Genomic DNA, 114,729 nt, shown 5'->3' on the forward strand with positions numbered 1-114,729 from the left:
ACCCTCTCGGGCTTTCCTCCGGGCTTCCCTTCGGTCTTGCGTTTCCGACTCTATCAGATCTTTCCGATCCGATTTCCTCGGTGCTTTCCGGTCCCTTTTGTTTTCACTCCGGGGGCCTTTCGGCGGTTCCGACTTTATCAGAAGATCTGAGTCGGTTTTTCCGCCTCCCGGTGAAGCGTTCGGGCGCACGTCGGCGCCGGGGCTTCCCGTTCTGGCGGAGCCGTAAACGTACTGGAGCGGGGCGCCCCGATGCAAATCGAGGGGCCCCGCTCCGGTGCTGCGCTGGTCAGGCCGTCAGACCTGTCAGACCTCCACGACGACCGGAAGGATCATCGGGCGTCGGCGGTAGGTGTCGGAGACCCACTTGCCGACGCTGCGGCGGATCAGCTGCTGGAGCTGGTGGGGTTCCACGACGCCGTCCTGGAACGACTTGTTCAGGGCCTGGTCGATCTTCGGGAGCACCGCGTCGAACGCGGAGTCGTCGATGCCCGAGCCGCGGGCGTGGACGTGCGGGCCGCCCACGATCTTGCCCGTCGAGGAGTCGACCACGACGAAGACCGAGATGATGCCCTCCTCGCCGAGGATCCGGCGGTCCTTGAGGGAGGTCTCGGTGACGTCGCCGACCGAGAGGCCGTCGACGTACACGTAACCGGCCTGGACCTTGCCGGTGATCCGGGCGCGGCCGTCGACCAGGTCGACGACGACGCCGTCCTCGGCGATGACGATGTGGTCCTTGGGGATGCCCGTCAGCGCGCCGAGCTCGGCGTTGGCGCGGAGGTGGCGCCATTCGCCGTGGACCGGCATGAGGTTCTTCGGGCGGCAGATGTTGTAGAAGTACAGCAGCTCGCCGGCCGAGGCGTGGCCCGAGACGTGGACCTTGGCGTTGCCCTTGTGGACGACGTTCGCGCCCCAGCGGGTCAGGCCGTTGATCACGCGGTAGACCGCGTTCTCGTTGCCCGGGATCAGGGACGACGCCAGGATCACGGTGTCGCCGGGGACGATCCGGATCTGGTGGTCGCGGTTGGCCATGCGGGACAGGGCCGCCATCGGCTCGCCCTGGGAACCCGTGCAGACCAGCACGACCTCGTCGTCCGGCAGGTCGTCGAGGGTCTTCACGTCCACGACGAGGCCGGCCGGGACCCGGAGGTAGCCCAGGTCGCGGGCGATGCCCATGTTGCGGACCATCGAGCGGCCGACGAAGGCGACCCGGCGGCCGTACTCGTGGGCGGCGTCGAGGATCTGCTGGATGCGGTGCACGTGGCTGGCGAAGCTGGCCACGATGATGCGCTTCTGGGCGTTCGCGAAGACCGTGCGCAGGACGTTGGAGATGTCCTTCTCCGGCGGGACGAAGCCCGGGACCTCGGCGTTCGTGGAGTCCGAGAGAAGGAGGTCGATGCCTTCCTCGCTCAGCCGCGCGAACGCGTGGAGGTCGGTGAGGCGGCCGTCCAGCGGGAGCTGGTCCATCTTGAAGTCGCCGGTGGCGACGGCCATGCCCGCGGGGGTGCGGATCGCGACCGCGAGCGCGTCCGGGATGGAGTGGTTGACCGCGATGAACTCGCAGTCGAACGAGCCCAGGACCTCCCGGTCGCCCTCCTTCACCTCAAGGGTGTAGGGGCGGATGCGGTGCTCCTGGAGCTTGGCCTCGATCAGGGCGAGGGTCAGCTTGGAGCCGATCAGCGGGATGTCCGGCTTGAGCCGGAGCAGGTAGGGGACGGCACCGATGTGGTCCTCGTGGCCGTGCGTGAGCACGATGCCTTCGATGTCGTCGAGGCGGTCCCGGATGATGGTGAAGTCCGGGAGGATCAGGTCGATACCGGGCTGCTCCTCTTCGGGGAAGAGGACGCCGCAGTCGACGATGAGCAGACGGCCGTCGAATTCGAAGACCGTCATGTTCCGGCCGATTTCGCCGAGCCCGCCGAGCGGGATGACGCGCAGGGCGCCCTTCGGCAGCTTCGGCGGGGCACCGAGTTCAGGATGCGGATGACTCAAAAGACTCTCCTCACCACGCACGCCACGTACCCCTTGGCACGTGGCGCGCATGACATTCGTGCACTTGCTGTTGTCAGTGTTCAGTTGTGAAGTCCGTTGTCAGAGCTCTACCCCGCCGGCGGCCAGGTCGATCTTGAGCTGCTCGGTCTCCTCGGGGGACAGCTCCACGAGGGGCAGCCGCAGGGGGCCGGCCGGGTGGCCCTGGAGGGCGAGGGCGGCCTTGGTGGTCATGACGCCCTGGGTGCGGAACATCCCGGTGTAGACCGGGAGCAGCTTCTGGTGGATCTCGGTGGCCTTCTGGATCTCGCCGCCCAGGTGGGCGTCGAGGAGGGCGCGGAGCTCCGGGGTGACGACGTGGCCCACGACGGAGACGAAGCCGCAGGCGCCGACGGAGAGCAGGGGCAGGTTGAGCATGTCGTCGCCGGAGTACCAGGCGAGGCCGGAGCGGGCGATGGCCCAGCTGGCGCGGCCGAGGTCGCCCTTGGCGTCCTTGTTGGCGACGATGCGCGGGTGCTCGGCGAGCCGGACGAGCGTCTCGGTGTCGATCGGGACGCCGCTGCGGCCGGGGATGTCGTAGAGCATCACCGGGAGCTCGGTGGCGTCGGCGATGGCCGAGAAGTGCCGGTAGAGGCCCTCTTGCGGGGGCTTGTTGTAGTACGGCGTGACGGCGAGCAGACCGTGTGCGCCGTCGCGCTCGGCGGTGCGGGCGAGCTCGATGGAGTGGTGGGTGTCGTTGGTGCCGATGCCGGCCACGATGTGGGCGCGGTCGCCGACCGCCTCCAGTACCGCTCGTACCAGCTCCGATTTCTCCGCGTCGCTGGTGGTGGGGGACTCGCCGGTGGTGCCGTTGATGACGAGGCCGTCGTTGCCTGCGTCCACCAGATGGGTGGCCAGTCGCTGGGCACCGTCGAGGTCGAGTGCGCCGTCCGCCGTGAAGGGCGTGACCATGGCGGTGAGGACCCGCCCGAAGGGGGTCTGCGGAGTGGAGATCGGAGCCATGGGTAACACGCTACTCGCTGCTCAGCGCCGGGTGTCCCCTAGGGGGACAGGAGAAAGGGAGCCCGGCGCTGCCTGCTCGGGGGTTCAGGCAGCGCCGGGTCCGTTTGATCAGCCTAGATGAACTTCGTGAAACGTCGCAATACGGACACTTCGCGCGGGTGGTTCGGACATCTGTGCCCTATGGGGCCACACGGCCGTTCTTGTTGAAGGCTCCATGGGTCAGCGGCATCAGCCGGGCCCAGTGCTCCTCCATCTTCTCGCCGACCATCTCGATCTCCCGCTGCGGGAAGGACGGGACCGCGGCCAGCTCGTGCTGGGTGCGCAGGCCGAGGAAGTGCATCAGCGAGCGAGCGTTGCAGGTGGCGTACATCGAGGAGAACAGGCCGACGGGGAGGACCGAGCGGGCGACCTCGCGGGCGACGCCGGCGGCGAGCATCTCCTGGTAGGTGGCGTACGCCTGGCGGTACGAGTCCTCCATCGTGCGGCTGACCAGGTCGTGCTGCTCCTGGGTGCCGTCGACGAAGACGTACTTGCCGGGGCGGCCCTCCTGGACGAGCTTGCGGGAGGCGTCCGGGACGTAGAAGACCGGCTGGAGCTCCCTGTAGCGGCCCGATTCCTCGTTGTACGACCAGCCCACGCGGTGTCGCATGAACTCGCGGAACACGAAGATCGGGGCGCTGATGAAGAAGGTCATCGAGTTGTGCTCGAAGGGGCTGCCGTGGCGGTCCCGCATCAGGTAGTTGATGAGGCCCTTGGAGCGCTCCGGGTCCTTCTGGAGCTCTTCGAGGGACTGCTCGCCCGCCGTGGAGACCCGGGCTGCCCAGAGGACGTCGGAGTCGGCCGCCGCGCTCTTGACCAGCTCGACGGTGACGTCGCTCCGGAAGTCGATCTTCACGTTCTCGGTGGGGCTGTCGGTCACCAGCGGTCCTTCCAATCGGCTGTTGCAGTCGCCCACTCTAACGACGTCCTACCGGAGGATGAGATTCGGCTGCTTTGGTGAAATAGGGCACCAAAACCACGGTTCTGTCGTCTCTCCTTGTGAAGCATGACGACGACCCGAGGAGAGTGGCTCTGATGTTCAGCCGGAAAGAGGCCGTACCGTTCGCGTTCGTCGCGGAGGCCGACCACTTTCGCAGTAACGTCACTCCACCACCCCGGGAGCGCCTCGGCGCCTCGCAGATCGTGGGCCGTACCCTGCTGGGGCTGACCGTCGTGGCCGGCCTCGTGGGCTCGTTGATCTTCGGGATGCCGTCGCTTCAGGCGGGCGACTCCGCCACTCGTCAGCAGCAGTCCGAAGCCTCCGACAACCGCTGAGGTAGCCTCACCGGGCACCGCCCCTTCGAGCGTGCTTGTGAGTGAGGACCTGTCGTGCCCCTGCCCTTTCTGACGGCCGACCGTGCTTTTGACACGACCGACCACGTCGCCCTGCCGTTCGACGACCACGACCAGTGGCGCCGTCCGTACCGGCCCGGGTCCTGGCGGGTCGGGGCGGCGGCGCTCGCGCTGCTGCTGGCCTCGTTCGTCCTCCTCGCCGCGGTGATCATCACCGCGGCCGGAGGATTCAGCGGTGGGGCCGCCACCCTGGCCACCGCCGTACTCGTCATCCTGGCCGCCCTGCGGATGCTGCGCATGGGCACCTGGGTGAGCCGCGCCGGCATCCGCCGCGTGGCCTTCTTCTCGACCGTCACCGTGCCGTGGGCGAAGGTGACCTCCGTCCGCACCGTCCAGCAGCCGGTGCGCTGGCTGGGGCTCCCCCGCACGGTCCAGGGTCAGGCCCTGGTGCTCGGCCGGCGCGGCGGTGAGCAGCTGATGCTGCTCACCGACCACAACGCCGACTTCCTCTCCCGGGTCGAGGCCTTCGACCGGGCGGCCGACACGGTCGAGGCCTGGAACGCCGAGTACGGCGTGGCCCCGGCCGCTACGCGCTGACCGGACGCCCCTCGTGGAGGGCGATGGCCCTCTGCATCGCCTTGCGGGCCCGCGGGGTGTCGCGGGCGTCGTGATAGGCGACCGCGAGCCGGAACCAGCAGCGCCAGTCGTCCGGCGTGTCCTCCGTCTCGGCCTTGCGCCGGGCGAAGACCTCGTCGGCCGAGTCGCGGTCGATGCGGCCGCCCTCGGTGCGCTTCAGCTCGTCGACGGGCAGGCCGCCCTCCGCCTCCAGTTCGGTGGCGAGGCGGTTCGCCCGGCGGGCGAACCGGGTGTTCTGCCAGAGGAACCAGCCGCCGACCGCGGGCAGCAGGAACGCCACCGCGCCCATGCCCATGGCGGCCGGCTCGCCCGTGAGGAGGAGCAGCACGCCCTCCATCGCCACCACGCCGAAGACGAGGACGAGCACGGTGGAGAGGAAGACGTACGTGATCTTTCCGCCCATGGCCGTCAGCCCAGGTCCAGGAAGTGCTCCAGGCCGAAGGTGAGGCCCGGAGTGCTGGGGACACGGCGGGCGCCCAGAAGGATGCCCGGCATGAAGCTGGAGTGGTGCAGCGAGTCGTGGCGGACCGTCAGGGTCTCGCCCTCGCCGCCGAGCAGCACCTCCTGGTGGGCCAGGAGGCCCGCCAGGCGTACGGAGTGGACGCGGACGCCGTCGACGTCGGCACCGCGCGCCCCGTCCAGGGCGGTCGCGGTGGAGTCCGGCTGGGCGCCGAGGCCGGCCTCGGCGCGGGCGGCGGCGATCAGCTGGGCCGTCCGGGTGGCGGTGCCGGAGGGGGCGTCCACCTTGTGCGGGTGGTGCAGCTCGACCACCTCGACGGACTCGAAGTACGGGGCCGCGAGCTGGGCGAACCTCATGGTGAGGACCGCGCCGATGGAGAAGTTCGGAGCGATGAGGACGCCGGTCTCCGGGGAGGCGGCGAGCCAGGTCCGCAGCTGCGCGAGGCGCTCCTCGGTCCAGCCGGTGGTGCCGACGACCGCGTGGATGCCGTGGCGCACGCAGAAGTCGAGGTTCTCCATGACCGAGGCCGGGGTGGTCAGCTCGACGACGACCTGGGCGTCCGCCTCGACGAGGCGCTCCAGCTTGTCGCCGCGGCCGAGGGCCGCGACCAGTTCCATGTCCTCGGCGGCCTCGACGGCCCTCACGGCCTCGGAGCCGATACGGCCCTGTGCACCGAGGACCGCCACGCGCAGCTTGCTCATTGCTCTTCCTTAGGGGACTCGGGGGTCAGGAGACCGCTTGGTGGAGGCGGTCCGCCTGCTTGTCCTTCAGCGGGCCGATCACCGAGAGCGAGGGCCGCTGGTCCAGTACATCGCGTGCGACCTCCCGGACCTCGTCCGGGGTGACGGCGGCGATCCGGTCCAGCATGTCGTCGACCGACATCTGGGTGCCCCAGCACAGCTCGCTCTTGCCGATGCGGTTCATCAGCGCGCCGGTGTCCTCGAGGCCGAGCACGGTCGAACCGGAGAGCTGGCCGACGGCGCGGGCGATCTCGTCGTCCGTGAGGCCGTCGGAGGCGACCTTGTGGAGCTCGTCGCGGCAGATCTTCAGGACGTCGTGGACCTGGCCCGGGCGGCAGCCCGCGTACACGCCGAAGAGCCCGCAGTCGGCGAAGCCCGAGGTGTACGAGTACACGCTGTAGGCCAGACCGCGCTTCTCGCGGACCTCCTGGAAGAGGCGGGAGGACATGCCGCCGCCGAGGGCGGTGTTCAGCACGCCGAGGGCCCAGCGGCGCTCGTCGGTGCGGGCCAGGCCCGGCATGCCCAGGACCACGTGGGCCTGCTCGGTCTTGCGGTTCAGGAGCTCGACGCGGCCCGCCGCGCGCAGGGTGCGCAGGCCGTCGCGCGGGGCGACGGGGACGGCGTCGGTACGGGTGAGGGCGCCGGCCTTCTCGAAGGCGCGGCGGACCTGGCGTACCACCGTGGCGTGGTCGACGTTGCCCGCGGCGGCGACGACCAGGTGGGTCGGGTCGTAGTGCTTCTTGTAGAAGCGGGCGATCTGGCCGCGGCTGAGCGCGTTGACCGTGTCGACGGTGCCGAGGACCGGGCGGCCCAGCGGGGTGTCGCCGAACATGGTCTGTGCGAAGAGCTCGTGCACGACGTCACCGGGGTCGTCCTCGGTCATCGCGATCTCTTCGAGGATGACACCGCGCTCGGCGTCCACGTCCTCGCCGAGGATGAGCGAGCCCGTGAGCATGTCGCAGACGACGTCGATCGCCAGCGGCAGGTCGGTGTCGAGGACCCGGGCGTAGTAGCAGGTGTACTCCTTCGCCGTGAAGGCGTTCATCTCGCCGCCGACCGCGTCGATCGCGGCGGAGATGTCGAGGGCGGACCGCTTGTGGGTGCCCTTGAAGAGGAGGTGCTCCAGGTAGTGGGTGGCGCCGTTGAGCGCCGGGGTCTCGTCGCGGGATCCGACGTGCGCCCAGATGCCGAAGGTGGCGGAGCGCACGGAGGGAAGGGTCTCGGTGACGATCCGGAGGCCGCCGGGGAGGGTCGTGCGGCGGACCGTGCCGATGCCGTCCTTGCCCGGGAGAAGCGTTTGGGTACGGGCGACGGCCCGCCCCTCCGAGGAGGGGCGGGCCGTCGCGCGGGAACTACGGGACGTCACTGGTCGGTGTCGCCCTTGTCGTCGGCGGCGCCGTCCTCGTCCGCGATCACGGGGATCAGGGACAGCTTGCCGCGCTGGTCGATCTCGGCGATCTCGACCTGGACCTTGGAGCCGATCGCGAGCACGTCCTCGACGTTCTCCACGCGCTTGCCACCGGCGAGCTTGCGGATCTGCGAGATGTGCAGCAGGCCGTCCTTGCCCGGGAGCAGGGAGACGAAGGCACCGAAGGTGGTGGTCTTGACGACCGTACCCAGGTAGCGCTCGCCGACCTCCGGCATGGTCGGGTTGGCGATGCCGTTGATCGTGGCGCGGGCGGCCTCGGCCTGCGAGCCCTGCTGGGCACCGATGTAGATGGTGCCGTCGTCCTCGATCGTGATCTCGGCGCCGGTGTCCTCCTGGATCTGGTTGATCATCTTGCCCTTGGGGCCGATGACCTCACCGATCTTGTCCACCGGGATCTTGACGGTGATGATGCGCGGCGCGTTCGGGGACATCTCGTCCGGAACGTCGATCGCCTCGTTCATCACGTCGAGGATGTGCAGACGCGCGTCGCGGGCCTGCTTCAGCGCGGCGGCCAGGACCGACGCGGGGATGCCGTCCAGCTTGGTGTCGAGCTGGAGCGCGGTCACGAACTGCTTCGTGCCGGCGACCTTGAAGTCCATGTCGCCGAAGGCGTCCTCCGCACCGAGGATGTCGGTGAGGGCGACGTAGTGCGTCTGGCCGTCGATCTCCTCGGAGATCAGACCCATGGCGATGCCGGCGACGGCGGCCTTGAGCGGCACGCCGGCGTTCAGCAGCGACATGGTGGAGGCGCAGACCGAGCCCATCGACGTCGAACCGTTGGAGCCGAGAGCCTCGGACACCTGGCGGATCGCGTAGGGGAACTCCTCGCGGGTCGGCAGCACCGGCACGAGGGCGCGCTCGGCGAGGGCGCCGTGGCCGATCTCGCGGCGCTTGGGCGAGCCCACGCGGCCGGTCTCGCCGACGGAGTACGGCGGGAAGTTGTAGTTGTGCATGTAGCGCTTGCGGGTCACCGGGGAGAGGGTGTCCAGCTGCTGCTCCATGCGGAGCATGTTGAGGGTGGTGACGCCCAGGATCTGGGTCTCGCCACGCTCGAACAGCGCCGAGCCGTGCACGCGCGGGATGGCCTCGACCTCGGCCGCCAGCGTACGGATGTCCGTCAGGCCACGGCCGTCGATGCGGACCTTGTCCTTGATGACGCGCTCGCGGACCAGCTTCTTGGTCAGCGCGCGGTAGGCACCGCCGATCTCCTTCTCGCGGCCCTCGAAGGCCGGGAGCAGCTTCTCGGCAGCGAGCTCCTTGATGCGGTCGAGCTCGGCCTCGCGCTCCTGCTTGCCGGCGATGGTGAGCGCCTTGGTGAGCTCACCCTTGACGGCGGCGGTCAGCGCCTCCAGGACGTCGTCCTGGTAGTCCAGGAAGACCGGGAACTCGCCGGTGGGCTTGGCGGCCTTGGCGGCGAGGTCCGACTGGGCCTTGCAGAGGACCTTGATGAAGGGCTTCGCGGCCTCGAGACCGGCGGCGACGACCTCCTCGGTCGGCGCCTCGGCGCCGCCCTTGACGAGCTCGATGGTCTTCTCGGTGGCCTCGGCCTCGACCATCATGATCGCGACGTCGCCGTCCTCCAGGACGCGTCCGGCGACGACCATGTCGAAGACGGCGTCCTCGAGCTCGGTGTGCGTCGGGAAGGCGACCCACTGGCCCTTGATCAGGGCGACGCGGGTGGCGCCGATGGGGCCGGAGAAGGGCAGGCCCGCCAGGATCGTGGAGGCGGAGGCGGCGTTGATCGCGACCACGTCGTACAGGTGGTCGGGGTTGAGCGCCATGATCGTCTCGACGATCTGGATCTCGTTGCGCAGGCCCTTCTTGAAGGAGGGGCGCAGCGGGCGGTCGATCAGGCGGCAGGTGAGGATCGCGTCCTCGGAGGGACGGCCCTCACGGCGGAAGAAGGAGCCGGGGATCTTGCCGGCCGCGTACTGCCGCTCCTCGACGTCCACCGTCAGCGGGAAGAAGTCGAGCTGGTCCTTGGGACGCTTCGAGGCGGTGGTCGCCGAGAGGACCATCGTGTCGTCGTCCAGGTAGGCGACGGCGGAGCCGGCGGCCTGCTTGGCGAGGCGGCCGGTCTCGAAGCGGATGGTGCGGGTGCCGAAGGTGCCGTTGTCGATGACGGCCTCGGCGTAGTGGGTCTCGTTCTCCACTAGCGGTTTCTCCTACGTGTTCGTCTTTGCGTCCGGGGCCCGTGTGGCCGGGGACGGTGTGCGACGGGGGCGGAGAAGCACGCCTCGGGTGCTGGCCGGTCTTCGATCGAAGCACCCGGGGTTTCGTTCCGGGGGCCACTACCGAGGACCGGCGGCGAGCCGGCGGCTCCTCGCTCGTCGTTATGGGGGTTGTGCGACCAGCCTACGGGCCGATGCGCACTTTGTGCACGTACAGCAAAGGGAGCGGCCCCCTGAAAGGGGGAACCGCTCCCTCAACGGCGACTTACTTGGCGCCGCCGGCCGCACCGCGGCGGATGCCGAGCCGGTCGACGAGCGTACGGAAGCGCGCGATGTCCTTCTTGGCCAGGTACTGCAGCAGGCGGCGGCGCTGGCCGACCAGGATCAGCAGACCACGACGGGAGTGGTGGTCGTGCTTGTGCTGCTTGAGGTGCTCGGTCAGGTCCGAGATGCGACGGGACAGCATCGCGACCTGGACCTCGGGGGAGCCGGTGTCGCCCTCCTTGGTGCCGAACTCGGCCATGATCTGCTTCTTGACAGCGGCGTCGAGAGCCACGCGGATCTCCTCTTAGGTGTTCGTGCGCCCGTGAGTGCCCCTGGTCTTGATCTCAGGGGAAGCTTCCGTGACTCGACGGGCGAAGGTCCGATGGGCGCAGCTTCCAGAGGATTCCGGGAGCGCGTACACAAACGGCCGTCACACAGCGTACCAGCTCGCCGGAGCGCCCCCGGAGCAGACGGCTACTTGCTGGTCAAGGAGCGGACCATGGAGAAGACGTCGAGGACGGCGAGGCAGAGCGGGACGAGGGAGAGCAGGACGAAGCCCTCGGCCAGGTCGAGGAGGCGGCCCCAGAACGGGGAGAGGCCCTTCCTCGGGATGATCAGGCCGATCGCGGTGATCAGCGCCGCTCCGGCGGCGACGGACGCGGTGAGCCAGATCGTACGGATGTCGAGGCCGCCCCGGTCGCCGTACATGAGGAGGTCCTTGACCAGGTCCGCCGGCGGGTTGAGGGAGAGCCCGAGGACGAGCAGCGCGATGGCGGCGATGCCGGCCACCAGGACGCAGACGACCTGCGAGGTGTAGCGGAAGAGGCGGGCGCGCAGCAGCATCGCCAGGCCGGAGGCGAGGGCGAGGAGCTGCCCCCACATGTTTCCGGCGAAGCCGAGGACGGCCGCGGAGCCGACGACGACCGCGGCGCACCCGCCGACCAGGCCGAGGAGCATCTCGTGGCCGCGGCGGGCCTGGAGCGCGATGCGCTCGCCGTCGACGGGCTGGTGGTCCTCGCCGGCCGGCTGCTGCGGGTCGCCGTGGAACTCGTCGCCGGCGGCGCTGCGGGGGGCGGCGTAGCCGATGGGGAGCCGGGCGAAGCGGGCGGAGAGGCCGGGCAGGAAGGCGACGAGGCCGATGGCGACAGGGGCGCAGGCGGCTGCCGTCTCGGTGGCGGTCGACTCGGTGAGGATCGCCACGAAGGTCGCGAGGGTGCCGACGGTGGCGAGGAAGGTGGCGGCGACGAAGGGCGCGTCGCCACTGGGGGTGAGCGCGACGAGCGCCACCGAGGCCACCAGGACGGTGACGCAGCCGAGCAGGAACTGGAGGCGGCCGGGGCCCTGGCCGGCGTCGGGGCCGATGATGCCGGAGCCGGCGATGAGCAGCAGCGGCAGCGCGCCCAGGCCGAGGGCGACGGCGGTGGCCCGGTCGCCGTACACGCGGGCGCGTACTCCGGCGAAGGCGGTGAGGAGGAATCCGGCGGCGCCCGCGATGATCCCGGGCAGGCTGTGCATGTCGTGCCGGATCGGGTCGGCGAACCAGAGCACGAAGCCCATCAGGACGAGGAGCAGCACGCCGCCGAGGAGTCCGGCGCCGCGCAGCAGCTCGTCGCCCCACAGGTGCCGGTCGCGGGTGACGGCGGAGGCGACGGCGTCGGACACGTCGTCGTAGACGGCCGGCGGCAGGGACTGGGCGAACGGGCGCAGGGAGAGCACCTCGCCGTCGAGGACCTGCTGGGCCGCGAGGGTGCGGGCCCCGTCGAGGACGGATCCGTCCCGGCGGACCAGGTGGTAGCCCGTGGGCGTACCGGCGGCCTGTGTCTGTCCGGTGAGGCGCAGGATCTCCGGGTAGACGTCGGCGACGGCGATGTCCTCGGGGAGCGCGACGTCGATGCGGCTGTCCGGCGCCACGACGGTGACGCGGCAGAAACCGGTCGCTGCGGTCGTACTCACGTGTCTGGACCCCCTGATTCGCGGTTGCGCACGATGCGCGCGCCACCCTACCGGGGACGGCGGGTGAGGGCTGCAAGTAGGATCGCCGTCCCATGGGGGAAGTCCGTGTGCCCGGCTGCCGACAGGGGTGCCGGGCGGATGCTCCCGCCACGAGCCCGCCTCCAACGAGGGATTGATGCGCCGGTGAGCCAGATCGTCGTCAAACGCCCGCCGAGGTCTCTTCCGCCGGAAGTGCCCGGTGGGGAACTGGTCCTGGAGTCCCCGCCGGAACTCCCGCGGGGACAACAGGAGTCGGCGTTGATGCAGCTCCTGCCGATGCTCGGCATGGGTTCCTCGGTGGTGTTCTTCTTCATGACGCCGTCGCCGATCATGCGGATCATGGGCACGCTGATGCTCGCCTCGACGGTCGCGATGGCCGTCGCCCAGTTCGTGAGATTCCGTCGCGGTACGCAGGGGCAAATGTCCGATGTCCGCCGCGACTACCTCAAATACCTCGCGCAGACCCGACGTACGGTCCGGCGCACGGCGCACAAGCAGCGGGACGCGCAGTTGTATCTGCACCCGTCCCCCGAGCAGTTGTGGTCGGTCGTGGCCGAGGGCTCGCGGGTGTGGGAGCGCCGGGTCGGTGACCATGACTTCGGGCAGGCGCGGATAGGGCTCGGGGCCCAGCAGTTGGCGACGCCGCTCGTGGCGCCGGACACGGCTCCGGTGGACGAGCTGGAGCCGCTGTGCGCGGGTGCGATGCAGCAGTTCCTGGCGGTGCACGGCACCCTGGACGGACTGCCGATGGCGGTCTCGATGCGGGCGTTCTACCACGTGACGGTGTCCGGTGAGCCGGAGTCGGCGCAGGCGGCGGCGCGTGCCCTGGTGGCGCAGCTGGTGACCCTGCACTCCCCCGAGGACCTGATGCTCGCGGTGGTCGCCGCCCGACCGGCGCAGGAGCGCTGGGACTGGACGAAGTGGCTGCCGCACACGCAGGTGCCGGGGCAGGTCGACGGGGCGGGCACGAAGCGTCTGTTCGGCGACGACCTCGGTGAGCTGGAGCAGTTGGTCCGCTCGAAACTGGACGGCCGGCCGCGGTTCTCCCGGGAGAACCAGCCGGTGCTCGACCAGCCGCACGTGGTCGTGGTCCTGGACTCCGATTCCACCCGCGGTGGTCTGGTTCCGCCGGACTCCCTGCTCGCGGCGGCGGAGGGCCTGCAGGGCGTGACGATCGTGGAGGTCGTCTCCGGTGACCTCGACGAGCCGCGCGGTGGTCTGTCCGTGGTCGTACGGCCGGGCCGGCTGCGGCTGGAGTCGGGCGGCGGTTTCGCGTACGAGGGTCTGCCGGACGGCATCTCGCTGCCCGCGGCGGAGGCGCTGGCCCGTCAGCTGGCCCCGCTGAGGATGGGCGGCGGGGACGACGACGAGCCGCTGCTCGCCAATCTGGACTTCACGGATCTGCTGAACCTGGGCGACGCGGCGTCGGTGGACGTGGCGCGGACCTGGCGGCCCCGTTCGGTGGCCGAGCGCCTCCGGGTGCCGATCGGTGTCGGCGAGGACGGTCAGCCGGTCATGCTCGACCTCAAGGAGGCCGCGCAGGAGGGCATGGGCCCGCACGGTCTGTGCGTGGGCGCCACGGGTTCCGGAAAGTCGGAGCTCCTGAGGACGCTGGTGCTCGGCCTGGCGGTGACGCACTCCTCGGAGACGCTGAACTTCGTCCTCGCGGACTTCAAGGGCGGCGCGACCTTCGCGGGCATGTCGCAGATGCCGCACGTGGCGGCGGTCATCACCAACCTGTCGGACGACCTGACGCTCGTCGACCGCATGGGCGACGCGATCCGCGGTGAGCTGCAGCGGCGTCAGGAGCTGCTGCGGTCGGCCGGCAACTACGCCAACATCCACGACTACGAGAAGGCGCGCGCGGCGGGCGCCCCGCTCGAACCGCTCGCCTCGCTGGTCCTGGTGATCGACGAGTTCTCCGAACTCCTCACCGCCAAGCCGGACTTCATCGACATGTTCATCCAGATCGGCCGCATCGGCCGCTCGCTGGGTGTGCATCTGCTGCTCGCCTCGCAGCGCCTGGAGGAGGGCAAGCTGCGCGGCCTGGACACGTACCTCTCGTACCGGATCGGTCTGCGGACCTTCTCGGCGGCGGAGTCGCGGACGGCGATCGGTGTGCCGGACGCGTACCACCTGCCCTCGGTGCCGGGTTCGGGCTATCTGAAGTTCGGTACGGACGAGATGACCCGCTTCAAGGCGGCGTACGTCTCGGGCACGTACCGGACGGGCGGGCCGCGTCTGGAGATCGGGCACATGCCGGTGGAGCGGCGTCCCGCGCTGTTCACGGCGGCGCCGGTGCCCGTCGTGTACGCGGCGCCGGACCCGGCTTACCTCGCGCAGCAGCGCGCGGAGGAGGACGAGGCGCTCGCGGACACCGTCCTCGACGTGATCGTGCGCCGTCTGGAGGGCCAGGGCGTGCCCGCGCACCAGGTGTGGCTGCCGCCGCTCGACCAGGCGCCGTCGCTCGACCAGCTGCTCCCGGGTCTCGCGCAGACCGCGGACCGGGGGCTCACGGCGACCGAGTACACGCGCCAGGGCGGTCTCACGGTGCCGCTCGGCCTCATCGACAAGCCGTTCGAGCAGCGGCGCGAGGTGCTGTACCGGGACTTCTCGGGCGCGGCGGGCCACATGATGGTGGTCGGCGGTCCGCAGTCCGGCAAGTCGACGATGATGCGCACGCTCATCTCGTCGTTCGCGCTCACGCACACCCCGGCCGAGGTGCAGTTCTACTGCCTGGACTTCGGTGGTGGCGGCATGGTGTCGCTCGCCGATCTGCCGCACGTCGGCGGGGTGGCGTCCCGGCTGGACCCGGAGCGGGTGCGGCGTACGGTCGCCGAGGTGATGGGCGTGCTGAACCGGCGCGAGGAGTTCTTCCGTTCGCACTCCATCGACTCGATCGCGACCTACCGGCGCAAGCGGGCCGCGGGCGAGCTGCCCGGCGAGGCCTGGGGCGACGTCTTCCTGATCGTGGACGGCTGGGGCGGCTTCCGCAACGACTACGACGTCCTGGAGCCGATCGTCTCCGACATCGCCGCGCGCGGTCTCGGCTACGGCATCCACGTGGTGATCACCGCCTCCCGGTACATGGAGGTGCGTGCGGCGCTGAAGGACCAGATGCTGGGCCGGCTGGAACTGCGGCTCGGTGACGTCATGGACTCCGAGTTCGACCGCAAGGTCGCGGCGAACGTGCCGCCCGGCGTGCCGGGCCGCGGCCAGGTGCCCGAGAAGCTGCACTTCATGGGCGCGCTGCCGCGGATCGACGGATCGAGCTCGGCGGCCGACCTGTCGGACGGCACGGCCGCGTTCGTACGTTCGGTGCAGGCGTCCTGGACCGGGGCTCCGGCCCCCGCGGTGCGGCTGCTGCCGCGCAAGCTGCCGGCGGAGCGGCTGCCGAAGGGCTTCGAGTACCCGCAGCACGGCGTCGCGATCGGCATCGACGAGACGAACCTGGAGCCGGTGTTCGTCGACTTCGAGTCGGACCCGTTCTTCCTGATCTTCGGCGAGAGCGAGTCCGGCAAGACGGCGCTGCTGCGGCTCATCGCCAAGCAGCTGTGCGAGCGGTACACGCCGGAGCAGGCGCGGATCGTGGTGGGCGACTACCGGCGGACGATGCTGGAGGCGGTCGCGCCCTCGCACCTCCTGGAGTACGCGCCGATGGCCTCCGCCATGCAGATGCACATGGAGGCGATCAACACGGTGATGACGAAGCGGGCGCCCAAGCCCGACATCACACCGCAGCAGCTGCGCGACCGCAGCTGGTGGACGGGTCCGCAACTGTACGTCCTGGTCGACGACTTCGAGCTGGTGGCCACCAACTCGGGGAACCCGCTGGCGGTCCTGGTGGAGAACCTGCCGTTCGCGCGGGACGTCGGCATCCGGTTCATCGTGGCGCGCAGCTCCGGAGGCGCCTCCCGCGCGATGTACGAGCCGTTCATGCAGCGCGTGAAGGAGCTGGGCGCGCAGGGCGTGATCCTCTCCGGCGACCCGCAGGAGGGCGACATCCTGGGCAACGTCCGGGCGCGGCCGATGCCTCCGGGCCGGGGCACGTTCGTGTCGCGGAAGCGGGGCGCGCCGCTGGTGCAGCTGGGCTGGCTGCCCGAGACCCACTGACGGGCGGTGACGGGCGCGGGAATTCCCGCTGATCGGGTACGGCGGTCCCACTACTGTGGGAGGGACCGCCGTACCACCGCGAAGGGAACGCGCCGATGACCGACGCAGACACGAGCACGACCAGCGCCGACAGCGCCGCCGACGCCGCTCTGGCCGCCGAGAAGCAGCGCCAGAAGGACGAGCTGTACGCGCTCGACATCTCGGGCGTCGCGTGGGAGGGCGCTCCCGGGACGAGTCCGGACGAGGAGCGCGTGGAGATCGCCCGGCTCCCCGAGGGGGCGGTGGCGATGCGTTCGTCGCTCGACAAGGACACGGTGCTGCGGTACACGAAGGCCGAGTGGGACGCGTTCGTCCTCGGGGCCAGGGACGGCGAGTTCGACCTGCGGTGACCCGCGGACATGCGTGAGGGGGTGGCCCGTCGTACGGGCCACCCCCTCACGCGTGCTCGCCGGGTCTCACATCATGCGGAACCGGGCGGCGTTGCCCTTGTCGGTGTCCTGGTAGCCCACGACCGACTCGTCGAGGAGCTGGGCGATGCGCGCCAGGTCCTGGTTCATGCCGGCCATGTCGCGGGTGATGCGGTCCTGGGTCTCGCGGTACGCGATCTTGGCCTCACCCTCCCAGTTGCTGGCGACGCGGTTGACCTCGGCCATGAGGTCGTCGAGCTTCTGCGTGAGGGTGGTGGAGGTCAGCCGGGTGTCGGCCGCCGCCTGCGTCACGGTGTCGTAATTGACCGCAGTGGTCATGGTGTTGACTCCTGGAGTGAGAGTTGCCCGGTGGACTGGTCGAGTGGCTCAGACGCCGAGGATGGCGCTCGAGTTGCCGCCGCCGCCGGCGCCGCCGCTGGTGTCCATCGAACGGAAGGACCGCAGACGGTCCTCCTCCTCGCGCGAGAACCCGTCGGCGCTCATGCGCATCATCTCTTCGAGGTTGGAGAGCTCCTGGCGCATGCTGCGCAGGCGCTGGTTCAGGTCGTTCTGGACCCGGTCGTACTCCTTGCTCGCAGCACCCTGCCAGCCCGCCTGGACGCGGTCCACCACGCTGTTGAGCGAGGTGATGCGGGACTGGAGCTCGTCGGAGAAGTCCTGGATCCGGCCGGCGAGCTTGACTTGTTCGGCACTGGTTACGTTCAGGTCTTTCGACATCTTGCCCCTTCTTCCTTCGGTGACGTCGACGGCTGGGCCGTCGGGCCATCCGGTCGTGATGCGGACGGGAATCTTCTGATGCCGCCCCCGTGCTGGGATCGCACTGCCGTGCGCCCCGCGGTCACTTTAGCCATTGACGGCGGCAGTTCCAACTGCAAAGGGGAGTCGGGATACTTGACCGATACGCCGGTCAACGGGCCCCCCTTCCGCGTCGGCTGTCGCGGATCACGGTGGCGGTCCCGGCGACCACGGCCACCAGGACGACACCGATCCCCAACGTGTAGGTGGCGAGCCGTTCGGAGCGTTCCTGAGGCGTCTCCGACAGCGCCAGACGCGCCGGCTCGGGAGCCGGCGGCTTGGGCGGCCCGGGGTCGGCCCTGGGCGCGCTGGGCGGCGGCCCGGGGACGTCGGCGAGCGCCCGCACCGGGTCGACCACCCCCCAACCGATGTAGTTGTCGCGTCCGTTGACCGGGCGGACGGCGGTCTGCTCGATCCGGGCGACGATCTGGGCCGCGCTCCAGTCCTTGTGCTCGGCGCGGAGCAGGGCGGCGACACCGGCGACGTACGGCGCGGAGAAGCTGGTGCCGTTGTCGACGCACTGGCCGCCGCCGGGGACCGTGGAGACGATGTCGACGCCGGGGGCGGCGACCCCCACCATGGGGCCCGCCTGGGAGAACGCGGCGCGCTCGTTGTTCCGGTCGGAGGAGGCGACGGCGAGGACACCGGGGAAGGCGGCCGGGTAGGTCTTCTTCAAGGCGCCGTCCATGCCGTCGTTGCCGGCGGAGGCGACGACGACGACGTCCCGCTTGATCGCCTCGGCCACCGCCTTGCCCATCGGCGATTCGGGGCTGAGCGGCTGGGTGGTGTCCTGCGAGATGTTGATGACGTGGGCGCCCTTGGCGACGGCCCATTTGATGGCCTCCGCCATCGTGTCGGACTTGCCGCTGTTCTTCTCGTCGTTCTGCCGGATCGGGATGATCGTCGCCTCGGGCGCGAGCCCGACGAATCCGGTGCCGTCGTGGGGGCGGGCGGCGATGATGCCGGCGACCTTGGTGCCGTGGCCGACCTGGTCGACGGTGCCGTCGGTCTTGCCCCGCTGCTCGTCGCCGAAGCCGGGGTTCTCCTTGTCGGGCTTGAGGTAGTCCTTGCCCGCCTTGGCGTCGACGGCCTCACGCAGCTGAGGATTGACGTCGTCGACGCCCGTGTCGATGACCGCGACCCTGACGCCCTTGCCCTTTGTGTCCTGCCACAGCTCGTCGAGGAGGACCCGCTGGAGCGGCCAGGGGGTGTCGGCGATCTGCTTCTTCATGGGGAAGGTGCACTCGCCGCTGCCGTCGAGGACGGGGCCGGGAAGGGGGCCGGGGCCGTCGCCGCGCTCCGGGGCGGCGGGCGCGGCCGAGGCCGCGCCGGGGGCCGCGAGGAGGGCGGTGAGGGTGCCGGCGGCCAGCAGCGCGGCCGTGCGGGACGCCCCTCGGGGCGTCGTGCGGTGGTTCTTCGTCACCGGTGCCACCCCCTAGGAGCCCTGCGGCTGACGCGCGCTGTTGGCGTCGAGCCGGGGGCCCTTCGAAAGGAACTCTGACCATTCGATGGGGACGCGGGCCGGCACGACCTTCTCGTAGCCGAGACGCTTCTGGGCGTCGCTGGGTTCCGGGCGTCCGTCGGTCGGCTTCTCCTTGGCCCCGGTGCCGATCTCGGAACGGGCGGAATCGCTGTCGCCGTTGGCCTGGACCGCGTAGCGGAGGCCCGTGTCGGTGACGAGGAACAGCGAGCCGCCGGGCCTCGTCTGCTTGCCCTGGATCTGGGTGTACAGCAGGCCGGTGCCGGGGGTGACGTACGTGCTGCTGCCGCCCGCGGTGATGTCGGCGGGGTACTCGGTGCCGGCCCAGGTCGTGAGCGTCGTCTGGCCCTGCTCGCCGACGTGGGTGAGGACGTTGCAGACGGTGTCGCGGGGGTTCGCGCCGGTGCCGGAGTTGACCACGAAGGACCTCGCCTTCGGCCAGTTCGCGCCGCCGTGGAAGACCGTCGGGTCCGGCACGAAGTCGGAGGCGTTGGCGGGGGTCGGATCGCCGTCCATGTCGAGGGAGCTGGTCTGCGGGGAGTTGATGAGCAGCCAGGCGGTGAACGGCGTGACCGGCTGCACCTTCCCGGGGAGGACGACGTAGTGCTGGGGCCCGGAGCCGGTCGGCGCGAGGAGGACGTTGCCGATCCGCCTCTCGGTCTCCGAGAGGGTGGCACCGGGGATCTCGGTGGGGCGGCCGACCTGGTCGCTCTCGATACGCGGGAAGTCGATCGCGTCGCCGGTCTTCAGCGTGGCGAGCCAGTCGTCGGTGACCGCCTGCGGCTCCTTGTGGAGGCCGACGAGCGCGGTGAGCAGTCCGGTGGTCTCGGTCTTCACCGGGTACTTGGTGCCGGTGTGGTCGACCAGGAACTGGGCCGCGCCGGTCTGCCCCTTGACGTACAGGACCTGCCCGTCCTTGAGCTGGTTGCCGCCCGTGGTGAGGGCCTCGTCCCGCTCGGCGAAGAGGAAGGTGGCCTTCTGGACGCTGGCGCCCGTGCCGCCACCAGGCTGCTCGCAGACCGCCCAGCGCTTCGCCTTGCCCGCCTCGTCCGCGCTGGGCAGCCGGTCGGGGGCGTACGGGATGCCCAGGATCGGGCCGCGCGGCGGCGTGCCCTTGCCCCTGTCGAGCGTCTCGTCGGCGACCTGGACGACCTGGAACTGGTCGGGGTCGAGGAGGAGACGCGCGGAGGCGAGGTTGAGCACGGGGTGGAGCAGGGTCTTGGCGTCCTTGTCCTTGCCGGTCTGAAGGATCACGTACCGCGTGGTCGACTGCTTGCCGACGATGACCCGGGTGCCGGGGGTGTCCCAGCCCTTGGGAGCCTGCGGCTTGAACATGCCCCAGGCGCCGAAGCCGGCCACCACGAGCGCGGCGACGATCAATCCGGGAAGGATCGCGCGCAGCGGCTTCGGTGCCCCCTCCTCCGTGCCGGAGGGCGAGGGTTGGAGGAATGCCGCCACCGTGCGCTTCTTCGCAAAGGTGTACGCGTTGAGCTCATCCCGCCGCGATGCCATGAGTCCCCATTCTCGTCAGGCGCGATCTTCGCGCGGGAGCCGGGGGAGGTGACACCCGGGCCCCGGCCGTCGGACCGGCCCCCTACTATGCCTGCTGTCCCGTGGGGTTCGTGGGGCGGGTAGGGTGATCCGGCCGCCAAAGCCCTGGCGGGCCAGGGTGATCGGGATGAATTGAGGGGGATTCTCCATCATGGTTTCCGCGACGCGGACGCGGCCCGCCGCGGCCACCGCCTCCGCACCCCCGTCCACGGGGCCTGTTTCCTCGGTCTCGCCGAAGCTCCAGGCGCGCCCGGGACACTTCGGTTCGTTCCAGTTGCAACAGCTCGTACTGATCGAGGTGGCGGCGGCGCTGATGCTCGTCGCCTGGGTCGTCGAGCCGATGCTGATGGTGCCCGCGGGCGTGGTCGCCGTCGTGCTCGTGCTCATGGCGGTCGTCCGCCGGCACCGCCGCTCCCTTCCCGAGTGGCTCGGAACGTTCCTCGCGCTGCGGACGCGTACCCGCAAGGCGTCCTCGTTCACGGTGCCCGAGGGCACCGAGCCGGGGCTCGCGCCGGTCGTGGAGTGCGACCCGGCCCTGCGGACGTACGCGTACAGCGATCGTGACCGGCGACCGGTCGGCATGGTCGGCGACGGCACCTTCCTGACCGCGGTCCTGCGGGTCGAGGCGGACGGCACGGCGCTGCGCCCGGACCGTGCGGCCGCGCCGCTGCCCGTCGGTCTCGTCCGCGACGTCCTGAGCGTGGACGGCATCCGCCTGGAGTCGGCGCAGATCGTGCAGCACACGCAGCCCGCTCCCGCGCCGCACCTGCCCGCGCAGTCGATGGCCGCGCGCAACTACGGGCCGCTCCAGGCGCAGACGGGTTCGCCCGCCGTACGGATCACCTGGATCGCGCTCAAGCTCGACCCCGAGCTCTGCCCGGAGGCGGTCGCCGCGCGCGGCGGCGGCCTCAAGGGCGCGCAGAAGTGCGTGGTGCGGGCGGCGGACCAGCTGGCGAGCCGGCTCGCGGGCGCAGGGTTCGCGGCGAGCGTGCTGACGGAGCAGGAACTCGTCTCGGCGCTCGCCACCTCGACCTGCGCCAGCCAGATGGCGATAGCGCAGGCGGGCCGGGGGCAGACGCAAGGACGCCGGACCCAGGAGACCGCGCGGACCTGGCGGGTGGACGACCGGCGGCACACGACGTACTGGGTGGGGCGCTGGCCCCAGCTCGGCGGGCAGGGCGGCTCGGGGGCCTCGATGCCGCAGCTGGTGGCCCTGCTGACCTCGCTGCCCGCGCTCGCGACGACGTTCAGCCTGACGCTGAGCGGCGGGGACCGGCAGGAGGTGACGGTGACCGGACACGTACGGATCACCGGGCGCAGCGACGAGGAACTGGTGGCCGCGCGGCACGAACTGGAGCGCGCTGCGCGCGGGGTGAGGACGGGACTCGTGCGACTCGACCGTGAACAGGTGCCGGGCATCCTCGCGACGCTTCCGCTGGGGGGTGCGCGCTGATGTCCCACGCCGCCTCCTCTCCCTCCTTCGGTACGCCGGCCCGTCCGGGCACCGGTGGCACCGGCCGGGCCGCCTCCCGGGGCTCCGGCTCCCGGGGTACGGGCCGGGGCACGAAGCCCCGCTTCGGCTTCGGGCTCGTCGGGCCGCGCCGCGACCGGCACTCCGTCCCCCTCGACCAACTCGAGGCGCTGGCCCTGCCGGTGGGCGACGACGGCATGGTGATCGGCGTCGACGCCGAGAGCCGGCCCGCGGTGCTCGGCATCAACCGGCCCGTCCCGTACGACATCACGCTCATCGGCGGTCTGTGGACCGCGCAGGTGCTGGCCCTCAGGGCCGCCGCGACGGGCGCCCGCGTGGCGGTCGAGACCGGCCGCGCGCAGGCCTGGACGGCGCTCGCGCAGGCCGCCGGCGGTGGCCAGCCGTGCATCGCGCTGCACGACGTGGGGCGCGTGCCGCCGCAGGGCGCGTCCGCGGGCAGCCCCGTGGTCGTGATCCGCGACTGCGGGATGCGGCCGCCGCGCGGCCGCGTCGTGTCGGCGCCCTGGCAGTCGGTGCTCACACTGCTGCCCTATCTGAGCCCGGTCGCGCCCCGGCTCCTGGAGAAGTCCTCGCTGGTCGGCGTCCAGCGGGTCTCCCCCGACGAGGCCACACAGATCGGCCGCATCATGAGCCTGCCGCGCCACGAGTACGAGGCGCTCTCCACGCTCGCGGACGGAGTGACGCTCTGGTGCACGCCGAGCGATCGCCAGTTCGTCATGACGCAGGGCACCGACGCCGAGACCGGATTGTTGGGCGCCGCGCGCAGGATGGACTGAAGGGCACGGAACGGCACGAAGTCGTTCAAGTACGTCCGCTTTTGCATCATTTTGAACGGTCGGGGTTCTCACTCTGCGACGTGGTCAGGTCACTTGGTGACCGGACGAGGTCATGGGGACAGGCGCGGAGGGGCCGTCGGGCCTGCCCGGGGGTTGCCCGCGCCGATTAGGGTGGAAGAGCCCCGCCCACAACGGCACAAGGGTGCTCGACCACACCAGGAGGCAAAGTGAACGGCGATCGCGACGAGATCCACGGGGGTTGGAGTCCGCCCGCCGACGATCAGTCCGACGCGGATCCCGCCGAGATGACGGGTGAGTTCACCATCGACTACACCCCGCCGGCCTGGTACACGCAGAACGCGTCGGGCGGTGCGGGGGCCGGCGGTGCCACTCCCCCGCCACCGAGCGGAGCGCCGGTCCCGGTCCCGGGCCTTCCGGCGGGCAGCGGCTTCGAACCGGGCTGGACCGCGGGGACTCCGGCGGCGGGGACGCCTGCCGGGGGCACGCCTGGGGCGGGTACTCCTGTGGCGGGCGCGCCCGTGGTGGGTGGACCCGCGACGGGTACGCCTCCGGCTGCCGGGCACGTGCCTCCGGTCGCGCTGCCTCCCGTGGCCGGGCCTCCGGCTGCCGTGCCTCCCTCTGCGACGCCTCCGGTCGCCGCTCCCCCGATCGCCACTCCCCCTGTTGTCACGCCTCCCGCCGTCACGCCTCCCGCCGTCGCGGCTCCCGCCGTCACGCCTCCCGCCGTCGCGGCTCCCGCCGTCGCGGCTCCCGACGCCTCGCTGCCGGGTGCCTTCCCGCCGCCCACCCCGCTGCCGGGCGCCTCGGTGCCCGCGCCCGCGGCGCCGTTCGGAGGCGGGGACGTCGAGAGCGGCTCGACCATGCGCTTCTCCCCCGCCGCGCTCCAGCGCGAGATCGCGGAGCGCGCCGCGGAGGCCACCGCGGCCGCCCCGGCCGCCTCGGCGACGCCCGGGGCCGGGGCCGGGGAGCCGAACGCGACCACCGACCACAGCGCGCCGGCCGAGGCCGAAGCGGCCGGCGCCGAGGCGGCGGACGTGACGGAGTCCGGCACGCAGGACGCCCGCTCCGCCGAAGCACCCGAGGTGTCCGAGGCGCAGGCGCCCGAAGCGGCCGAGGTGCCGGAAGCGCACGACGAGGCCGCGCCCGACCAGGCCGCCGACGCCGTGGCGAGCACGAGCGCCAGCGCGAGCACGAGCCCGGAGGGCGCCGAGGCGGACTCCGACGCGAACTCCGGACCGGTCACCGACGCCGTACCCGCGGACGCCTCCGCGGACCCCTCCGCCGACGCCGCGCTTCCGCACGCCGTCCCGGTCGCTCCCGAAGCACTGACGGAGCCGATGGCGCCCGTCCCCTACCCGCCGGCCGACGCCGCGCCGCAGGGCCTCGGTCCCGACGCGGCTCCCGGCCCCTTCCCCGGTGCCGCTCCGACTCCGACTCCCGCGCCCGGGCAGCCCTTCCCTGCCGCCGGACCGCAGGCCGGCGCCGGCCTGCCGCCGCTGCCGCCGTCGTTCCAGCCGGCCGCTCCCGGGCCCGCCCAGCAGTGGCCCGCGCAGCCGGGCGCCCAGCCGCAGCCCCAGGCCGCGCCGCTGCCGCCCGCCGCCGCGTGGCCGCCGCCCGGCACTCCCGGTGCGCCCGGCCCCGTACCGCCGCAGGCCCAGCCGCAGCCCCAGGCACCCGGCGCCTACGGCTACCCGCAGCCGCCGCAGGCCCCGCAGCCGCCGCACGCCCAGCAGGCACCGCACGACCAGCCCCAGGCGCCCGGCGGTTACGGCTACCCCCAGGCACCCCACGCGCCGCAGGCCCCGCAGCCCCAGCCCCCGGCTCCCGCCCCCCAGGGCGGCTACGGCTTCCCGCACCCCGGGACGCCTCCGCAGCAGGCCGGTTACGGCTACCCGCAGCAGCCCCCCGGTGGCGTGCCGCCGCAGGCCCAGGGCGGTTACGGCTACCCGCACCCCGCCGCCGTACCCCCGCAGGCCCCGGCCCCCCAGCCGCCGCACGACGGGCAGCCCGTCGATCCGCGGACCGGGGCCGCCTGGCCCTCGCCCGTGACGCACGATCAGCGGGAGCGGTCCGTGCCGGGCGCCCCGCTCGGCTACAACGCGGCCGTCGAGCTGTCCTCCGACCGCCTGCTGCGGAACAACAAGCAGAAGCCCAAGTCCAGCCGGACGCCCGGCGGCGCCGCCGCCCGCTTCAAGCTCGGCGGCAAGAAGGAGGAGGCGGAGCGGCAGCGCAAGCTGGAGCTGATCCGGACCCCCGTCCTCTCCTGCTACCGGATCGCGGTCATCTCGCTCAAGGGCGGTGTCGGCAAGACCACGACGACCACCGCGCTGGGCGCGACGCTCGCGACCGAGCGGCAGGACAAGATCCTGGCGATCGACGCCAACCCGGACGCCGGAACCCTGGGGCGCCGGGTGCGGCGCGAGACCGGGGCGACCATCCGTGACCTGGTGCAGGCGATCCCGTACCTGCACTCGTACATGGACATCCGCCGGTTCACCTCGCAGGCGCCGTCCGGTCTGGAGATCCTCGCCAACGACGTGGACCCGGCCGTCTCGACGACGTTCAACGACGAGGACTACCGGCGGGCGATCGACGTCCTGGGCAAGCAGTACCCGATCATCCTCACGGACTCGGGCACGGGTCTGCTGTACAGCGCGATGCGCGGGGTGCTCGACCTCGCCGATCAGCTGATCATCATCTCCACGCCCTCCGTGGACGGCGCGTCCAGTGCGTCGACCACGCTGGACTGGCTCTCCGCGCACGGCTACGCGGACCTGGTGCAGCGCTCCATCACGGTCATCTCCGGGGTCCGCGAGACCGGCAAGATGATCAAGGTCGAGGACATCGTGCAGCACTTCCAGACCCGCTGCCGCGGTGTCGTGGTCGTGCCCTTCGACGAGCACCTGTCGGCCGGTGCCGAGGTGGACCTCGACATGATGCGGCCGAAGACCCGGGAGGCGTACTTCCACCTCTCGGCGATGGTGGCCGAGGACTTCGCACGGGCGCAGCAGGCACAGGGCCTGTGGACCGGCGACGGCCAGGGCGCACTGCCGCCGCACATGGCCCCGCCGATGCCGGGCCACCCGATGCCCGGACAGCCGATGCCCGGTCAGCAGATGCCGGGACAGCCCCTGCCCGGTCAGCCGGTGCCGGGGCAGTTCGCGCCCGGACAGCCCGTACCGGGGCAGCCGTACGGCGCCCAACCGAGCCCCGGACAGCCGATGCCCGGACAGCCGGTCCCCGGCCAGTCGATGCCCGTTCAGCAGCCGCCCGGTCAGGCGTACCCGCCGCAGCAGCCGTACGGTCAGCAGCCGGCGCCGGGACAGCCGTACGGCGCGCCGCCCGCGCCCGGACAGCCGTACGGGGCCCAGCCCATGCCGGGGCAGCAGCCGATGCCCGGGCAGCCCGCGCCGGGTCAGCCGTACGGAGCACAGCCCGCGCCCGGACAGCCGTTCGGCGCGCCTCCCGGCCAGCCCGGTATGCCGCAGGGCTGGCAGCAGCCGCAGCCGGGCCAGCCGCTGCCTCCGCAGGCCGATCCGCAGGATCACGGTCACGGGCAGCCGCAGGGCCATGACCAGGGACAGGGGCAGGTCCCGCCGCCGAACTGGTCGCAGGAGCAGCCTCCGCAGGCTCCGCCAGCCCCTCAGCAGTAAGGCGTCACAGGAGTAGACCAATGAGGCCCCGTACCGGTTCACCGGTACGGGGCCTCTTGGCATTCCCGCAGCCCACAAGGGGTTTGAGGGATCGTTGACGACGGCAGACCACCGCTGATAAACCTTCGCTTCACTCACCGTCAGCCCAAGATCCACGACAGATCCCCCGACGCGAGGTCACGTCCCATGGTCATGGTCACGAAGGTTCCACCCCGTCACGCCCCCACTCACCGGGCGCTCCGTCTGCTGCTCGCCTCCGGTGTCACCGCCGTCTCGCTCGTGGCCGTCCCCGGTACCGCCGCCGCGGAGGACGACAAGTCCGCGGGGACCACGCTCACCGTCGCCGTCTCGCAGAGCATCGACTCGCTGAGCCCGTTCCTCGCCCAGAAGCTCACCTCGACCAGCATCCACCGGCTGGCGTACGAGTACCTCACCAACTACGACGCGAAGGACGCCCGCACGATCCCGGGCCTGGCGACGGCGTGGACCCCCTCGGCGGACAAGCTGACGTGGACGTACACGATCCGCGAGAACTCGAAGTGGTCCGACGGGAAGCCGGCCACCGCCGAGGACGCGGCCTGGACCTTCAACAAGATGATGACCGACCCGAACGCCGCCACCGCCAACGGCAGCTTCACGGCCAACTTCGCGCAGGTCACCGCACCCGACCCGAAGACGCTCGTCATCCGCCTGAAGAAGCCGCAGGCCACGATGACCGCGCTCGACGTGCCGATCGTGCCCAAGCACGTCTGGGAGAAGGTCGGCGACTTCTCGAAGTTCAACAACGACAAGCAGTTCCCCATCGTGGGCAACGGTCCGTTCGTCATCACGGACTTCAAGGTCGACCAGTACATCAAGCTCAAGCCGAACAAGACGTTCTGGCGGGGCGCGCCGAAGTTCGACGAGCTGGTCTTCAAGTACTACAAGGACGGCGACGCCGCCGTCGCCGCCCTCCAGAAGGGCGAGGTGTCCTTCGTACCGAATCTGACGCCCGCCCAGGCCGCCGCGCTGAAGACCCAGAAGAACGTCAGGGTCAACGACGCCCCCGGCCGCCGCTTCTACGCCATCGCCACCAACCCCGGCGCGAGGGCCCAGGACGGCAAGACCTTCGGCAACGGCCACAAGGCGCTGCTCGACCCGGCCGTCCGCAAGGCGCTCTTCCTCGCGGTCGACCGCACCACCCTCGTCGACAAGGTCTTCCAGGGGCACGCGGTCGAGGGCGAGGGCTACATCCCGCCGCGCTTCGGCTCGTACTTCTGGAAGCCCGAGGACGCCCAGAAGCGGACGTACGACCCCGTCGCCGCGGAGAAGGCCCTCACCGCGGCCGGCTACCGGAAGAACGCCGAGGGCAAGCGGATCGGCAAGGACGGCAGGCCGCTGGAGTTCCGGATCCTCTGTCACGCCACCGACCCGAACGACAAGGCGGTCGGCAAGTACCTCCAGGAGTGGTGGGGGGCGCTGGGCATCGGCCTGAAGGTCGAGTGCCTGGACAGCGTCTCGGACCCGTGGGTGAAGGGTGACTACGACCTCGCGTTCGACGGCTGGTCGGTCAACCCCGACCCGGACTACGTCCTGTCGATCCACACCTGCGGCACGCTCCCCGCGACGCCGAAGGACTCCGGGGCCACCGACAACTTCATCTGCGACAAGGAGTTCGACGGGCTCTATGCGCAGCAGGCGGTGGAGTACGACACCGCCAAGCGGGCGGATCTGGTGAAGCGGATGCAGTCCCGGCTGTACGACACGGGGTACATGAACATCATGGCCTATCCGAACGCCCTCGAGGCGTACCGCACGGACCAGATCGCGTCCATCACGACCATGCCCGAGGCCGCCGGAAACCTGTGGGGCCAGGACGGCTACTGGAGCTGGTGGTCGGCCACGCCCACCGCCTCCGCGTCCGACGGCGACAGCTCCGGCTCCTCGACGACCCTCTGGCTGATCCTCGGCCCCGTCGCGCTCGTCCTCGTCGCCGTGGGCGTCTGGACCGCCCGTCGCCGTCGCACCACCGCCGACGACCGCGAGTAGTCCGTGACGACAGCGAGCACCCCCGCCGACGTGGTGCGGGCCGAAGAGGCCCGCGCCACGGACGGCGCACCCCGCACCGGTTCCTCCCTCGGCTATCTCCGCCACGCGGCGGGCAAGCTGGGCGGCGCGCTCGTCTCCCTCTTCGCCGTCCTCGTCACCAGCTTCTTCCTGTTCCGGATCATCCCCGGCGACCCGGTGAAGGCGATGACGCACGGCGTGCCCACCTCCGCCGAACAACTCGCCACGCTGCGCCGCCAGTTCGGGCTCGATCTGCCGCTGTGGCAGCAGTTCACCGACTACTGCGCCAAGGCGCTGAGCGGCGACCTCGGCACCTCGTTCCAGTTCCGCGCCCCGGTCGGCGACCTGATCGCGGAGAAACTGCCCGCGACGCTGCTGCTCACCGGCGTCGCCGTGGTGATCTACTCGGCGCTCGGGCTGTGGCTCGGCACCCGCTCGGCCTGGCGCCACGGCGGGCTCGGCGACAAACTGAACACCGGGATCGCGCTGACCCTGTGGTCGGTGCCCTCCTTCTGGCTCGGACTGCTGCTCATCATCGTGTTCTCGGTCGGCATCGGCCCGATCCCGGGGCTCTTCCCGACCGGCGGCATGGAGTCGGGCACGGGCGAGACCGGCTTCGCGTACGTCCTCGACGTCGCCCACCACCTCGTGCTTCCGGTCGTCACGCTCGTGGCCGTCGGATACGCGCAGACCCTGCTCGTGATGCGCTCCTCGCTCCTCGACGAGATGGGCGGCGACTATCTGACGACGGCGCGGGCGAAGGGGCTGCGCGACGACGACGTGCGGCGCCGACACGCCGTGCCGAACGCGCTCCTGCCGACCGTGACCATGATCTTCATCAACCTGGGCCATGTGGCGGCCGGTTCGATCCTGGTGGAGACGGTGTTCTCCTGGCCCGGGCTCGGCGGGCTGTTCTACCAGGCCCTGAGCGTGCCCGATCTGCCCCTCGTCCAGGGCCTGTTCGTGGTCTTCGCCGGAGCGATGATCCTGATGAACCTGATCGCCGACCTGCTGTATCCGCTGCTCGACCCCAGGGTGGGCCGATGACCTCGACCGAGCCGACGCTGCCGTCGGCGGCCTCGCTGCGGTGGGAACGCCGCCGCAGCTCGGTGTCCCGCTTCTGGAAGGCGTACCGCACCCACCGCGCCGGGCTCTACGGCCTCGCCGGGCTCGCCCTCATCGCGCTGCTCGCGCTGACCGCCCCGTGGACCGTCGGCGCCGACGTGCAGTCCGTGACGCAGGCCCCGGGCACGGCGCTGGAGTCGCCGAGCGCCGAGTTCCCGCTGGGCACCGACCAGTTCGGGCGCTCGCTGCTCGGTCTGCTGATCTGGGGAGCGCGGATCTCGCTGCTCGTCGGACTCCTCGCGGCGGCGCTCTCGGTCGCCATCGGCACGCTCGTGGGGATCATCGCCGGGCACTACGGCGGCTGGTTCTCGACCGTCGTCATGCGGATCACCGACTGGTTCCTGGTGATGCCGACCCTGGTCCTCGCGATCGTGCTCGCCACCGTCATGTCCCGGTCGATGTGGACGGTCGTCATCGCCATCGGGGTGACCTCCTGGCCGACCACGGCCCGCCTGGTGCGGGCCCAGACGATCGCCGTCGAGTCCCGCCCGTACATCGAACGGGCGACCGCGCTCGGCGGCGGCCACGGGCACGTCATGAGCAAGCACGTGCTGCCGAACGTGATGCCGCTGGTGCTCGCGCAGACCACGCTCGGCATCTCGACCGCCATCCTCACCGAGGCGACGCTCGCCTTCCTCGGGCTCGGCGACCCGACGGTCGTCTCCTGGGGGGGCATGCTCCAGGACGCCCGCGAGGCCGGCGCCGTCTCCTCCGGACACTGGTGGTACCTGGCCCCGCCCGGCATCGCGATCGCCCTGGTCGCGCTGGCGTTCACGCTCTGCGGCCGGGCCGTGGAGTCCGTGCTCAACCCGAAGCTGGGGGTGGGGCGATGAGCCTCCTGGAGGTACGGGACCTCAGGGTGACGTACGGGTCGGGCGCGGCCGCCGTGCCCGCCGTGCGCGGGGTCGACCTGACCCTGGAGCCGGGCCGCAAGCTCGGTGTCGCGGGCGAGTCCGGCTGCGGCAAGTCCACGCTCGCCCTCGCGCTGCTGCGCCTGCTTCCGGCGTCGGCGCGGATCGAGGGGCGGATCCTGCTCGACGGCGACGACGTCCTCGCCATGAAGTGGGGTCGGCTCCGGGCCGTGCGGTGGGCGGGGGCGTCGATCGTCTTCCAGGGCGCGATGCACTCGCTCAACGCCGTGCACCGGATCGGGGACCAGATCGCCGAGCCGCTGCTCGTCCACGGACGGGCGACCCCGGCGGCGGCCCGCAGGAAGGCCGGCGAGCTGCTCGAACACGTCGGTCTGCCCGCCGCGCGCGCGGCCGCCTATCCGCACGAACTCTCCGGTGGACAGCGGCAGCGCGTGATGATCGCGATGGCGCTGGCCTGCGATCCGCAGCTGATCGTCGCGGACGAGCCGACGACCGCGCTCGACGTGATGATCCAGGCGCAGATCCTGCGGCTGATCGAGCGGCTCGTCGCCGAGCAGTCCATCAGCCTCCTGATGATCAGCCACGACCTCGCGGTCCTCGCCGACACCTGCGACCGGCTTGCCGTGATGTACGCGGGCCGGGTCGTCGAGGAGGGGCCGGCCCGGGCGGTGTACGAGTCCGCGCGGCACCCCTACGGCCGGGCGCTGTCCTCGGCCTTCCCGCGCGTCGGGGACCTCGCCTCCCGGCGTGCGCCGCGCGGGCTGCCGGGCGACCCGCCTGACCCGGCGGACCTGCCGGGCGGCTGCACCTTCCATCCGCGCTGTCCGGTGGCGGTGGACGCGTGCGGGGAAGCCGATCTGGAGCTACGGGAGGCGGGCGCGGACCACCGGGCCGCCTGCGTCCATGTGGGGAGCGCGTCATGAGTACGGAGACGGCCGTGCGTACGGAGGCGAAGGCGGCGTCACTGCTGTCGGCGCGCGGGCTGCACGTCACCTTCCCCGGGCGGCGGGGCGCGCCGCCCGCGCGGGCGGTCGACGGCGTGGACCTGGACATCGGCGCGGGCGAGATCGTGGCCCTCGTCGGGGAGTCGGGATGCGGCAAGACGACGCTGGCCCGGTCGCTCCTCGGCCTGGTCCGGCCCACGTCGGGGACGGTCTCCTTCGACGGGAAGCCGCTCGGCTACGGCGCCGCGGCCCTCAAGGCGTACCGGAAGCGGGCCCAGCTGGTCCTCCAGGACCCGAGCGGCTCGCTGAACCCTCGGCACACGGTGTACGACGCGGTGGCGGAGGGCCTGCGGATCCACGGATACACCGGTGACGAGCGGGAGGCGGTCGCCGGGGCCCTCGCGCGGGCCGGGCTCCGCCCGCCGGAGCGCTTCTTCCTGCGCTATCCGCACGAGCTGTCGGGCGGGCAGCGGCAGCGCGTCGTCATCGCGGGCGCGCTGGTCCTGGAGCCCGAACTCATGGTCGCCGACGAGCCGGTGGCCTCGCTGGACGCCTCCGTACGGGGCGAGATCCTGGCGCTGCTGCTTCGCCTGCGGGACGAACTCGGCCTGTCCGCCCTGGTGGTGACGCACGACCTGGGTCTCGCGTGGAACATCGCGGACCGGGTGGCGGTGATGTACCTGGGCCGGGTCGTGGAGACCGGCACGGTGGAGTCCGTCCTGACCCGGCCCCAGCATCCGTACACCCAGGCGCTGTTGTCGGTGCTTCCGGAGTCCGGGGGGACGCCCGTGGTGCTGACCGGTGAGCCGCCGGACCCGTCGCGCATCCCGTCCGGCTGCCGCTTCCACGCCCGCTGCCAGGTCCTCGCCTCGGGCGGGGCGGCGGCGGTCGCGGACCGCTGCCGCGGCGAGAGCCTGCCCGTCCTGGGCGGCGGCGGGGAGCAGGAGGTGGCCTGCCACTGGGTGGCGTCGCGGGAGGCGGTGCTCTGAGCCGGCGGGAGGCGGTGCACGCCTCCCACCGGCGGCAGGCCGGCGCCCTGCGAGGGGCTAGCCGGCCTGGAGGTGCTCCCGGTCGTACGCCTCCGTCAGCTCCCGGCAGCGCTTCACATCGCCGGCCATCGCTTCGAGCAGGTCGTCCAGGGTGTCGAACTTCAGCATCCCGCGGACGTACGCGAGGAAGTCCACGGCCACGTGCAGCCCGTACAGGTCGAGGCCCTCGCGGTCGATCGCGTAGGCCTCCACCGTCCGCTCCGTGCCGTCGAACTGCGGGTTCGTGCCGACCGAGATGGCCGCGGGCATCCGCTCCCCGTCGGCCGTCAGCCAGCCGGCGTAGACGCCGTCGGCCGGGATGGCGGTGTGCGGGAGGGTCTCGACGTTGGCCGTCGGGAAGCCCAGTTCGCGGCCGCGCTGCGCGCCGCGGACCACGATGCCCTCGACCCGGTGCGGACGGCCGAGGATCTCGCCGGCGCCGGCCATGTCGCCCTCGGCGACGAGCCGGCGGGTGAGGGTGGAGGAGAAGGGGTCGCCGCCGCCCGCCGTGCCGCTCACGTACAGGTCGATGACCTCGACCTCGTAGTCGTAGGTGGCGCCGAGCTCGGACAGGAAGGCGACGTTTCCGGCGGCCCGGTGCCCGAAGCGGAAGTTGGGGCCCTCGATGACGGCCTTCGCGTGCAGCTTGTCGACGAGCACCTTGACGATGAAGTCGGCCGGGGACAGCTGGGAGAACTCGGCGGTGAACGGGAGCACGAGCACCGCGTCCACGCCGAGGCCGGCCATCAGCTCGGCGCGCCGGTGGTGCGGGGCGAGCAGCGGCGGGTGGCTGCCGGGCCGCACGACCTCGGAGGGGTGCGGGTCGAAGGTGACCACCACGGAGGGGACGCCGAGTTCCCGGGCGCGCTCGACGGCCCGCCCGATGATCAGCTGGTGCCCGCGGTGCACACCGTCGTAGGAGCCGATGGTGACGACGCTGCGCCCCCAGTCCTGGGGGATGTCCTCCAAGCCACGCCAGCGCTGCACTGTGACCGCTCCTCGTCCGCCTGTTCGCCGATTACGCAGGTCTAAGACTGCCATGCCCACGGCCATCGGTTCGCATCGGCATGGAAGTGCCGTGGCTCCGCAGCGCCCGGAGGGTCTCAGGACCGAGCAGCGGCGCCCACGCGGCGGGGTCGCCGACCGTCCAGCGGGCGAGCAGGGTGGCGAACGCGGGCCGCGCGCGAACGTGTCCCGCGAGGGCCGGGTCGAGCAGCCTCGTGCCTTCGGGCGTACGGGCCCACAGGGCGCCGACCCGGTGGGTGAGCGCCCGGGTGCGCGGCTCGCTGCGCCGCTCGGCGCCCTCCGCGGCGGCCTCCAGGAGGGCGGCCAGGACGGTGAACTCCCCCGTCTCGGCCTCGTACCGCTCGTGCTCCAGGAGTACGTCGAGGAGTTCGGCCCGCAGATGCCGGGAGGCGCCGGTTCCGGGCGCGGCGAGAACGGGGGCGAGGGCGCGGCGGACCGGCGCGGGGCGGCCCCGGATCAGGCCGGAGACCAGCGGGAAGAGGACGGCCCGGGCGGCCGGGCCGTACTCGAAGCGCCGGTCGACGAAGTCGGCCACGTGCCCGGCGCCCTCGGGGTGGCGGGCGACGTAGCCGCGGACGAGGGAGGCCACCCGGCGGGCGAGCGCGGGCGCGTCGACGTCGGCGAGCGCCCGCAGGGCGGCGGCGGGCGCTTCGCCCGTGCCGTCCAGCCGGGCCCCGAGGGCGGCGAGGACCGGTCCGGGGTCGGCCGCGAGGGCTTCGACGAGTGCGCCCGCGGGCACCCGGGGCTCGGCGAGCGCGCGGGGCAGGTGGCGGTCCCGGGTGTGCGGGTCACGGATCAGCAGGCCGAGGGCGGCGCCGTGGAGGCTCTGGTCGCCGGGGCGGGCGAGCAGGGCCAGGGCGGCGAAGCGGAGGAGTTCCCGGTCGGCGGGGCGGGTGGCGTGACCGGCGACGAGATGCCCGTACGTGGCGGCCGCGACGCGTCGTTCCGGGCGCCCGTCGTCGTGGGCCCAGCGGTCGACGGCCCGGCAGACGGCGGAGGGCTCGTCCTCGGCGAGGGCGGCGAGGAGGCCGTCGGCGAGCGGGTGGGCGGTGGCGACGAGCGCCTCGCACAGATCGTCGACGGCGAGCGCCCGATGGGTGTGCAGGAGGGCCTGGGCGGCGGTGGCGACGGTCGCGCCGGGGGCGGCGGGGAGGGCGCGGTCGTCGCCGAACCAGCGGCAGAGCAGCGGCTGCACGCCCCGGGGGTCGGCGGCGAGCATCCCGGCGACGGCGGCGAGGGCCCGCTCGGCACCGGGGTGCTCGCCGGGGTCCTGGCCACGGCCCTCGTCACGGCCCTCGTCGCAGTCCTCGTGGCGGTCCTCGTGGCGGTCCTCGCCGCGCTTCTCGCCCGGCGGTGGGTCGGCGGGGACGAGCCGGCGCAGCAGATCGATGCGCTCGTCCTCCCCGAGCGGCAGGCCCAGCCAGAACGCGGGTCCGAACGCGGCGAACACCGCGTGCCGCCCGCCGCGGGCGTCGCTCCGGTGGGCGCCTGCCCCGATCCGGTCGGCGAGCTGCCGCAGGACGGGCAGGTGCGGCCGGGGGTCCGCCAGCCTCCGTACGCTCTCGCCGAACAGCCGGGCGGCCCACCAGGGCCCGTCGCCGGAGGCTCCGCCCTCCTCGTCGGCGTACCGCCCGAGGGCCTCGGCGAGCACGGCGAGCCGGGGGGCGAGGGCGGCCGGGCCGTGCTCCCGGTGGAGCAGCAGGAGCGCCTGGAGGACGGGGCCGATGCGATGGCGCGGGACCGGCGGGGGCGCCTCGTCGGGGGTCCGTTGCCGGGGGACGGAGGGCGGCGCGAGGGGGTCGGCGAGGTCGGTGGAACCGGCCGCGTCCTCGGCACCGGCGAGGGACCCCAGCCCCAGGGAGAGCAGCGCCTCCAGGGCACCGTCCAGGTCCAGGTGGGACGCCTGCACCCAGTCCGCCAGCTCCTCGTGGGCGAAGCGGTAGCCGGAGCCGGCCGGGACGAGCAGGCCTTCGGTGAGGACCGCCGAGGCCCAGCCCTCGCGCCAGGGGAAGAGCTCCTCGAAGGAGGCGCGGTCGAGGACGCCGTGCCCGGGGCCGAGGCAGCGGCGGGCCGCCTCGTGGACCTGGCCGGTGACGCGGGCGGCGAGGCGGCGTACGGCGGTGCCCGAGGGCAGGGGCCGGGAGCCGGCGGCGATCCGGACGGCGATCCGCAGGCACATCAGGTCGAGGTAGGCGGTGAAGATCTCCTCGCGCCCCGGCCGTCCGGGAACGTCCGCCGGCAGCGCGGCCCGCACCTCGGCGAGCAGCCGCAGGGCCAGCGGGTGGCGGGCGTCGGCCTCGGCGAGGTCGGTCTCCCCGAGCCCGTACCCCTCGCGCACTGCCTGGGCCTCGGCCGCGGAGTACGGCCCGAGGACGAGGGCGGCCGGCAGTCCGCCGGGCGTTCCGCCCCGGCGGCCCTCCGCCGGCCGGTGCAGCGCGGCCGGCCGGTAGAGGGCGCCCGCGCTTTCCCAGTGCTCGGGGCGGCAGGCGGTGACGAGGTGGACGTGGTGGGCACGGAGCCAGTCCTCGGTGGCGGTGGTCCAGTCGGCGAGCCGGTGGGCGAGGTGCGGCGGCATCTCCTCGGGGCCGTCGAGGACGACGAGGAGCGGGCGGCCCGCCTCGTGGGCGAGGGCGGCGGCCCGTTCGGGGGTGGCGGTGGTGGTGTCGCCGAGCGCCCCGGAGGCGGCGACGATCCGGCCGGCCTGCTGGAGTGCCCGGCCGACGGCGTCGGCGAGCGAGCGGTCCCCGGCGCGCAGGTCGGCGCCGCGCAGCCGGACGGTGGGGGCGGGCGCGACGCCCCGGGCGCGGCGGGCGCAGAGGGCGGCGAGGGCGGTGGTGCGGCCGGTGCCGGGGGTGCCGACGAGGGCGAGGACCGGCGCCTCGCCCGCCGTGAAGCGGGCGAACTCGCGGACGCACTCGGGGCGTTCGACGGGCTCGGGCCAGGGGGCGGGGTCCCGTACGGGGCCGGTGGAGGTGGCGGTGAGTTCCAGGATTCCGGCGAGGTTGAGGTCGGGGCCGTAGGCGGGGACGGTGGCCGCGTTGAGCCGGAGGAGAGCGGCGAGGGGGCCTTCGGGGCGCAGTCGCACCGCGTATCCGGCGGCCGGGCGGCCGCCGTGCAGGGCGGTGCCGAGGACGGCGAGGACGGTGCCGGTGGTGGTGTCGAGGACGGGGCCGCCGGCGGCCTGTCCGCCGAGTCGGAGGGCTTCGGCGCCCTCGGTGCCGATGGCGAGTTCGAGGGCGTCGGCGAGCGCGTGGAAGCGGTCGGTGGCGGTGTACGTGACGCCGGTGGGGCCGAGCACACGCGCCTCGCGCCAGCCGTGGGCGGCGATCCGTACGTAGGTGCCGGGTTCGATCTCGGTCCGGGTCGCGAGCGGCAGGGGCCGTACGCCGAGGCCTTCGGTCCGTACGAGCGCGAGGCCGTTCTCCGGCAGCGGGGTGACGGCCTCGGCCTCGGCGAGCCAGGTCCGGTCGCCGGGGGCGTGCAGGACGACACGGCTGAGCCCGTCGACGGCTTCGTGACTGGTGACGACCGTTCCGTGGTGGTCGGCGAGGAATCCGGTGCCGCGAGGCCGGCCCGCCAGATCGCAGATCCGCACCAGCGTCGCCAGGTCCCCGCGTCCCATGGGGTCGACGGTAGGTCGCCGGTGATCACACGGAGGACCACCAAAGGGGAACGCGCCCCCTGGCACTCCCCCCTTCACTCCGAGCGCCTCCCTGATCGGGTGATTCTTCGGCGTTCTGCCGGACAGGCTCTCGCAGGGGGAGGCACAGGGGGAAACACGTGAGGGCGGGCACGCGTGCGTGCCCGCCCTCACGTGAGCCGACGACGGGCTCCGAACCTCTCGGATCAGCCGAAGACGGCGAGGCTCTTGGCCTTGCCCCGCTGGTCCTCCACGAGCGCAAGGAGTGTCCCCCCGGGCCCGAAGACCGCGACGGGACCCGCCGGGTACTCCGGCATCTCCAGGCGGACGCCGTTGAGCAGCAGCTTGGCCCGCTTCTCGTCGACGTCCCACCGGGGGAACGCCGCCGTGGCCGCGTCCGCGACCGGCATGACCGTGAGCTCCTCCTGGAGCTGGTCGAGCGTCTTCGCCGAGTCCAGCTTGTACGGCCCGACCCGGGTGCGGCGCAGCGCGGTCAGGTGCCCGCCCACGCCGAGGCCGGCGCCGAGGTCCCGGGCGAGCGCCCGGATGTACGTACCGGAGGAGCAGACGACGGAGACGACCAGGTCGACGACGGGGGTGCCGTCCTCGGCGGTCGCCTCACGGACGTCGTACACCTGGAACGAGGAGACGGTGACCGGGCGGGCCGGGATCTCGAACTCCTCGCCGCCGCGCACGCGCGCGTACGAGCGCTTGCCGTCGATCTTGATCGCGGAGACCTTCGACGGCACCTGCATGATGGCGCCGGTCAGCTCGGCGACGCCCGCGTCGATGCCCTCGCGGGTCACCTCGGAGGCGTCGACGGAGGCCGTGATCTCGCCCTCGGCGTCGTCGGTGATCGTCGTCTGGCCCAGGCGGATGGTGCCCAGGTACTCCTTCTCGGTCAGCGCGAGGTGACCGAGGAGCTTGGTCGCCCGCTCCACGCCGAGGACGAGGACGCCGGTGGCCATGGGGTCGAGCGTGCCGGCGTGGCCGACCCGGCGGGTCTTCGCGATCCCGCGCATCTTGGCCACGACGTCGTGCGAGGTGAAGCCCGACGGCTTGTCGACGATGACAAGGCCGTCGGGCACCTTTGCTGCGTTGCTCATTCGGCGGCTTCGTCCTCGCCCGGCTTCTTGTAAGGGTCGGCGTCACCGGCGAAGGTGGCGCCCGAGGACGCCTCCCGCACCTGCTCGTCCGAGGCCCGCGCCTTGTCGAGGAGGTCCTCGATGGTCTTGGCGTTCTCCGGGAGGGCGTCGGCCACGAAGGCCAGGGTCGGCGTGAACTTGGTCCCCGCCGCGCGGCCCACGGCCGAACGGAGGATGCCCTTGGCGCTCTCCAGGCCGGCGGCGGCGCTCGCCCGCTCCTCGTCGTCGCCGTAGACCGTGTAGAAGACCGTGGCCTCCCGCAGGTCGCCGGTGACGCGGGTGTCCGTGATGGTCACGTGCGTGCCCAGGCGGGGGTCCTTGATGCCGCGCTGCAGCTTCTCGGCGACCACCTCCCGGATGAGGTCTGCCAGCTTCTTCGCCCGCGCGTTGTCGGCCACTGGTCCTTCTCCTTCTTTGCCTTGCTCAACATCAGTCTTCATCAGTGTGGAGCCTGCGGCGCACCGACAGCAGCTCCACCTCGGGGCGGGCGGCGACGAGCCGCTCGCACCGGTCCAGTACGTCGCTGAGGTGTCCCGGGTCCCCCGACACCATCGCGACGCCGATCTCGGCCCGTCGATGGAGGTTCTGGCCGCTGACCTCCGCCACGCTCACCGCGAATTTCCGCTGGAGCTCGGCGACGATCGGCTTGACGACGGAGCGTTTCTCCTTCAACGAACGAACGTCGCCGAGGAGCAGATCGAAGGACAGCGTCCCCACGTACATGTATGTCCGGATGTCCCGCCGGTTCGGGTTCGGTGTGCCCGCCGACCGCTCGGCGGGGACATCCGAAACCGTACACGCAACGGCCGGGGCCGATCGACGGAATAGTTTCCGCCGACCGGCCCCGGCTCACTGCTGCGATCGGACGCGATCAGGCGCGCGGCTTCTCGCGCATCTCGTACGTCGCGATGACGTCGTCGATCTTGATGTCGTTGAAGTTTCCGAGGTTGATACCACCCTCGAAGCCTTCGCGGATCTCGGTGACGTCGTCCTTGAAGCGGCGCAGACCGTGGATCGTGAGGTCCTCGGCGATGACCTTGCCGTCGCGGACGAGGCGCGCCTTGGTGTTGCGCTTGACCTCGCCGGAGCGGATGAGGACACCGGCGATGTTGCCCAGCTTGGACGAGCGGAAGACCTCGCGGATCTCCGCCGTACCGAGCTCGACCTCTTCGTACTCCGGCTTGAGGAGGCCCTTGAGCGCCGCCTCGATCTCCTCGATCGCCTGGTAGATGACCGAGTAGTACCGGACGTCGACGCCCTCGCGCTCCGCCATCTGCGCGGCACGGCCGGCCGCACGGACGTTGTAGCCGATGACGATGGCGTCGGAGCCCATGGCCAGGTCGATGTCCGACTCGGTCACCGCACCCACACCGCGGTGCAGGACGCGGATGTCGACCTCTTCGCCGACGTCGAGCTGGAGCAGCGAGGCCTCCAGGGCCTCGACCGCACCGGACGCGTCGCCCTTGATGATGAGGTTGAGTTCCTGGACGAGACCGGCCTTGAGCACCTTGTCGAGGTCCTCGAGGGACACCCGGCGGACGCGCTTGGCGAAGGCGGCGTTGCGCTCACGCGCAGCGCGCTTCTCGGCGATCTGACGGGCCGTACGGTCCTCGTCGACAACCAGGAGGTTGTCGCCGGCACCCGGGACGTTGGTGAGACCCAGGACCAGGACGGGAGTCGACGGGGTCGCCTCCTCGACGTTGTTGCCCTTGTCGTCGAGCATCGCCCGGACACGGCCGTACGCGTCGCCGACCACCACGGTGTCGCCGATGCGCAGCGTTCCGCGCTGGACCAGGACGGTGGAGACGGCACCGCGACCACGGTCGAGGTGGGACTCGATCGCAATACCCTGCGCGTCCTGGTTCGGGTTGGCCCGCAGATCGAGCGAGGCGTCGGCGGTGAGGACGACGGCCTCGAGCAGGGAGTCGATGTGCAGACCCTGCTTGGCGGAGATGTCGACGAACATCGTGTCGCCGCCGTACTCCTCGGCCACCAGACCGAACTCGGTCAGCTGACCGCGGACCTTGGTCGGGTCCGCACCCTCGACGTCGATCTTGTTGACCGCGACGACGATCGGGACGCCGGCGGCCTTGGCGTGGTTGAGCGCCTCGATCGTCTGCGGCATGACGCCGTCGTTGGCCGCGACCACGAGGATCGCGATGTCGGTCGACTTCGCACCACGGGCACGCATGGCGGTGAACGCCTCGTGACCCGGGGTGTCGATGAAGGTGATGCGACGCTCTTCGCCGTTGACCTCGGTACCCACCTGGTAGGCACCGATGTGCTGGGTGATGCCACCGGCCTCGCCCGCGACGACGTTCGTCTTGCGGATCGCGTCGAGAAGTCGGGTCTTACCGTGGTCGACGTGACCCATGACGGTGACGACCGGCGGACGGGAGACCAGAGCCTCTTCGCCGCCCTCGTCCTCGCCGAACTCGATGTCGAAGGACTCGAGGAGCTCGCGGTCCTCTTCCTCCGGCGAGACGATCTGAACGGTGTAGTTCATCTCCTCGCCGAGCATCGTCAGCGTGTCGTCGGAGACGGACTGCGTGGCCGTGACCATCTCACCGAGGTTCATCATCACCGCGACGAGCGACGCCGGGTTGGCGCCGATCTTCTCGGCGAAGTCGGTGAGGGAGGCACCGCGCGACAGGCGAATGGTCTCGCCGTGGCCGCGAGGCAGCATCACGCCGCCCACGGACGGGGCCTGCATGGCCTCGTACTCCTGGCGCCTCTGACGCTTCGACTTGCGACCGCGACGCGCGGGACCGCCGGGACGACCGAAGGCGCCCTGCGTGCCACCACGGCCACCCGGACCGCCGGGACGGCCACCGAAGCCACCGGGACGACCGCCGAAGCCGCCGCCACCGCCGCCGGGACCACCCGGACGACCGCCGCCGCCACCGGGACCACCGGGACGACCGGCGAAGCCGCCGCCGCCACCGCCGGGACCGGCCGGACGACCGGCGAAGCCGGGACGACCGCCGCCGCCACCGCCGGGACCACCCGGACGGCCGCCGGGGCCACCGGGACCACGGCCACCGCCGCCAGGACCGGGACGCGGGCCGGCAGCGGGACGCTGCGGCATCATGCCCGGGTTGGGACGGTTACCGCCGGGCGCGCCGCCCGGACGGGGAGCCTGCGGACGAGGCATGCCACCAGGAGTGGGACGCGCGCCGCCCTGACCCTGCGGACGCGGGGCGCCGCCGGGGCCACCCTGCGGACGCGGGGCGCCCGGAGCGGCACCGGGGCCGCCGGGACGGGGAGCACCGCCACCGGGACGGGGCGTCTGCGGACGCGCCATGCCGGTGGAGCCACCCGAGGTGAAGGGGTTGTTGCCCGGACGCGGTCCGGCCGGACGGGCACCGCCCGGACGGGGAGCGCCCTGGCCCTGCGGACGCGGGGCGCCCTGGCCCTGCGGACGCGGTGCGCCCTGACCCGGACGGGCCGGACGCTCGGGGCGGTCGCCGGTGGGACGGGGTCCCTGGGCGGCGCCACCGGGGCGCTGACCGGCGGCGGGAGCCGACGGGGGCGCGGTGAACTCGGGGGCGGCCGGAGCCGGGGTGACCGGCTTGGGCGCGGGCTTCGGGCCCGGGCGGGGGCCCGAGGCGGCCGGAGCCGGAGAGGGGGTGCTGCTCGCGGGCGCGGCCGGAGTGACCGGGGCCGGCGCCGCAGGCGCGGCGGGAGCCGGCTTGGGGGCCGGGGCGCCGGGCTTGGGAGCAGCGGGACGTGCCGCGGCGGCCGGAGAAGGCGCCGCGGGCTTGGAGGGGGCGGCCTTGCGAGGCGCGCCAGGCTTGGCAGCGGTCTTGCCGGCGTTGCCGCCGGGACCCTGCAAAGCGTCAGTCAACTTGCGCACGACCGGCGCCTCGATCGTCGAGGACGCCGAACGGACGAATTCACCGAGTTCTTGGAGCTTGGCCATGACGACCTTGCTCTCCACGCCGAACTCCTTGGCGAGTTCGTATACCCGGACCTTAGCCACATCGCTCCTTTGAGGTCCGGGTTACCGCCGGACCGTCGCTACTTCATGGGCGTACTCATCGCGTACTCATCGAGTGCTCATCGCAATCTCGACCTACTTCCAACTCGCGAGGTACCTGACCGCACGGTGTTCCGTGCCGTACTTCTTCACTGCGGTGCCGGCCGTTCGACGTGGTGACGTAGTTCCGCTGTTTCGAGCGGGCCCTGGACCCTGAAGGCCCTCGGGAACGCTCGGCGGCGGACCGCCAGGTCGAGACAAGCCACGGCGGGGTGCAGGTACGCACCCCGGCCGGGCAGCGTACCGCGATGATCAGGAACGCACTCGTCCTTGTTCACCACGATCCGCAGTAGATCGCTCTTGGCCGCTCGCACCCGGCATCCCACACAGGTTCGCTCAGGGCACGCGCGGGCATGCGTCCGGCCAGACACGATTAAGTCTACCTCCCCGTACCGACCTCACCTGTTTGGGGCAAGAATCGAACAGTTGTTGGCCAAAAACGGTCTCAGTCCTCCGGACCGCTCGGCTCGGTGTCCGGACGGATGTCGATCCGCCAGCCGGTGAGGCGCGCGGCGAGGCGGGCGTTCTGGCCCTCCTTGCCGATCGCCAGCGACAGCTGGTAGTCCGGCACCGTCACACGGGCGGAACGGGCCGCCATGTCGACGACCTCGACCCGGGACACCCGCGCCGGGGAGAGCGCGTTCGCCACCATCTCGGCCGGGTCGTCCGACCAGTCGACGATGTCGATCTTCTCACCGAGCAGCTCCGCCATCACGTTGCGGACACGGCTGCCCATCGGGCCGATGCAGGCGCCCTTGGGGTTCAGGCCCGAACGGGTGGAACGAACGGCGATCTTGGTGCGGTGACCGGCCTCACGGGCGATCGCCGCGATCTCGACCGAGCCGTCGGCGATCTCCGGCACCTCAAGGGCGAAGAGCTTCTTCACCAGATTGGGGTGGGTACGCGAAAGGGTGACGGACGGACCGCGGACACCCTTCGCCACCCGGACGACGTACGTCCGCAGCCGCAGACCGTGCGTGTAGTCCTCGCCCGGCACCTGCTCCTGCACCGGAAGAATGGCCTCCAGCTTGTCGTCCAGACGGACCAGGACGTTCTTCGGGTCCTTGCCCTGCTGCACGACACCGGCGACGACGTCGCCCTCGCGGCGCGCGTACTCGCCGAACGTCACGTCGTTCTCGGCGTCCCGCAGACGCTGCTGGATCACCTGGCGGGCGGTGCTCGCCGCGATCCGGCCGAAGTCCGACGGGGTGTCGTCGAAGTCCTTGGGCTCCTGGCCCTCCTCCAGGTCGGAGGGGTCTTCCTTCGCCCACACCGTCACGTGACCGGTCTGCCGGTTCAGCTCCACGCGGGCGTGGCGGCGGGCGTCGGGGGTGCGGTGGTAAGCGATGAGGAGGGCCGACTCGATCGCCTCGACCAGCAGGTCGAAGGAGATCTCCTTCTCATTCGCCAAGCCCTTGAGCAGCTTCACGTCGATGTCCACGGCTACGCCTCCTCTTCCTTCTTGTCCTTGCGGTTGAACTCGATCTCGACACGCGCCTTGGCGATGTCGGCGAACGCGACCCGGCGGGCGGTGGGCTTGCGCCCCTTCACGCCCGGCACTTCGAGGTCGAGGCCGTCCTCGTCCACGGCCATGATCCGCGCGACCAGTTCCTCGGCGGCGCCGTCGGTGGTCAGCTGGAGCTTGGCGAGGCGGCCGGTGGCCCGTACGTAGTGGCGGTGCTCGGTCAGCGGGCGGTCGGCGCCGGGGGAGCTGACTTCGAGGACGTACTCGCCCTCGCCCATCGCGTCGGTCTCGTCGAGCTTCTCGGAGATCGCGCGGCTCAGCTCGGCACAGGCGTCCAGTTCCACGCCCTCGTCCGAATCGACGACGATCCTCAGCAGTCCGCGGCGGCCGGCCCGGGACACCTCGATCTCCTCGAGATCCAGGTCCCTCGCGTGGACGAGCGGCTCCACGAGTCCGCGCAGCCTGTCGCTCTGGGTGGTGCTCATCCGGGTGACTCCTCGGCCGCGTGTGCTGTTGTGGGTTCGTCGCGTTTTCCTCGCGTGTCAGACCAAAGGGTATCCGGTCCGGGAGGGTGTTGCCGTCCACCGCCCCGGGGCCCGCGGGTACGCTCGCCTGCGGTGATCCCGACGATCTTCGACGACGTACCACAGCTGAGGGAGAGAGCGTGACGACGACGGGCAGGCGCGCACTCCTGACGGCGGGGGTCTCGGCCGCCGCCGCGGCGGCGCTCGCGGGCTGCACCACCGCCGAGGACCCCGGTCCCCGGAAGCCGGGCGCGGCCGAGGTGGAGGCCGAACGGGTGGCGCGCGCCGAGGCCGCGCTGCGGCTGCGCTCCGTGACCGCCTCCAGGGCCCTGCTGGAACGTTACGACGCGGCGCTGGCCGCCCACCCGGCCCTCGCGCCCCGGCTGACCCCGCTGCGACGCTCCGTGGCGGCGCACGCCGAGGCGCTCGGCGAGGGCGGTACGACGGTGCGCCCGGCGACGGCCACACCGTCACCCTCCGCCACCGCTTCCGCCGGCGCCTCCGCCTCCGCCTCCGCACGGCCCACTCCTCCCCCCGTGCCCGTCGCGGCCGACCCCCGGGCGGCCCTGAACGAGCTCGCGGCCGCCGAACGCACGGCCTCCGACGCCCACACCGCCGCCCTGGTCACCGCCCCGCCCGAGTACGCGCGGCTGCTGGCCTCCGTCGCCGCCGCCGGCGCCGCCCACGCCTATCTGCTGACCGAAGGAGCCCGGGCATGAGCGCCCTCGACGCGACCCAGGCCGCGCTGGCCGCCGAACACGCGGCGGTGTACGGGTACGGGGTCGTCGGCGGCCGGATCGGTGCGGAACGGCGGGCCGAGGCCACCGCCGCGTACGAGGCGCACCGGGCACGCCGGGACACGCTGCGCCGGAGCGTGCGCGACCTCGGCGGTACTCCGGTGGCGGCGGCGGCCGCGTACGAGCTGCCCTTCCGGGTCGCGGACCCGGCCGGCGCCGTACGGCTCGCGGCCGTCCTGGAGGACCGGGTGGCCTGGGTCTACTCCGACCTCGTCCGGGCCACCGAGGGCCCTCGGCGCCGCGAGGCGGCCGCCGCGTTGCGGGAGGCGGCGGTACGCGCGGTCCGCTGGCGCGGCAGCGACGTAACCTTTCCTGGGCTCGCCGAGCGGGTCTGAGCCCCGCCCCGACCGAAGGAACAACGTACGCATGGGTTTCGAACCGCCGCAGCGACTGACCAGGACGCTCGGTGAGACGTACGGGGACGCCGCGGCGGCCGAGTGGCTCGGAAGGCTGCCCGAGCTAGCCGGTCAGGTGCTCGACCGCGCCTCCCTGGACAGCGAACGGGTGATGGCACCCGGCGGACGCAGCAGCCTGGTCGTGCTCGTCCGGCGGTCCGACGGCTCCCCCGCCGCGCTCAAGATCGCGCCCGCGTTCGCCCGGCCGGACCTGGAGCGGGACGCGCTCGCGCACTGGAACGGCTGGGGCGCGGTCCAGCTCCTCGACGAGGCCGCGGAGGGCGCGCTCGTCCTCGAACGTCTGCACCCCGAGGTCTCGCTGCGCTCGCTCCCGGAGGCGAAGGCCCTCCTGGAGGCCGCCGGGACCGTGCGCAAGCTGTGGGTCGAGCCGGCGGCGGAGCACGGCTTCGAGACGGTCGCCGAGCGGACCGCCCGGCAGGCGGAGGCGATGGCCCCCCATCTGAACGGGGCGGCGACCGCCGAGCTGACGACGGCCGCGCTCGCGGCGCGCGAGGAGCTGGTGACCGGCTCGTCGGAGACGCTGCTGCTGCACGGGAACTTCCGGCAGGGCAAGGTGCTCGGCGGTGACCGGGCGCCCTGGCTGGCCGTGGGCCCCGAGCCGCTGGTCGGTGAGCGGGCGTACGACCTCGCCCGGCTCGTACGGGACCGGGTCGAGGACCTGGTGGCCGCGTCCTCGGGCGCCTCGGCGGCCCGGCGGCGGGTCAACAAGCTGGCGGACTCCCTGGACCTGGACCGGGAGCGGCTGCGCGGCTGGACGCTGTTCCGCGCGGTCGAGTCGGGCACCCGGGCGCTGACCGCGGGGCGCCGGCAGGATGCCGAGCTGCTCCTGGAGTTCGCGAGCTGGCTGTAGGGGAATACCCTTTCTGTACCGTTCGGCTCAATCCAGGGGGCCGTGATGATCGAAGAGCTTCTGGTGGCCGCGGCCGGCGCGGCGGCGGCGATCGCCGTGTACGCGGGTGCGGCCGCGCGGGTCGTGAAGCAGTACGAGCGAGGCGTCGTCTTCCGCTTCGGGCGGCTGCGTGACGACGTGCGCACGCCCGGCTTCACGATGATCGTTCCGGGTGTGGACCGCCTGCACAAGGTGAACATGCAGATCGTCACGATGCCCGTGCCCGCGCAGGAGGGCATCACCCGGGACAACGTGACGGTGCGGGTCGACGCGGTCGTCTACTTCAAGGTCGTCGACGCGGCGGAGGCGCTGATCCGGGTCGAGGACTACAAGTTCGCGGTCTCGCAGATGGCACAGACGTCCCTGCGGTCGATCATCGGCAAGAGCGATCTCGACGACCTGCTGTCGAACCGGGAGAAGCTCAACCAGGGCCTGGAGCTGATGCTGGACTCCCCCGCGATCGGCTGGGGCGTGCAGATCGACCGGGTCGAGATCAAGGACGTCTCCCTGCCGGAGACGATGAAGCGCTCGATGGCCCGGCAGGCGGAGGCGGACCGGGAACGCCGGGCGCGGGTGATCAACGCGGACGCGGAGCTCCAGGCCTCGAAGAAGCTGGCGGAGGCGGCGGCGGTCATGTCCGACCAGCCGGCGGCGCTGCAGCTGCGGCTGCTGCAGACGGTGGTGGCGGTCGCGGCGGAGAAGAACTCGACGCTGGTCCTGCCGTTCCCGGTGGAGCTGCTGCGGTTCCTGGAGCGGTCGACGGTGGGGCCCTCGGCCCCCGCCACCGAGGCGTCCGCCGCGGGGCCGGCCGTGGCGCACGCCCCGTCGACGCCGTCGGTCAGTGACGCGTACCTGAAGGGCGCGGCCCATGCGGCGGAGGGGGTGGAGCCGGTGGGTGACCTGACGGGGGCGTCGGTGGAACCGGCACCCGCACCGCCGGAGGGCGCCTGAGCGTCCCCTGACAGGAGGGGCGGGGGCCTCGGGCCCCCGCCCCTCCTGTCAGGTCTCCCGCCGTCAGGCGGTCAGGCGGTCAGGCGGTCAGGCGGGCCAGCGCCTCGTCGACCGTCAGTTCCTCGCGGTCACCCGTCCGGCGGTCCTTCAGCTCCACGATGCCCTCGGCCGAGCGGCGGCCGGCGACCAGGATCTTCGGGACGCCCATGAGCTCCGCGTCGGTGAACTTGACGCCCGGCGAGACGCCCGCGCGGTCGTCGACCAGGACGCGGAGACCCGCGGCGGACAGCTTGTCGGAGACCTCCAGGGCCAGCTCCGTCTGGAGGGCCTTGCCCGCGGCGACGACGTGGACGTCGGCCGGGGCGACCTCGGCCGGCCAGCACAGGCCCTTCTCGTCGGCCGTCTGCTCCGCCAGCGCGGCGACGGCGCGCGAGACGCCGATGCCGTACGAGCCCATGGTCACGCGGACCGGCTTGCCGTTCTGGCCGAGGACGTCGAGCTTGAGGGCGTCGGCGTACTTGCGGCCCAGCTGGAAGATGTGGCCGATCTCGATGGCGCGGTCCAGCTTGAGGCCGGTGCCGCACGCGGGGCACGGGTCGCCCTCCTGCACGACGACGACGTCGACGTACTCCTCGACCTCGAAGTCACGGCCCGCGACGACGTTCTTCGCGTGCATGCCGTCCTTGTTGGCACCGGTGATCCACGCGGTGCCCGGCGCCACGCGCGGGTCGGCGATGTACGTGACCTTCTCCAGGCCCTGCGGGCCGACGTAGCCCCGGACGAGGTCCGCGCGCTGCGCGAAGTCCTCCTCGGTCACCAGCTCGACCGTGGCCGTCGGGCCGAAGTGCTCCTCGACCTTGTCCATGTCGACCTCGCGGTCGCCCGGGACGCCGATGGCGACGATCTCGCCGTCGACCTTCACCAGGAGGTTCTTCAGGGTGGCGGAGGCGGGCACGCCCAGCGAGGCGGCGAGCGTCTCGATGGTGGGGGTGTCGGGGGTCGGGATCTCCTCGGCGGCGGGGACCGCGGTGGCGTCGACCGGCTTCACCGCCTGGTGCACGGCCTCGGTGTTCGCCGCGAAGTCGCAGTTCGGGCAGTCGGCGAAGGTGTCCTCGCCGGCCTCGGCCGGGGCCAGGAACTCCTCGGACTTCGAGCCGCCCATCGCGCCGGCGGTGGCCGCGACGATGCGGTAGTCGAGGCCGAGGCGCTCGAAGACCCGCTGGTAGGCCTGGCGGTGCAGGGCGTAGGACTGGGCGAGGCCCTCGTCCTCCGTGTCGAAGGAGTACGAGTCCTTCATGAGGAACTCACGGCCGCGCAGGATGCCGGCGCGGGGGCGGGCCTCGTCACGGAACTTGTTCTGGATCTGGTACAGGATGACCGGCAGGTCCTTGTACGAGGAGCACTGGTCCTTGACCAGGAGCGTGAAGATCTCCTCGTGCGTCGGGCCGAGGAGGTAGTCGCCGCCCTTGCGGTCCTGGAGGCGGAAGAGCTCGGCGCCGTACTCGTCCCAGCGGCCCGTCGCCTCGTACGGCTCACGCGGCAGCAGCGCGGGGAGGGTGACCTCCTGCGCGCCGATCGCGTCCATCTCCTCGCGGACGATGCGCTCGATGTTGGAGAGGACCTTCTTGCCGAGGGGCAGCCAGCTCCAGATGCCGGCGGCGGTACGGCGCACGTAGCCGGCCCGGACGAGGAGCTTGTGGCTGAGGACCTCGGCGTCGGCCGGGTCGTCGCGCAGCGTCTTCGCCATCAACTGGGACATGCGCTGGACCGGTGCGTTGGCCATGGTTCTCGTACTCCTGCCGGGTAAGGATGATGGCCCCGAGATTAGCCGGGCCTCCCCGGGTCGGAGAAATCAGTTCCGGCGCTTGAGCGGCAGGGACGCGCCCATGACCGCGTACGGGCGGACCGCGCTCGGGAAGTGCACCTGGCGGGCGAGGTCCTGGTAGCCGAGGGAGCGGTAGAGGCCGCGGGCCGGGCTGTCGGTGTCGATCGCGGAGAGGATCGAGCGCGGCTGGGCGGACTCGTCGGTGATGGTGGTGATCAGCTCGCGGCCCACGCCGCGCCCCTGGTGGGCCGGGTGGACGTGGAGTTCGGTGATCACGAAGGAGTCGTCGAGCCAGTCGACGGTGCCGGTGGCGCGCAGATACGCCTCGACGACGGTGGACCACCAGTGGCTCCGGTCGTTGGGCATCCCGTAGACGAATCCGACGAGCTTCCCCTCGGGGGTGGTGGCCCCGTAGGCCTGTGCGCCGGGGTTCAGCAGGTGGCGCAGCACGATGTGGCGGCGTACGGCGATCTCGTCCTCGTCCAGGCCGAAGGCGAGCGCCTGCACGGCGAGTGCCTCGTCCACCCGGGCGGCGAGATTGACCGGTCCGATCATGACCTCTGCGTCATCCATGCGGCGCACCCTACAAGCGGCCGGGGCCTCAGAACAGCACGCTCATGAAGGCACCGGTCTCCTGGAAGCCGACACGGCGGTACGAGGCCCTCGCCGGGGTGTTGTAGTCGTTCACGTACAGGCTGACGACGGGTGCGACGTCCGCCAGGGCGTACTGGAGGACGGCGGCCATGCCGGACTCGGAGAGGCCCTTGCCGCGGTGCTCGGGGGCGACCCAGACGCCCTGGATCTGGCAGGCCTGGCGGGTGGCGGCGCCGATCTCCGCCTTGAAGATCACCTTGCCGTCCTCGATGCGGGCGAAGGAACGGCCGGAGCCGACCAGCTCGGCGACCCGGGCCTGGTAGAGCAGTCCGCCGTCGTTGGCGAGCGGGGAGATCCCGACCTCCTCGGTGAACATGGCCACGCACGCGGGCATGATCACCTCCATCTCGTCCTTGCGGACGCGGCGCACGAGCGGGTCGGGCGCGACGGTCACTGAGGGCTCCTCGGCGACCATCAGCGGCTGCCGGGCGCGGACGTCCCGCGCGGGGCCCCAGCTGGGCTCCAGAAGCCGCCACAGCTCGGTGGTGGGCTCGGCGGGCCCGACGATCGAGGAACAGCGCCGGCCGGTCCTGCGGGCCCGGTCGGCGAAGGCGCGCACGGCCTCGGGCGTCGCGCAGAGCGGCACGAGGTTGGCACCGGAGTAGCAGAGCGACCGCAGCCGCCCCTCGCTGTACCAGCCCCACATCTCGCCGCCGAGCCGCCAGGGATCGAGCCCGGCGACCTGGACGCGGGCGGTCACGAAGGCGTTCTCGACGGGGGCGCTCTCCAGGACGGCGAGTGCGGCGCCGAGGTCGGCGGGTTCGAGGACCCGGGTGGCGGGTTGTGTCAGCACGAGGGGGCCTCACCGTACGGTTCTACGTGGTCTCCGCACTTTACCCCTCTCGCCTGTGGCGGGGCCCTCCTCGCGCACGAAGCCCCCTCCTCCCGGGCGGGAGGAGGGGGCTTCGTGAAGAGCCGGGGCTGCGGGAGGAGCCGGGGCCGTGGGAGGAGCCGGGGCCGTGGGAGGAGCTGACGCTCAGCCCGCGACGGCGACCGACGGTTCGCCGCTGGCGACGCCGTCCTTCTCCATCTGCTCGGCGATCTTGAGGGCCTCTTCGATGAGGGTCTCGACGATCTTCGACTCGGGGACGGTCTTGATGACCTCGCCCTTCACGAAGATCTGACCCTTGCCGTTGCCGGAGGCGACGCCCAGGTCGGCCTCGCGGGCCTCGCCCGGGCCGTTGACGACGCAGCCCATGACGGCGACGCGCAGCGGGACGGTCATGCCGTCGAGGCCGGCGGTGACCTCCTCCGCGAGCTTGTAGACGTCGACCTGGGCGCGGCCGCAGGACGGGCAGGAGACGATCTCCAGGCGGCGCTGGCGCAGGTTCAGCGACTCCAGGATCTGCATGCCGACCTTGATCTCCTCGGCCGGCGGCGCGGAGAGGGAGACCCGGATGGTGTCGCCGATGCCCTGGGACAGCAGCGCGCCGAAGGCGACGGCCGACTTGATGGTGCCCTGGAAGGCCGGGCCCGCCTCGGTGACGCCGAGGTGCAGCGGGTAGTCGCACTGGGCGGCGAGCTGGCGGTAGGCCTCGACCATGATCACCGGGTCGTTGTGCTTGACCGAGATCTTGATGTCGCGGAAGCCGTGCTCCTCGAAGAGGGACGCCTCCCAGAGGGCGGACTCGACGAGCGCCTCGGGGGTGGCCCTGCCGTACTTCTTGAGCAGGCGCGCGTCGAGCGATCCGGCGTTGACGCCGATGCGGATCGGGGTGCGGGCGTCGGAGGCCGCCTTGGCGATCTCCTTGACCTTGTCGTCGAACTGCTTGATGTTGCCGGGGTTGACGCGGACGGCCGCGCAGCCGGCGTCGATCGCCGCGAAGACGTACTTCGGCTGGAAGTGGATGTCGGCGATCACCGGGATCTGCGACTTCCGCGCGATGACCGCGAGGGCGTCGGCGTCGTCCTGGGTGGGACAGGCCACGCGCACGATCTGGCAGCCGGAGGCCGTCAGCTCGGCGATCTGCTGCAGCGTGGCGCCGATGTCGGACGTGCGGGTCGTGGTCATCGACTGCACGGAGACGGGTGCGTCACCGCCGACGGCCACGCTGCCGACCTGGATCTGGCGGCTCTTGCGCCGCTCGGCGAGCCGGGTCGGGACGGTCGGGATACCGAGAGAAATCGCGGTCATCTTTTGTGCAACCTCAAGGTTGTGCGTCGGCGGGCTCAGGTCTCCGAGGTTACCGCCCCGGGGGCGGGGGGCCGGACACCACCGGGTCCGGCCCCCCTGTGGGCTACGTGATCTTCACCGGGTTGACGAGGTCGGCGGCGAGGACCAGCAGCGTGAAGCAGACGAAGACTCCGGCCACCACGTACGCGGCGGGCATCAGCTTCGCCACGTCGAAGGGGCCCGGGTCGGGGCGCTTGAAGATCCGGGCCGTGTGACGGCGTACGGACTCCCACAGGGCACCCGCGATGTGACCGCCGTCGAGCGGCAGCAGCGGGAGCATGTTGAACAGGAACAGCGACACGTTGAACCCGACGAGCAGGTTCATGAACATCACGAGGATCGTCGTCGGCGGGGCCTCGACGGTCATCAGTTCACCGGTGATGCGGGCGGCGCCGACGACGCCGACCGGCGAGTCGTCCGCGCGCTCGCCGTCGCCGAAGGTGGCGTCCCACAGGCCGGGGATCTTGCCCGGGAGGGCGATGACCGAGTGGACGCCGTTCTCCAGGAGGTCGCCCATGCGGTCGGTGGTCTCGCCGAAGCTCAGGGGCGCGACCTCGGTCTTGGAGGCGAAGCCGAGGTAGCCGGCGTCGACGTACCTGACCGGCTGGACGACCTTGCCGTCCTCGTCCTTCGCCAGCACCTTGTTGGCGACGAGGTCGGGGTGCAGCTCGACGCGCTGCCCGGCCCGCTCGACGGTGATCGTCGCGGGGCCGATGGTGTCGCGGATGCGGTCGGAGAGGGTGTCCCAGTCGCTCACCGGCGTGCCGTTGAAGGCGACGATCTTGTCGCCGTCCTTCAGGCCGGCCTTGAAGGCCGGGGAGACGGGATCGCCCGCGGCGCACTTGTCACGCTTCTCGTCCTGCTCGATCACGCACTTCTGGACGCCCGCGACCTGCGTCGTCTGGCCCTCGATGCCCAGCGTCATCATCGAGCCGAAGAACAGCGCCACCGCGAGGACCAGGTTCATGAACGGTCCGGCGAACATCACGATCACGCGCTTCCACGGCTTGCGCGTGTAGAAGAGCCGGGTCTCGTCGCCGGGCTTGAGCTCCTCGTACGAGGCCTCCCGGGCGTCCTCGATCATCGAGCGCCAGGGCGAGGTGGAGCGGGCCTCGATCTTGCCGTCCTCGCCCGGCGGGAACATGCCGATCATGCGGATGTAGCCGCCGGCGGGGATGGCCTTGATGCCGTACTCGGTCTCGCCGCGCTTCTTCGACCAGATCGTGGGGCCGAAGCCGACCATGTACTGCGGCACGCGGATGCCGAAGAGCTTGGCCGTCGAGAGGTGGCCCAGCTCGTGCCAGGCGATGGAGACGAGGAGGCCGAGGGCGAACAGCACGAGGCCCAGGACGTACAGGAGCATTTCGGTCATGCGCGGGCCTCCGCTGTTGCCTTCGCTGCGAGCTCTCGGGCCCGGGCGCGCGCCCAGGTCTCCGCTTCGAGGACGTCCGGCACGGTGAGGGAGGTTCCCGCGACGGGAACGCCGTGCTCCGCGACGACCGCTGTGACCGTATCCATGATTCCGTTGAACGGCAGCCGTCCGGCGAGAAACGCCTCGACGCACTCCTCGTTGGCGGCGTTGAAGACGGCGGGGGCCGTGCCGCCCAGCTCGCCGACGTGCCGGGCCAGCCCGACCGACGGGAACGCCTCCGTGTCGAGCGGGAAGAACTCCCAGGTGGAGGCCTTGCTCCAATCGAAGGCGGGGGCAGCGTCCGGGACCCGCTCCGGCCAGCCGATGCCGATGGCGATCGGGCCGCGCATGTCCGGCGGGGTGGCCTGGGCGAGCGTGGAGCCGTCGGTGAACTCGACCATCGAGTGCACGTACGACTGCGGGTGGACGACGACCTCGATGCGGTCGAACGGGATGTCGTAGAGGAGGTGCGCCTCGATGACCTCCAGGCCCTTGTTGACCAGGGTGGCGCTGTTCACCGTGATCACCGGGCCCATGGCCCAGGTCGGGTGGGCGAGCGCGTCCTCGCGGGTGACGTCGGCGAGCTGCGCGCGCGTACGGCCGCGGAACGGGCCGCCCGAGGCGGTGACGACCAGCTTGCGGACGTCGGCGCGGGTGCCCGCGGCGAGCGCCTGGAAGAGGGCCGCGTGCTCGGAGTCGACCGGGATGATCTGACCGGGCTTCGCGAGCGCCTTCACCAGGGGGCCGCCGACGATCAGCGACTCCTTGTTGGCGAGGGCGAGGGTACGGCCGGCTTCGAGGGCGGCCAGGGTCGGCGCGAGGCCGATGGAGCCGGTGATGCCGTTCAGGACGGTGTGGCACGGCGAGGCGGCGAGCTGGGTGGCCGCGTCGGGGCCGGCGAGGATCTCGGGCAGCGGCTCGGAGCCGTACAGCGCCTTCAGGGCCGTACGGAGCTCCTCCACCACGTCCTCGCGGGCCACGGCGACCGCGGCGACCTTCAGCCGGTGCGCCTGCTCGGCGAGCAGCGCGACCCGGCCGCCCGAGGCGGCCAGGGCGGTGACCCGGAAGCGGTCGGGGTTGCGCAGCACCAGGTCGATGGCCTGCGTGCCGATGGACCCGGTCGAGCCGAGGACGACGATGTCCCGGCGTCCTTCGGAGACGTCGAAGGCGATATGCGGGTCGGCGAGAGGAGAGGGGCGGTCGCTCATGCCCCCCATTCTTGCCGCAAACGCCGCGCGGTCTTCACGGGGTGTGGACGAACGTGTCGAAGACCCGGTGGAAGTCGGGGAACGTCTTCTTCACACAGCCGGGGTCGTCGAAGGTGACGCCGGGCGTGCGCAGGGCGGTGACCGCGAACGACATGACGATCCGGTGGTCGCCGTGGGTGGCGATCTCGACGGGTCCGGCCGGCGCGCCCGGGTGGATCTCGATCCAGTCGGGGCCGGTCTCGACGGTGATGCCGAGGCGGCGCAGGTTCTCGGCACAGGCGTCGAGGCGGTCGCACTCCTTGACCCGGGTGTTGGCCACGTCCTCGATGCGGACCGGACCGTCGGCGAAGGGCGCGAGGGCGGCGAGGGTCGGCATGGTGTCGGAGATGTCCCGCATGTTGACGGTGAGTCCGCGCAGGACGCCGGTGGAGCGGACCGTCGTCCCGGCGCCGGTGATCTCGACGTCGGCGCCCATGCGGCGCAGCACGTCGACGAAGCCGAGGTCGCCCTGGAGGGCGCCGGTGCCGAGACCGGGGACGGTGACGGAGCGGCCGGGTTCGAGGGCGGCGGCGGCGAAGAAGTAGCTGGCGGTGGAGGCGTCGGGCTCGACGCCGTAGGTGCGGGCGCGGTAGCCGGTGGGGGCGACGCGGTAGGTACGGGCCCCGTCCGGGCCGCGCTCCTCCCTGACCTCGGCGCCGAAGTCGCGCATCATCGCGAGGGTGATCTCGACGTACGGCTCCGAGACCAGGTCGGTGACGGTGATGTCGAGGCCCTCGGCGGTGAGCGGGCCCAGCATGAGGAGGGCCGTCAGGTACTGGGAGGACTGGCCGGCGTCGAGGGTGAGCGCGCCGCCCTTCACGCCGTGGGCGTGGACGTCGAGGGGGTGATGCCCCTCCTGCCCGCCGTGCCGCAGGTCGACGCCGAGCTCGCGCAGGGCGGTGGCGAGCGGGCCCAGGGGACGCCGCCGCATCTGCGCGGAGGCGTCGAAGCGGTACGTGCCGTGGCCGGCGGCGGCGAGGGTCGGCAGGAATCGGGCGGTGGTGGCGCCGTCACGGCAGTAGACGTCGGCGGAGTCCGCGCCGGGGCCGGCGGGGCGGCCTTCGATGTGCCAGGCGTCGCTCTCCCGGCGGACGGCGTACCCGAGGGCGGCCAGCCCCTCCGCGAACCCCTCGGTGTCGTCGGAGACGAGGGGCCGGAGGAGGGTGGTGGTGCCCTCGGCCGCGGCGGCGAGGAAGAGCGCGCGGGCGGTGACGGACTTGGAGCCGGGGATGTGGATGACGGTCACGCGCCCATCCTGCCGTGCGGGAGGGGGCGATGGCGCGGGGGTCCGCAGCGTGGACGGGGGCGGCGCGGTCACCCGTGCGGGGCGGTTCCCCGTGCGGGGGCGCGTGGGGGGCGGTTCCCCGTGCCGGGGCGCGTGGGGGTGGGTTCCCCGTGCGGGGGCGCGTGGGGGTGGTTCCCCGTGCCGGGGCGCGTGGGGGCGGTTCCCCGTGCGGGGCGTGCGGCTGCGTCTCGCGGGGCGGTGCCGCCCGCCGTGGTGGGCAATCGTCCCTCCCCCAGACTCCGTCCGGGGGACCCGCCCGGCGGAACGAAGGCCCACCACGCGGGTGGGCGGGGGCGGGTGCCCCCGGCGTGCCCGTGGCCGGGGCCGGACCTCCGTGGGCTAAGGAACTCGGCGGTGGACGTTTTCCTCCGTCGAGGGGCCCGGTGTCGCGTCCGCGATCCAGGGGCCCTCGTCGCTCGGATCCACGATCCCCTCCTCCAGCCACACGTACCGCCCCGCGAGGACCCCCTCCGCGACCCGCCCGTCGACCTCGTCCGCGTTGGACCAGAGCCGTCCGAACAGTTCCTCGATCCGCAGCCGGGCCTGCCGGCAGAACGCGTCCGCGAGCTGCTGCGCCTCCCGGCCGTGGTCGCCGGTGGTGCGCAGCAGTTCGGCCCGTACACAGGCCGCGCTCATCGCGAAGAGTTCCGCGCCGATGTCGACGATCCGGCCGAGGAAGGCCTGCTTGAGCTCCATCCGGCCCTGCCAGCGGGACATCGCGTAGAAGGTGGAGCGGGCGAGCTTGCGCGAGGTCCGTTCCACGTACCGCAGATGCACCGCCAGCTCGCCGAACTCGGCGTACGAGGAGGGCAGTTGCCCCGGGCCCGTCACGAGTCCCGGCAGCCAGCGGGCGTAGAAGCCGCCCGCCCGCGCGCCCGCCCTCGCCTTGTCGGCGAGCGACTTCCCGGGGTCGATGAGGTCCCCCGCGACGGAGAGGTGGGCGTCGACGGCCTCGCGGGCGATCAGCAGGTGCATGATCTCGGTCGAGCCCTCGAAGATCCGGTTGATCCGCAGATCCCGCAGGACCTGTTCGGCGGGGACGGCGCGTTCGCCGCGGGCGGCGAGCGAGTCGGCGGTCTCGTAGCCGCGGCCGCCCCGGATCTGGACGAGTTCGTCGGCGATGAGCCAGGCCATCTCGGAGCCGTACAGCTTCGCGAGGGCGGCCTCGATGCGGATGTCGTTGCGGTCCTCGTCGGCCATCTGGGAGGCGAGGTCGACGACCGCCTCCAGGGCGAAGGTGGTGGCCGCGATGAAGGAGATCTTGGTGCCGACGGCCTCGTGCCGGCCGACCGGTCCGCCCCACTGCTCGCGGACGCCCGCCCACTCGCGGGCGATCTTCAGGCACCACTTCCCGGCGCCCGCGCAGGCGGCGGGGAGCGAGAGCCGGCCGGTGTTGAGGGTGGTGAGGGCGATCTTGAGGCCGGCGCCCTCGGGGCCGATGCGGTTCTCGGCGGGGACCCGGACGCCGTGGAAGCGGGTGACCCCGTTCTCGAGGCCGCGCAGGCCCATGAAGGCGTTGCGGTGCTCGACGGTGATGCCGGGCGAGCCGGCCTCGACGACGAAGGCGGTGATGCCGCCGGGGTGTCCGTCGGAGGCGGGCACGCGGGCCATGACGACGAGCAGGTCGGCGATGACGCCGTTGGTGGTCCAGAGCTTCACGCCGTCGAGGACGTACGTGTCCCCGTCGGGTACGGCCGTGGTGGCGAGCCGCGCCGGGTCGGAGCCGACGTCCGGCTCGGTCAGCAGGAACGCGGAGATGTCCGTACGGGCCAGCCGGGGCAGGAAGGCGTCCTTCTGCTCCTGGGTGCCGAAGAGTTTCAGCGGCTGCGGTACGCCGATCGACTGATGCGCGGAGAGCAGGGCGCCGACCGCGGGGCTCGCGGAGCCGACGAGCGCGAGGGCCCGGTTGTAGTACAGCTGGGTGAGGCCGAGACCACCGTACTTCCGGTCGATCTTCATCCCGAGCGCGCCGAGCTCCTTGAGCCCCGCGATCGTCTCGTCGGGGATGCGGGCCTCGCGCTCGATGCGGGCGCCGTCGATCCGGGTCTCGCAGAACGCGCGCAGGGTGGCCAGGAAGGCCTCGCCGCGCCGGGCGTCCTCCTCGGCGGGGAGCGGATGGGGATGGACGAGGTCGAGCCGGAACCGGCCGAGGAAGAGCTCCTTGGCGAAGCTGGGCTTGTGCCAGTCCCGCTCACGTGCGGCCTCGGCGGTCTGCCGGGCCTCGTGTGCGGTGACCTTGGGCCGCTGGGTGGGGGCGGACATGGACACCTCCTCGGTCTCACTGTCCGTCGTACCCGATTCCCGCGGGTACGGACAGGCGGGAGACCGGCCGGAGACCCGGCCGTACGGCGAAAGGCGGCCCGAACCCCCGCACAGTGGGTTCGGACCGCCTGGTCTCGTGGACGTGGGCCGTACGGGGTACGGGCTGTGCCGTACCCCTCGCGCCGTACGCCGTATGCCTAGAGGGCGAGGCCCGTCAGGACGAGGACGCGCTCGTAGGTGTAGTCGTCCATGGCGTACTTGACGCCCTCACGGCCGACGCCGGAGCGCTTGGCACCGCCGTACGGCATCTGGTCGGCGCGGTACGAGGGGACGTCGCCGACGATCACGCCGCCGACCTCGAGGGCACGGTGGGCGCGGAAGGCGGCCTGGAGGTCGTGGGTGAAGACACCGGCCTGGAGGCCGAAGTCGGAGTCGTTGACCGCGGCGAAGGCCTCGGCCTCGCCGTCGACCTTGGCGATGGTCAGAACCGGGCCGAAGACCTCGGCGCGGGCCAGCGTGACGTCGGCCGGGAGCTCGGTGAGCACGGTCGGGGCGTAGGTCGCGCCCTCGCGCTTGCCGCCCGCGAGGAGCTTGGCGCCGGCGGCGACGGCCTCGTCCACCCAGGACTCGACGCGCTTCGCGGCGGCCTCGTCGACCAGCGGGCCGACGTCGGTGGCGGCGTCGGACGGGTCACCGGTGACCTGCGCCTCGACGGCGGCGACGATCTTCGGCAGCAGGCGGTCGTGGACGGAGGAGTCGACGATCACGCGCTGTACGGAGATGCAGGACTGGCCGCCCTGGTAGTTGGAGAAGGTGGCGATACGGCTCGCCGCCCAGTCCAGGTCCTCCTCGGAGGACCAGTCGGGGAGGACGACGGCCGCGGCGTTGCCGCCGAGCTCCAGGGTGCAGTGCTTGTGGGGCACCGACTGCTGGATGGCGTAGCCGACCGTGTCGGAGCCGGTGAAGGAGATGACCGGGAGGCGCTCGTCCTTGACGAGGGCGGGCATGCGGTCGTTCGGCACGGTCAGGATCGACCAGGAGCCGGCCGGCAGGTCGGTCTCGGCCAGGATCTCGCCCAGGATCAGGGAGGAGATCGGCGTCGACGGCGCCGGCTTGAGGATGATCGGGGCGCCGACGGCGATGGCCGGGGCGACCTTGTGGGCGCTGAGGTTCAGCGGGAAGTTGAACGGCGCGATGCCGAGGACGACACCCTTGGGAATACGGCGGGTCAGCGCGAGGCGGCCCGCGCCACCGGCCTCGGTGTCCAGGCGCTGGGCCTCGCCGGCGTTCCAGCGGCGGGCCTCCTCGGCGGCGAAACGGAAGACGGAGACGGCACGGCCGACCTCGCCGCGGGCCCACTTGATGGGCTTGCCGTTCTCGGCGGAGATCACCAGGGCGATCTCCTCGGTGCGCTCGGCGAGCCGCTTCGACACGTGGTCGAGGGCGGCGGCGCGGACGTGCGCCGGGGTCGCGGCGAACTCGTCGACGACGGCGTGCGCGGCGGCGACGGCCTCCTCGACCTGGGCTTCGGTGGGCACGCTGACCTTGCCGACCAGACGTCCGTCGAAGGAGTTCGTGACGTCGAAGGTGGCCTCGCCGGTGGCCTCGCGGCCGGCGAGCCAGAAGGCGTGGGTGGTCGTCATTGCGTCCCGGCCCTTTCCGTATCGGGGGGTGCGAGCGATTGCTCTCGTGACACGTTAGGGCCGGGGCGGCGGGCGTGGGCTTGTCCGGTGTGGAGTGATGAGTCAGGACCTCTGTCCGAATTGGCCGAAGAGGTCAGCCGCGTCGTTCCGTCGAGACGATGAGAACGACTCCGCCGACGACGATCGCACCGCCGAGGACGATGGGCCACGACAGCGCCTCGTTCAGGACGAGGGCGCCGAGGGCGACCGCGACGACGGGGTTCACGTACGCGTAGGTGGCGACGAGCGAGAGCGGTGCGGCCTGCAGGAGCCACGCGTACGCGGTGAAGGCGATCAGCGAACCGAAGACGATCAGATACGCGAGCGCGACCCACGACCGGGTGGAGATCTCGGCCAGGTCGAGGCCGTGCTGCTCGCCCCGGAACAGGCCGAGGGCCACACCGGCGAGACCGCCCGCGACCATCTCGTACGCGCTGGCCGTGAACGGGTTCGGGGGCATCGGGAGGCGCGCGGAGGAGAACGAGCCGACGGACCACAGCAGGGTCGCGACCACGACGAGGACGACCCCGCCGACCTTCACCTCGCCGCTGATCCCCGGCAGGGTGAGCACGGCGAGTCCCACGAGCCCCAGGAGCACTCCGGTGAGTCCGCCGAGGCTCGGCCGCTGCCCGGTGGCGGCCTTCAGGATCACGACCCAGGCCGGGACGACGGAGATCAGGAGGGCGGCCAGGCCGGAGGGGATGGAGGTCTCGGCGAGGACGACGAGGGCGTTGCCGCCGAGGATCAGGAGCAGACCGACGAGCACGGCCGACCCGAGCTGCCGTCGGTCGACCTTGAGGGCGGCGGGGCCCTGGCGCCAGGCGATGATCCCGGCGAGGAGCAGGCCGGCGGTGACGAAGCGGACGCCCGCGGAGAGGAACGGCGGCATCGTCTCGACGGCGATCCGGATGCCGAGGTACGTGGAGCCCCAGACGACGTACACGATGCCGAGCGCGGCCCATACGGCCCCGGTGATCCGGCGGGTCGGAACGGTGGTGGCGGTCGCGGCGGGGGCGCCGGCGCTGGTCGTCTCGGGGGCCGGATCGACGGCGGGGCTTGTCATGAGCAGGAGAGTAAGGAGTAAAAGGCCCCACGACCAAGAGAATTGCCCGTAATCGGGCAGGCGGAGGCCGGTACGCGGGCGCGTGGAGACCGTTTTCGGGGAATGACAGGATGTCCGGACCCCACCGCGGAAGCGGTCGAGGGAGAGGAAGGAACAGGGGGAATCGCATGATCATGTTCGCGTTGACCGGCGTCCTGGTACTCGCGGTCGGAGGATGCGTCTGCGTGGTGTGGGCCGCCCGGGGCGGGCCCCGCTGGGTGCGAGGGATCGCCGCCGTGACCCTGGCGCTCGGGAGCGTGGTGCGCAGCGGCAACCGACGGAGGCGCATCGGGGGCGGGGACGACGGCGGTGGCGGGGGCGACTAGAGCCCCGGCGGCAAGGGGGCGGAGACGCCCGGGGGCGCTGGGTGCGCCGGGGGGGGCGGACACCGTACGACGCGCGGCGGGAGACCCCTGAGGACCGGGGGCGGGAGACCTACGAGCACGAGGACCGGGATCACCGGCCCCGCTCTCCGCTCCCCGCTCCCCGCTCCCCGCTCCCCACTACTCTGCGGCGCCTTCCCCCGTCGCCTTCAGCGCCAGCCACAGTTCCATCCGTACGTCCGGGTCGTCGAGCGAACGGCCGAGGATCTCCTCCACCCGCCGCATCCGGTAGCGCAGGGTGTGCCGGTGGACGCCCAGGTCGGCCGCGGCCGCGTCCCACTGGCCGTGCCGGGAGAGCCAGGCGCGCAGGGAGGCGACGAGGTCGCCGCGGCCCGTCGCGTCATGGTCCCGGAGGGCGCGGAGCATCCCGTCGGCGAAGGCACGGACGGCGTCGTCGGCGAGGAGCGGCAGGACCGATCCCGCCGCGAGGTCCTCGTGCTCGACGAGCGCCTTGCCGCGCCGCCTCGCCACCGAGAGCGCCTGCTCCGCCTGCTTGTACGCGGCGGCGGCGGTGATCGGGCCGGCGGGGGCCGAGAGGCCGATGGTGAGGCCGGCGTCCTCGGCGTCCCGTTCGGCGTACCCCTCACAGGCGGCGACGACGGCGCCGGCGTCCGCGGCGAGGACGACGAGCCGCTGTTCGCTCTCGGGGACGGTGAGCACCGCCTCGCCCGCGCGTGCGGCCGCCGACTCCAGGGCCTCGGCGAGGACCTGGAGCGCCGGTTCGCCGGTGGGGTCGCCTCCGGCGGGTTCGGCGACGAGGAGCCGGAAGGGGGCGTCGAGCAGCCCGCCGTACACATCACCGGCCACCGCGCGCGCGTGGTCCGGCTGGCCGGCGAGCATCAGCTTCAGGACCGCGGCGCCGAGGCGCTGTTCCGCGGCCTGGAGCGAACGGGAGCGTTCCGTCGTGAGGGTGAGCAGGGCGATCGCCGAGTGCACGGCGTACCGCTCGGCGGTCCCCAGGGGTGCGCCGGTGCCGACGGCGAGGGCGCCTCGGACGCGCCGTCCCGTGCCGAGCGACTGGAGCTCGACGCGGTCGTCCGTACCGCCGACGACGGCGCTGGCGGGGGCGGGCCGGTCGCGCAGCCGCTCGACGTCGGGGGTGAGGCGGGCGGCCCGGCGTGCCGCCCATTCGGGCGAGACGGCGACGACGGTGCCGGAGGTGTCGTAGAGGGCGGCCCAGCCGTCGACGTGGGCGGCGAGCCGGGCGACGACGGCCTCGGGGCCTTCGGCGAGCGCGGCGCGGGTCAGCTCGCGCTGGGCCTCGAAGCCGGCGGTGACGGCGCGGTACTGGTCGGCGGAGATGGCCGCGGAGACGGCCTTGCTGATGGCGAGGAAGGGGGTCCGGCGCGGTACCTCGAGGAGGGGCAGGTGCTCGTCGCGGGCGGCGTCGAGGAGGGCGGGCGGGATCTCGTCGTAGTTGACGCCGACGGCGAAGCCGAGCCCGACGACCCCCGCGCCGAGCAGCCGCCGCACGTAGCGGCGCATCGCCTCCAGGTCCTCCGCGTCGAGGGTGAGCGCGGTGGTGAGGAGGAGCTCGCCGCCTTCCATGTACGGGACGGGGTCGGCGAGCTCGCTGACGTGCGCCCAGCGGACGGGGGTGTCCAGACGGTCCTCCCCCGCCCGGACGACGAGCTTCAGGGAGGAGTGCTGGACGAGCGAGGCGAGGGTGGGCGGCATTGGGGACCGTCGGACCTTTGAGCGAGGGGGCGCCGCTCAGCCGAGCGGCGCCCCCGATTGTGCCAGGGCGGCGGGACGGCCGCTCAGCCTCGCAGGTCGACGAGCATGGGCGGCACCTGCTCGCCGCGCACATGGCTCAGGGAGAGCACGGCATGGCCGGGAGGTACGGCGTGGGCGAGGTCCGAGGCCGACCAGCGCTGCCTCTCCACCTCTCGTACGGTGACGGCCTCGGTGGTCACGGCCTTGCCCGTCACCAGCTTGCGCAGGGCGTGGATGGCCCTCGTCATCGGCTGGTCGGCGAAGACGGTGTGATGGGCCACCTCGGTCATCTCCACGCGTTCGGTGCCCCATGCCTCGGCAAAGGCCCTCCCGTCCCACGTGGGGAGCCCGTAGAAGGCCATCCGGCAGCCGACGATCGCGAGGAGCGGCCCGTGCAGTGCTTCAGGCACCTCTGCGAGAGTGCGGAGGGCAAGCACGACACCCGCGTTCTGCGTGCGCAGCCGCTGAAGAGCCCGCAGCGTGCCGGGAGTGACTGCGCCCGCCGCGTCGTCGAGCACCAGACACGCGAAGTTCCCCCGTCCCGCACGTCCTCGTGTGATGTGCTGGAACTGGGCGAGCAACAGCCGGTTGAGCAGGCGCTCCGCCTCTTCATGGCCACCATCCGGCAGGCTGACCCGCACCCGGATCGGATGCTGGGCGACGGCCCGCAGAGAGAAGGACCTTGTCTCCTCCCCTCCGCCGAAGAACTCGGCGAAGACGGGCCGGTCGAGGGCCGCAAGCCGATCGGCGAGCACGGGCCCCAGGTCGTTCGTGGTGCCGACCTGGCGGAGCCGGGACTCCAGCTCGCGGCGCATCGCCTGGGCGCCGTCGGCCGGCAGCAGGTCGAGCAGCGCCCGCAGGGTTTCAGGGCGGGCCTCGAGCAGCTCCCGCAGGACCGGCACGGTCGGGAAGCGCCCGTAGGCGACCCGGTACGGGCCCAGGATCTGGGCGAGCACGGTCGCGGCTCGTCGCGGCTCCATGCCCTCCATGTCACCGACCAGCCCTTCGGCCAGGCAAGCGGCGGCCTCGTCCGGGTCCGTGGCTCCGGCATACAGGTCCAGGTCGTACCGGGAGGTGGGGTCGCCTAGCCGGATCACGACGTCGTACGCCCCGTCGGGCCCGAGCCGGGTTCCGGCCGAGCCGACAGCGACGACGGCGCACGCGCCGGTGAGGGCCTGGAGGCACAGTGACTCGACCACGGGAGCGACCAGGGACCGGGTCTTGCCCGCTCCGGAGGGGCCCACCGCCAGGAGCGAGGTACCGAGGAGCTCGGGATCGAGGGCAAGACCCGCGCCGTGATAGTCACGTGAGCCGCGCTCTGCGGCCACCCACTTGCCCACTCGTACCTGGCCCAGGAGCAGGTCGTGGGAAGCCGAACGGTTCGGCAGATCGCGGTCGCCCGACGGGTGCGCGCCGGCCGCGGCGCCCTGGCGGAGGAGTACGTCGACGAAGGCGGCCGGACGGACGGCATCCCGATCACGGGCCTCCCAGAGGCGGCGCACCCGTGCGCAGTCGACGTCGTTCATCCGGCCGGCGGCCAGTTCGCCGGTGAGCATGTCCGCAGCTCGGTGCTCACCCACGGCCCGCAGCTCGGGCCATTGCGAGCGGGGGATGCCCGGGCTGCTCGGAGGGGCGGGGGCCGGGGCGGCGCCGAGGGCGCGCCCGATACGCCATTGCCGGAAGAGGCTCTCCCAGTCACCGACCCGCGCACACGGCCAGACGACCAGCGCCGCGCTCAGTACGTACACGGCATAGATGACGAACGGCGAGCCGGCGATGTGCCAGCCGCCGGTGACAAGGGCGATGAGGTAGAGGATCGGGTTGACGACCGGTACCGCCGACCAGCCGAGGTGGAGGGCCTCGGGCAAGACGGCTGCCAGACCGATGAGGGCCCCCACACCCGCGAGCGCGGCGCGCACCGGCGGCCGGCACCGATCGAGGTAGTAATGGACGATCCTGCCCCAGGAGCCGAGGACGCCGACCAGCCACACGAGGCCGAAGAAGACGACAGCGTCGAAGATCGTGTGGACTGCGACGCCTTGCCAGTCCTTCGCCGTGGCGCCGAGGCCGCTCCACCAGTCGTTCGGGGTGAAGGTCCTCATCACGAAGGCCGCGTACGGCAGGTTGTCATTGCGGTAGGCCAACCAGATGAACAGGCCGACCATCAGGGGGATCAGCATCCCGAGCAAGGTGATGGGCCTGATGCTCGTGACCTCCGCAGGCGGCGGAACATGCCGAAGCCGCCAGACACCGAGGCCCGCCTCCGGCCTCGGGGCGTCCAGCCACTCGACGACGGGTGAGGAAACCGGCGCCGCGGCCTGCGCAGGAGCCCGGGACGGCAAAGGCGGGACGCTCGGCGGCGTCGGTCCGAGTCCCGGGCCGACCCTTCGAGCGGGGGGCACCTCGGGGGCGGGTGTGCCCACCGGAGGCCCCGCCGACCGCGGCACCGCGCCCCCCTCCGTGTCGCGTGACTCGTACGTGCCGTCGGTCTCCATGAACCCCTGCCCCCTGACCAGCCAGGTCGCCGCGTCTGTGCCACCGTCAATCTAGTGGGCCCGGAGCCCCCGGGAGGGGATTCGACCACCCGTACGGCCGAGACCCCGGCTTGCGGCGACTGGTCCAGGCCCGACTCCTCCAGGTCCTGGCCACGACACGCCATAGGCCTCCCCCACGCCCCGCCCCCACCCCCGCCCTATCCATCCCGGACAACGACACACCCCCCACCACTCCCGATCGGCGCATGCCCCCGTCCCTCCCCCGCGCCTAGCCTGCGGAGGAAACCCGCAAGTGCGTCCAGAACACCCCCAGGAGCCCCGCATGAACGCTGTCCCGCAGGAGCGGCGCGTCGTCACCGCCATCCCCGGTCCGAAGTCGCAGGAGCTTCAGGCCCGCCGTCTCGACACGGTCGCCGGTGGCGTGGGCTCCACGCTCCCCGTCTTCACCAAGCGGGCCGGTGGCGGCATCATCGAGGACGTCGACGGCAACCGCCTGATCGACTTCGGTTCCGGCATCGCCGTGACCTCGGTCGGCGCCTCCGCCGAGGCCGTCGTGCGCCGCGCCTCCGCGCAGCTCCAGGACTTCACCCACACCTGTTTCATGGTGACGCCGTACGAGGGTTACGTGGAGGTCTGCGAGGCGCTCGCCGAGCTGACCCCGGGCGACCACGCCAAGAAGTCCGCGCTGTTCAACTCCGGCGCCGAGGCCGTCGAGAACGCGGTCAAGATCGCCCGTTCGTACACCAAGCGCCAGGCCGTCGTCGTCTTCGACCACGGCTACCACGGCCGTACGAACCTCACGATGGCGCTGACCTCGAAGAACATGCCGTACAAGCAGGGCTTCGGTCCGTTCGCGCCCGAGGTCTACCGCGTGCCGGTGGCCTACGGCTACCGCTGGCCCACCGGTCCGGAGAACTGCGGCCCCGAGGCCGCCGCCCAGGCGATCGACAACATCACCAAGCAGATCGGCGCCGACAACGTCGCCGCGATCATCATCGAGCCGGTCCTCGGCGAGGGCGGCTTCATCGAGCCGGCCAAGGGCTTCCTGCCGGCGATCGTGAAGTTCGCCAACGACAACGGCATCGTCTTCGTCGCCGACGAGATCCAGTCCGGCTTCTGCCGTACCGGTCAGTGGTTCGCGTGCGAGGACGAGGGCATCGTCCCGGACCTCATCACCACCGCCAAGGGCATCGCGGGCGGTCTGCCGCTCGCCGCCGTCACCGGCCGCGCCGAGATCATGGACTCCGTCCACGGCGGCGGTCTGGGCGGCACCTACGGCGGCAACCCGGTGGCCTGCGCCGCCGCGCTGGGCTCCATCGAGACGATGAAGGAGCTCGACCTCAACGCCAAGGCGCAGCGCATCGAGGAGGTCATGAAGGCCCGCCTCACCGCCATGCAGGAGAAGTTCCCGGCCATCGGCGACATCCGCGGCCGCGGCGCCATGATCGCCATCGAGCTGGTCAAGGACCGCGACACCAAGGAGCCGTACGCCGAGGCCGCCGCCGCGCTGGCGAAGGCCTGCCACGCCGAGGGCGTGCTGGTCCTGACCTGCGGCACCTACGGCAACGTGCTGCGCTTCCTGCCGCCGCTGGTCATCGGCGAGGACCTGCTGAACGAGGGCCTCGACATCATCGAGAACGCGTTCGCCCAGATCTGACGGCACATCCGGAAGCGGCTCCGACAGCAGCTCCGGACACGGGTGCGAAGTGGGACCCGAGTTCGGATCCGACCTGGGGTCCGGCCCCGGATCTGACACTCCGTGTGAAGACTGTGTGGGGGGCCGATGGCGGGACGCGTTTCCTGCTGTCGGTCCCCCCTTCTCTGACGTACGGTTTCTGCAGATGAGAGAAACACCCCGGGCGGAGCCTCCCCAGCCCCGTCCACACCGTGCCGTCGCGCACACCCCTGGAGCCTCGTGCTCCGGAACTCCTCACCGATCGGACGGCCGCCCGCCCCACACCCCCCGGGGCGTGCGGCGATCCGATCCTCTCGGCCGCTCTGGAACCACCCCCCCTGTTCCAGGGCGGCCGGCTCTCCTCTCGGCGCTCGTCGCCCTCGCCGTCGTGACCTGGCAGGTGCTCGTCCACGGCCCCTTGGCCAGGCTCGACGAGCGGGTGTCCCGGGCCCTGGTGGACTCGGTCCCCCGGCCCCTCTCCGAACTCGCCGCCGACCTCGGCAACATGACCGTCGCCCTCCCCGTCCTCGCCTGCGCGATGGCGTACGCGGTGTGGCGCGGCCGGCGGCTCGCCGCCCTGTACGCGGGGCTCGCCATGGCCGCCGTGCCCCTGCTCGTGATCCCACTCAAGGAGTGGACGGCCCGCCCCGGCCCGCTGGAGCCCTGGGCGCACGGCTACTACCCCTCGGGCCACACGGCCACGGCCGCCGTCGCCTATTTCGGCGCGGCCTTCCTGGTCTCGAACCGCCTGATCCCCGTCGCCGCCGTGCTGACGGCGGTGACGGGGACCGGCCTCGTGCTGCGGGGCTTCCACTGGCCGCTCGACGTGCTGGCCAGCCTCTGCCTCTCGTTGCTGATCCTCGCGGTCAGCTCCAGTTGTACGCGTCGAAGTTGTTCGAGAACTGCCACTGGTTGTAGCGGTCCCAGTTGATCGACCAGGTCATCAGGCCGCGCAGGGCCGGCCAGGTGCCGTGGGTCTGGTAGGTGCCGCAGTTGGTCTTCTTCGTCAGGCAGTCCAGCGCCTTGTTCACCTCGGCCGGGGCCGTGTGGCCGTTGCCCGCCTGGGTGGAGGCCGGGAGGCCGATCGCGACCTGCTCGGGGCGGAGCGCCGGGAAGACGCGGTCGGTGTTGCCCGCGACCGGGAAGCCCGTGAGCAGCATGTCGGTCATCGCGATGTGGAAGTCGGCGCCGCCCATCGAGTGGTACTGGTTGTCGAGGCCCATGATGGAGCCCGAGTTGTAGTCCTGGACGTGCAGCAGGGTGAGGTCGTCGCGCAGGGCGTGGATGACCGGCAGGTAGGCGCCGGCGCGCGGGTCCTGGCCGCCCCAGGGGCCGGAGCCGTAGTACTGGTAGCCGAGCTGGACGAAGAAGGTCTCCGGGGCCATGGTCAGGACGAAGTTCTGGCCGTACTTGGCCTTGAGGGTCCTGACCGCCTGGATCAGGTTGACGATGACCGGGCTGGTCGGGTTCCGGAAGTCGGTGTCGCCGGTCTGGAGGGACAGCGAGTGGCCCTCGAAGTCGATGTCGAGGCCGTCGAGGCCGTACTCGTCGATGATCTTCGAGACGGAGGAGACGAACGTGTCGCGGGCGGCGGTGGTGGCGAGCTGCACCTGGCCGTTCTGGCCGCCGATCGAGATCAGGACCTTCTTGCCGGCGGCCTGCTTGGCCTTGATGGCCGCCTTGAAGTCGGCGGCCGACTCGACGTTCGGGCACTCCGTCGCCGGGCACAGGCTGAAGCGGATGTCGCCCGAGGTCACCGAGGTCGGCTCGCCGAAGGCGAGGTTGATGACGTCCCAGGAGGCGGGGACGTCGGCCATCCGGGTGTAGCCGGAGCCGTTGGCGAAGCTGGCGTGGAGGTAGCCGACGAGGGCGTGCGCGGGCAGGCCGGGGTTGCCCGGGTTGCCCCCGCTGGTCGTCGTCGCGCTCACGGTGGCCGACTTCGGGGACTCGCCGGCGCTGTTCACGGCACTGACCTGGAAGGTGTACGCGGTGGAGGCGGTGAGTCCGGTGACGGTGGCCGAGGTGCCGCTGACCGTCTGGACCTTGGTGGTCCCCCGGTAGACGTTGTACGAGGTGGCACCGGAGACCGCGGACCAGGTCAGCGGCACGGTGGTGGAGGTCGGGGAGCCCGCCGCGAGGCCGGTGGGGGCGGCCGGGAGCTGCACCGGGTCGCCGCCGGGGCCGAAGAGGGAGAGGTCGTCGGCCTGGTAGGCGGGGGTGCCGTACCAGCCGTGGGTGTAGATCGTGACCGAGGTCGTCGAGGCGCCCGTCGTGAACGTGGTCGCGAGCCGCTGCCAGTCGGGGGCGGAGCCCGTCCAGGTGGAGACGTCGGTGGTGCCCGTACCGGTGGCGCCGAGGTAGACGTAGCTGCCGCGCACCCAACCGCTCAGCGTGTACGAGGAGTTGGGCTTGACGGTGACGGTCTGGGAGCAGCGGGCGTTGTCGCTGCCGGCGGGGGTCGCCTGGAGTGCCTTCGTACCGCTGTGGGTGGGGGTGGAGACGACGGCGCCGCTGCCGGCGGTGCAGGTCCAGCCGTCGAGGCCGGCCTCGAAGCCGCCGTTGCGGGCGAGTTCGGCGTCGGCGGCCTGGGCGGCGGGGCCGAGGGCGGCGAGTCCTCCGGCGGCGAGGGCGCCCGCGAGGAGCAGGGTGAGAGGTCTGGCGCGGTCCACAACTGCCTCCGGGGGTGGGGGAATCGAGGTGGGAGCGCGCCACAGCATGGTCCAGACCAATCGAGTGGTCAAGACCTCTGTACGCGGCGTCCGCACGACGGACGAACCGATCCGCCCAGCGCACGGACCACTCCCTTCGGTCCACCCCTCGCACGGACCACTCCCCTCCGGCCCACTCCTCGCACGGACCGCAGACCTCCGGCCCGCCCACCGCACGGACCGCAGACCTCCGGCCCGCCCATCGCAGGGACCACTCCCCTCCGGCCCGGCCCTCGTACGGCCCCGTTCCTCCCGCCCGGCCCGTGCGGGCCGCCCCGGCTACGGCGTCCCTCCCGCGCGCCCGATCTGTCCCGCCGCCTCGTGCATCGCCAGCTCCAGGACCGCGGCGTCGGTGAGGGTGCCCGCGCCGTCCGGCGCCACCAGCCAACGCACCCCACCGGTCACCCGGCCCGGGTACGGGACCACGATCCAGGTCCCGGCGCCCGCGCCGCGCACCCCGGTGCCGAGCCAGCGGGTCGCGGTGCCCGGCGGGACGAAGAAGCCCATCCGGGCGTCGCCGAAGTCGGCGAGGACCGGGCCCGGCCGGCCGACCAGGCGGGTCAGGACGTCGAGGGTGGGGTAGCCGAGCTCCGCCGGCAGGATCAGGACGTCCCAGCGCCTGCCGGCGGGCAGCAGCGCGACCCCGTGCGGGTTGCGCTCCCACTCCCACCGGCAGGCGTCGGGATCGGGCGCGACCGAAACCAGCCACTCCACCGCGCTCTTGGCGCCCGAGGCCCCCGTACCAGTCATCGCAACGGTCTCCTTCCGCGTGGACACGGTGTCCGTACGGAGAGAGCGATTCGGGCGGCTGCTCTTACGCGGTTTCAGCTACCCATCAGTTGTGATGTAGGTCACATCAGAAGCCTGGGGCTCAGCTGTCGAAGCCGAGGCCCATCCGGTCCATCGCCTTCAGCCACAGGTTCCGGCGGCCGCCGTTCTCGTCGGCGCGCGCCATCGCCCACTTGGTGATGCCGATGCCGGCCCAGGCGATCGGCTCGGGCGGGAACGGCAGCGGCTTGTGGCGGACCATCTCGAGCTCGGTGCGCTCGGTCCGCTCCCCCGCGAGCAGGTCCAGCATCACGTCGCCGCCGAAGCGGGTGGCGCCGACGCCGAGGCCGGTGAACCCGGCCGCGTACGCCACCTTGCCCTGGTACGCCGTACCGAAGAAGGCCGAGAAGCGGGAGCAGGTGTCGATCGCGCCGCCCCAGGCGTGGCTGAAGCGGAGCCCCTCCAGCTGCGGGAAGCAGCGGAAGAAGTGCTCGGCGAGCTTGAGGTAGGTCTCCGGGCGGTGGTCCATCTCGGCGCTGACCTTGCCGCCGAAGGGGTAGATCGCGTCGTAGCCGCCCCAGAGGATGCGGTGGTCGGCGGTGATCCGGAAGTAGTGGAACTGGTTGGCGGAGTCGCCGAGTCCCTGCCGGTTCTTCCAGCCGACGGAGGCGAGCTGCTCGGGGCTGAGCGGCTCGGTCATCAGGGCGTAGTCGTAGACCGGGACGGTGTACGCGCGCACGCGCTTGACCAGCGACGGGAAGACGTTGGTGCCGAGGGCGACCCGGCGGGCCAGGACGCGGCCGTAGGGGGTGCGGACACCCATGCCGGCGCCGACCGAGACGAGGTCGAGGCCGGGGGTGTTCTCGTAGACCCGTACGCCCAGGTCCAGGCAGGCCCGCTTCAGGCCCCAGGCCAGCTTGGCGGGGTTCAGCATGGCGACGCCGCGGCGGTCCCAGAGGCCGCCGAGGAAGGTCGGCGAGTCGACCTCGGCCCGGACGGCGTCCTGGTCGAGGAGTTCCAGGCCGTCCGCGAGACCGAGCCGGTCGATCTCCTCGTACATCTCGTGGAGTTCGTCGAGCTGGTACGGCTCGGTGGCGACGTCGATCTCGCCGGTGCGCTCGAAGTCGCAGTCCAGGGAGTAGCGGGCGACCGCCTCCTCGATGCCGTCGAGGTTGCGCTCGCCGAGCTCCTCCAGCTTCGGCAGCTCGCCCGGCCAGCGGGCGAGTCCGTTGCCGAAGCCGTGGGTGAGGGAGGCGGCGCAGAAGCCTCCGTTGCGGCCCGAGGCGGCCCAGCCCACCTCGCGGCCTTCGATCAGCACGACATCCCGGGCGGGGTCGCGCTCCTTGGCGAGGAGCGCGGTCCACAGTCCGCTGTATCCGCCGCCGACGACGAGGAGATCGCACTTCTCGGTGCCGGTGAGGGCGGGCAGGGCGCCGGGCTTGCCGGGGTCTTCCAGCCAGAAGGGGACGGGCTGGGCGTCGGAGAGAGATTGTGCAGCGAGACGCATGGCGACTGGGGCCATGGTTTCCAACTCCTTCGGTGCCTGAGCTGCGTTCTGCTCAGGCCGTTGCTGTTTTCTTGCGCCGGTTCGTAATGATTTGCCCGGCCACGACCACCAGTACCGCGAGGACGAACATCGCGGTGCCGATGACGTTGATCTGAACGGGGGTTCCTCGCTGTGCCGAGCCCCAGACGAACATGGGGAAGGTGACGGTGGAGCCCGCGTTGAAGTTGGTGATGATGAAGTCGTCGAACGAGAGCGCGAAGGCGAGCAGGGCGCCGGCGGCGATGCCGGGGGCCGCGATCGGCAGGGTCACGCGCAGGAAGGTCTGCGTCGGCCCCGCGTAGAGATCGCGCGCGGCCTCCTCGAGACGCGGGTCCATGGACATGACCCGGGCCTTGACCGCCGTCACGACGAACGACAGACAGAACATGATGTGGGCGATCAGGACCGTCCAGAAGCCGAGCTCGATGCCCATGTTGAGGAAGAGCGTGAGCAGCGAGGCGGCCATGACGACCTCGGGCATCGCCATCGGCAGGAAGATCAGCGAGTTGATCGCGCCGCGGGCCCGGAAGCGGTAGCGGACGAGCGCGAAGGCGATCATCGTGCCGAGGACGACCGCGCCGACCGTCGCCCAGGCGGCGAGCTGGAGCGAGAGGGAGAGCGACTCGCACATGTCGGCGACGCCGCAGGGGTCCTTCCAGGCGTCGAGCGAGAACTCCTGCCAGGAGTAGTTGAAGCGCCCCTTCGGCTTGTTGAAGGAGAACGCCATCACGACGAGGTTCGGCAGGATCATGTACGCGAGCGTCAGCAGGCCCGCGATGACGACGAGGTTCCGACGGATCCAACGCATCAGACCAGGTCCTCCGTTCCCGCTCGGCGGATGTAGACGGTGACCATGATCAGCACGATCGCCATGAGGATGAAGGAGAGCGCGGCCGCCGTCGGGTAGTCGAGGACCCGCAGGAACTGCGACTGGATGACGTTGCCGACCATCTTGGTGTCGGTCGAGCCGAGCAGTTCGGCGTTGACGTAGTCGCCGCTCGCCGGGATGAAGGTGAGCAGGGTGCCGGAGACGACGCCGGGCATCGACAGCGGGAAGGTCACCTTGCGGAAGGTGGTCGCCGGGGAGGCGTACAGGTCCTGCGCGGCCTCGTGCAGCCGGCCGTCGATCCGCTCCAGGGAGGTGTAGAGGGGCAGGATCATGAAGGGCAGGAAGTTGTACGTGAGACCGCAGACGACCGCCATCGGGGTGGCGAGGACGCGGTCGCCCTCGGTCCAGCCGATCCAGCTGGTCACGTCGAGGACGTGCAGCGCGTTCAGCGCGTCGACGACGAGGCTGTCGTCGGCGAGGATCGTCTTCCAGGCCAGCGTCCGGATGAGGAAGCTGGTGAAGAAGGGCGCGATGACGAGGACGAGGAGCAGATTGCGCCAGCGGCCGGCCTTGAAGGCGATGAGGTACGCGAGCGGGTAGCCGAGCAGCAGACAGAGCAGGGTCGCGGTCCCGGCGTAGAGCAGGGAGCGGACGAACTGCGGCCAGTACTCCTGGAAGGCGTTCCAGTAGGTCTGGAAGTGCCAGGTGACCTTGAAGCCGGCTTCGAGCGAGCCGGTCTGGACCGAGGTCGAGGCCTGGTAGACCATCGGCAGCGCGAAGAAGACGATCAGCCAGATGATGCCGGGCAGCAGCAGCCAGTAGGGGACGAGCCGCTTGCGGGTGGAGGGCTTGCGCAGAACCGGTTCCTCGACCGGTGCCGCGTCCTCCTTCTTCTGGAGCGTGGACGTGGTCATCCGGCGTCCTCCACCGTCTCCACGCCCGCGTCGATGTCCTGGGCGGCGTCCAGACCGAAGGTGTGCGCCGGGTTCCAGTGCAGGACGACCTCGGCTCCGGGGACCAGGCGGGTGTCGCGCTCGATGTTCTGCTCGTACACCTGGAGCTCCGCGCCCGCCGGGCTGTTCACCACGTACTGGGTGGAGACGCCGATGAAAGAGGAGTCGGCGATCCGGCCGGTGACCCGGTTGCGGCCGTCGGCTATCGAGCCGGCGTCGTCGGCGTGCGTGAGGGAGATCTTCTCGGGGCGGACGCCCACGAGCACCTTGCCGCCCTGGCGGACGGCGGAGGTACAGCGGTCGCCGGGGACGCGGAGCTTGCCGCCGCCGGCCGTGACCAGCACGTCGGCGCCGGAGGAGCCCGTCTCCAGGACCTCGGCCTCGATGAGGTTGGAGGTGCCGAGGAAGTTGGCGACGAAGGTGGTCTGCGGGTTCTCGTACAGGTCGGCGGGGGCGCCGAGCTGCTCGACGCGGCCGCCGTTCATCACCGCGACCTGGTCGGCCATGGTCATGGCCTCCTCCTGGTCGTGGGTGACGTGCACGAAGGTGATGCCGACCTCGGTCTGGATGCGCTTGAGCTCCAGCTGCATCTGGCGGCGCAGCTTGAGGTCGAGGGCGCCCAGCGGTTCGTCGAGGAGCAGCACCTGCGGGTGGTTGATGAGCGCGCGGGCCACGGCGACGCGCTGCTGCTGGCCGCCGGAGAGCTGGTGCGGCTTGTGCCGGGCCTTGTCGCCGAGCTGGACGAGCTCCAGCATGTCGTCGACCTGCTTCTTCACCGACTTGATGCCGCGGCGGCGCAGGCCGAAGGCGATGTTCTCGGTGATGTCCATGTGCGGGAAGAGCGCGTAGGACTGGAAGACGGTGTTGACCGGCCGCTTGTACGGCGGGAGGTCGGTGACGTCCTTGTCGCCGAGGAAGACGGTGCCGGTGCTGGGGTCCTCCAGGCCGGCGATCATCCGCAGGGTGGTGGTCTTGCCGCAGCCCGAGGCGCCGAGGAGGGCGAAGAAGGAGCCCTGAGGAACGGTCAGGTCGAGCGGGTGGACGGCGGTGAAGGAGCCGTACGACTTGCTGATCCCGGTGAGACGGACGTCGCCGCCGCCAGTGTTCTTTCCGGTGTGAGCAGTCTTGTCAGTCATGGGTTGTGGTCCCGGGGGAGTGAGAGAGGTGGACGACGGGGGCCTCAGGCGCCGATGAGCTTGGCGAACTTCTCCTCGTACGCCGTCTCCTCCGCGCTGGTGAGCGAGCGGAAGGCGTGCGACTTCTTGGCCATGGCCTTGTCCGGGAGGATCAGCGTGTTGTTCGCGAGTTCGGGGTCGATCTTGGCGAGCTCGTCCTTCACCCCGTCGACGGGGCACACGTAGTTGATGTACGCGGCGAGCTGGGCGGCGACGGGAAGCTCGTAGTAGTGGTCGATGAGCTTCTCGGCGTTGGTCTTGTGCCGGGCCTGGGCGGGGACGAGCAGGTTGTCGCTGGAGGTGATGTAACCGGCGGACGGGATGGAGAACTTGATGTCCGGGTTGTCCGCCTGGAGCTGGATGATGTCGCCGGCCCAGGCGAGGCAGGCGGCGATGTCGCCCTTGTCCAGGTCGGAGGTGTAGTCGTTGCCGGTGAAGCGGCGGATCTGCTTCTTGTCGACGCCCTTCTGGAGTCGTCCGATCGCCGCGTCGTAGTCGGCGTCGGTGAAGCTGCCGGGGTCCTTGCCGAGGTCGAGCAGCGTCATGCCGACGGAGTCGCGCATCTCGGTGAGGAAGCCGACCCGGCCCTTGAGCGAGGGGTCGTCGAGGAGCTGGGTGACCGAGTCGACCTTCTTGCCGCCGGTCGCCTTGACGTTGTACGCGATGACCGTGGAGATGCCGGTCCACGGGTACGAGTAGGCGCGGCCGGGGTCCCAGTCGGGGCTGCGGAACTGGGCGGAGAGGTTCGCGTACGCGTGGGGGAGGTTCGAGGCGTCGAGCTTCTGGGCCCAGCCGAGCCGGATCATCCGGGCGGCGAGCCAGTCGGTGACGCAGATCAGGTCGCGGCCGGTGTCCTGGCCGGCCGCGAGCTGCGGCTTGATCTTGCCGAAGAACTCGACGTTGTCGTTGATGTCCTCGGTGTACTTGACCTTGATCCCGGTGCGCTTCGTGAACGCCTCCAGGGTCGGGCGGGCCTTCTCGTCCTCGCTGACGTCCATGTACTCGGTCCAGTTGGAGAAGGCGAGGGTCTTCTCCTGGGCCGACACGTCGGTGGAGGCGGGCCCCTGGCCCTCCCGCTTGGCCGGCGGGATGCCGCAGGCGCTCAGGGAGGCGAGGCCTCCGACGGTGAGCGCTCCGACACCTCCCGCCCGCAGCATCGAACGGCGGGTGAGGGCGCCCCGGCCGCTCGTCAGGCTGCGACGTATCGCCGCCGTCTGGGCGGCGGAGAGGCTGTCGGGCTCGTACTGCTCCATGCGCTGTGCCCTTTCGGGATGGGTGGGCCGCCGGTCGGGCGGCGAGCTGCTATCGGTCCCCGAAGATCGTGCGGTGCCAGTCCTTCGCGGCGACCGCGGTGTTGTCGAACATCACGTGCTTGACCTGTGTGTACTCCTCGAAGGAGTACGCCGACATGTCCTTCCCGTAGCCCGATGCCTTGGTGCCGCCGTGGGGCATCTCGCTGATGATCGGGATGTGGTCGTTGACCCAGACACAGCCGGCCTTGATGTCCCGGGTGGCGCGGTTGGCCCGGTAGACGTCCCGGCTCCAGGCGGAGGCGGCCAGGCCGTACGGGGTGTCGTTGGCGAGCCGGATGCCCTCGTCGTCGCTGTCGAAGGGCAGGGCCACCAGGACCGGGCCGAAGATCTCCGACTGCACGACCTCGCTGTCCTGCGCGGCTCCGGTGATCAGGGTCGGACGATAGTACGCACCGTCCTTGAGGTCTCCGCCAGGGGCTTCCCCGCCGGTGACGACGGTGGCGTAGCCGCGGGCCCGCTCCACGAAGCCGGCGACGCTGTCGCGGTGGCGGTGGCTGACGAGCGGACCGAGGTCGGTGGCCGGGTCGAAGGGGTCGCCGAGCCGGACGGTCTCCATCAGTTCGGCGACGCGCGCGACGAACGCGTCGAAGAGCGGGCGCTGGACGTACGCGCGCGTGGCGGCGGTGCAGTCCTGGCCGCTGTTGATGAGGGAGGCGGCGACGGCGCCGTGGGCGGCGGCCTCCAGGTCGGCGTCGTCGAAGACCACGAAGGGTGCCTTGCCGCCGAGTTCGAGGTGGAGGCGCTTCACGGTGGCGGTGGCGATCTCGGCGACCCGCTTGCCGACGGGGGTGGAGCCCGTGAAGGAGGTCATGACGACGTCGGGGTGGCCGACGAGGTGTTCGCCGACGGTCTTCCCGGCGCCGTTGACGATGTTGACCACACCGTCGGGGATGCCGGCCTCCTTCGCCGCCTGCGCGAACATCAGGGAGGTCAGCGGGGTGAGCTCGGCGGGCTTGAGGACGATCGTGTTGCCGGCGGCGATGGCCGGGAGGATCTTCCAGGCGGCCATCTGGAGCGGGTAGTTCCAGGGGGCGATGGAGCCGACGACGCCGAGGGGTTCGCGGCGGATGTACGAGGTGTGGTCGCCGCTGTACTCGGCGGCGGACTGACCCTGGAGGTGACGGGCGGCCCCCGCGAAGAAGGCGGTGTTGTCGACGGTGCCGGGCACGTCGAACTCGGTGGTGAGCTTGAGCGGCTTGCCGCACTGGAGGGACTCGGCGCGGGCGAGGTCCTCGGCCCACTCGGCGAGGACGCCGGCGAAGCGGTGGAGCGCGTCGGAGCGCTCGCCCGGGGTGGCGCCGGCCCAGCCGGGGAAGGCGGCCTTGGCGGCGGCGACGGCCTCGTCCACGTCGGCGGTGGAGGCGAGCGTGTAGGTGTACACGCTCTCCCCCGTCGCCGGATCGATCACGCTGTGTTCCTGACCGGAGGTTCCGGGGCGGAGCCGCCCGCCGATGTACTGTGCGCCGTCCGCGAAGCGGTCCGTCGCCTGGAAGCGGTTGCCCATGACGCTCTCCGTTGTTCCAGCTCGAATTGAGTGCCGATCCTGACAGAGGGATGATGGCCCAACAAGGGATTCCGTTGTTGCCTTTTGGTTACGCGACGGAATCGGTCGACCATGTGTCGAGGCGGCCGGATCATCTCCGTACTAAGTGTCCGTGGCGGATGCCACACTCGCGTGCATGAGCGCGATCGAGACACTGACACAGCAGGTCAACAGGGGTGACCGGGTGAAGTGGCTGCACTTCTGGGGTCACCGCCCACACCCGGACGGCCGCCTCTCGGCGAGCTGTCTCAGCCAGTGGTGGCCGGCGCCCTTCGTGGTCGGCGGCGTGTCGTACGCGACGGCCGAGCACTGGATGATGGCGGCCAAGGCCCGGCTCTTCGAGGACGCCGAGGCGGAGCGGGCCGCGCTGTCCGCCGGTACCCCGGCCGAGGCCAAGAAGGCGGGCCGGCTCGTCCGGGGCTTCGACGAGACGGTGTGGGCGCGGGAGCGCTTCGGGATCGTCGTCGAGGGCAGCGTCCACAAGTTCTCCTCGGACGAGGCCCTGCGGTCCTATCTCCTCGGCACCGGCACCCGGGTCCTGGTGGAGGCGAGCCCGGTGGACCGCGTCTGGGGCATCGGCCTGGCGGCCGACGACCCCCGCGCCCACGACCCGGCGCGCTGGCGCGGCGACAACCTCCTGGGCTTCGCCCTGATGGAGGCGCGGGAACGGCTGCGCGCCGCCTGACACACGCGAGGGCCCCGCACCTCATGAGGTGCGGGGCCCTTCACCGTGGGATCAGCCGGGGTGACCGCGGGTCGCTCCGGAGAGGACGGCAGGCCGCTCCGGACGGGACCGCGGGTCGCTCCGGGGTGGCCGTGGTTCGCTCAGGAGGGGACCGCCCGGGCGACCGCGGGGTCGTTCAGCGGCTGCCGCTCTCGACCACCAGGCTCGACGCGAACGGGTCGTCGTCGTAGCCGGAGTCCTCGAAGGACGACGAGTCCTGGCTGATCGCCCAGATCAGGAAGCCCAGGAAGACGGCGCTGACCAGGGTGCCGATGGCGCCGAGCACGATGCCCGCGATGGCCATGCCCCGGTTGGTCGCCTCGCCCCGGCCGCACTTCTTGATGCCGATGATGCCGAAGATCAGCGCCAGGATGCCGAGGATCACGCCCAGGCCGTACATGCAGAAACCCGCCACCGCGATGATGCCGAGCACCATCGAGGTCGTCCCCATGCCGTTGGACGGGGACTGCTGCCAGCCGGTCTGGCCGGGGTAGCCGCCGGGCGCCGGATAGCCGGGATAGCCGTACCCGGAGCTCGTCGGGGCGGGCTGCGGGGTCACCGCCGACGGGTACCCGTATCCGCCGGACGTGTCCGCCGCCGGGTAGCCGTACGCGCCGGGCGTGGCCGCGGGCCCACCGGGTGCGACCGGTGGCGGCGGCACGTCGTGGGGGCCGGGCTGGGCGAGCGGAACGGACGTGACGGTCTGCTGGTCGTGCACCGGCGACGGCGACGGCGTCGCCGGCTTGCTCAGTTCCACCCCGTCGCGGTTCGGCGGAGCCCACGGGTCCGTCGGGTCGTACCCGCCCCGCGACTGGTCTTGGTTGTCAGACATGGGCCTCCCCCATCATGGTCCCGCCATGCTACGGCCTCACCCCTGAGGGGGAACCGTCCGGCCTACGATGACGGGATGACCGATCTCCATCCCTTCATCGCGGGCCTGCCCAAGGCAGAGCTGCACGTCCACCACGTCGGCTCCGCCTCGCCCCGGATCGTCGCCGAGCTCGCCGCCCGGCACCCCGACTCCAAGGTCCCCACGGACCCGGAGGCGCTGACCGACTACTTCTCGTTCACCGACTTCGCGCACTTCATCGACGTCTACCTCTCGGTCGTCGACCTGGTCCGCACCCCCGAGGACGTCCGGCTGCTGACCTTCGAGGTCGCCCGTGACATGGCCCGCCAGAACATCCGGTACGCCGAACTGACCATCACCCCCTACTCCTCCACCCGCCGCGGCATCGACGAGCGTGCCTTCATGGCCGCCATCGAGGACGCCCGCAAGGCGGCCGAGGCCGAGTTCGGCACCATCCTGCGCTGGTGCTTCGACATCCCGGGCGAGGCCGGCCTGATCTCCGCCGAGGAGACCGCCCGCCTCGCCACCACCGACGGGCTGCGCCCCGAGGGCCTGGTCTCCTTCGGCCTCGGCGGCCCCGAGATCGGCGTGCCGCGCCCGCAGTTCAAGCCGTTCTTCGACCAGGCGCGGGCGGCCGGCCTGCACTCCGTCCCGCACGCGGGCGAGACGACCGGCCCGCAGACGATCTGGGACGCGATCAACGACCTGGGCGCCGAGCGCATCGGCCACGGCACCAGCTCGGTCCAGGACCCGGCGCTCCTCGCCCACCTGGCGGAGCACCGCATCGCCCTGGAGGTCTGCCCGACCTCGAACATCGCCACCCGGGCCGTCGCCACCCTGGACGAGCACCCGATCCGGCAGATGGTGGACGCCGGCGTCCTCGTCACGATCAACAGCGACGACCCGCCGATGTTCGGCACCGACCTCAACAACGAGTACGCGGTGGCCGCCCGGCTCCTCGGCCTCGACGAGCGCGGTGTCGCCGCCCTCGCGAAGAACGCGGTGGAGGCCTCGTTCCTCGACGCTGCAGGGAAGGCCAGGATCGCCGCCGAGATCGACGCGTACACCGACACCTGGCTCGCGCGCTGACGACTGGCTCCCGCGCCCACGACAGCGAGAATGGGCCCATGGACTCCGACACCGCCATGGACCCGACCGCCGTCGTGAAAGCCGCGGAGGCCACGGCCTCCGTCACCGTCGTGGGCCATCGCGGCGACCCGTACCGCGTCCGCGAGAACACCCTCGGCTCGATCGCCTCGGCGATCGAGCGGGGGGCGGACGCGGTCGAGGTCGACGTCCGGCTGACGAAGGACGGCGTGCCCGTCCTCCTCCACGACGACACCCTGAAGCGCCTGTGGGGCCACGACCGCCCGCTCTCCGCGCTCTCGTACGAGCAGGTCCAGGAGCTGACGTACCGCGGGGTCCCGACCCTGCGCGAGGCGCTGCTCACCGCCGGCGAGAAGCGGCTGATGCTGGACCTGCCCGGCGGCGACGAGGACTCGGTCCGCGCCATCGTCCGTACGGTCCGCGAGTGCGGCGCCGGGGAACGCGTCTACTACTGCGCCGGGGCCGTCGCCATGCTCCAGGTCCGCGCCGCCGACCCGGCCGCCGAGATCGCCCTCACCTGGACCTCGCTCGCCCCGCCCCGCCCGATCCTGCTCGACGTGGTCCGGCCCCGCTGGCTCAACTACCGCTTCGGACTGGTGAGTCGGGCCCTGACCGACCGGGTGCACCGGGACGGTCTCCTCGTCTCGGCCTGGACGGCTGACACCTCCCGCACCATGCGTAAGCTGATCAAGAACGGGGTCGACTCGATCACCACGAACCGGGTCGACGCACTCTCCGCCGTCCTGCGAAAGGCCCAGGCATGAACGACCGGATCCGGACCGACATCGCCCACAACGCCCGGGTGTGGAACTACTGGCTGGGCGGCAAGGACAACTACCCGGTCGACCGCGCGGTCGGCGACCAGGTCACCGGCTTCTACCCGAGCATCGGCGAAGTGGCCCGCGCGGACCGGGCGTTCCTCGGCCGCGCCGTCACCTTCCTCGCCGCGGACGCCGGGGTGCGCCAGTTCCTCGACATCGGTACGGGCCTGCCGACCGCCGACAACACCCATGAGGTCGCCCAGCGGGCCGCGCCCGACGCCCGGATCGTCTACGTCGACAACGATCCGATCGTCCTCACCCACGCCCGCGCGCTCCTGACCAGCGCGCCGGAGGGCGTCACGGAGTACGTGGACGCCGACGCCCATGACCCGGAGAAGATCCTGGCGGCGGCCGGCGCGACGCTCGACCTCTCCCGGCCGGTCGCCGTGATGATGCTGGGCATCCTCAACTTCGTCCTGGACACCACCGAGGCCCGGTCGATCGTCCGCACCCTGATGGACGCCGTCCCCTCCGGCAGCCACCTGGTCCTGACCCACCCCACCCTGGAGCCGGAGCTCGGCGGCGAGGGCAACAAGGCCGCCATGGCCTTCTGGAACGAGAACGCGACCCCGCCGATCACCGCCCGCAGCCGCTCCGAGTTCGCCTCCTTCTTCGACGGCCTCGACGTCCTGGAGCCGGGCATCCTCTCCTGCTCGCGCTGGCGGGCGACGGCCGAGAACGCCCCCGTGGTGGCGCAGTTCGGCGCGGTGGGCCGCAAGCCGTAATGGCACCGAGGGGGAAGGTCCGCGGCCGGTGGGAGCGGGCGCGCACCTGGGGCGCGGCGAACCCGTGGTCGGTGGACCTGGGGATCGCGCTGCTCGTCCAGGCGGCGATGACGATGCCGTTCGTGGTGCCGCGCGGGCCGGAACTCGAACCGGCGACCTGGGCCGCGTACGGACTGACGACGCTCACGGTGGTCCCACTCGTCTGGCGGCGGCGGGCGCCGGTCGCCGTACTCCTCGCGATCCTGGCGACGAGCACGCTGTACGTCCTGGCCCTGGAGGGTCCGGGCCAGCCGCTGCCGTACACCGGGCTCGTCATCGTCTACACGATCGCGCACGTCTCCCCGCCGGCGAAGCGGCTCGCGACGGCCGTGCTCCTGGTCGTCGCCGTGCCCGCCTCGGTCTGGCTCAACACCCGGTCGGCCCGTGAACTGACCTTCTCGCTCTTCGTGTTCGGCGCCGCCTATGTCTTCGGCCGGCTCCAGGACGCCCGGCAGCGCGCGCACCTGATCGAGGCGGAGCGGGCCGCCGCACGCGAACGGGCCCGGATCGCACGGGAGATGCACGACATCCTGTCGCACGCGGTGAGCCTGATGATCGTGCAGGCGGAGGCGGGCCCGGTGGCGGTGCGCACGGCGCCGGAGCGCGCGGAGGCGGCGTTCGAGGCGATCTCGGAGACGGGCCGCGAGGCGATGACCCAGCTGCGGCAGATGCTGGGGCTGCTGCGGGAGGGGCCCGAGGGGGCACCGCCCCGCGAGCCGCAGCCGGACCTCTCGGGGATCCCCGCGCTGGTGGAGCGGGTGAGGTCCGGCGGTCTGCTCGTGGAGTACACGACGGAGGGCGGGGTACGGGCGCTGCCGGCGGCGACCGGCGCGAGCGCCTACCGGATCGTGCAGGAGGCCCTGACGAACGTCGTCAAGCACGCGGGCGCCCGGCGGGCCGACGTCCGGCTCGCCCACGCCGACGGCGTCCTGCGCGTCACGGTGACGGACGACGGGCCGGGCCCCGCTCCGGTGCCGGCCGGGCGCGGCTCCGGCGGCCACGGCCTCACCGGCATCCGCGAGCGGGCCGCCGCGCACGGCGGGACGGCGACGACCGGCCCGGGACCGGGCGGCCGGGGGTTCGAGGTGCGGGTCCTGCTCCCCGTACCCTCCACGGCGGAGGTGGGGAGATGACGACGATCCGGGTGGTGGTCGCGGACGACCAGGAACTGGTCCGCAGTGGCTTCGCGATGATCCTCGACGCACAGCCGGACATCGAGGTCGTGGCGGAGGCCGGGGACGGCGCCGAGGCGGTCGAGGCGGTGCGCCGGCACGCCCCGGACGTGGCGCTGCTCGACATCCGGATGCCCGGCACCGACGGCATCGAGGCCTGCCGGGCGATCAGCGCGGACACCGGATGCCGGACGGTGATCCTGACGACCTTCGACACCGACGCGTATGTGTACGAGGCGCTGCACGCGGGCGCGAGCGGCTTCCTCCTCAAGGACGTGCGCCGGGACGATCTGGTGCACGCGGTACGGGTGGTGGCGGCGGGCGACTCGTTGCTCGCCCCGTCCGTGGCCCGCCGTCTGGTGGAGCAGTACACGGCGGGCGGCCCGCGCAGGACCGCCCCCGACCCCCGGCTCGACGTGCTGACGGCCCGGGAACGGGAGACCCTGCTGCTCCTCGCGCGCGGTCTCTCCAACGCGGAGATCGCGGCGGAACTGGTGGTCAGCGACCACACGGTGAAGACCCACGTGGGGAACGTGCTCGCCAAGCTCGGCCTGCGGGACCGGATCCAGGCGGTGATCTGCGCGTACGAGACGGGTCTGGTCGCGGCGGGCTCTCCCCCGCCCGGGGGAGGCGAGGGGCCCGGCCCCTCCCCCGTGTCGGCGAGGAACTGACCGGCGGAAGACCGCCGGTGCGGGCGATCCGCCGGTCGCCGCTGGTCAGCAGGATGGAGCCATCGAGAACAACGGCTCACATCACCGGAGTTGACCATGAGGACGTCCACCCGCACGCTGCTCGCCGCCGCCCTGGTCCTGGGGGTCGCGGCGGGCCCGGCGCTGACCCCGGCCTTCGCGACGCCCCAGGCCTCCGCGGTATCCCCGGCGGTCGTGTCGACCGCACGGCCGACCGGCCCGGACCTGAGCACGGTGATCGCCGGGCTCCCCCGGGCCGACGCCACGGCCGCGCTCGTCCGGGTCGGCGGCACCGAGGGTTCCTGGCAGGGCAGCGCGGGGGTCCACGACCTGACGACCGGCGCCCCCGCCGCCCCGGCCGCCCGCTTCCGCGCCGGATCGGTGACGAAGGTCTTCACGGCGGCGACCGTCCTCCAGCTGGCGTCCGAGCACCGGATCGACCTGGACCGCACGGCCCGCTCGTACCTGCCGGAGCTGATCCCCGGCCGGTACGCCACGGTGACCGTGCGCCAGCTCCTGAACCACACCCACGGCGTCCCGGCTCCCGAACTGGCCGTCGGCGACACGGTGGAGGAGTGGTACGCCCACCGCTTCGACGTCCACGACCCGGAGGCCATGGTCCGCTCGGCGACGGCGAAGCCGCGCGAGTTCCGGCCCGGCACGAAGCAGCACTACCTCAACATCGGGTACACGATCGCCGGTCTGATCGTGGAGCGGGTGACGGGCGACTCGTACGAGCACCAGGTGGAGCGGCGGATCCTGCGCCCGCTGGGCCTGCGGGACACCTATCTCCCGGGCGACGCGGCCGAGCTCGTCGGCCCGTACAACCACGGCTACCAGACCATGCGGCTGGACGACGGGACGACCGGCCTGCGGGACGTCTCGGTGTGGGCGGCGACGGACGGCTGGGCGGCCGGTGACCTGGTCTCGACCACGGCCGACCTGGAGCGTTTCACCCGGGCGCTGTTCGCGGGCCGGGTGGTGCGCGGTCCGCTCCTGGAGGAGATGTTCACCCTGCCGAAGGTCGCGGACCTGAAGTCCGGCGAGCCGGCCGCGTACTCGGCGGGTCTGTCGATGAAGAGGCTCGGAGGCCGCGAGGTCTGGGGCAAGACCGGCGGCCGCTGGGGGTACAACACGGCCATCGCCTCCACCCGCGACGGCGCGCGCACCCTCGTCTACAGCGTCAACTCCACGGACGCGAAGGGCCAGGACATGAACCCGACCGCCCTGAACGTCATGGTCGCGGCGTACGGCCTGCCGGACTAGCGGGCGCCGGCCGGCTCGGGCCCCGTCACCGACGCCGGCGTCGGCGCCGCGGCGGCTTCGAGCCGCTTGATCAGCCGGCGTACGTGGAGCAGCGGCAGGATCCCGACGACGCCGAAGGACATGTCGATGACCGACCACCAGAAGGGGATGCCCCGGAGGGGTCCGCAGATCAGGGCCAGCGGGATGATGCCGACGCAGGCGATCATGCCGAACTCGACGACCCACACGTTGCGGACGGGGTCGCGGTGGACGCCGTAGAAGGCGACCGCGATGACGAGGTGGGCGAAGGCGAGCCAGTCGGTGCCGTAGAGCAGGTACGGGGCCTGCTCGTCGGCGGTCTCCAGGCCGCCCCGCACCCGGTCGATCCATTCGGCGAGCCCGGGAAGGAGGTCGGCCACGGGAGCCGCCCACCCGTCGAGCGAGGAGTCCAGCAGCCGGAGTTCGGTGACGAGCGGGAACGCGGTGATCCCGCTCAGGACCAGGCAGGCGACGAAGACGATCAGCCAGACGCGGATGCGCGTGAGAAGGGCTCTCGGCCCGTTCGAGTCGCTCATGAGGGCAGCGTACGCCCTTCTTGAACGCGTTCAGAAACGGGGGGCCAGTCGGCGTGCCACCGCGTGTGCGACGACGGTGGCGGCCGCCGCCACCCCCAGGCCGGCCACCGTGCCCCGGAGTCCGGCCGGGCGGAGCACGCCCGCGCGGCGCAGCCGGCCGCGCGCCCAGAGGGTGAAGGGGATGACCACGAGCGGCGAGGTGACGGAGCCGGGTGTCACCCCGCGCACGGCGGCGGCCTGCGCGAGGTGGACGAGGCCGTGCAGTCCGAAGCCGTTCAACGCCCCCTGGTAGAAGGCGGACCGGCCGCCGGTACGGGCCCCGGCCACGGCGGCGGCACCGACGATGGTCGCCATCACCCCCACGGCCAGGGCGAATTCACGCTCGTCGACGGACTCGGCGGCCTTCCAGACCGCCTCCGGCACACCGGGGAACCGCTCGCGCAGCATCGGCAGGTTCTCCCGCAGCCAGCGGGGTCCGAGGACCAGTTCCTCGGCGTCGTGGACGGCCCAGGCGAGGAACAGCCCGTAGGTGGCGAGCGCGCTCGGGTGGGATGAGGATGTGGGCAGGGATGTGGTCACATCCGGCTCAACTCACAGGCCGACGATCGCGTTCCACCGCTTCGTGAAGTCCTGCCGCTCCTGCGCGGTGATGTCCCGGGCGATCTCGAGCCGTCCCCGCATGTCCGCGTCCGGGAAGATCAGCGGGTCCTCCGCGAGCGCCACGAGCTCCTCGTCGCCGGAGTCCGCGAGGACCTTCTGCGCGGCAGGCACCGGGCAGACGTAGTTGACCCAGGCGGCGAGTTCGGCGGCGACCTCGGGCTCGTAGTAGTAGTCCACGAGCTTCTCGGCGTTGGCCTTGTGGTGCGCGAGGTTGGGGATCATGAGGGACTCGGCCCACAGTTCGGCGCCCTCCTCGGGGACGACGAACTCGATGTCCGGGTTGTCGGCCTGGAGCTGGATGACGTCGCCCGAGTACGCCTGGCAGGCCAGCACGTCGCCGGTCGACAGGTCCTTGATGTAGTCGTTGCCGGTGAAGCGGCGGATGTGCCGCTTCTTCACGAGGCCCTCGATCTGCTCGCACAGGCCGTGGAAGTCGTCCCCGGTCCACCGGGTGACGTCGACGCCCCTGCCCATCATGAGCAGCGCGAAGGACTCGTCGAGCCCGGACAGCAGGGTGACCTTGCCGCGCAGGTCGTCGGCCCACAGCTCCTTGGTGGAGCGGAGCTCCCGGCCGAGCTTCTTGCGGTTGTACGCGATGCCGGTGATCCCGGACTGCCAGGGGACGGTGTGCAGCCGGCCCGGGTCGAAGGCGGGCGAGCGGAGCTGCGGGTCGAGGTGCTCGGTGACGTTCGGCTGGGTGGCGCGGTTCATCTCCTGGGCCCAGCCGAGGCGGACGAAGCGGGCGGCCATCCAGTCGCTGACGACGATCAGGTCGCGGCCGGTCTCCTGGTGGTTCATCAGGGACGGGCTGATCTTGCCGAAGAACTCGTCGTTGTCGTTGATCTCCTCGGTGTACCGGACGGAGATCCCGGTGCGCTTCCTGAACGCGTCGAGGGTCGGGCGCTTCCTGGCGTCCTCGTCATCGGTGTCGATGTAGAGGGGCCAGTTGGCGAAGTCGAGCGTCCGGTCCCGGGCGGAGAGGTCGCGGCCGGCCCGGTCGCCCTCGTCGACGTAGGCGGCGGGGACCCCACAGCCGGCGGCGAGCAGGCTCGCGGCCCCGGCACCGCCGATGCCGCGCAGCAGGGACCGGCGGGAGATGTTGTTCCTGGCTGTCGCTCTCACCCGTGCAGCATCGCGGCAGGCCGCGTGCCGGGGCAATGGACGCTCCGTCGAGCGACGCGGCGCGGCCCCGACACCCTGTCGACCGGGGTGCCGGGGCCGCGTGGCGTTCAGGCGGGGGTTCAGCCCAGGGAGGTCATCACGTGCTTGATGCGCGTGTAGTCCTCGAAGCCGTAGGCGGAGAGGTCCTTGCCGTAGCCGGACTTCTTGAAGCCGCCGTGGGGCATCTCGGCGACCAGCGGGATGTGGGTGTTGATCCACACACAGCCGAAGTCGAGCGACTTGGACATGCGCATCGCGCGCGCGTGGTCCTTGGTCCAGACGGAGGAGGCGAGGGCGTACTCCACGCCGTTCGCGAACTCCAGTGCCTGCGCCTCGTCGGTGAAGGACTGGACGGTGATGACGGGGCCGAAGACCTCGTTCTGGATGATCTCGTCGTCCTGCTTGAGGCCGGAGACGACGGTCGGGGCGTAGAAGTAGCCCTTGTCGCCGACCCGGTGGCCGCCGGCCTGGACCTTGGCATGCGCCGGGAGGCGGTCGATGAAGCCGGTGACCTGCTTCAGCTGGTTGGCGTTGTTGAGCGGGCCGTAGAGCACGTCCTCGTCGTCCGGCTGACCGGTCTTGGTCTCGGAGGCGGCCTTGGCGAGCGCGGCGACGAACTCGTCGTGGATGGACTCGTGCACGAGGACACGGGTCGCGGCCGTACAGTCCTGGCCGGCGTTGAAGAAGCCGGCGACGGAGATGTCCTCGACGGCCTTGTCGATGTCGGTGTCCTCGAAGACCACGACCGGGGCCTTGCCGCCCAGCTCCAGGTGGACGCGCTTGACGTCCTTGGCCGCCGACTCGGCGACCTGCATGCCGGCGCGTACGGAGCCGGTGATGGAGGCCATGGCGGGGGTCGGGTGCTCGACCATCGCCTTGCCCGTCTCGCGGTCGCCGCAGACGACGTTGAAGACGCCCTTGGGGAGGATCTGGCCGATGATCTCCGCCATCAGGACGGTCGACGCGGGGGTCGTGTCCGAGGGCTTGAGGACGACGGTGTTGCCCGCGGCGAGCGCCGGGGCGAACTTCCACACGGCCATCATCATCGGGTAGTTCCACGGCGCGACCTGGGCACAGACGCCCACGGGCTCGCGGCGGATGATGGAGGTCATGCCCTCCATGTACTCGCCGGCCGAGCGGCCCTCGAGCAGCCGGGCGGCACCGGCGAAGAAGCGGATCTGGTCCACCATCGGCGGGATCTCTTCGCTCGCCGTGAGGGCGACGGGCTTTCCGGTGTTCTGGACCTCGGCGGCGATGAGGTCCTCGGCACGCTCCTCGAAGGCGTCGGCGATCTTGAGGAGCGCCTTCTGGCGCTCGGACGGCGTGCTGTCACGCCAGGCGGGGAAGGCGGCCGCGGCGGCCTCCATCGCGGCGTCGACGTCGGCCTGGCCCGAGAGCGGGGAGGTGGCGTACACCTCGCCGGTGGCCGGGTTGACCACCTCGATGGTGCGGCCGTCGGCCGCGTCGCGGAACTCCCCGTTGATGTAGTTACGCAGCCGGCGCAGCTCGGTGGTCACTTGCCACCCCTCCTGTCACGTTCTGTCGTCGCACGTCCTTGTGCGGTGTCCCGATGGGCGAGACACCTCAGCCTAGTCGCTCGGCTGACGCTTTCAACAGGCCCAACCCTCTCCAACTTCGGATTCCGTGAGATTCGAGGCCCTCGACAACGAATTACATCGCTCTGGGGTTGCAAGACCGACATTCTCGGTGCACAGTGAACCCGTGGCCAGTCGAAGCACAGAACCCAGAACCGGAACCGGTTCGTCCCCGACGATCGACGCCGTCTCCCTGGCGATCATCGAACAGCTCCAGGAGGACGGTCGCCGCCCCTACGCGGCGATCGGCAAGGCCGTGGGCCTCTCCGAGGCCGCCGTGCGGCAGCGCGTCCAGAAGCTGCTCGACCAGGGCGTCATGCAGATCGTCGCCGTCACCGACCCGCTCACCGTGGGTTTCCGGCGGCAGGCGATGGTCGGCATCAACGTCGAGGGTGACCTTGATCCGGTTGCGGAAGCCCTGACGGCCATGGCCGAATGCGAGTACGTGGTGATGACCGCGGGCTCCTTCGACCTGATGGTGGAGGTCGTCTGCGAGGACGACGACCACCTGCTGGATGTGATCAACAAGCGCATCCGCACCCTCCCCGGCGTGCGCTCCACCGAGAGCTTCGTCTACCTCAAGCTCAAGAAGCAGACCTATATGTGGGGAACTCGATAATCGTGACCCAGGACCTCTCCAAGACCGCGTACGACCACCTGTGGATGCACTTCACCCGCATGTCGTCGTACGAGAACTCGCCCGTTCCCACCATCGTGCGTGGTGAGGGCACCTACATCTTCGACGACAAGGGCAAGCGCTACCTCGACGGTCTCGCGGGTCTCTTCGTGGTCAACGCCGGACACGGCCGCAAGGAACTGGCCGAGGTCGCGTACAAGCAGGCCCAGGAGCTCGCGTTCTTCCCCGTGTGGTCGTACGCGCACCCCAAGGCCGTCGAGCTCGCCGAGCGTCTCGCGGACTACGCGCCGGGCGACCTGAACAAGGTCTTCTTCACCACCGGTGGCGGCGAGGCCGTCGAGACCGCGTGGAAGCTCGCCAAGCAGTACTTCAAGCTGCAGGGCAAGCACACCAAGTACAAGGTCATCTCGCGTGCGGTCGCCTACCACGGCACCCCGCAGGGCGCCCTGTCCATCACCGGCCTGCCGGCCCTCAAGGCCCCCTTCGAGCCGCTGGTCCCCGGCGCGCACAAGGTGCCGAACACCAACATCTACCGCGCCCCGATCCACGGCGACGACCCCGAGACCTTCGGCCGCTGGGCCGCCGACCAGATCGAGCAGCAGATCCTCTTCGAGGGCCCCGACACCGTCGCGGCCGTCTTCCTGGAGCCGGTGCAGAACGCCGGTGGCTGCTTCCCGCCGCCGCCCGGCTACTTCCAGCGCGTCCGCGAGATCTGCGACCAGTACGACGTGCTCCTCGTCTCCGACGAGACGATCTGCGCCTTCGGCCGCCTCGGCACGATGTTCGCCTGTGACAAGTTCGGCTACGTGCCGGACATGATCACCTGCGCCAAGGGCATGACCTCGGGCTACTCCCCGATCGGCGCCTGCATCGTCTCGGACCGCATCGCGGAGCCCTTCTACAAGGGCGACAACACCTTCCTCCACGGCTACACCTTCGGTGGCCACCCGGTGTCGTCGGCGGTCGCCATCGCCAACCTCGACATCTTCGACAAGGAAGGCCTGAACCAGCACGTCCTCGACCAGGAGGGCAACTTCTTCGACACCCTGAAGAAGCTGCACGACCTCCCGATCGTCGGCGACGTCCGCGGCAACGGCTTCTTCTACGGCATCGAGCTCGTCAAGGACAAGGTCACCAAGGAGTCCTTCACGGACGAGGAGACCGAGCGGGTCCTCTACGGCTTCCTCTCCAAGGCGCTGTTCGAGAACGGTCTGTACTGCCGTGCCGACGACCGTGGCGACCCGGTCATCCAGCTCGCCCCGCCGCTGATCGCCGACCAGGGCACCTTCGACGAGATCGAAGGCATCCTGCGCTCGGTGCTCACCGAGGCCTGGACCAAGCTCTAAGGTCCCCGCCGCGCGAGGCACACGACATCACGCCGCCCTCACGGCGTGACCCCGGCCCGGGCATGCCGCCATCCGAGTGGATGGCGGCGGCCCGGGCCGCGTGCTGTCCGTACAAACGGATCCGAATACTTACGGTGCCCAGTGACCGACAGGCCCGTCCCTTCGTTCCCCCGGACGGGGGACACAGATCGGATCCGACATCGAGGTGTACGCGATGGCCCCACCGGACAACGACGTGCTCTGGGCGCGTTCCCTGCACTGCGCCCTGGGCGGTTCGGACGCCCTCAGCGGCGTCTCCCTCGGCGTCCGCGAGGGCGAGATCCTCGCCGTCGTCGGCCCGCGCGGCAGCGGCAAGACCACCCTCATGCGGTGCCTGTCCGGCCAGCTCCTCGCCCAGCAGGGCGAGGTCTGGTTCAACAGCAGCCCCGTGCACACCCTGGGCCCCGCCGACCGCGAGCGGCTCCGACGCGACCGCTTCGGCTGGATCGATCCCGAGCCCGGCCTCGTCCCCGAGCTCACCGGCTGGGAGAACGCGGCCCTGCCCCTGCTGCTCCGCGGCACCTCCCACCGGGCCGCGAAGACCGCCGCCGTGGAGTGGCTGGAGCGCCTCGACATCGGCGCCTGCGCCCGCAAGCGCCCGCACGCCCTCACCCACGCGCAGCGCCAGCGCGTCGCCATCGCCCGCGCGCTGGTCACCACCCCGTCGGTGCTGTTCGCCGACGAACCCACCGCGACCCTGCACCGGGCCGACGGCGCCCAGGTCCTGCGCACCCTGACCGCCGCCGCCCGCTCGCACGGCATCACCGTGCTCCTCGCCACCCACGACGCCGAGGTCGCGGCGCTCGCCGACCGCACGGTCGCGCTCCTCGACGGACGCCGGGTCGGCACCGTACCCCCGGCGTCAGGGGCGGAGGGCGTCGCGGCGTGCTCGCTCTCCGTCTAGCCCGCGGGGCCCACCCCCTCGTCCAGACGCGCCGGCTCCTCGTCGCCGTCGCGGCGGCGGGGGTGGGCTTCCTCCTGCTCTGCACCCTCGGCTACGCGGTCGGGCACCCCGAGCGGTCCTCGGCGTCCGTGCTGCGGCTGCTCTGGTGCGTCCTGCCGCTCGCCGCGACCGTCCAGTTCGCGGTCGCGGTGGCCCGGACCGACCCCAGCACCCGCCCGCGCCCGGGGCTCTCCGCGATCGGCCTCGGCCCCGCCCGTCTCACCGCGATCGCCGCCGCGTCGACGGCCGTCGCCTGCACGCTCGGCTCGATGGTCGCGCTGCTGTTCTACCTCCACCTGCGCGGCGACATCACCGGCCTGCCCTTCGACGGGGCCGCCGCCGACCTCCTCGCCGCCGACCAGCCGATCCCGCTCGCCGCCGCCCTCACCCTGCTCGCCGTCCTTCCGGTCGTCGCGGCCACGGCCGCCGGCCTCACCCTGCGGCCGCGCACCGCGCCCGCCGCACCGGAGGGCGCGGAGAAGCCGGTGCCGTCCGGGCTGCCGTGGGGGATCGCCCTGGTCGCGGTCGGCCTCGCCATCGAGACGTACGCGGGCCGCAGCGGCGCCGCCGAGGGACTCCCCCTGCCGGGCCGCTTCGACGGCAACCCGGCGGGCGTCCTGGCCGGCTGGGCCCTCACCGCCGTCGGCCTCGCGATGGCGGGCCCCGCTCTGGTCCACGGCTGCGGCCGCCTCCTCCAGTCCGTCAGGCCCGGCGCCACACGGCTGCTCGCCGGCCGCGTCCTGATGGACGAGTCCCGCCGTATCGGCCGCCCCCTGGGCGTGGTCAGCGCGGTGGTCTCCGGAACGCTCGCGGCGGCGGCCCTGCACGAGTCGGGCACCGGCCCCGGTGCCTTCGGCCCGCTCACCGGCCTGGGCGCCGCCCTCATCCTGGCCTGCACGACGGCGACCCTCCTCACCGCGGCCCTGGAGTCCAAGCAGTGCCGCGCCCACACCACCGAGGCCCTCCTCCGCATCGGCGCCCCGCCCACGGTCCTCCGCTCGGCGGCCCTGATGCGCGCCGGCGTGCTGCTCGTGGTCTTCCTCCCCCTGACGTGGGCCGTGGCGGAACTGGCGGCGCTGCCGCTGACCGGCTGAGACACCGACGCGGTGTCTCAGCCGGTCGGGCCGGACCCCGGACCGACCGGCGCGACGCCTCCAGGGGCGGCACCCCGGTGCCGCCCCTATCGTGGGCCCATGGCGACCCTTCCCCCGGCACACCGGCCGCCCGGACCGCGCGGACACGGCCGCGAGATCCACACGCTCGAAGCGTTCGACGAGGCGGTCGCCCGGCCCGGCTCGCTCGCCGGGTACCGCGTGCAGTCGGTCGACCTCACCGACCGGACCTTCGCCCTGCTGACCGCCGTCACCACCGACGCCGTCTTCCTCGGCTGCCCGATGCAGCCGGAAGCGTCCGTGAAGGTCCGCGCCGCCGGCGCGCTCGTCTTCCCGCCCCTGCCCGATCTGCCCTTCGACCCGTACCGGGCGGCGCTCTACTCCCCCGAGGAGCTGTTCGACGGACTCGCGGACACGGGCTACGGGGGAACGCCGGACGCCCTCGCGTACGCATGGTTCCGACGGACCCGGACCGACGGCGACATCCTCGCCTCGGTGATCCGCTCGCTCCACGACGACGCCGTCTCCGACGCCCTCGACGAACACCTCGACGGGGCCCGGGTCGTCGGCGTGATGGGCGGCCACGCGATGGGCCGGGGCACCGAGGCGTACGCGGGCGCCGCCCGGCTCGGCAGAGCGCTGGCGCGCGCCGGGCTCACCGTGGCGACCGGCGGCGGCCCCGGCGCGATGGAGGCCGCGAACCTCGGCGCGTACGTGGCACCGCATACCGACGAGGCGCTGGCCGAGGCCCTCGCCCAGCTCGCGACGGTCCCGTCCTTCGAGCCCTCGGTGACGGAGTGGGCCCGCGCGGCCTTCCGGGCACGGGCCCGCCTGCCGCACGGCGGCGACTCGGTGGGCATCCCCACCTGGTTCTACGGCCACGAGCCGCCGAACGCCTTCGCGGGCCACATCGGCAAGTACTTCGCCAACGCCACCAGGGAGGACGGCCTCCTCTCCCGCTGCGGGGCGGGCGTCGTCTTCCTTCCGGGCGCGGCGGGCACGGTCCAGGAGATCTTCGACAACGCGACCCCGAACTACTACCCGTCCGAGGGCCCGCCGACCCCGATGGTCCTCGTCGACCGCGCCCACTGGACGGAACGCCTCCCGGCCTGGCCCCTCCTGGAGGCCCTGGCGGCGGGCCGGCCGATGGCGGCCCGCATCGCCCTCGTGGACTCGATCGACGAGGCCCCGGACGCCCTGGAACGCCTCACGAAGACGTAGCCGGGCTCCGCCGCACAACGGAGTGGGACCAGCCTCAGGGCCGACGCCGCCAGGTCCCGGCGCCGGAAGGCTCGGAGCATGACGCCGAAGAGACTCCTGGCCGAACGGCCCTCCTGGGCGGGTCGCGCCGCCCTCCTCTGGTCGCTGCTGTACGCCGCCGGCGCGGCCCTCGCCGCCCTCACCGGGCCCGCGTTCGGCTATGCGCTCCTCACCAGGTCGACGGGGACGACCGCCGAGGCCACGGCGGCGGTGCTGTACGGGGCCGCCGCCGTCCTCGCGTACGCGCTGCTCCGCCGCCCGGACGCGAGGGGACTGTCCCGCGCGGCGTGGGCGGTCGTCGCGCTCTGCCTCACCTCGGGCTTCGCCGCCCTCCTCAGCCCCGTCCACCTGCTGTTCTTCCTGTCCCGCAACCAGCCGCCGATCGACTGGGCGGCCCTGGCGAACCAGAGCGTCGCCGTCCTCGGCGCGGTCCTGTGGGGGTACGCGGCCCTCGCCCACCGCCGCGGGGCGCGCGGCACCTGCCTCCACTGCGGCGGGCGGGCCCCCGCCCCGGCGGCACTCGGCGGCGGCACCCGCGCCGGCCTGGTCGCCGTCGCCGCCCTCGTCCCGTACGCCGCCCTGAAGACGGCCTGGGCGCTCGGCCTCACCCCCGGTTTCACCGGCACCGGCCGTCCCGGCGCCGACCCGGAGTACACCAGCGACCTGGGCCTGTGGCTGTACGACCACGGGGTCGACGTCACCGCGGTCCTCGCCGTCCTCGGCATGGTCCTCGCGCTCGCGCTGACCCGCCCCTGGGGGCGCCGCCTGCCCCGGCTGCCGCTGCTCGCGCTCGGCTGGGCCGGGGCGGGCGCGCTCGCCCCGTTCGGGGCCTTCCTGGCCGCGGTCGGTGTGCTGGCCTGGACCGGGGCGGCCGGCTCGGGCGTCGCCGACCACGCCCCGTGGGTGGTCGCCGTCGCCTACGGGGGCTTCTCCCTCTACGGCCTCGCGCTGGGCCGCGCCACGCTCCTGTACCAGCGGGCGGCCCGCAGGGCCTGCGACCGCTGCTGAAGACGGCCCCGGGTCACTTCCGCCAGAAGAGGTGGTGCGTCACCGCACCGCCCGGGCTGGGCACGACATCGCGGTGGAACCGGTCGAGGAGCTCGTCGGGCGACTCCCAGAGCCGTACCCCGGAACCGAGCTTCACCGGCGCGACCGCGATGTGCAGGGTGTCGACGAGGCCGGCGTCGAGGAACTCGCGGATGACGGTGGCCCCGCCGCCGAGCCGGACGTCCTTGCCGTCCGCCGCCTCCTTCGCCCGCGCCAGCACGCTCGCCGGGTCGCCGTCGACGAAGTGGAACGTCGTGTCGGACAGCGTGAACGAGGGACGCGGGTGGTGCGTCATGACGAACACCGGGGTGTGGAACGGCGGCTCGTCACCCCACCAGCCCTGCCAGTCGAAGTCCTGCCAGGGACCGCGCTGCGGGCCGAACTTGTTGCGGCCCATGATCTCGGCGCCGATGTTCCGGGAGAAGTCCCGGGTGAAGTAGTCGTCGAGGCCGCGGCTGCCCCCCGGCTCGGTCCGGTTGGGCTAGCTCGCCGTGGCACCCGCCCAGGAGAACATGGCCCCGGGATCCGCGTGCCCGAAGGGATGCTCCAGGCTCTGGCCCTCCCCCGTACCGAATCCGTCGGACGAGACCATGAAGTTCTGGACTCTGAGCAGCTGGCCCATGGGGTTCCTCCCGGGTGGTCGACACAGGCATCACGAACACCCAGGAGACTCCACCGGACCGGGAAACTCATCGCACCCGCTACGGAATGTCGTCCCCCAGCACCACCACGTCCTCCGCCCGGAACTCCACCCCCACCGCGGCGCCCTCCCCCGGCACCTCCCGCGGCGGAAGCTCCGCGTCCAGCGGCGGTCCGTCCACCGGGCGGAGCCGTACGGCCACATGGCTGCCCCGGAAGGTCCGGGACTCGACCGTCCAGGCCGGCCCCTCCTCCACGGGCACGAGCCGTACCCCGCCCGGCCGGACCAGGAGCCGCCGCTCGCCCTGCGGCGAGCCGTCCGGCACCGGGACCTTCCCCCAGGCGGTCTCCGCGACCGGACCGGTCACCCGCGCCGCCACCACGTTGTCGAACCCCAGGAAACGGGCCACGAACTCCGATGCCGGCCGCGACCACACCTCGACGGGTGGACCCGACTGGGCGATACGCCCGTCCCGCATGACCACCAGCCGGTCGGCCAGCGCGAACGCCTCGCCCTGGTCGTGGGTCACCGCCAGCACCGTCGTGCCGAGCCGCCCGAAGAGCTCCCGCAGCTCCACGACGAGCCGCTCCCGCAGTCCCCGGTCGAGCTGCCCGAGGGGCTCGTCGAGCATCAGCAGCCGGGGCCGGGGCGCCAGGGCGCGGGCCAGCGCCACCCGCTGCTGCTCGCCGCCGGAGAGCGCGGCGACGGACCGCCGCCCGGCACCCGGCAGGCCGACGAGGTCGAGCAGCTCCGCCACCCGCTCGGCCTGCTCGGCCTTCCCTGCCCCGCGCATCCGCAGCCCGAAGGCGACGTTGCCGGCGACGTCCCGCTGCGGGAACAGCTGGTGGTCCTGGAACATCAGGCCGACGCCCCGCCGGTGCACCGGCACCCCGCGCTGGTCGGCGCCGCCGAGGAGCACCCGCCCGCCGTCGAGGGCCTGCAGCCCGGCGACGGCCCGCAGCAGCGTGGACTTGCCGCTGCCGCTCGGCCCGAGCACGGACACGATCTCGTGGTCGGCGACCTCCAGGTCCACGGCGTCGAGCGCGGCCCGCTCCCCGAACCGTACGGTCGCCCCGTCGAGCACCAGCATCAGAACTCCCCCGAGGTGCGTTCGGTCCGGAGCCGTTCGAGCAGCAGCAGGGACACCGCGCACACCACCATGAGGATCGTCGAGAGGGCCATCGCCTGGCCGTAGTTGAGTTCGCCGGGCCGGCCGATGAGCCGGGCCACCGCCACCGGGAGCGTCGGGCTGTCGGGGCGGGCGATGAAGACGGTCGCGCCGAACTCGCCGAGCGAGACGGCGAACGCGAACCCGGCGGCGATCAGCAGCGCCCGCCGCACCAGCGGCAGGTCCACCTCCCGCCAGGCCCGCCACGGCGAGGCGCCGAGCACGGCCGCCGCCTCCCGCAGCCGCTCGTCCACCGCCCGCAGCACCGGCAGCATCGTCCGTACGACGAAGGGCACTCCGACCAGCGCCTGCGCCAGCGGTACGAGGATCCAGCTGGCCCGCAGGTCGAACGGCGGCTCGTCGAGCGTGATGAGGAACCCGAAGCCCACGGTCACGGCCGACACCCCGAGCGGCAGCATGAGCAGCGCGTCGAAGCCCCGGACGAGCCGTCCGGCGACGGGGGTCCCCCCGCGCGAGCGAAGCCGGGAGCGGGGGAGGGTCAGCGCGGCCGCGGCGAGCCCGCCGATGACGAGGGCGATCAGGGTGGCGACCACGGCGTACCGCAGCGAGTTCCCGATCGTGTCGAGCAGCGGCACGAGGAACGTGCCGGACGGGTCGGGGGTCTGCAGGGCCCGGTAGTAGTCGAGCCCGTATCCGTGGGAGGTCGCGAAGGACCGCTCGACGAGCACCCCGAGCGGCAGCACGATCAGCAGGGCGACGGAGAGCAGGACGCCCGCGAACAGCGCCCACTGGCCGGCGCCCCGGGGCCGGCGGGCCGTCTCCTCGGGCGCCACCATCCGCAGGGCGGTCTCCCGGCGGCGGACCGTCCGGGCGTGCACGGCGAGGACGACGCCGACGGCGACGAACTGCACCATCGTGAGGACGGCCGCCGTCGTCAGGTCGAAGCGGACGACGGTCTGCCGGTAGATCTCCGTCTCCAGGGTGGAGTACGTGGATCCGCCGAGGATCTGGACGACGGCGAAGGAGCTCGCGGTGAACAGGAAGACCATCAGCGCCGCCGCCGCGACGGACGGGGCGAGCGCCGGCAGGGTCACGGTCCGCCACGCCTTCCAGCGGGACGCGCCGAGGACCCGGGCCGCCTCCTCCTGGCGCGGGTCGAGCTGCGCCCACAGGCCCCCGACGGTTCGTACGACGACGGCGTAGTTGAAGAACACATGGGCGATCAGGATCGCCCAGACCGTGGTGTCGAGCCGTACGCCCCACAGCTCGTCGAGGAGCCCGCCGCGGCCGACGAGCGCCAGGAAGGCCGTGCCGACCATGACGGTCGGCATCACGAAGGGCACGGTGACGACCGCGCGCAGCAGGCCCTTGCCGCGGAACTCGAAGCGCGCGAAGACGTACGCGCCGGGCAGCGCGATCAGCAGGGTGAGACCGGTGGACGCGAGGGCCTGCCAGAGCGTGAACCACAGGACGTCGAGGATCTCCGGCCGGCTCAGCGTCCCGCCGAACCGGCCGAACCGCCACACGCCGTCGACCCGGAGCCCGCGCTCGACGATCGAGACGACGGGCCAGGCGAAGAAGAGCACGAAGAAGGCGACGGGCACGGCCATCAGGCCGAGCCGCGCCGCGCTTCCCCGGCGGTCGGGGACTACTTCAGAACGAGCGACGACCACTGCTGGATCCACGGGTCACGCTTCTCGGCGATCTTCTCCGGCGCCATCGTCTCCGGCTTGTCGACGACCACACCGTGCCGGGTGAACAGCTCGGGCAGGGCCGCGTCCTTCGCCACCGGGTTGACGAACATCTGGAGCGGCATGTCCTCCTGGAACTTCTTGGAGATCAGGAAGTCGATCAGCGCCTTGCCGCCCTCGGGGTTCTTCGCGCCGTTCAGCAGGCCCGCGAACTCGGTCTGCCGGAAGCAGGTGCCGGTGGAGACCCCGGTGGGGGCCACCTTCGGCTGCGGCTCGCCGTAGAGCACCTCGACCGGCGGGCTGGAGGCGTACGACACGACGAGCGGCCGGTCGCCCTTGGCCTGCTTGCCGCCGGCCGAGCCGGAGAACTCCTGGTTGTAGGCGAGCTCCCAGCTGTCGACGGTCTTCACGCCGTTGGCCTTGAGCTTCGTCCAGTAGTCCTGCCAGCCCTCGTCCCCGTACTTCGCGGCCGTACCGAGGAGGAAGCCGAGGCCCGGGGAGGACCGCTCGGGGTTCTCGACGACGAGCAGGTCCTTGTACGCCGGCTTCGCCAGGTCGTCGAAGGTCACCGGCGGCGCCAGCTTCTTGTCGGCGAAGTACTTCTTGTCGTAGTTGACGCAGATGTCACCGGAGTCGACCGGCGTGACCCGCTGCTCCTTGTCGAGCTGGTACGCGGCCGGGACGCGGTCCAGGCCCTTCGCCGCGTAGGGCACGAAGATGCCGTTGTCGAGGGCGCGGGACAGCAGGGTGTTGTCGACGCCGAAGAAGACGTCGCCCTGCGGGGAGCCCTTGGTCAGGATCTCCTTGTTGACGGCCTCGCCGGCGTCGCCGCTCTTCAGCACCTTGACGGTGAAGCCGGTCTGCTTCGTGAAGTCGGCCAGCACCTCCTTGGAGGCGTTGAACGAGTCGTGGCTCACGAGGGTCACGGTCTTCGGCGCGGGCGCGCCGGACTTGCCGCCGGCCTCGCGGACGTCATCCGTGCCGCAGGCGGCGAGGGTGGTGACGCCCAGCGCCGCGACGAGCGCGGCGGCGGCGGCCTTCTTGATGCTCACCGGAGTGGTGCTCACTGAGATTCCTCCTGGGTATGACCAGGAAGAGACGCGGCCCTGCCCACGACCGGCGGGACCGGACGCGGGCAGGGCGCAACAGCTTGAGTTAACGACCGAACTTCCTACCCAGAATGACCTGGGCAAGGTTCAGAGGGTCTGCGGTCCTACGGTGACCGCACTCTCAGCGCTGTGGCGCTCCCCTGTCGGAATATGGAGATGTGTTCGACCTCAGAGTACAAGGTCAGCGCTCGGCGGCCGCCAGCTGTCCACAGGCACCGTCGATCTCCTGGCCCCGGGTGTCCCGCACCGTCACCGGCACGCCGTGGCGGGCGATGGCCTCCACGAAGGCCTTCTCGTCCTCCGGACGCGAGGCCGTCCACTTCGAACCCGGCGTCGGGTTCAGCGGGATCAGGTTGACGTGCACCCGACGCCCCTTGAGCAGCCGGCCCAGCAGGTCACCGCGCCACGCCTGGTCGTTGATGTCCCGGATGAGCGCGTACTCGATGGAGATCCGGCGGCCGGACTTCTCCGCGTACTCCCAGGCCGCATCGAGGACCTCACGCACCTTCCAGCGCGTGTTGACCGGCACCAGGGTGTCCCGGAGCTCGTCGTCCGGGGCGTGCAGCGAGACCGCGAGCCGGCACTTGAAGCCCTCGTCGGCGAACCGCAGCATCGCGGGCACGAGCCCGACGGTGGAGACGGTGATCCCGCGCTGCGAGAGCCCGAGACCGTCCGGCTCGGGGTCGGTGAGGCGCCGGATGGCACCGACGACCCGCTTGTAGTTCGCGAGCGGCTCGCCCATGCCCATGAACACGATGTTGGAGAGCCGCGCCGGTCCCCCGGGCACCTCCCCGTCCCGCAGCGACCGCATGCCGTCCACGATCTGGTGCACGATCTCGGCGGTCGACAGGTTCCGGTCGAGCCCGGCCTGCCCCGTCGCACAGAACGGGCAGTTCATCCCGCAGCCGGCCTGCGAGGAGATGCACATCGTCACCCGGTCCGGGTAGCGCATGAGCACCGACTCGACGAGCGTGCCGTCGTGCAGCCGCCACAGGGTCTTGCGGGTGGTGTCGTCGTCGCACGAGATGTGCCGCACCACGGACATCAGATCGGGCAGCAGCTCCCCGGCCAGCTTCTCCCGCGAGGCGGCCGGAATGTCCGTCCACTCCGCGGGATCGTGCGCGTACCGCGCGAAGTAGTGGGTGGACAGCTGCTTGGCGCGGAACGGCTTCTCGCCGATCGCGGCGACGGCCTCCTTCCGCTCGGCGGGCGTGAGGTCGGCCAGGTGCCGCGGCGGCTTCTTGGCTCCGCGGGGGGCGACGAAAGTGAGTTCTCCGGGCTTGGGCATGGTGGTACCAGTGTCGCAGACGCGCGCGCGTGGCCCGGTTCGCCGGCTCAGGGTGCCGGGGCCCGGGGCTGGGTCCGGGGGATGCGGTGGGTGAAGAAGAGCGCCACGACGGACGCGCCGGCCAGGATCGCGAGGGCCGCCTTCAGGCCGTCCAGGCGGGCGGCGGCGTTCGCCTCCAGGGCGGCCTCGGTGACCTCCTCGCTGGTGCCCGCCTCGTCGAGGGCGGTCGTCAGCTGGGCGTCCGAGAGGAACGGGACACCGCTCTGCAGCTCGACGGCGGCCTGGCTCTTCACCTCGGCCGGGATGGCCTCGTTGCGCTCCACGGCGCCCAGGAACGACGAGGTGAGCGCGGCGATCATCAGGGAGCCCGCGAGTGCCGTGCCCATCGAGGAGCCGAGGTTGGTGACGGCGTTCTGGATGCCTCCGACCTCCGCGCTCTGCCGGTCCGGGACCGCGGACACCGTGACCGATCCGAGCTGGGAGGCCAGGGCTCCCATCCCGAAGCCGATCAGCAGCAGCGGGACGGTGACGATCTCCGCTCCGGCGTCCGCGTCCAGCGCGGCCATCAGGGCGACCGCACCGGCGAGGAGCGCCACCACCCCGATCCGGACCACCCGCCGCGGCGAGACGTCGGGGAGGAAGCGCGGAATGAGGACCGCCGCGGCCAGCAGCGTCAGCGAGAGCGGCAGGATCCGGGCGCCCGTCTGCAGCGCGGACAGACCGAGGGCCACGGAGAGATAGAGCGGGACGACGAAGAAGACGCCCATCTGCACGAGGTACTGGAAGAAGAACATCGTCAGACCGCCGGTGAGCTGCTTGTTCCGCAGCATGGCCGGGTCGACGAGCGGCTCCCGGCCCCGCTCGACGAGCCGGGCCTCCCAGCGGAGGAACAGATACACCAGGAGCAGGCCCGCCATCATCAGCCACACGGTCAGCGACACCCCGAGCCACGCGGGCGCGTCGGCCTTCGGCTGGACCCAGCCCCACTCGTCCGAGCGCAGGACGCCGTAGACGAAGATCCCGAGCCCGGCGGCGGACAGGACGGCGCCGATGAGGTCGATGCGCGGGTGCGCCTCGTCGCCGGCGTCGGCGATGCGGCGGGCGAACACAAGGATGACGAGCACGACCAGGACCTCGCCGGCGAAGACCCAGCGCCAGGAGAAGTACGTCGTGGCGATGCCGCCGATGAGCGGTCCGAGCCCGATGGCCACGGCACCCGCCGCCGCCACGATGCCGTACGCCGCGGCCCGGCCCTCCGTGGGGAAGTTGCCGGCCACGAGCGCCACGATCGACGGCAGGATGAGCGCCGCCCCGATGCCTTCGAGGAACGACCAGCCGAACAGCAGCACGGGCAGGTTCGGCGCGAGCGCCGTGGTCAGCGAGCCGCAGCCGTAGATCACACAGCCGATCATGAACGCGCGCCGGCGACCGATCAGCACGCCGACCTTGCCCCCGGGGATCATGAACATCGCCATCACCAGCGTGTACGCGGTGATGGCGCCCTGGATCCCGGTCACGGTCGTGCCCACGTCGTCGGCCACGGTCGCGATCGCCACGTTCATGACGGAACTGTCGAGGGCCATGAGGAACTGGCCCGCCGCGAGCGTCAGCAGGACGAGACGCGCCCCCGCGGGTGCGCCGCCGGCGCCTGCCTTGGGTGTCATGACCGCATTCTCCCCATGCGGGGGGTTTTCGGCTCGGCGGCTGCACCCACCTGCCGCGCCCATGCGTAAGGGCCCGTCACCCTGGAGGGTGACGGGCCCTTACGGCACACGCGTACGGATCAGGCCGAACCGACGAAGATCACGAACAGCAGCCACACGACCGGAGCCGTCGGCAGCAGCGAGTCCAGCCGGTCCATGATCCCGCCGTGCCCCGGCAGCAGGGTGCCCATGTCCTTGATGCCCAGGTCACGCTTGATCATCGACTCGCCGAGGTCGCCGAGCGTCGCACTCGTCGCCACCGCGAGACCCAGCAGCAGACCCTGCCACCAGACGCCGTCTTCGATCATGAACTGCATGCACAGCGCACCCGCCGCCATCGCGAAGGCCACCGCCCCGAACAGACCCTCACGGGTCTTTCCGGGACTGATCCTCGGCGCCAGCTTGTGCTTGCCGAAGCGCCAGCCGATCGCGTACGCACCCGTGTCGCTGACCACCGTGAGCACCAGGAACGTCAGCACCCGCTGCGGACCGTCGTCGGCGGTGAGCATCAGTGCCACGAACGTCGCCAGGAACGGCACGTAGAACGCCGCGAACACACCCGCCGTGACGTCCTTCAGATAGCCCTCGGGAGGCTCCGTCATCCGCCAGACGAGTACCGCGAGCGCCGTGAGCGCCATGGCCACCCAGGCGCCCTCGGGCCCCCGGACATAGCCGGCGACGACCATCGCCGCACCGCCGACCGCGAGCGGGACCAGCGGCGCCTTGATCGCCTTGCGCTCCTGGAGGCGGGAGGTCAGCTCCCAGAGCCCGACCACCACGGCGACCGCTATCACCCCGACGAACGCCGGCTTCCAGATGAACAGCGAGGCGATGATGACGGCCCCGAGACCGACCCCGACCCCTATGGCCGCGCCCAGATCACGCCCCGCGCTCTTCTTCGGCCGTGGCGCCGACGGCGCGGGCGGCGGAGGCGGGGTGGGGCTGGGCATGGGCTCCTGCGGGTGCTCGTGCGGCGTCTCGTCACGGAACAGGGGACCGCTCTGGTGAGCGGCCCCCCGGCCGTGACCGTCCTGGAATCCGCCGGCGGGAACGTCGGGCACGATGGGCATGGGCCGAGTCTGCGCCGCCTGCTGCCGATCGTATGCGGGACCCGCCGGGACGGGCCCCTGGTCGGGTCCGCCACGGCCGGTACCGGCCGGGGCACCCCAGGAAGAGTCGTTCATCAGACCTCGAGGAGCTCGGCTTCCTTGTGCTTGAGCAGCTCGTCCACCTGCGAGACGTACTTCGCGGTGGTGTCGTCGAGCTCCTTCTCGGCGCGGCGGCCCTCGTCCTCGCCGACCTCGCCGTCCTTGACGAACTTGTCGATGGTCTCCTTGGCCTTGCGGCGGACCGAGCGGATCGAGATCTTCGAGTCCTCGGCCTTGCCCTTGGCGACCTTGATGTACTCCCGGCGGCGCTCCTCCGTCAGCTCGGGGAACACCACCCGGATGATGTTGCCGTCGTTGCTCGGGTTGACGCCGAGGTCCGAGTCCCGGATCGCCTGCTCGATGTTGCGCAGCGCGCTCTTGTCGAACGGGGTCACCACGGCCATCCGCGGCTCCGGGACGGAGAAGGACGCCAGCTGGTTGATGGGGGTGATGGCACCGTAGTAGTCCGCCACGATCTTGTTGAACATCGCCGGGTGCGCACGGCCGGTGCGGATCGCGGCGAAGTCCTCCTTGGCGACCACGACGGCCTTCTCCATCTTCTCCTCGGCCTCGAGGAGGGTCTCTTCGATCACCACATGCTCCTGCGTGTCGTCGCGTTGTGTCCTGCACGGTGTACGACCGGCAGGGCTCTGTCCATCCCCTTGCGGGGCGGTTCCCCGGTTCGGGTCAGGCCCGGGTGCCCTGGTCGCTCACGAGCGTGCCGATCTTCTCACCCTTCACCGCGCGAGCGATATTGCCCTCGGTGAGCAGTTCGAAGACGAGGATCGGGAGGTTGTTGTCCCGGCACAGGGTGATGGCGGTGGCGTCGGCGACCTTGAGGTCGCGGGAGAGCACCTCGCCGTACTCCAGTGCGTCGAACTTGACCGCGTCGGGGTTGGCCTTCGGGTCGGAGTCGTAGACGCCGTCCACGCCGTTCTTGCCCATCAGGAGCGCCTCGGCGTCGATCTCCAGGGCGCGCTGGGCGGCGGTGGTGTCGGTGGAGAAGTACGGCATGCCCATGCCCGCACCGAAGATGACCACACGGCCCTTCTCCAGGTGGCGCACGGCGCGCAGCGGGATGTACGGCTCGGCGACCTGGCCCATGGTGATGGCGGTCTGGACGCGGGAGTCGATGCCCTCCTTCTCCAGGAAGTCCTGGAGGGCGAGGCAGTTCATCACGGTGCCGAGCATGCCCATGTAGTCGGAGCGGGCCCGATCCATGCCGCGCTGCTGGAGCTCGGCGCCACGGAAGAAGTTGCCGCCGCCGATCACCACCGCGATCTCCGCGCCGTCGCGGACGACGGCCGCGATCTCACGCGCGATGGCGTGCACGACATTGGGGTCGACGCCCAGGCCCGTACCGCCGGAGAAGGCTTCTCCGGACAGCTTCAGCATGTAGCGGCCGGCCTTCTTGCCGTTGTTGTCGTCGCCCTGTACGGCGCCCTGGTTCATGGAGATCTCCTCGTGCACATACGAAGGAGGCCATTGCCTTGGGTCCTCGCGGTTTCCCGTACGGCAATGGCCTCCTCGTCAGATCTGCGGTCGTCCTGCGCGTGCGCGGTCGACTGCCTCAGACCCTACCGGGGTCCGGTGTCCGTCGCGTTCGCGTACGGACTCAGATGCCGACCTTGATGCGGGTGAAGCGCTTCAGGGTGACACCGGCCTCGTCCAGGATCTGCTGGACGGACTTCTTGTTGTCAAGGGCGTACGGCTGACCGAGCAGCGTCGCGTCCTTGAAGAAGCCGTTCACGCGACCCTCGACGATCTTCGGGAGCGCGGCCTCGGGCTTGCCCTCGGCGCGGGTGGTCTCCTCGGCGACGCGACGCTCGGTCTCGACGACCTCGGCCGGAACGTCCTCACGGGTGAGGTACTTCGGCGCGAAGGCGGCGATGTGCTGGGCGACACCCTTGGCAACGGCGGCGTCGGCCTTGTCGAACTCGACGAGGACACCGATCTGCGGCGGGAGGTCCGGCATCGTGCGGTGCATGTACGCGAAGACGAAGCCGTCGGCGTACTGCGCGAAGCGGTCCAGGACGATCTTCTCGCCGAGGTTGGCGTTGGCCTCGTCGACGAACGCCTGCACGGTCTTGCCGGCCTCGATCTCGGAGGCGAGCAGCGCCTCCAGGTCGGCCGGGGCGGTCGCGGCGACGTGCGCGGCCAGCTGGTTGGCGACGGCCTGGAACTTGTCACCCTTGGCGACGAAGTCCGTCTCGCACTTCAGCTCGACGAGGACGCCGGAGGTGTTGTCGTCGGCGATGAGGGAGACCACGGCGCCGTTCTCGGCGGAGCGGCCCTCGCGCTTGGCGACACCCTTCTGGCCCTTGATGCGCAGGGCCTCGACGGCCTTGTCGACGTTGCCGTCGGCCTCGTCGAGGGCCTTCTTGCAGTCCATCATGCCGGCGCCGGTGAGCTCGCGGAGCTTCTTGACGTCAGCGGCGGTGTAGTTCGCCATGAGTCTGTTTCTCTCTCGAAGTCTGAAAGATCGGGCGGGTCCACGGGTGGACGGCGGGGGCTTCGTGGGCCCCCGCCGTCGTCACCCGAAGGTCCTGAAGGGTCAGGCCTGCTCGGCGTCCGCGGCCGGAGCCTCGGCGGCAGCCTCGGCCGGGGCCTCGGCGGCCTCTGCGTCGGCGACCTTCTCGGTCTCGGCGGAGGTCTGGACCTCGGCGTCGTCGGCCTTCTTCTCGCCCTCGAGCAGGTCGCGCTCCCACTCGGCGAGGGGCTCGCCGGCGGCCTTCTCGCCCGGCTTCGAGTCGCCGGTCGCGGCGCCGGAACGGGCGATGAGGCCCTCGGCGACGGCGTCGGCGATCACGCGGGTGAGCAGGGTGACGGAGCGGATCGCGTCGTCGTTGCCCGGGATCTTGTAGTCGACCTCGTCGGGGTCGCAGTTGGTGTCGAGGATCGCGACGACCGGGATGTGGAGCTTGCGCGCCTCACCGACGGCGATGTGCTCCTTCTTGGTGTCGACGATCCAGACGGCGCTCGGCACCTTCTGCATCTCGCGGATACCACCGAGGGTCTTCTCCAGCTTGGCCTTCTCGCGGGAGAGGACCAGGAGCTCCTTCTTGGTGAGGCCGGAGGCGGCCACGTCCTCGAAGTCGATCTGCTCGAGCTCCTTGAGGCGCTGCAGACGCTTGTAGACGGTGGAGAAGTTGGTGAGCATGCCACCGAGCCAACGCTGGTTGACGTACGGCATGCCGACACGCGTCGCCTGCTCGGCGATGGCCTCCTGGGCCTGCTTCTTCGTACCGACGAACATGATGGAGCCGCCGTGCGCGACGGTCTCCTTGACGAACTCGTAGGCGCGGTCGATGTACGACAGCGACTGGAGCAGGTCGATGATGTAGATGCCGTTGCGCTCGGTGAAGATGAAGCGCTTCATCTTCGGGTTCCAGCGACGGGTCTGGTGACCGAAGTGGACGCCGCTCTCCAGCAGCTCCCGCATCGTGACGACGGCCATGGCCGTATCTCCTTGAGTTTCTCGGTTATGTTCCTGACGCCCCGACGCGCCATGCCCGCGAGGGACCGAAAGGCGCTGCCACGGCCTGTGAGGGCAGTGGCGGGGCGTGCGAAGTCGACCCGGTGACCCGGGTCGCCATAGGAAGTGTACGGGACCCCGGGAGCAGCGGGTGACGGCGCTGTCCACAACCGGCGGGTAGTCCACAGAAACCGTCCGGGACCCCTACGCACCGGAGGTGCCGGGGAGCGTTCTCCCATGCACCTCACGGCATTGATCCTGACCCTCGGCCTGCTGTGGCCGGTGGGCCCGCCGCTCCCGGAGATCCTCCGTGGCTGGCAGCCGCCGCCGGGGCCGTACGCGGCCGGCCATCGCGGCGTCGACCTGGCCGCGCCACCGGGCACCCCGGTCGTGGCCCCGATCGCGGGCACGGTCACCTTCGCGGGCCCCGTCGGCGGGCGCGGGGTCCTCACCCTCACCCCGCCCCACTCGGGCACTCCCCCGCTGCGGACCACCTTCACCCCGGTGACTCCGCTGGTGAAGACCGGTACGCGGGTCGCGGCCGGCACCCCGATCGCCCGGGTCGCCCCCGGCACGCACTGTCCGGAGTCCTGCCTCCACTGGGGCCTCCTCAGAGGCGACCGGTACCTGAACCCGCTGCTGCTGACCCCACGCGCCCCGTCCCGCCTGCTGCCGGTCGGAGCGGGTCAGGCCTGGGTGCCGTTGACCCCGTGGAGCGCCATCGTGACCGCCGCCTCGGTGATCTCCCCGGGGTTCTCGGCCGCGCCGAGCTCGACGCGGCGGACCGCGGCGTCGACGACGCCCTGGAGGAGCATGGCGCCCAGGCGGGGCTGGGGCTGGCCCAGGGCCGCGAGGGCTTCGACGATCATGGCGACGAGGCCGCCGTGGGCCGCGCGGATCTTCTCGCGGGCGCCGTCGTCGAGCTCGCTGGCCGAGATCGCGACGACCGCGCGGTGCCGGCGGTCTCCGACGAGCTCCAGCTGCTTGCGGACATAGGCCTCGACCTTCCCCTGCGGGGTGTCCGCGCCGTCCATGGCGACCTCGACCTCGGCCGCCCAGACGGGGAAGTCGACGGCGCACAGCTCTTCGACGACAGCCGCGCGGGACCGGAAGTACTCGTACACCGAGGAACGGGCGAGGCCCGTGCGCTCGGCGAGTGCGGGGAAGGTCAGCGCCTCCGTACCGCCCTCGGACAGCAGGGCGCGCGCGGCGTCCAGGAGGGCGCCGCGCTGCATCGTCCGGTGCTCGGCCACCGAGGCCGCTCGAATCCTGGGCACGGCTCCACTGTACGACCGGCTCGCGCCGTGTCAGCGTCCGACGTCGGCCAGCTTGGCCCGGAGCTGGAGGACGGACTTGGTGTGGATCTGGCTGACGCGGCTCTCGGTGACGCCGAGGACGTGGCCGATCTCGGCGAGGGTGAGGCCCTCGTAGTAGTAGAGGGTGACGACGGTCTTCTCCCGCTCGGGGAGCGTGTTGATGGCGCGGGCGAGCAGCCGTCGCAGCTCACGGCCCTCGGCGACCTCGACGGGGTTGTCGGCGGCGGTGTCCTCGAGGGTGTCCATCAGGGAGAGCCGGTCACCGCCCTCGCCGCCGACGTGCAGCAGCTCTTCGAGGGCGACGACGTTCGCCAAGGACAACTGGCTGAAAACCGCGTGCAGTTCCTCCAGCGTGACGTCCATCTCCGCGGCGACCTCGGTCTCGGAGGGGGTGCGCCGGAGCTGGGCTTCGAGGGTGGCGTACGCGCGCTCGACGTTGCGGGCCTTCTGACGGACGGAGCGCGGGATCCAGTCGAGGGCGCGGAGTTCGTCGATCATGGCGCCGCGGATGCGGGTGATGGCGTACGTCTCGAACTTGATCGCGCGCTCGACGTCGAACTTCTCGATGGCGTCGATGAGGCCGAAGACGCCGGAGGAGACGAAGTCGGCCTGTTCCACATTGGACGGCAGTCCGACGCTGACGCGTCCCGCGACGTATTTGACGAGGGGCGAGTAGTGCAGGATCAGCTGTTCCCGCAGCCGCTCGTCTCCCGTGTCCTTGTACGACCGCCACAGTTCGTCGAGGGAGGTCGGTGCGGGTGGTCGCACGGCGCCCCGGGCTGCTGGGGGCACCGCAGCGCGGTCAGACCCGGAGGTGTGCTGGGGCATGCGTTGCCTTGAGCCGTTCTGCTGTCGGGTGTGTCGGTGTGGGTGTCCTGGACGGAATCCTGGTGAGCGTAGCGTGAGTGCGCGGTCGCGGTGCGCGAACATCGGTGGATCGCGCCGCTCCGGGTGGACGCCGTCGGCCACATCTTCGAACCCGGGCCGTGGCGCGTGTCGGCCCCTCGGGTGCGGCCGAGAGAACTCGATTGTTCATCGCCATCACCCTTTCACCCGAATGCTCCAGGTCAAGTACCGCCTCGCCGCGCGTTCGACGCGGTTGTCGTCGCGTTCGTCAACTGCCAGCCCTCTCCGTGCCGTTCGACGAAGCCGAGGGAGTGGAGTTCGTACAGCTTGGCGAGGGTGTCGTCGGGGGTGGTTCCGGCGCGACGGGCGATGACGGTGGCGGATGTGGGGCCGCGGGCGGGGATCGCTTCGAGGATGTGCGCCGCGGCCGGGGCGAGGAGGTCGCGCGGGAGGACGGGTCCCCGGCGCGCCGGGGCGAGCTGGCCCATGTCGCCGACGAGTTCGATGATCTCGTCGGCGTCGGTGACGAGGGTCGCGTCGCCGCGGAGGAGTTCATGGACGCCGGCGGAGAGTGCGCTGGTCACCGGGCCGGGGACGCCCATGGTGTGGCGGCCGAGGCGGGCGGCGGCGCGGGCGGTGACGAGCGAACCGCTGCGGTGCTGGGCCTCGACGACGACGGTGCCCCGGGTCAGGGCGGCGATGACCCGGTTGCGGAGGATGAAGCGGCTGGGGGTGGGGTGACTCTCTGGCGGCAACTCCCCTACGACGAGGCCCTGTTCGGCGACGCGGCGGATGAGTTGGTCGTGGCCGCGGGGGTACGGGGTGTCGACGCCGCAGGCGAGGACGGCGACGGTGGCTCCGCCCGCGGCGAGTGCGCCGCGGTGGGCGGCCCCGTCGATGCCGTAGGTTCTTCCGCCAGTTCTACTGGCGTGACGCCGCCCTTCCTCCTCTCGTGACCCTGGTTCCATGCAGGGGAGATCCTCACCGAAGGGCGGGCAAGGCATGCAACAGGACTGTTGCAGCATGCGCTCCTGCTTGAGATCACGCTTCGCCCGCCTTCAAGCCACGAGTGGGCCTTGAGGTCAAAAGACTCGCAAGTCCCTGCCGTGGATGCTGATCATCTGAGGAGCAAACTCGATGGCCGCTTCCTGCTCGCGTTCTTCGACGATCAGAGCCATGCCTTCGATCTGCATTGCGACCCCCCTGTAGCCCCCTCCGAAGCCGTCGGGGCGGCGGGGCATTCGCTCGAAGACGAATCGGATTGCCCATGTGCCGGAGATCGTCGTGAGGGTCGTGCCGTCACCGCTGCAGCGGCGGCCCTTCTGGCCACTGATCAGCGACACGTTGACTTCAGCTTCGGCTATCTTGTCCAGCTGCCGGCTAGGCAGGTCCCCCGAGGTGATAGCCGCATCTATCAGCGCCCGCTGGAAGTCATCACGCCGGGTGATCCCTTCACCATCGACAAGTTGATGCGGATAGCCAAAGGCATCCATGGCGTCGACGACTGTCGACTTAAGGATCAACCTGCCCTTCCGGGTGTCATCGTTCATCAGTTGCGGAGCCAGGTCACGGCTCTTGCCCGGAGCGGTGAAGTCGCCATCCGAAGAGACGAAGATGACGGGCATCCGCCGCCCCGTGCTGTCGGCTTCGCGAGTGGCGGCCGCCCTAACAGCCGTGAGCCAGATCGAGGCGTCCCTGGCTCCCGCCCCGTTCAGGCCCGGCTCCTTGTGGTCCGCTTCCATCTCCAACGCGGCCAGCGCATCCTCCGGCGTGGTGGACAACACGAGGAAGCTGTCGCGAATGTCCGCCTCGAATCGCTTGACGCCCCGGGCGATGAAGCCCTTCCGCATGCGCCCATCTTGTGGGATGCGGGGGGTGCTGTGGACGCGCTGGTCCGGCGGCAGTAGCTCGTTGAGCGCGCGATGGGCTTCGCGATACCCGTTGACCGCCGAGGTCAATGCATCCTGGTGCTGCCTGACGACCTCGCGGAGGACGATATCCGTGATGGCGAGGGTATGTCCTGCCCGTCGCGCGACTGCGGAGAAGAGCTTCAAGGCCGGGCTGTGAGGCAACACGAACCTGATCTGATTGCTGTCAACAATGATCACGTGACGCACGGTAATGTCTCGGACCGTGACCTGGGTGCTGATTTCCGGATTAGCTCACAGGTCAGGGCAGGGGCTGGCGACGTCGCGGCAGCGTCCTGACCTTGGCAGCGTCGGCATCGCGGCCAGAGAGGGCTGCGTGTTCCATCGCGAGCTGGTTGAGGGCCGTCGCGTAGACCTCCAGGCGGCTCTCGAGGTGTCGGCAGTGCTGGCGGAGCTCGGCGTTCTCCCGCTTCAGCTCCTCTATGGCGTCACCGGTCTGGGCGACCTTTGTCCGCTTGGTTTCCTCTTGGGCGGCCTCGGCCTGGAACCGGTCCTTGAGGTCGGTGTGCTGGTGGGTGAGGTGCCAGCGCTTGACGTCCGCCTCGACCGCCAGCTGGCTGACGTTGAGGCGGCCGTTCGATCGGTGTGGGGTGCCAGCGAGGAGGCGGTTGATGGCGGCGATGATGTCGCGACGGACGGGGTCGTGCTCGCCGTCGAGCGGGAGGACGGTCATGTGCGGGCTCCGAGCTCGTGGTGTTCGATGATCGTGAGGAGCCGGTCGAGTTCGCGCTGCTCACGCGCGTGACGAATCTCTGGGGCGAGGGGGTCGGCGACGATCTCGGCGAGTTCGGCGGCGCGTTCTTTGTTGATCTCGATGTCGCGGTCGGTGCGGGCGAGGCACTGGCAGTTGGGCCGGCAGTCGTCGACGTCGGGAGTGACCATGGGGTCGTCCGCGGATCCTCTGAGCTGACAGGCTGCGACGGCGGGGTTGAGGACGCAGGTCATGCCCTCGCCGTGGTGGATCTGCAGCAGCGGGTTTCCGAGCATGTCTCGGGCCTGCCGTTCGCTCGTGAGGACGCGGCCGGCGAACTCGCGGCTGGCGGCCTGGACGCGGTAGCGGTAGGCGTCGGCAGCGGGCCCGCTGACGTGCTCTCCCTCGAGGAGGCGTCGTTCGTCCTCAGCGATGCCCTCCATCCGGAAGAGCCAGTCCTCATACGCGTAGTCATCCAGGAATCCGGCCTCGTAAGAGCCCGCATAGCCTTGGAGCATCCTGGTGTAGGTATGTCCGTACTGAACCGACGCGGCGATCAGACCGCGGGGCTTGCGCCGGATGAACCAGGCCAGCGTCCGCCGGAAACGGCTGGGGGCGATCGCTCCGCCGGGGTCCGCCGGGATGCTGTCCTTGCGGCCCATCTGCCGGCAGCGTTCATTGACCCAGGTGGTGAACTTGGCCAGATCTTCGGCGATGGTCCGGTCCGAGCGGGCTTCACCACGGCGTTTGGGTTCCTTGCCGGGCGTCTGCTTGATCGGTTTGAGCCGGTTCGGGAAGAGCAGGTGGCTCTCGTGCAGCCGCTCCAGGATCCCGACCGCCTGGGCGACGACCTCGATGACCACCCAGGGGTCCTCGCGGACGGTTCCCTCCGGGATCTTGTTGCCGTCCTCGTCCTCGGCGCCCTTGAAGTAGAGCCCCTCCATCAACCACAGGCTGGTGGACTCGTCGAGGCGGATGCAACCCCGCCGCAGGTTGAGGACCTCCCCGACACGGGCGCCCGAAAGGTAGGCGACGACGATGAAGCAGGCCGTGCTCAGCAGCCGGGCCAGCCGCGGAACCTCCTCGAACGAAATCCGCGGATGCCAGGGCTCCCCGTCGAGCTCGGCGGTGACGGGGGTGTCGAGATGGACACCCTCGCCGATGGGCAGCCCTGATTCCATGATCATGCGTCCGGATGCCGTGATCTCGAACGAGTGCGCGCAGTTCAGCTGGGATGCGATGTGTCGCCAGGCGACTTCCAGGGTCCCGTCGTCCCGTCGGGTGCCGGGCAGGCTCTCGCCGCGGCTCCGGAGCCGGTCGATGTAGGCGGCGACGTCGGCCTGCAGCTCACCGGCCTGTCGTCGGCGCCGCTTGCCTCGCATGTGCTCGGGGCGCCGGGCCATCAGCGTCCGGTGCTCGTCCCAGGCGGCCAGGATGTCCTCGCTGAAGTCCTCCAGGAAGCGGACGGCCCATCGCAGCAGGGCCTGCATGGTGTGCTCGCCGATCCGCTTCGTGCGGTTCTCCCGGTCGCCGCGGGTCTTCTCCAGCAGGACCTGGGTGTCCTCGCCGTCCCAGGGCGGTGCCTCGGGAAGCCGCAGGAAGAACGGCAGCAGGTCGCGCTGGATCCAGAGCCGCCTCACCTCGTTGATGCGCCGGTAGCGCTTACTAGTAGCGACGTCGTCCGCGTCGAGTGCGTCCAGGTAGTCCCAGAGCATCTCGTCGGTGACCTGGCAGAACTCGGTGATCCCTTGGGCCGCGAACCACTTCAGAACATGCTGCAGGGCGCCGTAGAAGCAGATCTCGATCGAGTGGAGGGCCACCCGACCCTTCTTCGAACGCCGCAGCGTGCGAGCCTTCGGATGGTTGATCAACTGCCAGACGTAGTGCTTCGTCGCCAGCCGCAGCGGCTCTGGGACGATCTCGAAGTTCAGGGACTGGGAACGTGCATGGTCCTCGAAGATCCCTTCATTGAGCTCCCAGCGGTTGTCGGCGAACCGGGACAGCCGGACCGGGTCGGCGTCCTGCCTGATCTGGCGGTTCATCAG

The 114,729-nt window shown here is 71.6% G+C and carries 94 protein-coding genes, 3 pseudogenes and 1 riboswitch (1 of these 98 only partly in view); of the genes and pseudogenes, 33 read left to right on the forward strand and 64 right to left on the reverse strand.

The annotated features are described in order from the left end of the window. Window positions 1-303 precede the first annotated feature (303 nt). From ACIP8Z_RS31020 to thyX, 3 genes are all read right to left on the reverse strand, one after another. Complete coding sequence (locus tag ACIP8Z_RS31020) at window positions 304-1,989, reverse strand: ribonuclease J (RefSeq protein ID WP_319320189.1); 1,686 nt, start codon at window positions 1,987-1,989, stop codon at window positions 304-306. A gap of 99 nt (window positions 1,990-2,088) precedes the next feature. Beyond that, window positions 2,089-2,988 carry a 4-hydroxy-tetrahydrodipicolinate synthase gene (gene dapA, locus ACIP8Z_RS31025; RefSeq protein ID WP_402089418.1) on the reverse strand — a complete coding sequence of 300 codons (900 nt, stop codon included), beginning with the start codon at window positions 2,986-2,988 and terminating at the stop codon, window positions 2,089-2,091. 178 nt (window positions 2,989-3,166) lie between these two features. Then, complete coding sequence (gene thyX / locus ACIP8Z_RS31030; RefSeq protein ID WP_055600971.1) at window positions 3,167-3,907, reverse strand: FAD-dependent thymidylate synthase; 741 nt, start codon at window positions 3,905-3,907, stop codon at window positions 3,167-3,169. A gap of 155 nt (window positions 3,908-4,062) precedes the next feature. Between thyX and ACIP8Z_RS31035 the strand changes: the two genes are divergently transcribed. Next, window positions 4,063-4,302, forward strand: a complete 240-nt coding sequence (locus tag ACIP8Z_RS31035; protein ID WP_318207588.1) for a hypothetical protein — start codon at window positions 4,063-4,065, stop codon at window positions 4,300-4,302. 54 nt (window positions 4,303-4,356) lie between these two features. Next, complete coding sequence (locus ACIP8Z_RS31040; RefSeq protein WP_402089420.1) at window positions 4,357-4,917, forward strand: hypothetical protein; 561 nt, start codon at window positions 4,357-4,359, stop codon at window positions 4,915-4,917. On the opposite strand, the gene ACIP8Z_RS31045 is transcribed toward ACIP8Z_RS31040, so the two are convergent. From ACIP8Z_RS31045 to eccD, 6 genes are all read right to left on the reverse strand, one after another. Further along, complete coding sequence (locus ACIP8Z_RS31045) at window positions 4,907-5,359, reverse strand: hypothetical protein (RefSeq protein WP_319320178.1); 453 nt, start codon at window positions 5,357-5,359, stop codon at window positions 4,907-4,909. The genes ACIP8Z_RS31040 and ACIP8Z_RS31045 overlap by 11 nt on opposite strands. A gap of 5 nt (window positions 5,360-5,364) precedes the next feature. Next, on the reverse strand, window positions 5,365-6,117 hold the full coding sequence (dapB, locus tag ACIP8Z_RS31050) for a 4-hydroxy-tetrahydrodipicolinate reductase (protein WP_402089423.1): 753 nt from the start codon (window positions 6,115-6,117) through the stop codon (window positions 5,365-5,367). Between the two features lie 25 nt (window positions 6,118-6,142). Beyond that, on the reverse strand, window positions 6,143-7,522 hold the full coding sequence (locus tag ACIP8Z_RS31055) for a pitrilysin family protein (RefSeq protein ID WP_319320171.1): 1,380 nt from the start codon (window positions 7,520-7,522) through the stop codon (window positions 6,143-6,145). Beyond that, window positions 7,519-9,738 (reverse strand): polyribonucleotide nucleotidyltransferase, encoded by a 2,220-nt coding sequence (locus tag ACIP8Z_RS31060; RefSeq protein ID WP_402089425.1) that lies wholly within the window; start codon window positions 9,736-9,738, stop codon window positions 7,519-7,521. The genes ACIP8Z_RS31055 and ACIP8Z_RS31060 overlap by 4 nt, the downstream gene beginning before the upstream one ends. Before the next feature lie 283 nt (window positions 9,739-10,021). Next, window positions 10,022-10,312: a 30S ribosomal protein S15 gene (rpsO, locus tag ACIP8Z_RS31065; RefSeq protein WP_209497086.1), complete on the reverse strand. Its 291-nt coding sequence runs from the start codon at window positions 10,310-10,312 to the stop codon at window positions 10,022-10,024. A 182-nt stretch (window positions 10,313-10,494) separates the two neighbouring features. Continuing rightward, window positions 10,495-11,973 carry a type VII secretion integral membrane protein EccD gene (gene eccD / locus ACIP8Z_RS31070; protein ID WP_402089427.1) on the reverse strand — a complete coding sequence of 493 codons (1,479 nt, stop codon included), beginning with the start codon at window positions 11,971-11,973 and terminating at the stop codon, window positions 10,495-10,497. A 183-nt stretch (window positions 11,974-12,156) separates the two neighbouring features. On the opposite strand from eccD, the gene eccCa reads away from it, so the two are divergent. Together eccCa and ACIP8Z_RS31080 are read left to right on the forward strand one after the other, a co-directional pair. Next, window positions 12,157-16,125 (forward strand): type VII secretion protein EccCa, encoded by a 3,969-nt coding sequence (gene eccCa / locus ACIP8Z_RS31075; protein ID WP_402089429.1) that lies wholly within the window; start codon window positions 12,157-12,159, stop codon window positions 16,123-16,125. A 95-nt stretch (window positions 16,126-16,220) separates the two neighbouring features. Continuing rightward, the gene (locus ACIP8Z_RS31080; RefSeq protein WP_402089431.1) at window positions 16,221-16,514 is read left to right on the forward strand and encodes a DUF397 domain-containing protein; all 294 of its coding nucleotides are present in this window, start codon (window positions 16,221-16,223) and stop codon (window positions 16,512-16,514) included. 66 nt (window positions 16,515-16,580) lie between these two features. Here ACIP8Z_RS31080 and ACIP8Z_RS31085 read toward each other — a convergent pair whose 3' ends face one another. From ACIP8Z_RS31085 to eccB, 4 genes are all read right to left on the reverse strand, one after another. Continuing rightward, window positions 16,581-16,871 carry a WXG100 family type VII secretion target gene (locus ACIP8Z_RS31085; RefSeq protein WP_402089433.1) on the reverse strand — a complete coding sequence of 97 codons (291 nt, stop codon included), beginning with the start codon at window positions 16,869-16,871 and terminating at the stop codon, window positions 16,581-16,583. 48 nt (window positions 16,872-16,919) lie between these two features. Then, window positions 16,920-17,270 (reverse strand): WXG100 family type VII secretion target, encoded by a 351-nt coding sequence (locus tag ACIP8Z_RS31090; protein ID WP_319320152.1) that lies wholly within the window; start codon window positions 17,268-17,270, stop codon window positions 16,920-16,922. Between the two features lie 190 nt (window positions 17,271-17,460). Next, window positions 17,461-18,579 carry a type VII secretion-associated serine protease mycosin gene (mycP, locus tag ACIP8Z_RS31095; RefSeq protein ID WP_402089721.1) on the reverse strand — a complete coding sequence of 373 codons (1,119 nt, stop codon included), beginning with the start codon at window positions 18,577-18,579 and terminating at the stop codon, window positions 17,461-17,463. A 204-nt stretch (window positions 18,580-18,783) separates the two neighbouring features. Then, window positions 18,784-20,340, reverse strand: coding sequence for a type VII secretion protein EccB (eccB, locus tag ACIP8Z_RS31100; RefSeq protein ID WP_402089435.1), 1,557 nt, complete (start codon window positions 20,338-20,340; stop codon window positions 18,784-18,786). Window positions 20,341-20,530: 190 nt separating this feature from the next. Between eccB and eccE the strand changes: the two genes are divergently transcribed. The 8 genes from eccE (at window position 20,531) to ACIP8Z_RS31140 (ending at window position 32,297) form a co-directional block, all read left to right on the forward strand. Further along, a complete protein-coding gene (eccE, locus tag ACIP8Z_RS31105; protein WP_402089437.1) occupies window positions 20,531-21,832 on the forward strand; it encodes a type VII secretion protein EccE in 1,302 nt (433 codons plus the stop codon). Next, window positions 21,832-22,647: a hypothetical protein gene (locus ACIP8Z_RS31110; RefSeq protein ID WP_402089439.1), complete on the forward strand. Its 816-nt coding sequence runs from the start codon at window positions 21,832-21,834 to the stop codon at window positions 22,645-22,647. Before eccE ends, ACIP8Z_RS31110 begins: the two co-directional genes overlap by 1 nt. Before the next feature lie 227 nt (window positions 22,648-22,874). Next, window positions 22,875-26,321 carry an SCO5717 family growth-regulating ATPase gene (locus ACIP8Z_RS31115; protein ID WP_402089441.1) on the forward strand — a complete coding sequence of 1,149 codons (3,447 nt, stop codon included), beginning with the start codon at window positions 22,875-22,877 and terminating at the stop codon, window positions 26,319-26,321. Between the two features lie 192 nt (window positions 26,322-26,513). Continuing rightward, a complete protein-coding gene (locus tag ACIP8Z_RS31120) occupies window positions 26,514-28,349 on the forward strand; it encodes an ABC transporter substrate-binding protein (protein WP_402089723.1) in 1,836 nt (611 codons plus the stop codon). A gap of 3 nt (window positions 28,350-28,352) precedes the next feature. Then, window positions 28,353-29,414, forward strand: coding sequence for an ABC transporter permease (locus ACIP8Z_RS31125; protein WP_030322438.1), 1,062 nt, complete (start codon window positions 28,353-28,355; stop codon window positions 29,412-29,414). Then, complete coding sequence (locus ACIP8Z_RS31130; protein ID WP_402089443.1) at window positions 29,411-30,325, forward strand: ABC transporter permease; 915 nt, start codon at window positions 29,411-29,413, stop codon at window positions 30,323-30,325. Before ACIP8Z_RS31125 ends, ACIP8Z_RS31130 begins: the two co-directional genes overlap by 4 nt. After that, the gene (locus ACIP8Z_RS31135) at window positions 30,322-31,287 is read left to right on the forward strand and encodes an ABC transporter ATP-binding protein (protein WP_402089445.1); all 966 of its coding nucleotides are present in this window, start codon (window positions 30,322-30,324) and stop codon (window positions 31,285-31,287) included. Before ACIP8Z_RS31130 ends, ACIP8Z_RS31135 begins: the two co-directional genes overlap by 4 nt. Then, window positions 31,284-32,297, forward strand: a complete 1,014-nt coding sequence (locus ACIP8Z_RS31140) for an ABC transporter ATP-binding protein (RefSeq protein ID WP_402089447.1) — start codon at window positions 31,284-31,286, stop codon at window positions 32,295-32,297. Before ACIP8Z_RS31135 ends, ACIP8Z_RS31140 begins: the two co-directional genes overlap by 4 nt. A 57-nt stretch (window positions 32,298-32,354) precedes the next feature. On the opposite strand, the gene ACIP8Z_RS31145 is transcribed toward ACIP8Z_RS31140, so the two are convergent. The 9 genes from ACIP8Z_RS31145 to rimP form a co-directional block, all read right to left on the reverse strand. Beyond that, window positions 32,355-33,323, reverse strand: coding sequence for a bifunctional riboflavin kinase/FAD synthetase (locus tag ACIP8Z_RS31145; protein WP_402089449.1), 969 nt, complete (start codon window positions 33,321-33,323; stop codon window positions 32,355-32,357). A gap of 31 nt (window positions 33,324-33,354) precedes the next feature. Beyond that, window positions 33,355-36,984 carry a trypsin-like peptidase domain-containing protein gene (locus ACIP8Z_RS31150; protein WP_402089451.1) on the reverse strand — a complete coding sequence of 1,210 codons (3,630 nt, stop codon included), beginning with the start codon at window positions 36,982-36,984 and terminating at the stop codon, window positions 33,355-33,357. 224 nt (window positions 36,985-37,208) lie between these two features. Further along, window positions 37,209-38,108, reverse strand: a complete 900-nt coding sequence (truB, locus tag ACIP8Z_RS31155; protein ID WP_383863063.1) for a tRNA pseudouridine(55) synthase TruB — start codon at window positions 38,106-38,108, stop codon at window positions 37,209-37,211. Continuing rightward, window positions 38,105-38,545, reverse strand: coding sequence for a 30S ribosome-binding factor RbfA (gene rbfA, locus ACIP8Z_RS31160; RefSeq protein WP_319320118.1), 441 nt, complete (start codon window positions 38,543-38,545; stop codon window positions 38,105-38,107). The genes truB and rbfA overlap by 4 nt, the downstream gene beginning before the upstream one ends. A gap of 31 nt (window positions 38,546-38,576) precedes the next feature. Continuing rightward, window positions 38,577-38,870, reverse strand: coding sequence for a DUF503 domain-containing protein (locus ACIP8Z_RS31165; protein ID WP_030322425.1), 294 nt, complete (start codon window positions 38,868-38,870; stop codon window positions 38,577-38,579). 148 nt (window positions 38,871-39,018) lie between these two features. Then, the gene (infB, locus tag ACIP8Z_RS31170) at window positions 39,019-42,129 is read right to left on the reverse strand and encodes a translation initiation factor IF-2 (RefSeq protein ID WP_319320116.1); all 3,111 of its coding nucleotides are present in this window, start codon (window positions 42,127-42,129) and stop codon (window positions 39,019-39,021) included. Window positions 42,130-42,275: 146 nt separating this feature from the next. Then, the gene (locus tag ACIP8Z_RS31175; RefSeq protein WP_187622975.1) at window positions 42,276-42,557 is read right to left on the reverse strand and encodes a YlxR family protein; all 282 of its coding nucleotides are present in this window, start codon (window positions 42,555-42,557) and stop codon (window positions 42,276-42,278) included. Between the two features lie 74 nt (window positions 42,558-42,631). Further along, window positions 42,632-43,627, reverse strand: a complete 996-nt coding sequence (nusA, locus tag ACIP8Z_RS31180; protein WP_030322420.1) for a transcription termination factor NusA — start codon at window positions 43,625-43,627, stop codon at window positions 42,632-42,634. A 2-nt stretch (window positions 43,628-43,629) separates the two neighbouring features. Then, window positions 43,630-44,136, reverse strand: coding sequence for a ribosome maturation factor RimP (gene rimP, locus ACIP8Z_RS31185; RefSeq protein ID WP_055604101.1), 507 nt, complete (start codon window positions 44,134-44,136; stop codon window positions 43,630-43,632). Between the two features lie 179 nt (window positions 44,137-44,315). Here rimP and ACIP8Z_RS31190 point away from each other — a divergent pair, with 179 nt between their 5' ends. The 4 genes from ACIP8Z_RS31190 to ACIP8Z_RS31205 are packed head-to-tail and all read left to right on the forward strand — an operon-like array spanning window position 44,316 to window position 47,228. Further along, a complete protein-coding gene (locus ACIP8Z_RS31190; RefSeq protein ID WP_402089455.1) occupies window positions 44,316-44,894 on the forward strand; it encodes a hypothetical protein in 579 nt (192 codons plus the stop codon). Continuing rightward, the gene (locus tag ACIP8Z_RS31195; RefSeq protein WP_402089457.1) at window positions 44,891-45,307 is read left to right on the forward strand and encodes a ferritin-like domain-containing protein; all 417 of its coding nucleotides are present in this window, start codon (window positions 44,891-44,893) and stop codon (window positions 45,305-45,307) included. Before ACIP8Z_RS31190 ends, ACIP8Z_RS31195 begins: the two co-directional genes overlap by 4 nt. 31 nt (window positions 45,308-45,338) lie before the next feature. Then, on the forward strand, window positions 45,339-46,238 hold the full coding sequence (locus ACIP8Z_RS31200) for an aminoglycoside phosphotransferase family protein (protein WP_402089459.1): 900 nt from the start codon (window positions 45,339-45,341) through the stop codon (window positions 46,236-46,238). Between the two features lie 45 nt (window positions 46,239-46,283). Continuing rightward, window positions 46,284-47,228 (forward strand): slipin family protein, encoded by a 945-nt coding sequence (locus tag ACIP8Z_RS31205; protein WP_402089461.1) that lies wholly within the window; start codon window positions 46,284-46,286, stop codon window positions 47,226-47,228. A gap of 79 nt (window positions 47,229-47,307) precedes the next feature. Here ACIP8Z_RS31205 and ACIP8Z_RS31210 read toward each other — a convergent pair whose 3' ends face one another. The 10 genes from ACIP8Z_RS31210 to ACIP8Z_RS31255 all read right to left on the reverse strand — a co-directional run bounded on the left by ACIP8Z_RS31210 (window position 47,308) and on the right by ACIP8Z_RS31255 (window position 60,830). Continuing rightward, a complete protein-coding gene (locus ACIP8Z_RS31210) occupies window positions 47,308-49,011 on the reverse strand; it encodes a proline--tRNA ligase (RefSeq protein WP_402089463.1) in 1,704 nt (567 codons plus the stop codon). Window positions 49,012-49,080: 69 nt separating this feature from the next. Further along, complete coding sequence (locus ACIP8Z_RS31215; RefSeq protein ID WP_402089465.1) at window positions 49,081-49,626, reverse strand: GNAT family N-acetyltransferase; 546 nt, start codon at window positions 49,624-49,626, stop codon at window positions 49,081-49,083. A gap of 28 nt (window positions 49,627-49,654) precedes the next feature. Continuing rightward, entirely contained in the window at window positions 49,655-50,500 is an 846-nt protein-coding gene (locus ACIP8Z_RS31220; protein WP_402089467.1) for a GNAT family N-acetyltransferase, read from the reverse strand. Between the two features lie 183 nt (window positions 50,501-50,683). Next, window positions 50,684-51,841, reverse strand: a complete 1,158-nt coding sequence (ispG, locus tag ACIP8Z_RS31225) for a flavodoxin-dependent (E)-4-hydroxy-3-methylbut-2-enyl-diphosphate synthase (protein WP_030322406.1) — start codon at window positions 51,839-51,841, stop codon at window positions 50,684-50,686. Window positions 51,842-51,944: 103 nt separating this feature from the next. After that, window positions 51,945-53,252: a site-2 protease family protein gene (locus tag ACIP8Z_RS31230; protein ID WP_319320084.1), complete on the reverse strand. Its 1,308-nt coding sequence runs from the start codon at window positions 53,250-53,252 to the stop codon at window positions 51,945-51,947. After that, on the reverse strand, window positions 53,249-54,499 hold the full coding sequence (dxr, locus tag ACIP8Z_RS31235; RefSeq protein WP_402089469.1) for a 1-deoxy-D-xylulose-5-phosphate reductoisomerase: 1,251 nt from the start codon (window positions 54,497-54,499) through the stop codon (window positions 53,249-53,251). Before dxr ends, ACIP8Z_RS31230 begins: the two co-directional genes overlap by 4 nt. Window positions 54,500-54,533: 34 nt before the next feature. Further along, entirely contained in the window at window positions 54,534-55,784 is a 1,251-nt protein-coding gene (gene aroA / locus ACIP8Z_RS31240; protein WP_402089471.1) for a 3-phosphoshikimate 1-carboxyvinyltransferase, read from the reverse strand. A 378-nt stretch (window positions 55,785-56,162) separates the two neighbouring features. Beyond that, window positions 56,163-58,085, reverse strand: a complete 1,923-nt coding sequence (locus ACIP8Z_RS31245) for an acyl-CoA dehydrogenase family protein (RefSeq protein ID WP_402089473.1) — start codon at window positions 58,083-58,085, stop codon at window positions 56,163-56,165. 197 nt (window positions 58,086-58,282) lie between these two features. Continuing rightward, window positions 58,283-59,728, reverse strand: coding sequence for an aldehyde dehydrogenase family protein (locus tag ACIP8Z_RS31250; RefSeq protein WP_055603555.1), 1,446 nt, complete (start codon window positions 59,726-59,728; stop codon window positions 58,283-58,285). A 133-nt stretch (window positions 59,729-59,861) separates the two neighbouring features. After that, the gene (locus ACIP8Z_RS31255) at window positions 59,862-60,830 is read right to left on the reverse strand and encodes an EamA family transporter (RefSeq protein WP_402089475.1); all 969 of its coding nucleotides are present in this window, start codon (window positions 60,828-60,830) and stop codon (window positions 59,862-59,864) included. Window positions 60,831-60,997: 167 nt separating this feature from the next. On the opposite strand from ACIP8Z_RS31255, the gene ACIP8Z_RS31260 reads away from it, so the two are divergent. Continuing rightward, the gene (locus ACIP8Z_RS31260; protein ID WP_402089477.1) at window positions 60,998-61,195 is read left to right on the forward strand and encodes a hypothetical protein; all 198 of its coding nucleotides are present in this window, start codon (window positions 60,998-61,000) and stop codon (window positions 61,193-61,195) included. Between the two features lie 177 nt (window positions 61,196-61,372). Here ACIP8Z_RS31260 and ACIP8Z_RS31265 read toward each other — a convergent pair whose 3' ends face one another. Further along, on the reverse strand, window positions 61,373-62,929 hold the full coding sequence (locus ACIP8Z_RS31265; protein WP_402089479.1) for a PucR family transcriptional regulator: 1,557 nt from the start codon (window positions 62,927-62,929) through the stop codon (window positions 61,373-61,375). A gap of 83 nt (window positions 62,930-63,012) precedes the next feature. After that, window positions 63,013-65,463 (reverse strand): ATP/GTP-binding protein, encoded by a 2,451-nt coding sequence (locus ACIP8Z_RS31270; protein WP_402089481.1) that lies wholly within the window; start codon window positions 65,461-65,463, stop codon window positions 63,013-63,015. A gap of 322 nt (window positions 65,464-65,785) precedes the next feature. On the opposite strand from ACIP8Z_RS31270, the gene gabT reads away from it, so the two are divergent. Then, on the forward strand, window positions 65,786-67,120 hold the full coding sequence (gene gabT / locus ACIP8Z_RS31275) for a 4-aminobutyrate--2-oxoglutarate transaminase (RefSeq protein WP_402089483.1): 1,335 nt from the start codon (window positions 65,786-65,788) through the stop codon (window positions 67,118-67,120). A gap of 184 nt (window positions 67,121-67,304) precedes the next feature. After that, complete coding sequence (locus ACIP8Z_RS31280; RefSeq protein WP_402089485.1) at window positions 67,305-68,069, forward strand: phosphatase PAP2 family protein; 765 nt, start codon at window positions 67,305-67,307, stop codon at window positions 68,067-68,069. Here the strand turns inward: ACIP8Z_RS31280 and ACIP8Z_RS31285 are convergent. The 8 genes from ACIP8Z_RS31285 to ACIP8Z_RS31320 form a co-directional block, all read right to left on the reverse strand. Then, window positions 68,005-69,807: a chitinase gene (locus ACIP8Z_RS31285; protein ID WP_402089487.1), complete on the reverse strand. Its 1,803-nt coding sequence runs from the start codon at window positions 69,805-69,807 to the stop codon at window positions 68,005-68,007. The genes ACIP8Z_RS31280 and ACIP8Z_RS31285 overlap by 65 nt on opposite strands. 318 nt (window positions 69,808-70,125) lie before the next feature. After that, entirely contained in the window at window positions 70,126-70,596 is a 471-nt protein-coding gene (locus tag ACIP8Z_RS31290) for a hypothetical protein (protein ID WP_402089489.1), read from the reverse strand. Between the two features lie 121 nt (window positions 70,597-70,717). After that, window positions 70,718-72,136: an NAD(P)/FAD-dependent oxidoreductase gene (locus tag ACIP8Z_RS31295; RefSeq protein ID WP_402089491.1), complete on the reverse strand. Its 1,419-nt coding sequence runs from the start codon at window positions 72,134-72,136 to the stop codon at window positions 70,718-70,720. Between the two features lie 37 nt (window positions 72,137-72,173). After that, window positions 72,174-72,968, reverse strand: a complete 795-nt coding sequence (locus ACIP8Z_RS31300) for an ABC transporter permease (protein WP_015036516.1) — start codon at window positions 72,966-72,968, stop codon at window positions 72,174-72,176. Beyond that, entirely contained in the window at window positions 72,968-73,903 is a 936-nt protein-coding gene (locus ACIP8Z_RS31305) for an ABC transporter permease (RefSeq protein ID WP_402089493.1), read from the reverse strand. Before ACIP8Z_RS31305 ends, ACIP8Z_RS31300 begins: the two co-directional genes overlap by 1 nt. After that, a complete protein-coding gene (locus ACIP8Z_RS31310; protein ID WP_402089495.1) occupies window positions 73,900-75,078 on the reverse strand; it encodes an ABC transporter ATP-binding protein in 1,179 nt (392 codons plus the stop codon). Before ACIP8Z_RS31310 ends, ACIP8Z_RS31305 begins: the two co-directional genes overlap by 4 nt. A gap of 44 nt (window positions 75,079-75,122) precedes the next feature. Further along, window positions 75,123-76,370, reverse strand: coding sequence for a spermidine/putrescine ABC transporter substrate-binding protein (locus ACIP8Z_RS31315; protein ID WP_319320037.1), 1,248 nt, complete (start codon window positions 76,368-76,370; stop codon window positions 75,123-75,125). A 49-nt stretch (window positions 76,371-76,419) separates the two neighbouring features. Then, window positions 76,420-77,934 (reverse strand): gamma-aminobutyraldehyde dehydrogenase, encoded by a 1,515-nt coding sequence (locus ACIP8Z_RS31320; protein WP_402089497.1) that lies wholly within the window; start codon window positions 77,932-77,934, stop codon window positions 76,420-76,422. A gap of 175 nt (window positions 77,935-78,109) precedes the next feature. Here ACIP8Z_RS31320 and ACIP8Z_RS31325 point away from each other — a divergent pair, with 175 nt between their 5' ends. Next, window positions 78,110-78,658, forward strand: coding sequence for an NADAR family protein (locus ACIP8Z_RS31325; protein WP_402089499.1), 549 nt, complete (start codon window positions 78,110-78,112; stop codon window positions 78,656-78,658). A 175-nt stretch (window positions 78,659-78,833) separates the two neighbouring features. On the opposite strand, the gene ACIP8Z_RS31330 is transcribed toward ACIP8Z_RS31325, so the two are convergent. Then, a complete protein-coding gene (locus ACIP8Z_RS31330) occupies window positions 78,834-79,529 on the reverse strand; it encodes a DUF4190 domain-containing protein (protein ID WP_402089501.1) in 696 nt (231 codons plus the stop codon). A 75-nt stretch (window positions 79,530-79,604) separates the two neighbouring features. On the opposite strand from ACIP8Z_RS31330, the gene ACIP8Z_RS31335 reads away from it, so the two are divergent. The 6 genes from ACIP8Z_RS31335 (at window position 79,605) to ACIP8Z_RS31360 (ending at window position 85,366) form a co-directional block, all read left to right on the forward strand. After that, a complete protein-coding gene (locus ACIP8Z_RS31335) occupies window positions 79,605-80,636 on the forward strand; it encodes an adenosine deaminase (RefSeq protein WP_319320025.1) in 1,032 nt (343 codons plus the stop codon). 56 nt (window positions 80,637-80,692) lie between these two features. Continuing rightward, window positions 80,693-81,418, forward strand: coding sequence for a glycerophosphodiester phosphodiesterase (locus ACIP8Z_RS31340; RefSeq protein WP_402089725.1), 726 nt, complete (start codon window positions 80,693-80,695; stop codon window positions 81,416-81,418). Next, window positions 81,415-82,200, forward strand: a complete 786-nt coding sequence (locus ACIP8Z_RS31345; protein ID WP_402089503.1) for an SAM-dependent methyltransferase — start codon at window positions 81,415-81,417, stop codon at window positions 82,198-82,200. Before ACIP8Z_RS31340 ends, ACIP8Z_RS31345 begins: the two co-directional genes overlap by 4 nt. Next, the gene (locus ACIP8Z_RS31350) at window positions 82,200-83,372 is read left to right on the forward strand and encodes a sensor histidine kinase (protein WP_402089505.1); all 1,173 of its coding nucleotides are present in this window, start codon (window positions 82,200-82,202) and stop codon (window positions 83,370-83,372) included. The genes ACIP8Z_RS31345 and ACIP8Z_RS31350 overlap by 1 nt, the downstream gene beginning before the upstream one ends. Next, complete coding sequence (locus ACIP8Z_RS31355) at window positions 83,369-84,082, forward strand: response regulator (protein WP_402089507.1); 714 nt, start codon at window positions 83,369-83,371, stop codon at window positions 84,080-84,082. Before ACIP8Z_RS31350 ends, ACIP8Z_RS31355 begins: the two co-directional genes overlap by 4 nt. Before the next feature lie 96 nt (window positions 84,083-84,178). Beyond that, window positions 84,179-85,366, forward strand: coding sequence for a serine hydrolase domain-containing protein (locus tag ACIP8Z_RS31360; RefSeq protein WP_402089509.1), 1,188 nt, complete (start codon window positions 84,179-84,181; stop codon window positions 85,364-85,366). Here ACIP8Z_RS31360 and ACIP8Z_RS31365 read toward each other — a convergent pair. The 4 genes from ACIP8Z_RS31365 to ACIP8Z_RS31380 form a co-directional block, all read right to left on the reverse strand. After that, window positions 85,363-85,920 (reverse strand): hypothetical protein, encoded by a 558-nt coding sequence (locus tag ACIP8Z_RS31365; RefSeq protein ID WP_402089511.1) that lies wholly within the window; start codon window positions 85,918-85,920, stop codon window positions 85,363-85,365. The genes ACIP8Z_RS31360 and ACIP8Z_RS31365 overlap by 4 nt on opposite strands. Window positions 85,921-85,950: 30 nt before the next feature. Next, window positions 85,951-86,499 carry an HXXEE domain-containing protein gene (locus ACIP8Z_RS31370; RefSeq protein WP_402089513.1) on the reverse strand — a complete coding sequence of 183 codons (549 nt, stop codon included), beginning with the start codon at window positions 86,497-86,499 and terminating at the stop codon, window positions 85,951-85,953. Between the two features lie 12 nt (window positions 86,500-86,511). Then, window positions 86,512-87,678 carry a spermidine/putrescine ABC transporter substrate-binding protein gene (locus tag ACIP8Z_RS31375; protein WP_402089727.1) on the reverse strand — a complete coding sequence of 389 codons (1,167 nt, stop codon included), beginning with the start codon at window positions 87,676-87,678 and terminating at the stop codon, window positions 86,512-86,514. 143 nt (window positions 87,679-87,821) lie between these two features. Then, window positions 87,822-89,258: a gamma-aminobutyraldehyde dehydrogenase gene (locus ACIP8Z_RS31380; protein WP_402089515.1), complete on the reverse strand. Its 1,437-nt coding sequence runs from the start codon at window positions 89,256-89,258 to the stop codon at window positions 87,822-87,824. A gap of 190 nt (window positions 89,259-89,448) precedes the next feature. Between ACIP8Z_RS31380 and ACIP8Z_RS31385 the strand changes: the two genes are divergently transcribed. The 6 genes from ACIP8Z_RS31385 (at window position 89,449) to ACIP8Z_RS31410 (ending at window position 95,681) form a co-directional block, all read left to right on the forward strand. Continuing rightward, window positions 89,449-89,955: an Lrp/AsnC family transcriptional regulator gene (locus tag ACIP8Z_RS31385; protein ID WP_319320228.1), complete on the forward strand. Its 507-nt coding sequence runs from the start codon at window positions 89,449-89,451 to the stop codon at window positions 89,953-89,955. After that, a complete protein-coding gene (locus tag ACIP8Z_RS31390) occupies window positions 89,940-91,319 on the forward strand; it encodes an aspartate aminotransferase family protein (RefSeq protein ID WP_402089517.1) in 1,380 nt (459 codons plus the stop codon). Before ACIP8Z_RS31385 ends, ACIP8Z_RS31390 begins: the two co-directional genes overlap by 16 nt. Before the next feature lie 214 nt (window positions 91,320-91,533). Continuing rightward, on the forward strand, window positions 91,534-92,262 hold the full coding sequence (locus ACIP8Z_RS31395) for an ATP-binding cassette domain-containing protein (protein WP_319320000.1): 729 nt from the start codon (window positions 91,534-91,536) through the stop codon (window positions 92,260-92,262). Further along, window positions 92,244-93,395 (forward strand): hypothetical protein, encoded by a 1,152-nt coding sequence (locus ACIP8Z_RS31400; RefSeq protein WP_402089519.1) that lies wholly within the window; start codon window positions 92,244-92,246, stop codon window positions 93,393-93,395. Before ACIP8Z_RS31395 ends, ACIP8Z_RS31400 begins: the two co-directional genes overlap by 19 nt. Before the next feature lie 99 nt (window positions 93,396-93,494). Then, on the forward strand, window positions 93,495-94,634 hold the full coding sequence (locus tag ACIP8Z_RS31405; protein WP_402089520.1) for an LOG family protein: 1,140 nt from the start codon (window positions 93,495-93,497) through the stop codon (window positions 94,632-94,634). Between the two features lie 78 nt (window positions 94,635-94,712). Further along, a complete protein-coding gene (locus ACIP8Z_RS31410; RefSeq protein ID WP_402089522.1) occupies window positions 94,713-95,681 on the forward strand; it encodes a hypothetical protein in 969 nt (322 codons plus the stop codon). A gap of 13 nt (window positions 95,682-95,694) precedes the next feature. On the opposite strand, the pseudogene ACIP8Z_RS31415 reads toward ACIP8Z_RS31410, so the two are convergent. From ACIP8Z_RS31415 to rpsB, 11 genes and pseudogenes are all read right to left on the reverse strand, one after another. After that, window positions 95,695-96,342, reverse strand: a pseudogene (locus tag ACIP8Z_RS31415) (dihydrofolate reductase family protein). A gap of 79 nt (window positions 96,343-96,421) precedes the next feature. Then, window positions 96,422-97,450, reverse strand: coding sequence for an ABC transporter ATP-binding protein (locus ACIP8Z_RS31420; protein ID WP_402089524.1), 1,029 nt, complete (start codon window positions 97,448-97,450; stop codon window positions 96,422-96,424). Continuing rightward, complete coding sequence (locus tag ACIP8Z_RS31425) at window positions 97,450-99,099, reverse strand: ABC transporter permease (RefSeq protein WP_402089729.1); 1,650 nt, start codon at window positions 99,097-99,099, stop codon at window positions 97,450-97,452. The genes ACIP8Z_RS31420 and ACIP8Z_RS31425 overlap by 1 nt, the downstream gene beginning before the upstream one ends. Window positions 99,100-99,137: 38 nt before the next feature. Beyond that, a complete protein-coding gene (locus tag ACIP8Z_RS31430) occupies window positions 99,138-100,247 on the reverse strand; it encodes a thiamine ABC transporter substrate binding subunit (protein WP_402089526.1) in 1,110 nt (369 codons plus the stop codon). An 83-nt stretch (window positions 100,248-100,330) separates the two neighbouring features. After that, a riboswitch (TPP riboswitch) is annotated at window positions 100,331-100,441 on the reverse strand. A gap of 29 nt (window positions 100,442-100,470) precedes the next feature. Further along, window positions 100,471-101,577: a 23S rRNA (adenine(2503)-C(2))-methyltransferase RlmN gene (gene rlmN / locus ACIP8Z_RS31435; protein WP_055598437.1), complete on the reverse strand. Its 1,107-nt coding sequence runs from the start codon at window positions 101,575-101,577 to the stop codon at window positions 100,471-100,473. A gap of 47 nt (window positions 101,578-101,624) precedes the next feature. Next, complete coding sequence (locus ACIP8Z_RS31440; RefSeq protein WP_402089529.1) at window positions 101,625-103,241, reverse strand: MFS transporter; 1,617 nt, start codon at window positions 103,239-103,241, stop codon at window positions 101,625-101,627. Window positions 103,242-103,360: 119 nt separating this feature from the next. After that, complete coding sequence (locus ACIP8Z_RS31445; RefSeq protein WP_402089531.1) at window positions 103,361-104,464, reverse strand: phosphatidate cytidylyltransferase; 1,104 nt, start codon at window positions 104,462-104,464, stop codon at window positions 103,361-103,363. Beyond that, entirely contained in the window at window positions 104,464-105,021 is a 558-nt protein-coding gene (gene frr / locus ACIP8Z_RS31450; RefSeq protein ID WP_319319914.1) for a ribosome recycling factor, read from the reverse strand. Before frr ends, ACIP8Z_RS31445 begins: the two co-directional genes overlap by 1 nt. Before the next feature lie 94 nt (window positions 105,022-105,115). Then, the gene (gene pyrH / locus ACIP8Z_RS31455) at window positions 105,116-105,880 is read right to left on the reverse strand and encodes a UMP kinase (RefSeq protein ID WP_030322320.1); all 765 of its coding nucleotides are present in this window, start codon (window positions 105,878-105,880) and stop codon (window positions 105,116-105,118) included. Between the two features lie 163 nt (window positions 105,881-106,043). Further along, window positions 106,044-106,880: a translation elongation factor Ts gene (gene tsf / locus ACIP8Z_RS31460; RefSeq protein ID WP_148006367.1), complete on the reverse strand. Its 837-nt coding sequence runs from the start codon at window positions 106,878-106,880 to the stop codon at window positions 106,044-106,046. Window positions 106,881-106,982: 102 nt separating this feature from the next. Next, window positions 106,983-107,885 (reverse strand): 30S ribosomal protein S2, encoded by a 903-nt coding sequence (gene rpsB, locus ACIP8Z_RS31465; RefSeq protein ID WP_402089534.1) that lies wholly within the window; start codon window positions 107,883-107,885, stop codon window positions 106,983-106,985. Between the two features lie 255 nt (window positions 107,886-108,140). Here rpsB and ACIP8Z_RS31470 point away from each other — a divergent pair. Then, a pseudogene (locus ACIP8Z_RS31470) lies at window positions 108,141-108,527 on the forward strand (peptidoglycan DD-metalloendopeptidase family protein); the annotation flags it as partial. Between the two features lie 62 nt (window positions 108,528-108,589). Here ACIP8Z_RS31470 and ACIP8Z_RS31475 read toward each other — a convergent pair. The 6 genes and pseudogenes from ACIP8Z_RS31475 to ACIP8Z_RS31500 all read right to left on the reverse strand — a co-directional run. After that, window positions 108,590-109,138 carry a TetR/AcrR family transcriptional regulator gene (locus ACIP8Z_RS31475; RefSeq protein WP_402089731.1) on the reverse strand — a complete coding sequence of 183 codons (549 nt, stop codon included), beginning with the start codon at window positions 109,136-109,138 and terminating at the stop codon, window positions 108,590-108,592. Between the two features lie 72 nt (window positions 109,139-109,210). After that, entirely contained in the window at window positions 109,211-110,047 is an 837-nt protein-coding gene (gene whiG, locus ACIP8Z_RS31480; RefSeq protein ID WP_402089536.1) for an RNA polymerase sigma factor WhiG, read from the reverse strand. Window positions 110,048-110,286: 239 nt separating this feature from the next. Further along, a pseudogene (locus ACIP8Z_RS31485) lies at window positions 110,287-110,979 on the reverse strand (DNA-processing protein DprA); the annotation flags it as partial. A gap of 168 nt (window positions 110,980-111,147) precedes the next feature. Beyond that, window positions 111,148-112,173 carry a PIN domain-containing protein gene (locus ACIP8Z_RS31490; protein WP_402089538.1) on the reverse strand — a complete coding sequence of 342 codons (1,026 nt, stop codon included), beginning with the start codon at window positions 112,171-112,173 and terminating at the stop codon, window positions 111,148-111,150. 61 nt (window positions 112,174-112,234) lie between these two features. Beyond that, window positions 112,235-112,666: a hypothetical protein gene (locus tag ACIP8Z_RS31495; protein ID WP_402089540.1), complete on the reverse strand. Its 432-nt coding sequence runs from the start codon at window positions 112,664-112,666 to the stop codon at window positions 112,235-112,237. Beyond that, window positions 112,663-114,729 carry the 3' portion of a hypothetical protein gene (locus ACIP8Z_RS31500; RefSeq protein ID WP_402089542.1) on the reverse strand. The gene runs 84 nt beyond the window's last position, so 2,067 of the gene's 2,151 nt are visible here — the last part of the coding sequence; the start codon falls outside the window, past its right edge; it ends in the stop codon at window positions 112,663-112,665. Before ACIP8Z_RS31500 ends, ACIP8Z_RS31495 begins: the two co-directional genes overlap by 4 nt.

Source organism: Streptomyces sp. NPDC088553 (genome assembly GCF_044752965.1).
Taxonomy (GTDB): domain Bacteria; phylum Actinomycetota; class Actinomycetes; order Streptomycetales; family Streptomycetaceae; genus Streptomyces.

Excerpts from the sequence above, each read along its gene's own strand:
- ACIP8Z_RS31245 (WP_402089473.1), bottom strand. The coding sequence starts at position 58,085 with ATGTCCGCCCCCACCCAGCGGCCCAAGGTCACCGCACACGAGGCCCGG.
- pyrH (WP_030322320.1), bottom strand. The coding sequence starts at position 105,880 with ATGAACCAGGGCGCCGTACAGGGCGACGACAACAACGGCAAGAAGGCC.
- rpsB (WP_402089534.1), bottom strand. The coding sequence starts at position 107,885 with ATGGCCGTCGTCACGATGCGGGAGCTGCTGGAGAGCGGCGTCCACTTC.
- ACIP8Z_RS31165 (WP_030322425.1), bottom strand. The coding sequence starts at position 38,870 with ATGTACGTGGGGACGCTGTCCTTCGATCTGCTCCTCGGCGACGTTCGT.
- ACIP8Z_RS31260 (WP_402089477.1), top strand. The coding sequence starts at position 60,998 with ATGATCATGTTCGCGTTGACCGGCGTCCTGGTACTCGCGGTCGGAGGA.
- truB (WP_383863063.1), bottom strand. The coding sequence starts at position 38,108 with ATGAGCAACGCAGCAAAGGTGCCCGACGGCCTTGTCATCGTCGACAAG.
- ACIP8Z_RS31345 (WP_402089503.1), top strand. The coding sequence starts at position 81,415 with ATGAACGACCGGATCCGGACCGACATCGCCCACAACGCCCGGGTGTGG.
- ACIP8Z_RS31360 (WP_402089509.1), top strand. The coding sequence starts at position 84,179 with ATGAGGACGTCCACCCGCACGCTGCTCGCCGCCGCCCTGGTCCTGGGG.
- ACIP8Z_RS31305 (WP_402089493.1), bottom strand. The coding sequence starts at position 73,903 with ATGACCACGTCCACGCTCCAGAAGAAGGAGGACGCGGCACCGGTCGAG.
- ACIP8Z_RS31120 (WP_402089723.1), top strand. The coding sequence starts at position 26,514 with ATGGTCACGAAGGTTCCACCCCGTCACGCCCCCACTCACCGGGCGCTC.
- ACIP8Z_RS31340 (WP_402089725.1), top strand. The coding sequence starts at position 80,693 with ATGGACCCGACCGCCGTCGTGAAAGCCGCGGAGGCCACGGCCTCCGTC.
- ACIP8Z_RS31335 (WP_319320025.1), top strand. The coding sequence starts at position 79,605 with ATGACCGATCTCCATCCCTTCATCGCGGGCCTGCCCAAGGCAGAGCTG.
- ACIP8Z_RS31195 (WP_402089457.1), top strand. The coding sequence starts at position 44,891 with ATGAGCGCCCTCGACGCGACCCAGGCCGCGCTGGCCGCCGAACACGCG.
- eccB (WP_402089435.1), bottom strand. The coding sequence starts at position 20,340 with ATGGCATCGCGGCGGGATGAGCTCAACGCGTACACCTTTGCGAAGAAG.
- ACIP8Z_RS31250 (WP_055603555.1), bottom strand. The coding sequence starts at position 59,728 with ATGACGACCACCCACGCCTTCTGGCTCGCCGGCCGCGAGGCCACCGGC.
- ACIP8Z_RS31140 (WP_402089447.1), top strand. The coding sequence starts at position 31,284 with ATGAGTACGGAGACGGCCGTGCGTACGGAGGCGAAGGCGGCGTCACTG.
- whiG (WP_402089536.1), bottom strand. The coding sequence starts at position 110,047 with ATGCCCCAGCACACCTCCGGGTCTGACCGCGCTGCGGTGCCCCCAGCA.
- ACIP8Z_RS31150 (WP_402089451.1), bottom strand. The coding sequence starts at position 36,984 with ATGGGACGCGGGGACCTGGCGACGCTGGTGCGGATCTGCGATCTGGCG.
- ispG (WP_030322406.1), bottom strand. The coding sequence starts at position 51,841 with ATGACCGCGATTTCTCTCGGTATCCCGACCGTCCCGACCCGGCTCGCC.
- ACIP8Z_RS31110 (WP_402089439.1), top strand. The coding sequence starts at position 21,832 with ATGTCCCACGCCGCCTCCTCTCCCTCCTTCGGTACGCCGGCCCGTCCG.
- ACIP8Z_RS31330 (WP_402089501.1), bottom strand. The coding sequence starts at position 79,529 with ATGTCTGACAACCAAGACCAGTCGCGGGGCGGGTACGACCCGACGGAC.
- ACIP8Z_RS31395 (WP_319320000.1), top strand. The coding sequence starts at position 91,534 with ATGGCCCCACCGGACAACGACGTGCTCTGGGCGCGTTCCCTGCACTGC.
- dapA (WP_402089418.1), bottom strand. The coding sequence starts at position 2,988 with ATGGCTCCGATCTCCACTCCGCAGACCCCCTTCGGGCGGGTCCTCACC.
- ACIP8Z_RS31085 (WP_402089433.1), bottom strand. The coding sequence starts at position 16,871 with ATGACCACTGCGGTCAATTACGACACCGTGACGCAGGCGGCGGCCGAC.
- ACIP8Z_RS31475 (WP_402089731.1), bottom strand. The coding sequence starts at position 109,138 with ATGCAGCGCGGCGCCCTCCTGGACGCCGCGCGCGCCCTGCTGTCCGAG.
- ACIP8Z_RS31410 (WP_402089522.1), top strand. The coding sequence starts at position 94,713 with ATGACGCCGAAGAGACTCCTGGCCGAACGGCCCTCCTGGGCGGGTCGC.
- dxr (WP_402089469.1), bottom strand. The coding sequence starts at position 54,499 with ATGAGCGACCGCCCCTCTCCTCTCGCCGACCCGCATATCGCCTTCGAC.
- dapB (WP_402089423.1), bottom strand. The coding sequence starts at position 6,117 with ATGAGCAAGCTGCGCGTGGCGGTCCTCGGTGCACAGGGCCGTATCGGC.
- ACIP8Z_RS31090 (WP_319320152.1), bottom strand. The coding sequence starts at position 17,270 with ATGTCGAAAGACCTGAACGTAACCAGTGCCGAACAAGTCAAGCTCGCC.
- ACIP8Z_RS31270 (WP_402089481.1), bottom strand. The coding sequence starts at position 65,463 with ATGGAGACCGACGGCACGTACGAGTCACGCGACACGGAGGGGGGCGCG.
- ACIP8Z_RS31295 (WP_402089491.1), bottom strand. The coding sequence starts at position 72,136 with ATGGCCCCAGTCGCCATGCGTCTCGCTGCACAATCTCTCTCCGACGCC.
- ACIP8Z_RS31425 (WP_402089729.1), bottom strand. The coding sequence starts at position 99,099 with ATGGCCGTGCCCGTCGCCTTCTTCGTGCTCTTCTTCGCCTGGCCCGTC.
- ACIP8Z_RS31280 (WP_402089485.1), top strand. The coding sequence starts at position 67,305 with ATGAGAGAAACACCCCGGGCGGAGCCTCCCCAGCCCCGTCCACACCGT.
- ACIP8Z_RS31135 (WP_402089445.1), top strand. The coding sequence starts at position 30,322 with ATGAGCCTCCTGGAGGTACGGGACCTCAGGGTGACGTACGGGTCGGGC.
- ACIP8Z_RS31205 (WP_402089461.1), top strand. The coding sequence starts at position 46,284 with ATGATCGAAGAGCTTCTGGTGGCCGCGGCCGGCGCGGCGGCGGCGATC.
- ACIP8Z_RS31255 (WP_402089475.1), bottom strand. The coding sequence starts at position 60,830 with ATGACAAGCCCCGCCGTCGATCCGGCCCCCGAGACGACCAGCGCCGGC.
- eccE (WP_402089437.1), top strand. The coding sequence starts at position 20,531 with ATGGTTTCCGCGACGCGGACGCGGCCCGCCGCGGCCACCGCCTCCGCA.
- ACIP8Z_RS31265 (WP_402089479.1), bottom strand. The coding sequence starts at position 62,929 with ATGCCGCCCACCCTCGCCTCGCTCGTCCAGCACTCCTCCCTGAAGCTC.
- ACIP8Z_RS31495 (WP_402089540.1), bottom strand. The coding sequence starts at position 112,666 with ATGACCGTCCTCCCGCTCGACGGCGAGCACGACCCCGTCCGTCGCGAC.
- ACIP8Z_RS31045 (WP_319320178.1), bottom strand. The coding sequence starts at position 5,359 with ATGGGCGGAAAGATCACGTACGTCTTCCTCTCCACCGTGCTCGTCCTC.
- rimP (WP_055604101.1), bottom strand. The coding sequence starts at position 44,136 with ATGAGCACCACCCAGAGCGACAGGCTGCGCGGACTCGTGGAGCCGCTC.
- gabT (WP_402089483.1), top strand. The coding sequence starts at position 65,786 with ATGAACGCTGTCCCGCAGGAGCGGCGCGTCGTCACCGCCATCCCCGGT.
- ACIP8Z_RS31310 (WP_402089495.1), bottom strand. The coding sequence starts at position 75,078 with ATGACTGACAAGACTGCTCACACCGGAAAGAACACTGGCGGCGGCGAC.
- ACIP8Z_RS31230 (WP_319320084.1), bottom strand. The coding sequence starts at position 53,252 with ATGACCGAAATGCTCCTGTACGTCCTGGGCCTCGTGCTGTTCGCCCTC.
- ACIP8Z_RS31080 (WP_402089431.1), top strand. The coding sequence starts at position 16,221 with ATGACCGACGCAGACACGAGCACGACCAGCGCCGACAGCGCCGCCGAC.
- ACIP8Z_RS31420 (WP_402089524.1), bottom strand. The coding sequence starts at position 97,450 with ATGCTGGTGCTCGACGGGGCGACCGTACGGTTCGGGGAGCGGGCCGCG.
- ACIP8Z_RS31445 (WP_402089531.1), bottom strand. The coding sequence starts at position 104,464 with ATGAACGACTCTTCCTGGGGTGCCCCGGCCGGTACCGGCCGTGGCGGA.
- ACIP8Z_RS31290 (WP_402089489.1), bottom strand. The coding sequence starts at position 70,596 with ATGACTGGTACGGGGGCCTCGGGCGCCAAGAGCGCGGTGGAGTGGCTG.
- ACIP8Z_RS31215 (WP_402089465.1), bottom strand. The coding sequence starts at position 49,626 with ATGGATGACGCAGAGGTCATGATCGGACCGGTCAATCTCGCCGCCCGG.
- ACIP8Z_RS31210 (WP_402089463.1), bottom strand. The coding sequence starts at position 49,011 with ATGGCCAACGCACCGGTCCAGCGCATGTCCCAGTTGATGGCGAAGACG.
- ACIP8Z_RS31355 (WP_402089507.1), top strand. The coding sequence starts at position 83,369 with ATGACGACGATCCGGGTGGTGGTCGCGGACGACCAGGAACTGGTCCGC.
- ACIP8Z_RS31130 (WP_402089443.1), top strand. The coding sequence starts at position 29,411 with ATGACCTCGACCGAGCCGACGCTGCCGTCGGCGGCCTCGCTGCGGTGG.
- ACIP8Z_RS31350 (WP_402089505.1), top strand. The coding sequence starts at position 82,200 with ATGGCACCGAGGGGGAAGGTCCGCGGCCGGTGGGAGCGGGCGCGCACC.
- mycP (WP_402089721.1), bottom strand. The coding sequence starts at position 18,579 with ATGAAGAAGCAGATCGCCGACACCCCCTGGCCGCTCCAGCGGGTCCTC.
- ACIP8Z_RS31320 (WP_402089497.1), bottom strand. The coding sequence starts at position 77,934 with ATGGGCAACCGCTTCCAGGCGACGGACCGCTTCGCGGACGGCGCACAG.
- ACIP8Z_RS31035 (WP_318207588.1), top strand. The coding sequence starts at position 4,063 with ATGTTCAGCCGGAAAGAGGCCGTACCGTTCGCGTTCGTCGCGGAGGCC.
- ACIP8Z_RS31200 (WP_402089459.1), top strand. The coding sequence starts at position 45,339 with ATGGGTTTCGAACCGCCGCAGCGACTGACCAGGACGCTCGGTGAGACG.
- ACIP8Z_RS31315 (WP_319320037.1), bottom strand. The coding sequence starts at position 76,370 with ATGGAGCAGTACGAGCCCGACAGCCTCTCCGCCGCCCAGACGGCGGCG.
- ACIP8Z_RS31365 (WP_402089511.1), bottom strand. The coding sequence starts at position 85,920 with ATGAGCGACTCGAACGGGCCGAGAGCCCTTCTCACGCGCATCCGCGTC.
- ACIP8Z_RS31440 (WP_402089529.1), bottom strand. The coding sequence starts at position 103,241 with ATGACACCCAAGGCAGGCGCCGGCGGCGCACCCGCGGGGGCGCGTCTC.
- ACIP8Z_RS31300 (WP_015036516.1), bottom strand. The coding sequence starts at position 72,968 with ATGCGTTGGATCCGTCGGAACCTCGTCGTCATCGCGGGCCTGCTGACG.
- ACIP8Z_RS31325 (WP_402089499.1), top strand. The coding sequence starts at position 78,110 with ATGAGCGCGATCGAGACACTGACACAGCAGGTCAACAGGGGTGACCGG.
- rlmN (WP_055598437.1), bottom strand. The coding sequence starts at position 101,577 with ATGCCCAAGCCCGGAGAACTCACTTTCGTCGCCCCCCGCGGAGCCAAG.
- ACIP8Z_RS31405 (WP_402089520.1), top strand. The coding sequence starts at position 93,495 with ATGGCGACCCTTCCCCCGGCACACCGGCCGCCCGGACCGCGCGGACAC.
- tsf (WP_148006367.1), bottom strand. The coding sequence starts at position 106,880 with ATGGCGAACTACACCGCCGCTGACGTCAAGAAGCTCCGCGAGCTCACC.